General features: G+C 57.2%; 88 protein-coding genes and 3 tRNA genes. 47 read left to right on the plus strand and 44 right to left on the minus strand.

The genetic code is table 11. The features are described from left to right. A partial coding sequence (locus ACR0AJ_RS19090) for a hypothetical protein (RefSeq protein ID WP_480741634.1) occupies positions 1–188 on the plus strand: 188 nt, incomplete at its 5' end. Here the strand turns inward: ACR0AJ_RS19090 and ACR0AJ_RS19095 are convergent. The 4 genes from ACR0AJ_RS19095 to pdxR form a co-directional block, all read right to left on the minus strand. Further along, the gene (locus ACR0AJ_RS19095) at positions 185–1,186 is read right to left on the minus strand and encodes a HupE/UreJ family protein (protein ID WP_170350144.1); all 1,002 of its coding nucleotides are present in this window, start codon (positions 1,184–1,186) and stop codon (positions 185–187) included. The two genes, ACR0AJ_RS19090 and ACR0AJ_RS19095, sit on opposite strands and share 4 nt — an antisense overlap. Further along, positions 1,183–2,004: a peptidylprolyl isomerase gene (locus ACR0AJ_RS19100; protein WP_170350145.1), complete on the minus strand. Its 822-nt coding sequence runs from the start codon at positions 2,002–2,004 to the stop codon at positions 1,183–1,185. The genes ACR0AJ_RS19095 and ACR0AJ_RS19100 overlap by 4 nt, the downstream gene beginning before the upstream one ends. A gap of 126 nt (positions 2,005–2,130) precedes the next feature. After that, a complete protein-coding gene (locus ACR0AJ_RS19105) occupies positions 2,131–4,050 on the minus strand; it encodes a DUF3604 domain-containing protein (protein WP_480662989.1) in 1,920 nt (639 codons plus the stop codon). Positions 4,051–4,189: 139 nt separating this feature from the next. After that, positions 4,190–5,593: a MocR-like pyridoxine biosynthesis transcription factor PdxR gene (gene pdxR / locus ACR0AJ_RS19110; RefSeq protein ID WP_480640988.1), complete on the minus strand. Its 1,404-nt coding sequence runs from the start codon at positions 5,591–5,593 to the stop codon at positions 4,190–4,192. Positions 5,594–5,686: 93 nt separating this feature from the next. Between pdxR and ACR0AJ_RS19115 the strand changes: the two genes are divergently transcribed. The 3 genes from ACR0AJ_RS19115 (at position 5,687) to ACR0AJ_RS19125 (ending at position 10,439) form a co-directional block, all read left to right on the plus strand. After that, entirely contained in the window at positions 5,687–6,337 is a 651-nt protein-coding gene (locus ACR0AJ_RS19115; RefSeq protein WP_170350148.1) for a pyridoxamine 5'-phosphate oxidase family protein, read from the plus strand. Between the two features lie 9 nt (positions 6,338–6,346). Then, complete coding sequence (locus ACR0AJ_RS19120; protein ID WP_480741636.1) at positions 6,347–7,117, plus strand: pyridoxine 5'-phosphate synthase; 771 nt, start codon at positions 6,347–6,349, stop codon at positions 7,115–7,117. A gap of 136 nt (positions 7,118–7,253) precedes the next feature. Then, entirely contained in the window at positions 7,254–10,439 is a 3,186-nt protein-coding gene (locus ACR0AJ_RS19125) for an ATP-binding protein (protein ID WP_480741638.1), read from the plus strand. Between the two features lie 18 nt (positions 10,440–10,457). Here ACR0AJ_RS19125 and ACR0AJ_RS19130 read toward each other — a convergent pair whose 3' ends face one another. Next, entirely contained in the window at positions 10,458–12,692 is a 2,235-nt protein-coding gene (locus ACR0AJ_RS19130) for a CHASE2 domain-containing protein (protein ID WP_480741640.1), read from the minus strand. A 106-nt stretch (positions 12,693–12,798) separates the two neighbouring features. Next, entirely contained in the window at positions 12,799–13,671 is an 873-nt protein-coding gene (locus tag ACR0AJ_RS19135) for a FecR family protein (RefSeq protein ID WP_480662997.1), read from the minus strand. Positions 13,672–14,145: 474 nt separating this feature from the next. Between ACR0AJ_RS19135 and ACR0AJ_RS19140 the strand changes: the two genes are divergently transcribed. Next, positions 14,146–14,235 (plus strand) — tRNA-Ser (locus ACR0AJ_RS19140). A gap of 121 nt (positions 14,236–14,356) precedes the next feature. Here ACR0AJ_RS19140 and ACR0AJ_RS19145 read toward each other — a convergent pair. From ACR0AJ_RS19145 to ACR0AJ_RS19240, 20 genes are all read right to left on the minus strand, one after another. After that, complete coding sequence (locus tag ACR0AJ_RS19145) at positions 14,357–15,259, minus strand: FAD:protein FMN transferase (RefSeq protein ID WP_480741641.1); 903 nt, start codon at positions 15,257–15,259, stop codon at positions 14,357–14,359. Then, complete coding sequence (locus ACR0AJ_RS19150) at positions 15,256–15,771, minus strand: nitrous oxide reductase accessory protein NosL (protein ID WP_170350153.1); 516 nt, start codon at positions 15,769–15,771, stop codon at positions 15,256–15,258. The genes ACR0AJ_RS19145 and ACR0AJ_RS19150 overlap by 4 nt, the downstream gene beginning before the upstream one ends. After that, entirely contained in the window at positions 15,768–16,589 is an 822-nt protein-coding gene (locus tag ACR0AJ_RS19155; RefSeq protein WP_170350154.1) for an ABC transporter permease, read from the minus strand. The genes ACR0AJ_RS19150 and ACR0AJ_RS19155 overlap by 4 nt, the downstream gene beginning before the upstream one ends. Beyond that, the gene (locus ACR0AJ_RS19160) at positions 16,586–17,479 is read right to left on the minus strand and encodes an ABC transporter ATP-binding protein (protein WP_170411827.1); all 894 of its coding nucleotides are present in this window, start codon (positions 17,477–17,479) and stop codon (positions 16,586–16,588) included. Before ACR0AJ_RS19160 ends, ACR0AJ_RS19155 begins: the two co-directional genes overlap by 4 nt. Further along, positions 17,469–18,725: a nitrous oxide reductase family maturation protein NosD gene (locus ACR0AJ_RS19165; protein ID WP_170411825.1), complete on the minus strand. Its 1,257-nt coding sequence runs from the start codon at positions 18,723–18,725 to the stop codon at positions 17,469–17,471. Before ACR0AJ_RS19165 ends, ACR0AJ_RS19160 begins: the two co-directional genes overlap by 11 nt. 3 nt (positions 18,726–18,728) lie before the next feature. After that, entirely contained in the window at positions 18,729–20,636 is a 1,908-nt protein-coding gene (gene nosZ / locus ACR0AJ_RS19170; protein WP_170350157.1) for a TAT-dependent nitrous-oxide reductase, read from the minus strand. Between the two features lie 16 nt (positions 20,637–20,652). Continuing rightward, a complete protein-coding gene (locus ACR0AJ_RS19175; protein ID WP_174821517.1) occupies positions 20,653–22,776 on the minus strand; it encodes a NosR/NirI family protein in 2,124 nt (707 codons plus the stop codon). Positions 22,777–22,820: 44 nt separating this feature from the next. After that, positions 22,821–23,225: a hypothetical protein gene (locus ACR0AJ_RS19180; RefSeq protein WP_480741644.1), complete on the minus strand. Its 405-nt coding sequence runs from the start codon at positions 23,223–23,225 to the stop codon at positions 22,821–22,823. A 148-nt stretch (positions 23,226–23,373) separates the two neighbouring features. Beyond that, positions 23,374–23,637: a hypothetical protein gene (locus ACR0AJ_RS19185; RefSeq protein ID WP_170350160.1), complete on the minus strand. Its 264-nt coding sequence runs from the start codon at positions 23,635–23,637 to the stop codon at positions 23,374–23,376. Further along, a complete protein-coding gene (locus tag ACR0AJ_RS19190; protein ID WP_425082363.1) occupies positions 23,594–25,147 on the minus strand; it encodes a cytochrome D1 domain-containing protein in 1,554 nt (517 codons plus the stop codon). Before ACR0AJ_RS19190 ends, ACR0AJ_RS19185 begins: the two co-directional genes overlap by 44 nt. After that, on the minus strand, positions 25,122–26,336 hold the full coding sequence (gene nirJ, locus ACR0AJ_RS19195) for a heme d1 biosynthesis radical SAM protein NirJ (protein ID WP_480741646.1): 1,215 nt from the start codon (positions 26,334–26,336) through the stop codon (positions 25,122–25,124). Before nirJ ends, ACR0AJ_RS19190 begins: the two co-directional genes overlap by 26 nt. A gap of 3 nt (positions 26,337–26,339) precedes the next feature. Then, positions 26,340–26,822 carry a siroheme decarboxylase subunit beta gene (ahbB, locus tag ACR0AJ_RS19200; RefSeq protein WP_425082365.1) on the minus strand — a complete coding sequence of 161 codons (483 nt, stop codon included), beginning with the start codon at positions 26,820–26,822 and terminating at the stop codon, positions 26,340–26,342. Beyond that, the gene (locus ACR0AJ_RS19205) at positions 26,819–27,268 is read right to left on the minus strand and encodes an Lrp/AsnC family transcriptional regulator (protein ID WP_480638821.1); all 450 of its coding nucleotides are present in this window, start codon (positions 27,266–27,268) and stop codon (positions 26,819–26,821) included. Before ACR0AJ_RS19205 ends, ahbB (ACR0AJ_RS19200) begins: the two co-directional genes overlap by 4 nt. Beyond that, a complete protein-coding gene (gene ahbB, locus ACR0AJ_RS19210) occupies positions 27,265–28,254 on the minus strand; it encodes a siroheme decarboxylase subunit beta (protein WP_480741647.1) in 990 nt (329 codons plus the stop codon). The genes ACR0AJ_RS19205 and ahbB (ACR0AJ_RS19210) overlap by 4 nt, the downstream gene beginning before the upstream one ends. A gap of 4 nt (positions 28,255–28,258) precedes the next feature. After that, positions 28,259–29,404, minus strand: a complete 1,146-nt coding sequence (locus ACR0AJ_RS19215) for a cytochrome D1 domain-containing protein (RefSeq protein WP_480647830.1) — start codon at positions 29,402–29,404, stop codon at positions 28,259–28,261. Continuing rightward, the gene (locus tag ACR0AJ_RS19220) at positions 29,401–29,709 is read right to left on the minus strand and encodes a c-type cytochrome (protein WP_254428531.1); all 309 of its coding nucleotides are present in this window, start codon (positions 29,707–29,709) and stop codon (positions 29,401–29,403) included. Before ACR0AJ_RS19220 ends, ACR0AJ_RS19215 begins: the two co-directional genes overlap by 4 nt. Before the next feature lie 46 nt (positions 29,710–29,755). Further along, positions 29,756–30,517 (minus strand): uroporphyrinogen-III C-methyltransferase, encoded by a 762-nt coding sequence (gene cobA, locus ACR0AJ_RS19225; RefSeq protein ID WP_425082366.1) that lies wholly within the window; start codon positions 30,515–30,517, stop codon positions 29,756–29,758. A 188-nt stretch (positions 30,518–30,705) separates the two neighbouring features. After that, a complete protein-coding gene (locus ACR0AJ_RS19230; RefSeq protein WP_480647832.1) occupies positions 30,706–31,107 on the minus strand; it encodes a cupredoxin domain-containing protein in 402 nt (133 codons plus the stop codon). A 56-nt stretch (positions 31,108–31,163) separates the two neighbouring features. Further along, positions 31,164–32,948 (minus strand): NapC/NirT family cytochrome c, encoded by a 1,785-nt coding sequence (locus ACR0AJ_RS19235; RefSeq protein WP_480647834.1) that lies wholly within the window; start codon positions 32,946–32,948, stop codon positions 31,164–31,166. A 123-nt stretch (positions 32,949–33,071) separates the two neighbouring features. After that, positions 33,072–34,748, minus strand: a complete 1,677-nt coding sequence (locus ACR0AJ_RS19240; protein WP_170377212.1) for a cytochrome D1 domain-containing protein — start codon at positions 34,746–34,748, stop codon at positions 33,072–33,074. A gap of 237 nt (positions 34,749–34,985) precedes the next feature. Between ACR0AJ_RS19240 and ACR0AJ_RS19245 the strand changes: the two genes are divergently transcribed. The 7 genes from ACR0AJ_RS19245 (at position 34,986) to ACR0AJ_RS19275 (ending at position 41,646) form a co-directional block, all read left to right on the plus strand. Beyond that, positions 34,986–36,167: an NnrS family protein gene (locus ACR0AJ_RS19245; protein ID WP_170377215.1), complete on the plus strand. Its 1,182-nt coding sequence runs from the start codon at positions 34,986–34,988 to the stop codon at positions 36,165–36,167. 99 nt (positions 36,168–36,266) lie between these two features. After that, positions 36,267–36,716 (plus strand): c-type cytochrome, encoded by a 450-nt coding sequence (locus ACR0AJ_RS19250; protein ID WP_170350172.1) that lies wholly within the window; start codon positions 36,267–36,269, stop codon positions 36,714–36,716. 16 nt (positions 36,717–36,732) lie between these two features. Beyond that, positions 36,733–38,100, plus strand: a complete 1,368-nt coding sequence (locus ACR0AJ_RS19255; RefSeq protein WP_170350173.1) for a cbb3-type cytochrome c oxidase subunit I — start codon at positions 36,733–36,735, stop codon at positions 38,098–38,100. 5 nt (positions 38,101–38,105) lie between these two features. Beyond that, positions 38,106–38,915 (plus strand): CbbQ/NirQ/NorQ/GpvN family protein, encoded by an 810-nt coding sequence (locus ACR0AJ_RS19260; RefSeq protein WP_170350174.1) that lies wholly within the window; start codon positions 38,106–38,108, stop codon positions 38,913–38,915. 9 nt (positions 38,916–38,924) lie between these two features. Beyond that, positions 38,925–40,847 (plus strand): nitric oxide reductase activation protein NorD, encoded by a 1,923-nt coding sequence (locus ACR0AJ_RS19265; RefSeq protein ID WP_480741651.1) that lies wholly within the window; start codon positions 38,925–38,927, stop codon positions 40,845–40,847. Beyond that, on the plus strand, positions 40,844–41,392 hold the full coding sequence (locus tag ACR0AJ_RS19270) for a cytochrome c oxidase subunit 3 (RefSeq protein WP_170399987.1): 549 nt from the start codon (positions 40,844–40,846) through the stop codon (positions 41,390–41,392). Before ACR0AJ_RS19265 ends, ACR0AJ_RS19270 begins: the two co-directional genes overlap by 4 nt. Before the next feature lie 5 nt (positions 41,393–41,397). After that, positions 41,398–41,646 (plus strand): cytochrome C oxidase subunit IV family protein, encoded by a 249-nt coding sequence (locus ACR0AJ_RS19275; protein ID WP_226688857.1) that lies wholly within the window; start codon positions 41,398–41,400, stop codon positions 41,644–41,646. Positions 41,647–41,702: 56 nt separating this feature from the next. Here ACR0AJ_RS19275 and hemA read toward each other — a convergent pair whose 3' ends face one another. After that, positions 41,703–42,926, minus strand: a complete 1,224-nt coding sequence (gene hemA, locus ACR0AJ_RS19280) for a 5-aminolevulinate synthase (protein WP_480647838.1) — start codon at positions 42,924–42,926, stop codon at positions 41,703–41,705. Between the two features lie 180 nt (positions 42,927–43,106). On the opposite strand from hemA, the gene ACR0AJ_RS19285 reads away from it, so the two are divergent. Beyond that, positions 43,107–43,799: a Crp/Fnr family transcriptional regulator gene (locus ACR0AJ_RS19285; protein WP_170350179.1), complete on the plus strand. Its 693-nt coding sequence runs from the start codon at positions 43,107–43,109 to the stop codon at positions 43,797–43,799. A 271-nt stretch (positions 43,800–44,070) separates the two neighbouring features. Here the strand turns inward: ACR0AJ_RS19285 and ACR0AJ_RS19290 are convergent, their stop codons facing one another. The 4 genes from ACR0AJ_RS19290 to ACR0AJ_RS19305 all read right to left on the minus strand — a co-directional run bounded on the left by ACR0AJ_RS19290 (position 44,071) and on the right by ACR0AJ_RS19305 (position 46,984). Continuing rightward, a complete protein-coding gene (locus ACR0AJ_RS19290) occupies positions 44,071–44,568 on the minus strand; it encodes a GNAT family N-acetyltransferase (RefSeq protein ID WP_170411800.1) in 498 nt (165 codons plus the stop codon). Between the two features lie 80 nt (positions 44,569–44,648). Then, positions 44,649–45,152 carry an outer membrane protein gene (locus ACR0AJ_RS19295; protein WP_480741655.1) on the minus strand — a complete coding sequence of 168 codons (504 nt, stop codon included), beginning with the start codon at positions 45,150–45,152 and terminating at the stop codon, positions 44,649–44,651. 144 nt (positions 45,153–45,296) lie between these two features. After that, positions 45,297–45,689, minus strand: a complete 393-nt coding sequence (locus ACR0AJ_RS19300; protein WP_480741656.1) for a hypothetical protein — start codon at positions 45,687–45,689, stop codon at positions 45,297–45,299. A 101-nt stretch (positions 45,690–45,790) separates the two neighbouring features. Next, on the minus strand, positions 45,791–46,984 hold the full coding sequence (locus ACR0AJ_RS19305; protein WP_480741658.1) for an NAD(P)-dependent alcohol dehydrogenase: 1,194 nt from the start codon (positions 46,982–46,984) through the stop codon (positions 45,791–45,793). A 366-nt stretch (positions 46,985–47,350) separates the two neighbouring features. On the opposite strand from ACR0AJ_RS19305, the gene ACR0AJ_RS19310 reads away from it, so the two are divergent. The 4 genes from ACR0AJ_RS19310 to ACR0AJ_RS19325 all read left to right on the plus strand — a co-directional run bounded on the left by ACR0AJ_RS19310 (position 47,351) and on the right by ACR0AJ_RS19325 (position 51,998). Continuing rightward, on the plus strand, positions 47,351–48,112 hold the full coding sequence (locus tag ACR0AJ_RS19310) for a TetR/AcrR family transcriptional regulator (protein ID WP_170350184.1): 762 nt from the start codon (positions 47,351–47,353) through the stop codon (positions 48,110–48,112). A gap of 35 nt (positions 48,113–48,147) precedes the next feature. After that, the gene (locus ACR0AJ_RS19315; protein WP_480741660.1) at positions 48,148–48,717 is read left to right on the plus strand and encodes a chloramphenicol phosphotransferase CPT family protein; all 570 of its coding nucleotides are present in this window, start codon (positions 48,148–48,150) and stop codon (positions 48,715–48,717) included. Positions 48,718–49,658: 941 nt separating this feature from the next. Beyond that, a complete protein-coding gene (locus ACR0AJ_RS19320) occupies positions 49,659–50,054 on the plus strand; it encodes a hypothetical protein (RefSeq protein ID WP_170350186.1) in 396 nt (131 codons plus the stop codon). Positions 50,055–50,480: 426 nt separating this feature from the next. Further along, positions 50,481–51,998: an AMP-binding protein gene (locus tag ACR0AJ_RS19325; RefSeq protein WP_480741663.1), complete on the plus strand. Its 1,518-nt coding sequence runs from the start codon at positions 50,481–50,483 to the stop codon at positions 51,996–51,998. Positions 51,999–52,027: 29 nt separating this feature from the next. Here the strand turns inward: ACR0AJ_RS19325 and ACR0AJ_RS19330 are convergent, their stop codons facing one another. After that, positions 52,028–52,228 (minus strand): hypothetical protein, encoded by a 201-nt coding sequence (locus ACR0AJ_RS19330; RefSeq protein ID WP_170350188.1) that lies wholly within the window; start codon positions 52,226–52,228, stop codon positions 52,028–52,030. Positions 52,229–52,356: 128 nt separating this feature from the next. Between ACR0AJ_RS19330 and ACR0AJ_RS19335 the strand changes: the two genes are divergently transcribed. From ACR0AJ_RS19335 to ACR0AJ_RS19355, 5 genes are all read left to right on the plus strand, one after another. Continuing rightward, positions 52,357–54,087: a sensor histidine kinase gene (locus ACR0AJ_RS19335; RefSeq protein ID WP_480741665.1), complete on the plus strand. Its 1,731-nt coding sequence runs from the start codon at positions 52,357–52,359 to the stop codon at positions 54,085–54,087. Then, positions 54,084–55,424 (plus strand): sigma-54-dependent transcriptional regulator, encoded by a 1,341-nt coding sequence (locus tag ACR0AJ_RS19340; protein WP_170350190.1) that lies wholly within the window; start codon positions 54,084–54,086, stop codon positions 55,422–55,424. The genes ACR0AJ_RS19335 and ACR0AJ_RS19340 overlap by 4 nt, the downstream gene beginning before the upstream one ends. 125 nt (positions 55,425–55,549) lie before the next feature. After that, a complete protein-coding gene (gene dctP / locus ACR0AJ_RS19345; RefSeq protein WP_170350191.1) occupies positions 55,550–56,560 on the plus strand; it encodes a TRAP transporter substrate-binding protein DctP in 1,011 nt (336 codons plus the stop codon). A gap of 67 nt (positions 56,561–56,627) precedes the next feature. Then, positions 56,628–57,260, plus strand: coding sequence for a TRAP transporter small permease subunit (locus ACR0AJ_RS19350; RefSeq protein ID WP_170350192.1), 633 nt, complete (start codon positions 56,628–56,630; stop codon positions 57,258–57,260). 11 nt (positions 57,261–57,271) lie between these two features. Beyond that, the gene (locus ACR0AJ_RS19355) at positions 57,272–58,672 is read left to right on the plus strand and encodes a TRAP transporter large permease (RefSeq protein WP_170350193.1); all 1,401 of its coding nucleotides are present in this window, start codon (positions 57,272–57,274) and stop codon (positions 58,670–58,672) included. A 164-nt stretch (positions 58,673–58,836) separates the two neighbouring features. Here the strand turns inward: ACR0AJ_RS19355 and ACR0AJ_RS19360 are convergent, their stop codons facing one another. Beyond that, the gene (locus ACR0AJ_RS19360) at positions 58,837–59,799 is read right to left on the minus strand and encodes a LysR family transcriptional regulator (protein ID WP_170350194.1); all 963 of its coding nucleotides are present in this window, start codon (positions 59,797–59,799) and stop codon (positions 58,837–58,839) included. Positions 59,800–59,915: 116 nt separating this feature from the next. Between ACR0AJ_RS19360 and ACR0AJ_RS19365 the strand changes: the two genes are divergently transcribed. After that, the gene (locus tag ACR0AJ_RS19365) at positions 59,916–60,809 is read left to right on the plus strand and encodes a dimethylarginine dimethylaminohydrolase family protein (RefSeq protein WP_480647858.1); all 894 of its coding nucleotides are present in this window, start codon (positions 59,916–59,918) and stop codon (positions 60,807–60,809) included. A gap of 856 nt (positions 60,810–61,665) precedes the next feature. On the opposite strand, the gene ACR0AJ_RS19370 is transcribed toward ACR0AJ_RS19365, so the two are convergent. The 8 genes from ACR0AJ_RS19370 to ACR0AJ_RS19405 all read right to left on the minus strand — a co-directional run bounded on the left by ACR0AJ_RS19370 (position 61,666) and on the right by ACR0AJ_RS19405 (position 72,198). Next, on the minus strand, positions 61,666–63,150 hold the full coding sequence (locus tag ACR0AJ_RS19370; RefSeq protein ID WP_480647860.1) for a SpoVR family protein: 1,485 nt from the start codon (positions 63,148–63,150) through the stop codon (positions 61,666–61,668). Further along, positions 63,143–64,465 (minus strand): YeaH/YhbH family protein, encoded by a 1,323-nt coding sequence (locus tag ACR0AJ_RS19375; RefSeq protein ID WP_170350197.1) that lies wholly within the window; start codon positions 64,463–64,465, stop codon positions 63,143–63,145. The genes ACR0AJ_RS19370 and ACR0AJ_RS19375 overlap by 8 nt, the downstream gene beginning before the upstream one ends. A 15-nt stretch (positions 64,466–64,480) precedes the next feature. Further along, positions 64,481–66,415, minus strand: coding sequence for a PrkA family serine protein kinase (locus tag ACR0AJ_RS19380; RefSeq protein WP_170350198.1), 1,935 nt, complete (start codon positions 66,413–66,415; stop codon positions 64,481–64,483). Between the two features lie 890 nt (positions 66,416–67,305). Beyond that, positions 67,306–67,887 carry an N-acetyltransferase family protein gene (locus tag ACR0AJ_RS19385; protein WP_480741667.1) on the minus strand — a complete coding sequence of 194 codons (582 nt, stop codon included), beginning with the start codon at positions 67,885–67,887 and terminating at the stop codon, positions 67,306–67,308. A gap of 19 nt (positions 67,888–67,906) precedes the next feature. Beyond that, a complete protein-coding gene (locus tag ACR0AJ_RS19390; RefSeq protein WP_425082228.1) occupies positions 67,907–68,392 on the minus strand; it encodes a GNAT family N-acetyltransferase in 486 nt (161 codons plus the stop codon). 321 nt (positions 68,393–68,713) lie between these two features. After that, a complete protein-coding gene (locus tag ACR0AJ_RS19395) occupies positions 68,714–69,982 on the minus strand; it encodes an O-antigen ligase domain-containing protein (RefSeq protein WP_480741681.1) in 1,269 nt (422 codons plus the stop codon). Between the two features lie 5 nt (positions 69,983–69,987). Then, positions 69,988–71,469, minus strand: coding sequence for a GumC family protein (locus tag ACR0AJ_RS19400; RefSeq protein ID WP_480741669.1), 1,482 nt, complete (start codon positions 71,467–71,469; stop codon positions 69,988–69,990). Between the two features lie 114 nt (positions 71,470–71,583). Then, on the minus strand, positions 71,584–72,198 hold the full coding sequence (locus ACR0AJ_RS19405; protein WP_170350203.1) for a response regulator transcription factor: 615 nt from the start codon (positions 72,196–72,198) through the stop codon (positions 71,584–71,586). Positions 72,199–72,450: 252 nt separating this feature from the next. On the opposite strand from ACR0AJ_RS19405, the gene ACR0AJ_RS19410 reads away from it, so the two are divergent. The 4 genes from ACR0AJ_RS19410 (at position 72,451) to ACR0AJ_RS19425 (ending at position 77,917) form a co-directional block, all read left to right on the plus strand. Continuing rightward, positions 72,451–73,824: a WecB/TagA/CpsF family glycosyltransferase gene (locus ACR0AJ_RS19410; RefSeq protein ID WP_367647927.1), complete on the plus strand. Its 1,374-nt coding sequence runs from the start codon at positions 72,451–72,453 to the stop codon at positions 73,822–73,824. Between the two features lie 20 nt (positions 73,825–73,844). Beyond that, positions 73,845–74,726: a UTP--glucose-1-phosphate uridylyltransferase gene (locus ACR0AJ_RS19415; RefSeq protein WP_170350204.1), complete on the plus strand. Its 882-nt coding sequence runs from the start codon at positions 73,845–73,847 to the stop codon at positions 74,724–74,726. Between the two features lie 101 nt (positions 74,727–74,827). Beyond that, complete coding sequence (locus ACR0AJ_RS19420; protein ID WP_170350205.1) at positions 74,828–75,334, plus strand: putative pterin-binding protein; 507 nt, start codon at positions 74,828–74,830, stop codon at positions 75,332–75,334. A gap of 132 nt (positions 75,335–75,466) precedes the next feature. Next, positions 75,467–77,917 carry an ATP-binding protein gene (locus ACR0AJ_RS19425; protein WP_480648034.1) on the plus strand — a complete coding sequence of 817 codons (2,451 nt, stop codon included), beginning with the start codon at positions 75,467–75,469 and terminating at the stop codon, positions 77,915–77,917. A gap of 1 nt (position 77,918) precedes the next feature. Here the strand turns inward: ACR0AJ_RS19425 and ACR0AJ_RS19430 are convergent, their stop codons facing one another. Continuing rightward, positions 77,919–79,148: a polysaccharide biosynthesis/export family protein gene (locus ACR0AJ_RS19430; protein ID WP_480741672.1), complete on the minus strand. Its 1,230-nt coding sequence runs from the start codon at positions 79,146–79,148 to the stop codon at positions 77,919–77,921. Positions 79,149–79,343: 195 nt separating this feature from the next. Between ACR0AJ_RS19430 and ACR0AJ_RS19435 the strand changes: the two genes are divergently transcribed. Genes ACR0AJ_RS19435 through ACR0AJ_RS19450 form a run of 4 tightly spaced genes read left to right on the plus strand, consistent with a single transcriptional unit; the run spans position 79,344 to position 83,425 of the window. Further along, positions 79,344–80,582 (plus strand): oligosaccharide flippase family protein, encoded by a 1,239-nt coding sequence (locus ACR0AJ_RS19435; RefSeq protein WP_480741674.1) that lies wholly within the window; start codon positions 79,344–79,346, stop codon positions 80,580–80,582. Further along, the gene (locus ACR0AJ_RS19440) at positions 80,579–81,493 is read left to right on the plus strand and encodes a glycosyltransferase family 2 protein (RefSeq protein WP_480637795.1); all 915 of its coding nucleotides are present in this window, start codon (positions 80,579–80,581) and stop codon (positions 81,491–81,493) included. The genes ACR0AJ_RS19435 and ACR0AJ_RS19440 overlap by 4 nt, the downstream gene beginning before the upstream one ends. 20 nt (positions 81,494–81,513) lie before the next feature. Then, positions 81,514–82,500: a glycosyltransferase family 2 protein gene (locus ACR0AJ_RS19445; protein ID WP_170350210.1), complete on the plus strand. Its 987-nt coding sequence runs from the start codon at positions 81,514–81,516 to the stop codon at positions 82,498–82,500. A gap of 13 nt (positions 82,501–82,513) precedes the next feature. Beyond that, the gene (locus ACR0AJ_RS19450) at positions 82,514–83,425 is read left to right on the plus strand and encodes a glycosyltransferase family 4 protein (RefSeq protein ID WP_170411722.1); all 912 of its coding nucleotides are present in this window, start codon (positions 82,514–82,516) and stop codon (positions 83,423–83,425) included. A 553-nt stretch (positions 83,426–83,978) separates the two neighbouring features. On the opposite strand, the gene ACR0AJ_RS19455 is transcribed toward ACR0AJ_RS19450, so the two are convergent. Beyond that, positions 83,979–84,053 (minus strand) — tRNA-Thr (locus ACR0AJ_RS19455). An 83-nt stretch (positions 84,054–84,136) separates the two neighbouring features. Here ACR0AJ_RS19455 and ACR0AJ_RS19460 point away from each other — a divergent pair. The 9 genes from ACR0AJ_RS19460 to ACR0AJ_RS19500 all read left to right on the plus strand — a co-directional run bounded on the left by ACR0AJ_RS19460 (position 84,137) and on the right by ACR0AJ_RS19500 (position 89,933). Beyond that, the gene (locus ACR0AJ_RS19460) at positions 84,137–84,292 is read left to right on the plus strand and encodes a hypothetical protein (protein WP_170350212.1); all 156 of its coding nucleotides are present in this window, start codon (positions 84,137–84,139) and stop codon (positions 84,290–84,292) included. Positions 84,293–84,298: 6 nt separating this feature from the next. Beyond that, the gene (gene murA / locus ACR0AJ_RS19465; protein WP_170350213.1) at positions 84,299–85,567 is read left to right on the plus strand and encodes a UDP-N-acetylglucosamine 1-carboxyvinyltransferase; all 1,269 of its coding nucleotides are present in this window, start codon (positions 84,299–84,301) and stop codon (positions 85,565–85,567) included. Continuing rightward, positions 85,564–86,040: a DUF2948 family protein gene (locus ACR0AJ_RS19470; RefSeq protein ID WP_170350214.1), complete on the plus strand. Its 477-nt coding sequence runs from the start codon at positions 85,564–85,566 to the stop codon at positions 86,038–86,040. The genes murA and ACR0AJ_RS19470 overlap by 4 nt, the downstream gene beginning before the upstream one ends. Next, positions 86,041–86,559 (plus strand): GNAT family N-acetyltransferase, encoded by a 519-nt coding sequence (locus ACR0AJ_RS19475; RefSeq protein ID WP_170350215.1) that lies wholly within the window; start codon positions 86,041–86,043, stop codon positions 86,557–86,559. It begins immediately after the preceding gene. Positions 86,560–86,619: 60 nt separating this feature from the next. Next, positions 86,620–87,918 carry a histidinol dehydrogenase gene (hisD, locus tag ACR0AJ_RS19480; RefSeq protein ID WP_170350216.1) on the plus strand — a complete coding sequence of 433 codons (1,299 nt, stop codon included), beginning with the start codon at positions 86,620–86,622 and terminating at the stop codon, positions 87,916–87,918. 92 nt (positions 87,919–88,010) lie between these two features. Then, complete coding sequence (locus ACR0AJ_RS19485) at positions 88,011–88,490, plus strand: UPF0262 family protein (RefSeq protein WP_170350217.1); 480 nt, start codon at positions 88,011–88,013, stop codon at positions 88,488–88,490. Positions 88,491–88,493: 3 nt separating this feature from the next. Next, positions 88,494–88,946 (plus strand): arsenate-mycothiol transferase ArsC, encoded by a 453-nt coding sequence (locus ACR0AJ_RS19490; protein WP_170350218.1) that lies wholly within the window; start codon positions 88,494–88,496, stop codon positions 88,944–88,946. A 2-nt stretch (positions 88,947–88,948) separates the two neighbouring features. Further along, entirely contained in the window at positions 88,949–89,347 is a 399-nt protein-coding gene (locus ACR0AJ_RS19495; RefSeq protein WP_170350219.1) for a ketosteroid isomerase-related protein, read from the plus strand. Continuing rightward, entirely contained in the window at positions 89,340–89,933 is a 594-nt protein-coding gene (locus ACR0AJ_RS19500; RefSeq protein WP_480741676.1) for a GNAT family N-acetyltransferase, read from the plus strand. Before ACR0AJ_RS19495 ends, ACR0AJ_RS19500 begins: the two co-directional genes overlap by 8 nt. A 93-nt stretch (positions 89,934–90,026) precedes the next feature. On the opposite strand, the gene ACR0AJ_RS19505 is transcribed toward ACR0AJ_RS19500, so the two are convergent. Continuing rightward, positions 90,027–90,347 (minus strand): hypothetical protein, encoded by a 321-nt coding sequence (locus ACR0AJ_RS19505; protein WP_170350221.1) that lies wholly within the window; start codon positions 90,345–90,347, stop codon positions 90,027–90,029. 306 nt (positions 90,348–90,653) lie between these two features. Between ACR0AJ_RS19505 and ACR0AJ_RS19510 the strand changes: the two genes are divergently transcribed. From ACR0AJ_RS19510 to ACR0AJ_RS19540, 7 genes are all read left to right on the plus strand, one after another. After that, a complete protein-coding gene (locus tag ACR0AJ_RS19510) occupies positions 90,654–91,529 on the plus strand; it encodes a carbon-nitrogen hydrolase family protein (RefSeq protein ID WP_480741678.1) in 876 nt (291 codons plus the stop codon). A gap of 91 nt (positions 91,530–91,620) precedes the next feature. After that, positions 91,621–91,839, plus strand: coding sequence for a translation initiation factor IF-1 (gene infA, locus ACR0AJ_RS19515; RefSeq protein WP_005978431.1), 219 nt, complete (start codon positions 91,621–91,623; stop codon positions 91,837–91,839). Positions 91,840–91,850: 11 nt separating this feature from the next. After that, positions 91,851–92,429 carry a Maf family protein gene (locus tag ACR0AJ_RS19520; protein WP_480663103.1) on the plus strand — a complete coding sequence of 193 codons (579 nt, stop codon included), beginning with the start codon at positions 91,851–91,853 and terminating at the stop codon, positions 92,427–92,429. Continuing rightward, the gene (locus tag ACR0AJ_RS19525; protein WP_170350224.1) at positions 92,426–93,448 is read left to right on the plus strand and encodes a ribonuclease E/G; all 1,023 of its coding nucleotides are present in this window, start codon (positions 92,426–92,428) and stop codon (positions 93,446–93,448) included. The genes ACR0AJ_RS19520 and ACR0AJ_RS19525 overlap by 4 nt, the downstream gene beginning before the upstream one ends. Further along, positions 93,445–93,627: a DNA gyrase inhibitor YacG gene (locus tag ACR0AJ_RS19530; RefSeq protein WP_170350225.1), complete on the plus strand. Its 183-nt coding sequence runs from the start codon at positions 93,445–93,447 to the stop codon at positions 93,625–93,627. Before ACR0AJ_RS19525 ends, ACR0AJ_RS19530 begins: the two co-directional genes overlap by 4 nt. A 79-nt stretch (positions 93,628–93,706) precedes the next feature. Continuing rightward, a tRNA-Phe gene (locus ACR0AJ_RS19535) sits at positions 93,707–93,781 on the plus strand. Between the two features lie 61 nt (positions 93,782–93,842). After that, a complete protein-coding gene (locus ACR0AJ_RS19540; RefSeq protein WP_480647878.1) occupies positions 93,843–95,021 on the plus strand; it encodes a DUF6538 domain-containing protein in 1,179 nt (392 codons plus the stop codon). Positions 95,022–95,199: the final 178 nt, after the last annotated feature.

The following is a 95,199-nucleotide window of genomic DNA, read 5'->3' on the forward strand; positions in this document are numbered from 1 at the left end:
GCAACCAGCGTCAGAAAATCTCAGAACAGCCCGGTCACACTACAATTGATCCCCAAGATCAATCGCTTAACAAACTCAACCCGTCAGAACCACAAAACAATAGGGTGAGAGGCAATAACCTCATCCAAAACAAAGCTTCAATGCCGGAAAACCAAATAGACCTCAGCGATGCGAGGCCAATAAATTAAAACCCACTGACACGCTCGACCAGCCAATAGACCGACACGCTGCCGATGACATAGCCAGTGATTGGTCGGGTAACCCCGCTCAGCCGTGATGGATTAAAGCGCGCCACCTGACGCCACAGAAACATTCCTACTGACAGGCCCGCAATAAAGGTAAGTTGTCCGGCCTCGACCCCAAGGTTAAAGGCCAGAAGTGCAGCTGGGATATCCTGAGAGGGCAGGCCGATCTCGGACAGGGCACCGGCAAAACCCAGCCCGTGTAGCAGACCAAAACAAAAGCAGACAATCCATGGGTATTGCTCGGACAGTCTGATCTGCCCTTCTTTGTGTTTGAGAATTTCCAGGGCCAGGAAAACGATCGACAGGGCAATCACCGCTTCGACCGGGGCGGCAGGAACGTGCAGCACCCCCAGCGTTGCCATTGCCAGCGTGATCGAATGCGCGACTGTAAAGGCTGTCACTGCGCCGACCAGCCGCCAAGGATCACGCACCAGAATGAACAAGGCGAAGACAAACAGAAGGTGGTCCCACCCTTCTAGGATATGCTCGAAGCCAAGCCAGAAATAGCTGATGAAAACGGACCATGTGGTCGGATCTATTGGCAAAGTCAGGGCCGGCTCTTCAGGTGTGAACCGGAGGGTGGAAATCGCAGATTCCAGTGGCTGAACGCGCAGAAGGACATCGTTGTTTTGTCGTTCGAGGCCCCGGATTCTGACTGTGTGTCCTTCGATCTCAGCCCCGCACTCTGCAACCCAAGAGGAAACCCAAGCAACCGAGTCGAAGATCGGCGGTGGACCGTGCGATGGGGTGCAAGCTTCGGGCAGGATCGCGTCAATCCTCATGGGTTGGCCGTTCACATCCGGTATGCGCCACATCACTTGCCAGGTGCCTGGCGTCAATTGGTGGAGGTCCAGATATCCGGGGTCAAGCGCGTGTGCATTGCCGGACTTTGGGGTGCAGGCCAACCAGATCGCTATTATCAAGCAAAACAGGGCCCTCATTCACCGGACCCTGGTGTTTCAACCCGGTACTGCGCGGCAAGGGTTTCGTATTGCGCTTGCGCCAGTTCCTCGGCCGTGTCCCGACGCCATGCTATCAGAACCGCATCGCGAATGTCCGTAAGTGGCGGCAGATATTCGAGGCGCGTTTCGGTTACACGGACCAGATGCATCCCATATCCCGATTGAATCGGCCCAGCCCAGACGCCCGGTTCTAATGGGACCAGCGCAGCCGAAAACCCCGGGCCAAATGCGGCATCGACGGCGCCGGCGGGCGACAGCGGCATTGATCGAGGCATCAGGGATCGTACACCAAACTCTGACCATTCCCTGCCCGCTGTTAGTGCGGTAAGCGCGGTGTCCACATCCTCGGGCACCGGCTGATCGCCCAGATACACCTGATCGAATGCAATCTGCCAAGGTTTAGTAAAACGTGCCGAGTTTGCTGCGACATAAGTTTCAAGCACTGCATCTTCGGGGTCTACCGAGGCGGCGATTGCATCCGACAGGAAATCCATCTTTTGTGCCAACCGTGCCCGGATTACCTGATCCCCGCGATCCAACCCCAGGTTGCGCGCCTCGCGCACCAAGATTTCCTCGCGCACCAGGGCGTCGATCAGCACCTGCAACTCTGCGTCATTGGGCGGGCGTTTCCAGGTTGTTTCAAAGCGGGTGACCAAAAGCGTGACATCAGCGTCGTCGATAACAATTGCATCACCCCGTTCAGCGCTTTCGTCCTTTGGGCCCACAATGGCAAACCAGCCAAAGATGGCGGCTCCGATCAGAATAAAGTGGAGCAGGGGTTCTTTCAAAATATGCATGCTTAGTTCCGAAGACGCTTTCAGACCCGCCTTAATAGTAGTGGCGGGTCCTTGGATAAGTCAAACAGACTGCAGAATAATTACGCTTATATTCCAACGCAGTGGTGGTTCTTCGAAAAAGGCCATTCACCCCGGAGTGTACCAAATCGGTGAGGAATAGGCGCGTTCCTGATGTATCAGTTGTGCGTCTTCCGGCAGATCAATGCCAAACCGCAACTTGTCGTATAGCAACCAACGCGGGGTGGGGATTTCCAGAACCCTGACGTAATAAAAGGCCCGTTCATTCGGGTCGAAATCCGGGTCGGACCAAACAGTGATCAACTCGGACGCGCCGATGGTATTGCTCCAGCTCGCGGTTTCCACATCCACAGTATTACCGACCTCGGGTAGGTTGCCATCTGCATCCTGTGGCCGATCATCAGACCAGGCGACATTATAAACCTTTTCCTGCATCGACCCGTCTGCATCCAGCCATCCTTTGACGACCTGAACCCGATCCAGATTTGCACCGATCGGGTCGCGCAAGGCACCAATCAGGAAATTCGGTGCGCCATCCCCTTCGCGCGGGCGCAGGTCACCACCCATGGGTACGCCTTTCGTGTAACCGACATCCGCCAGAAAGCGCGTCTCAAGGTCGCCCTCGTCAAACGCCCAGCCTCCAAAGAAACGCAAACCGATCCGAGGACCGGTGGTCGCATAGGTTTCGCGGCGCTTGAACGCATCGAAAATGGCTGAGCGTGTGTTGTCGGTGGCCCAAACGGCAGTGTAGCCCGAAGCGACCAGCAGATCGCCCGGTATCTCGCCCAGCTCATTGGCAATAAAGGGATGTTGTATCCGGGTGGGCGACGGTTCCACACTTACAGATTTGCCAAAAAAGTTGTCTTCTTCGGCGGTTGCCAGCGAAGTATGGCTGTCAGTCGCGCCGCCCATGCCGAATTTATAGGGGTTCACGCCGAACTTTTCTTCTAGCATCAGGCCGCGCTTGAGGGCTTCGCGCGCATACTCGCCCGCCAGCATGTCCTCGGTTTTCAATTCGGTGATATCGAGGTTGCCAATATCCCAGTTCTCATAATCGGCAAAGGGATCATCCGGGCTGAGATACGGGTGGGCCTCGCCGTCTCCTTTGATTTGCGTGACCTCGTAGTGAGGCTCCCACCTTGCGCGGTTCTGGACGTATTCTTCGTCAACCTGGCCACCGTGATACGTGTCTTCGGTTGGGAACATCCAGCCGTTCGAAAGGTTGCCGTTATGGGCGAAAGCCACCGCCCGGCCGCCGGTTTTGGCTTCGTAATCCTCCAGCCAAGAGTAAAGCGCCTTGGGATCGGTGTTGCCGTAGGGTGGCTGTGTTACCGGCGGAACAACCTGCAACGCGCGGATTGGTCCGTCGCGCAACATAACATTCCGGTGCAGGTTGAAGCCCTTGGGCACCGAGGTCCATTCGAAACCGATAAACGCGGTGAATTGACCGGGATCGTTGTGCCGTTCCGCGGCCAGGACAATATGTTCCCAGGTGAACGCAAAAGCATCGGCCCCCGGGCTGTAGGACTCCAGCAAAATCTCCGGCAACGTCATCTGAGAAAAATTTGTGATGATATCGAAGGCTGCTTTACCAGCTTCTTCGCCACCGGCCTTGTATCCTTCGTACCATTCCAACCCCTTCGGGTCTGAGATCACACCGGGTTTGCCCGCCTGCAGATCGGGCGCGAAACCCATCAGGTCAGTATGATCGGTCAGAACCATCCAATCCAGTGGTCTGGCCAGTCTGACTGGTTGCCCGGTGGAGGAAATCACCTGCTCGCCTTTAGCAAATCGCCATGCGTCGTCAGGCAGCAGCGTGTTGCCGAATGCGCCCGCATCTAGTGACAGCCCCGTATGCAGATGCGTGTCGCCCCAAAGCGGGCGCTCGGGGAAAGTGCGGTTGGCGTAGGGTGAAAAGGGACGCTCGGCAAAGGTTCCCTCGGCGGCTTCCTTGGTGGGAACGGCATCGGCAAAAGCGCTTGCCGGGACAGAGACGAAAGTAAGTAAGCAGACAGACAGTCGAAGCATGTGAACCTCCCCATTCACAGAGTTCGTGGATTCAGCGTGTGAAATACCGAGAATATATATTCTAATTTGACGATATCATGTTGTGTGCTTCACGTGTGAAAAACTTTTTGACCATTACCAGTGGGCAGCGTGGCTTGCTTCAAAGTGGCAGCTGTATAAGAGAAACCAACCGATCCGCCGCGTCTGAAAGTGTATCTTCGTCAAACGCCGCGTACCCCAGCAGTAAGCCCTGCATCTTTTGCGGCAACACACATTGGTCAGACAGTGCGCTGATGCGCAGTCCGTTTTCCCCGGCACGCTGGCTGATTTCAATGTCGGACATTCTGTCTGCAAGTGCCGCTCGAAGTGCAACGCAAAGATGCATGCCCGACGAGTCCGGCTGAAGCTCCAGTAGGTCACAGGCGGGGGCGAGCGCGCTGAGCAGATGGCTCTGACGTCGCGCATAAACACGTCGCATGCGTCGTAAATGCATAGCGAATTCACCGCTGTTCATGAATGTCGCCAAGGCGGGTTGCGGGATCAGCGAGGCGCGTGGTCCCACACGATCAAGATAGGTCCGCGTGCTTTGCAGCATGTGTTTGGGCACAACTAGATACCCGATCCTCAGTGCCGGGCTGACGAGTTTTGAAAAGCTGCCAAGGTAGATCGTGTTATTGAGGCCATCCAACCCCGAAAGCGATGGCAAAGGTTGCCCCCGATAGCGGAATTCGCTGTCGTAGTCGTCCTCGATCACCACCGCACCGGTCTGTCTGGCCCAATCCAGCAAGGCGACCCTGCGGGGCAAGGGCAGGCTGACCCCTGTTGGATAATGCCGCGAAGGCGTGACGATAGTGGCATGGGCCTTGTCTGGAAGGCGTGTCACATCCAGCCCGTCCTGATCGATACGCACGGGGCAGGCTAAGTTTCCTGTATCCCTCAGAATCGTGTGAAGTTTCGGCCAGCATGGGTCTTCGATCGCAACTTGTTTGCCCGCACCAAGCAGCCCGTGGAATATAACCTCGAAGGCTTCGCGCGCGCCCGAGGTGATCACAACCTGCCCCGGATCACAGGACAAGTGTCGCCACGCGGCAACGTGGTCCGAGATGGCCGCGCGCAGCGGATACCAACCCAAAGGGTCCGCTCGCGCCAAAAGCTCGGGTGTTGGGTTGCGCCATGCGCGTTCAAGGTGGCGTGCCCATTGTTTGTGCGGCAGCAGGGATTGATCCGGCAGACCGGTTTGAAAGGGCAGCCATTTCTGGGTCTTTGGACCCGCCGGGCGGGGGATGGGCTGCGGTTGCGACAGGTGGGTGATCTCGCTGGCCACAAATGTGCCGCTGCCTTGCCGGGTGACCAGATACCCTTCGCTGATCATCTGGTCATAAACCGCCTGAACCGTTGTTCTGGATATCGACAACTCGGATGCCAGTGTGCGGCTGGCTGGCAGCCGCGTCCCGACCAGGTCAGAGGACTTAGATATGAGACCGCGCAGCGCCTCAAGCAGTTGCGCCTGAAGCGAGGTCTTCAGCGATGCATCCACCGAGATCGCAAAAAGATCTCGATTCAAATTGGCCTTAGGAAAAGTTTTAAAATTGGACATTTAAAAACATCCAATACCCGGGCACTACAGACATAGCAAGATCAAACCCGAGCTATGACCATGAATGAGACTTTGAACATCACCGACAAATCCCGCCTGCGTCGATCCCATGAGCGGGGGCATTTCGACCGTGCCACCATCAACAGTATCCTGGACGCGCAACCCATGTGCAGCGTGGGTTATGTGATTGATGGCAAGCCCTTTGTCACTCCGACGTTGCAATGGCGAGAGGGCAATCGCATCTATTGGCACGGGTCCTCGGCCAGTCGTGCGCTGCGCAATTCTCGCAATGCGCAGGTTTGTCTCTCGGTCGCAATTCTTGACGGGTTTGTCCTAGCTCGGTCCGGTATGCATCATTCCGTTAATTCGCGGTCGGTCACGTTGTTTGGCACCGCGGTCAAGGTTGAAGACCCGGCAGAAAAGCTGGACAAGCTAGGCAGGTTTGTGAACGGCCTGTTCCCGGGGCGATATGAAAGCCTGCGGCCCGATCACGCGCAGGATCTGAAGGCAACAATGGTGCTGGGCATGGATATATCGGAAGGTAGCGCCAAGGTCCGCACGGGCGGTCCAAATGACGAGGAAGAGGATTATGATCTGCCCATCTGGGCCGGGGTCATTCCCGTTCACACGTCGGTTGGTGATCCTATTCCTGATCCCCGAAACATCGATGGCGTGCCGACGCCCGAACATGTGCAATCCTTTCGGCTGTAGGGCAGGGTGATGACGGACCTTTCGGTAAATCTGAATGTTGCCGCCCTGCTGCGCAACAGGCGTGAGCACCCCTGGCCGGATTTGATAGGTCTGGCAAGGATCGCCTTGAACGCGGGCGCGGCGGGCGTGACGGTGCACCCTCGCCCGGATGAGCGTCACACCCGGCCCGATGATGTGCGCGGGCTACGCTCTATGCTTGACGCGGAATTTCCAGACCGGGAATTGAATGTCGAAGGCTATCCAGATGAACGGTTTCTGTCGCTGGTTCAGCAGGTGCGCGCGGACCAGGTGACGTTGGTTCCCGATGATCCGGGTCAGGCGACAAGTGATCATGGTTGGGATTTCCCGGCACAGGGCGCGATGCTTGCGGATGTGGTTGCCGGGTTACAGGCGAAGGGTCACCGCGTGTCGCTGTTCTGCGATCCCGAGGCAGCGCACATGCCCCATGCCGCGATGACCGGAACAGATCGGGTTGAACTTTATACCGGCCCGTTCGGCGGATCTTATGACGACCCAGTGGCCGAGACGCGGGAACTTGACCGTCTGACCGCCGCAGCGACCGCGGCTGCGGCGCAAAGGCTCAAGGTCAATGCGGGCCACGATCTGACGGTCAGTGGCACGCGCAAACTGATCGCTCGGATCCCGTCGATTGCCGAAGTGTCCATCGGGCACGCGTTGTTTTGCGATGCTCTGAACTTTGGAATGACTGAGACGGTTCGTCGGTATCTTGGGGTCTGCAGCATCCCTCAGGCAGATGATCTTTGGGCGGAAACTGTCTGAAACAGACAGGTGTCGCCGACTATGATCGCACCCGGCTTTGGGCGTGACATTTTCACTGCTAATTGAATAAGCCTTTGCGGCAATTCATCTGCAAATACTGGCGAGCCTGGATTGGCTGTAGTACACCTTTGCAGGTATGGGGAAGATTGCGGATAAACCTAAGCGAGAACAAGCGGATAGCGAGCAACGGCGTCAGGTCACGGTGCTGTTTGCCGATATGGTCGGCTATACTGCGATTGTTGCATCGCTTGGGGAAGAACAGGCGTTGGGCTTTGTTCGGCTGACCTACGATACGCTGGTCCGCGCGGTCGAGGCCCACGGTGGAACGGTGCGCGATTTTGCTGGCGACAGCATAATGGCGCTGTTCGGCATTCCCGACGCGACCGAAGATACGGCACTGCGGGCCTGCCGGGCCGCTATGGCGATCCATGCGGCATTCGAAGCGTCCGCCGCGGATATCGAAGCGCGTTTCGGCGTGCGCCCGAAGGTGCGTGTGGGGATCAGTTCCGGTACGGTTCTGATGGCGGCTGTCCAGGGCGAGAGCGGCCCGACGACTGCTGTGGGCAGCACAGTGAATCTGGCCGCGCGGCTTGAAAATCTTGCCCCGTCGGGTGGAAGCCTGATCTGCGACACCACACGGGGGCTGGTCGAATGGGTGACCGAGCTTGGCTTTTTCGGCGAACATCAGATCAAGGGTTTGTCCGCGCCGCAAAAGCTGTGGCAGTTGCAGGCCGTTCACCCCGACGCAACCCGGTTCGACGCATCAGTGGCGCAAGGGTTGAGCGGCTATGTTGGCCGAACAGATGAACTAAGCACGATCTCCACCGCGCTGGAGCGGGCGAAAGACACCCGGACCGTGATTGACCTGGTTGCCGAGCCGGGGTTGGGCAAAACGCGGCTGGTATTCGAGTTTCTTCATCGCCTACCTGCGGACGAGGTGTCGGTCCTGACGGGGAACTGCTTTGCCGATGGCCAGCAGGTTCCGTTTCTACCCTTCCTGGAAATCACGCGAAATTCATTTCTCATCACCGATGCCGACAACCCGCTGCGGGTTCGGGCCAAGCTTGAGGCCGGGTTAAAAAAATCCGGGCTGTTCACGCAACAGAACCTTGGGTTAATGATGAATTTTCTGGGTCTCACACCGCCCGAGGGGGCTCTGGACGGTCTCGACGGTGTTCTGATCGGTCTGCGTATTCGCGAGTTGCTGACCGAGCTGCTGCGCCTGAAATGCGCGCGGGGCCAGGTTGTTTTGCTGATCGAAGATGGACATTGGATCGACAGCGCGTCAAAGGATTTGCTGGCGAATATGATCGAGGCTCCGAACCTGTCGAACCTGCTGATCATCCAGACACGGCGGCCCGAATATACGCCGGATTGGCAAAACATGGCCGGGGTGACGACCGTGGCGCTACGCCCGCTGAGGGTCGAAGACCTTGCCACCCTGGCGCAAAATCGTCTTGGGGTGGACGCTCTGCCCGATGGGTTGGCCGAACAGCTGGCTGACCGTGCCGGCGGTAATCCACTGTTTGGCGAAGAAATCTTGGGCTTTCTGCTGGATCAGGGAGTTTTGCGCGTCGAAAATGGCCGCGCCCATATCGAAGCGGATATCAGCGACAGCGGATTGCCCGTCACCATGCGCAGCCTTTTGACAGCCAGAATTGAACGGCTTGATCCCGAAGATCGCGCCTTGCTGCAGGCTGCAGCCGTGATTGGTCGGCGTTTTGATCCCGGTCTGTTGTCCCAGATCACCGAGACGACCAAGTCAACCGGCGCCACCCTACAACGGCTGCAAGCGCAGGATGTGCTGTACCGCGAGCCGAACTCGTCGGATTACATCTTCAAACATGTGCTGCTGCGGGATTCGGTCTATCAAAGCCTGGTTCTGTCCCGCCGGTCCGACCTGCATCTTGCCATTGCCGAGGCGTTGGTGATGCGCAACGCCAACCGGTTGCTCGAGGCCGCCGAGGTGCTGGCCTTTCACTATGGACAGACGGATCGGGCAGATCAGGCGTTTCACTACAGTGCCATGGCTGGTGATAAATGCCTCGGCGTTTATTCACTGGACGAAGCCAACCGGTATTTTGTGGACGCTCTTGAGCTGTACCAAAACGACCCAAGTTGCGCCACAGATGCAGAATTTGCCGGATTCATGGCCAGTTTCGCGCTGTGTTCCAATATCTCACTGCGGGTCAAAAAGATTATCGAACTGGCCGGTACAGTTCGTCCGATCCTGCAAAAGGCTGGTGACAGTCAGGATCACGCGTTGTTCCTGCACCACTATGTCTCTTGTCTGGTCTGCAATGGCAAGTATCACGAGGCGCATTGGGTTCAGCAGGAGCTGACAGACATGGCCGGTCGTCTGAATGATCTGGCCTCTACGGCGTATGCCATGGTGAATGAGCTTTCGGTCTCAATCTATCACGCGCCGATCGACAATGACCGTTTCGAGGCGCGAAAACGCGAAGTCGAGGCTGTGCTGGAACAGATCGACGACGCCTATATCCACAATTTTTATCAGGCCACTGTTGGGTGGAACGAACTGACACGGGGGCGGGTGGCGCGGGCGCATGCCGCATCAGATCGGATGATCGCCTTGGGAAAAGCCAAAAACAACCCGCGCGCGCTGGGCTATGGAACCGCCATGAAAGCGTTGATCGCGATGGTTACCGATGATCACGAACTGGCGCTTGAAATGGCTGAGAAGGCGCGCAAAGCGTCAAAGGTCGAATTTGAGTTGGCCATAGCCGAAGCAGCCAGAGTAGGAGCCATGGTGCCGCTGGAAATGCCAGGGGCGACTGAGGTGGTTCAAAACCACATCAAGGCCTGCAACGAAAAGGGGTGGACGCTGTTCACCTTCGGGCCCGCGGCGATGCTGGCGGTGGCCTATGCGCTGAACGGTCGGATCACGGACGGGTTGCGCCAGATTGAATGCGCCATTCAGAAACGTACCGACGAGGGCACCCAGATATCCGCTGACTGGGCCCGTCTGTTTCTGTGCGAGATGTATCTGGCCATCCTAACAGGTGAAGGCGGCGGTTCGCTGGGGGTACTGTTTCGAAATTTCCGCTCGATCCTTTGGGTTATGCTGTTTGGAAAAAAACGTCTGATCGCGATGGTCGAGCAGGTGCGCAAGAACCCTCAGTTCGACCAAAAGGGCCACTATATCGCGCGCTGTGATATGATCATGGGGCTGCTGTACAAGGCGAAAAAAAACAAGGCGCAGGCTATCGAGCATCTAAGCCGGGCCCGCGTCATCGTCGAGTCTGCAGGGCGATCTCCGATGCTGAAACGCATTGATACGGCGCTGGCGGAAATGGCATAGCCTCTCCATTCGAACTGCTCAGGCTGATGGTTTTCGGGCGCGCCTTTGGTGGCTGAAGATCAACTGATTGGATTGGAAATCCGACCGGAAATCGGCGGCCCTGCCGGACAGCGCGTAATAGAACTTCATCAATCCGGGTTCGATATGGTGGGCTTGTTCGATGCAATCCTCGCATATACGTTCAATCCGATCCTGAGGGTGCCGGTCCCGAATAGCCGCGATCAGCCTTTGGTGGGTTGTTTCCAATTTCTGAAATTCAGGGGTTTCCAGTACGTCTTGATTGCCAACCAGCACGAAAACGGGTTCCAGGTCAGTTCGTCCCTTAAGGTCGACATACCCGGCCTCAAGCATCGCCATTTCGTGCCGCGTTTTCTCATACACAGAACTTGAGACAACGATGTCATAGTCCACATGGCGGCAGCTTTGTTCGATCCGTGCGGCGACGTTCACCACATCCCCGATGACGGTATAGTTGAACCTGCGCTTTGACCCGATATTACCGACGCAGGCCCGACCCGTGGCGCAACCGGTCGCCAGCGCAATCGGCGGCCGCCCCTGCATGACGTCCGAGGCGTTGAACTCTACCAGCGCCCGTCGCATCAACAGCGCCGCCTTTGCGGCACGGCATGGGTGATCTTCGACTGGCAGGGGAGCGTTCCAAAACGCCATTACCGCATCGCCGATGAATTTGTCTATGGTGCCCCGTTCCAGCAATATCTGGTCGCCGATCTGAGAAAAAAGTTGATTCAGCAAGGTGACAAGATCGGTGGCCGAAACAGACTCGGACAAAGGCGTAAAGCCTCGTATATCCGAGAACATGACGGTGATCTCTTGTGTTTCACCGCCCAGTTGAAGCTGATGCCCAGACACCTCAATTTCGTCCAGAATCTCGGGCGCGACATAGTGGGAAAAGATCTGTCGGATCACACGTTTTTCGCGCTCGGTCGAGATGAACAGATAGCCCGCCAGCAGGCCGAAATTAGCCATGCCCCCCATCAGCGGAAAGGTAACGTCGAACAGAACCAACTGGTGCTGGAATGCCAGCCAACTGATGCCAAGGACAACCGCCGCAGCAACGCCACCTGCAACAAATGACGCAACCGCCCCGAACCGCGCCATGACGGCCGTGACCACTACGCCAAGAATGACGAAAGACAGCAGTTCGAGCGCCGACGTCACATCCGAGCGGCTTAGCATTTCGTCGGTCAGGACCTGTTCAAGAATTTGCGCATGGATCGACACGCCCGGAACAGATTCACCCAAAGGTGTCTGGTGCATGTCAAACAATCCGGCGGCCGACGTGCCGACCAGAATGATCCGCCCTTCGATTTCGGCGCGCAGATCGGGATTGTCCTGTGGCTGCATGATATCATCAGCTGACAGATACAGGTCCGGGTTATCGCGCCTGTATCTGACCCAGACCTCGCCGTTTTCGGTGGTTGGTAGGCGGAATTGACCAATCTCGACCGCCAGCATGATACCGGCCTCATCCGGCATGCCTTCGGCAATGATGACGGGTTCGTCTATGGCAACCCTTAGCGCCTCAATCCCCAGCCCCGGCAGCGCACCATCCGGCCCGCCCCACAAGATAGGCACGCGGCGCACGATGCCCATACCGCCAAGGGGTGAGACATTGACCCCTCCGATGCCTGCTGCCGTTCGATCCAGCGGTGAGGCTGGTGGGGTCCAATAAGGAACAGTAACCAGCCCTGAGGTCGGCGATTCCCCTATTTCGATGATCCCGGTCATCGGCGTGACGTGCCTGCCGTCGCTGGATTGCCGGGCAGCTGCGCCCAATACAACCGGCCAATTGGCGATCTCCATTCCGAAAAGCACGTCATGGTCCAGCTTCTCGGCGTGGCGCTCAACTGACAGCACCCCAGAGAGCGAGGGTTCTTCCAGCAACCGCGCAGGCGAGAACCTGTCAGGTTCGACGAACAAAATGTCAAAGGCGATAGCGGCAGCCCCATATTCGCCCAGGTTCTGGACCATCTGTGCCAATAGGGTTCGGGGCCAGGGCCATTGCCCCCAGTTTGCAAGCGACTGTTCGTCGATATCCACCACGCGGACAGGCAGATCAGGGTTGTATTCGCGGGGTGAGATGCGTTGCAGAATGTCGAAATAGATCAGCCGTGTCATCCGCACCGGATACGGATCGAGAACCCGGATAAAACACCCGAAAAGGATCAGGCCCAGCCCGACCAGCTGGAAGGCCCGCCGCCGCCCTGTTCTTTCTTTGGGCTTCCCGGTCACGTTTGCCTCCGAATATCGTGGTCAGCCCGGACGGACCTGAACGGGATGTGCGCATTTTTCTGCGACAACGACGGATCTGATGTCATGCAGCGGGGCCTGTGTTTGCTCAACCGCCGCTATTGCCGCCGTTACCGCCAGTGGTGCCACTGCCGCTGCCGCCGCCAAATCCCCCTGTTCCGCCACCACCAATCGTGCCACCGCTGCCTGGCCCGCCGCTGCCGGAACCGCCGCCGATCGAGCCGCCACTGCCATCGCCACTGCCGCTACCGTTTCCGACATTGCCGCCACTGCCGTTGCTGCTGCCAGTGCTGCTGCCGACGCTGCCGCCATTGCCGATGCCGACGCCGACGCTGTTTGACGGGGACGACCCGGAGGCCCCAGCGCTTTGCACTTCACGCGGCCCCCAGTTAGGGCCGGATGCAGGGACCTCTGATCGTTGCGGCAGAGGTGGCACGGCGTCCCTGCCGCAGCCCGTCACATCTGTTTGCAATGGAATCAGCAATTGCTCTTGTGACTGAACAAAGGGGAACCCTTCTTCCACCGCTTGTTCGTAACTTTCCTGATCGACAGAGCGCCCGATACGTCCACTCTGTGTGGTGGCGAGAAGGTTGCATTTGCGCCCGGTCTCTTGGCAAATGCCGTTCTGACCACACATTTCTACCCGGCCCTGTAAAATCAGCATGGCGCTTTGCGCGCCGGGCGCGACCCATATGTCAAAAGTCGTTCCGCGTACGGCCATGGTCGCAGTGGGCGTTTGAATCGAGTAGGCGCGCTTTTTACTTTTGCCAGAGATAAAGCGAAAGCTGCCGCCAAGGGCCTGAACCGCGAAGTTCTTGGCCTTTTTGTTGCCGCGCAGCATTGTCACATCCAGTGTCATCCGAGCATTCGGGCCAATCGCGATCTTGGTTTCATCGACGAAAATCAACTGAACCAGACCGCTGCCGTCTGTGGAAATGGAGTCGCCTGACGCAACTTCCATCCCTGCGCGCAGGGGCTGCGATTTCCCCGCGCGCGTTATTTCAGCGCCTTGTTCGACGCCAATGACTTTTCCTATGTTGGCTAAGGCCTGCAACGGCAGAAGCAAAACACAACAAACAATGAGTAACGATTTCAACCAAGCCAACCTAACGTCCTTCCCCCACAGATAGGTACTGAGCGCATCGCGCCCACCGCTCGGTTTGCCCCTCAATAAATTCGTATTTTTGAATTATACGCTAATAAATCTATACAAATATGCCTTATAGCCCGTGTATTTGGCAAGTTTTCAGTTCAGAGCGCGTCATTTTGAGTAGTTTGAAGAATTCCTTCGCGCAATTACGACTGCTTATATCTGTCTTCAAGAGCGTCGAAATTTCGCTGATTGCGTGTGCGTTTGCGACGAATTTGAGAAAAGTGAGCAAGGCATAGAAAATCGCCTTGTATCCGGGTGACAGGCAAGGATATACCCGCCAGCGGAGACGTGGCCGAGTGGTCGAAGGCGCTCCCCTGCTAAGGGAGTAGGCCCGGAAGGGTCTCGAGGGTTCGAATCCCTTCGTCTCCGCCACCTACCATTTTTAGATGCGGTCGGAACAACGGCTTATGTTGTAAGCCGTTGTGGGCACTTGATGGTTTGGCTTATTGGAAAGCCAATGGCCTCGCTTACTAAGGTGACCACCGAAGTTTTTTCAGATGTACATTTCTTTGCGCGCCTCGGGGAATGACCTGATCGCGGCGTCAACGCGCGTTTCAGGCAACGCGCACAAGGCCGTGGACAGCCCGTCGGCGATGGCTGCGCTGGGGGCTGAGACCGATACTATGTGGTTCGTTGCTACCTCGTCTTGCGGGTTCAGGATGTGGCCTTGATCATCGGTCAGCATGAGGTTGCCTGCGTCCGAGGTTGCAACGGCACGATCGCTTAATTCGATGGATTTGAGAACTTCTCTGCCGGGTCCGGCCAGTCCGACTTGCCAGGCTTGCCCGTCTTGGCGATGGCCAAGGGCGGCGATTTCCCCCATATTTACCAATACATCGCGTAGACCGTACGAGGCCAGCAAAGCCGCGATGCGGTCGGTAATGGCGCCTTGTGCGATACCGTTCAGCGTCAGTGCTGAAACACCGGGTTGGGGCAGGCGGATCATGTCGGACCCGATTAAAACGCGAGACCATCCAATGGATTTTCGGGCAGAATGGACCTCTTGCGCGGTGGCCCCGTTAGCCAGCGCGGACCAGAGCGGTTGAACTGAAGGATCAAAAACTCCGTCTGTGGCCTCGTGCAAGGCCGAACACAGGCTGAGTACGTTCAGCAGTTCGGGAGCTGGGGCTGGCAGTTGCCCGTCGCGGTTCAGGCGGCTGAGTTCGGATTGCGGTCGGTACAGGCTGAAGATGTTCTCAAGCCGGTTCACTTCGGCTTCAACCGCGGTAATGATTGGCGCGGCCTGTGTGTCCGTCAGCCCCTCAAGTCGCAAGCTGGCCGAGGCCCCCAGCGCGACCCCGTGCCAGTGAGCCGTAGGGGCAGAATTGGCACCCGCGGGAAAGGCGGCACAAGCGGCGGACATGGTCAGAAACCGGCGGCGGGAGAGGGCAGTCATGAGGGGGTCTCCAGTTTCAGGTCCAGATCAACGGGGCCCAGAACCTCGGTGTCGGGGATGCCGGACAGAGGCAGCAGGTTGCCACCGTACTGGCCAATAAAGGTTTCAGCGGCAGCCGGGTCTGCAAAGGGCACCACCTCGCGCGCGCCCATGCCGCCCGCAACATTGGCTCCGACCACAAAGGTCGCACCCTCGGCGGCGATCCAGTTGGAAACACCCGGCTGTTGCCAGTTGGGCGCGGCGCCCATATCGCTGACATAGACCGCTGCAATGGGTGCATCACGCTCGGGGCTTTTTAGGTAGGCCACCATGTCGCGCACTTGGGCGAAGAACAGAGGTGTAGGGTAGCCTTCCAGATGGATCTGACCTTTCGGGCCACCATGTTCAGCGATGTTCATCTGGCAGAAAAAGCTTAGCGCATCGGGGGTCAGGTCCACTGGATCAGGGGCCTCGGCGATCTCTTCCTTGCAGGCCGCCAGCGCGACAAACGCGATCAAAGCAAGACGTTTCATGGCTCGACCCTCCGAAACGCGGCGCGGGCGAGGATAAAGCCCAATACCGGCCAGATCAGCAGGGAGGCAGGAGCGGCCCAGACGGGCAGTGCCTGCGCGGCCCCGGTCATGCCGGATGCCATCGCAACGCCTTCGGTCGCGGCGATGTTCCACAAACGGAATGCGTCGGCCGGGTTGGCTACCATCACCCACGGAAAGACGGATTGGGTGAAGGTGCCGCCCTTGTCCATGACGACGGCTCCCAACAAGCCCAGATCATAAAGGACGACAAAGACCAGCCAGAGCCCGGCCGACAAACCTGCTGCTGCCGTGGCGCCCCTAGCCAGGGCAGACAGCAGGTAACCCAGCGCCAAGAACACGGCGCCCAGCAGGATGGATGTGAGGATTAGGCGTAGCAATGCCATCAGGCTTTCTGGCCCCGCGCCGCCGAACCATGCGGCCACTGCACCAGCGGTGCCAAAGCCGACGGTCATGGCAAAGGCAAGTGCGGCCAGATGGGCGGTGAATTTGCCCAACAGGATTTCTCCACGCCCCGCCGGATAGGATAGCAGCAGCGATAAGCTGCCCCGGTCCACGTCACCTGCGATGGCATCAAAAGCGATCATCAACGCCAGTAAGGGGGCAAGATATACTGACAACGTAGTCATCGAGGCAACCGAGACGGTCAGCATATCGACGCCCAGCGTACCGGTAGGCGCGCTGCCTGCAAAGGTTAGCGCCAAGGCGAACAGCACCATGATCAGGGTGGCCACCAGCAGCCAGCGGTTGCGGCGCAGGATCAGCATCTCCGTGCGGGTAATGGCGAGGAAGCGGGTCATTGCATCTCCTCCTGAGCGTAGTGGCGATAAAGGTCTTCCAGCTTGGGTGGGGTCATTTCCACATCCGCCACGGCATCGCCCATTCCGGCGATCCGGCGCAGGGCCTCCATTTTGTCATCTGGGGAACACAGCAACTCAACGGATGCGCCATTGATCCGGTCGCCACCCAATGCCGCGGCCAGCGCTGCGGGGTTGGCGCTGGCGCGCACGCGCAGGCGGATCGGCAGACCAGCTAGGGCCGACAGGTTGGTCAATGTATCATCAGCCACCATCCGGCCTTTCCGCATGATGGCGATGCGGTCGGTGCGGGCTTCAACCTCGGTCAGGGCGTGGGATGCGATCAGGACGGCGGTACCTTTCGCTGCCAACTCGTCGATGATGGCGTAAAGGTCTTGCCGCGAAATGGGGTCTAGCCCCGAGGTGGGCTCATCCAGCAGCGCCACTTTCGGCTGACCCAACAAAACTTGAGCCAAGCCCAGACGTTGCCGCATCCCTTTGGAATACGTTCCGATCCGGCGATCCAGCGCATCGCTGAGACCGACACGGTTCAGCAGGCCGGGCACATCAGCTTTGGTTCCCGACAATTTCGCAAACAGTGTTAGCTGTTCCCGTCCGGTTAAAGCGGGATGAAACGACACCGCCTCGGGTAGATACGCGGTCTCGCGCCGCGCTTGTTCGCTGCCGGGGGTGGCGTCTCCGATCCGAATGGCTCCGCCATGGATCGGCGTCAGGCCGAGGATGGATTTGATCAGGGTCGACTTGCCCGCGCCGTTATGGCCCAGCAGCGCCACGCGCTGTCCGGGGGCAAGAGACAGGTTGATATCGTCAAGAACGCGAGTTTTTCCGCGGTCCTTGCTGACATGGTCGATAACTAGGGCCTTATCCGTCATGAGGCACCTTTTTCATAGCTGGGGGTTCAGGGGCTTGCATCAATGGGTTGCTGTCCATCACGCCGCCCGGCAACAGGGCCGGGAAGGCAGATTGCGACCAGCGCACCAGCTGCACGGCGGGGGAGCCGAGCAGCAGTTTGGCTGAGGGTTGGGTCCACAGCACATGGTCCATCGAGTCGTTGGGGCGATAGGGGGCATCGGCGATGCCGTTGCCATCCACATCATATGCGGCGAAATCGGACCAGTAGTTGCCGCGCCCGTCTTCGGACCACTCGACCCATTTGGTCGAGACATATTTCACCTGCGTCCGGTTCCCGATGAATGAATTGCCAACGATGCGGTTGCGTTCGCTGCCAGCGGTAAAGTGGATGCCGATGCCGCATCCTTGGAACCAGTTGTTGGTGAATTCGTTCTTGTTGGAGTTATAGAGGAAGGTGCATTTTTCCTTGGCACCTTTCACCACATTGCCGGTGATGGTGCTTTTATTGGCGTAGTTCAGCATCACGCCATGTTCGCGGTCACCGATGGACACGTTGTTGGCCACGGTCACGTTTGTGGTGAACATAACCGCGTAGCCGAGATCATTACCGATCGAGACATTGTCGCTGACGACCGAATTGTCCGCATACATGTAATGCACGGCGAACCGCAGGTCGCGGAACAGGTTGCCAGTGAAGGTGTTCTTTTTCGACGAGTTCACAAAGATCCCGTCGCGCCCGTACCGGATGTCGTTGTCTTCAACCCGCGCACCCGGCGCGTTCCAGACGTAGACGCCATTGCCGCGGTCATTCATCCGCCGGTCCTGCCGACCTTCGATCCGGTTGCCACGCACGATGCTGTCCTTGGCACCGTGAATGTCGACGCCATAAAGGTTGCCCAACAACACATTGTCTTCGACCACCGGCGCTTTGGCCGTTTTGGTCAGTTGGATGCCGCTGTCGATCCCGTCATGGCTTGAGCCCGAGCCGATCACCGTCAGTCCACGAACGGTCACGCTCGGTCCGGTCACGGTGATGACGCTTCCCGCGCCCTGGCCGTCAATGGTGGCTTGTCCCAGCCCATCGATGGTGACGGGCCGGTCCAGCACAAGCGTTTCGGTGTAAACACCGGGGCTCAGGCGGAGGGTGTCCCCATCCGCCGCCTGCGCCAGTATTTCATTGATGGCCCCCGCCCGATTGGGCACATCCCAGTCCGCCGCCCATAGGGGCGAGCCAAGCAGGAGCGGTATGAGCAGAGGCCAACGCATGGGTTATGCTCCCTGCGGTTCGACCAACATCCGACCGCGCATTTCCATGTGCAGTGCGTGGCAGAACCACTGGCAATAGAACCAGTGTACGCCCGGACGGTCGGCTGTGAAGGTGACCGAGGCAGTTGCCAGCGGTGCAACTTCCATTGCGATGCCGTAGTTGCCCAGGCAGAAGCCGTGGGTCACGTCGTCAACGTCATCCAGGTTGGTGATGTAGACCGTCACCTCGTCTCCCTGTTTGACGGTGAACTTCTCAAGGCTGAAGGTTGGAGCCTGCGATGTCATGTAGACCCGCACCTTGTTGCCGTCCCGGATGGGTTCTTCGGCGCCTTCTTCCAGATCAATGCCATCGGCCTCGGCCTGTTTGCGGGCGTCTTCCCATGTAACATCGGCGCGGTCCCAGACGTTTACCGGGTTGACGATGTCGCTGCGAACGATGATCGAGTCATGCGGCTCGGCAAAGGTCGGACCGTCGTGAACCACTTTCATCTCGTTGGACGAGATGTCGATCAACTGCTCGTTCTCGGGCTTCAGCGGACCCACGTTCAGGAAGCGGTCTTTCGAGAACTTGTTCATCGAAATCAGCCACTTTCCGTCGGCATCCTTGGTTTCACCCATGGAGGTCGAGTTGTGGCCCGGCTGATAGTGCACGTCGACCTTCGAGATGATCGGATCCACATCGGCACCGCCGTAAGCCTCGATTGCCTTTTCGATGTTCCACTTCACGATCTGGCTGTCCAGGAACAGCGTGGTGAACGCGTTGCCCTGGCCGTCATAGGCGGTGTGAAGCGGGCCAAGACCCAGTTGCGGCTCACCCACGATGCAGGACCGCGGGTCGGCATCACTTTCGAACAAGGCGTCCAGTTTGGTGACGTCCATGATCGACACGGTCGGCGACAGCTTACCGTTGATGCAGACGTGCTTGCCGTCGGGCGCGGTGTTGATGCCATGCGGCGAGTTCGGGATCGGAATGTAACGGGTGTACTTCTTGTTCTGACCCTTACGGCCGTCCAGAACCTTGACTCCTTTCAGCTCCTGATAGTCACCGGCTTCGATACCCGCCTCGATTTCTGCGATGTTGAAAACAACCACGTGGTCCAGCTCGTTCTCGGTCATCTCGGCCAGGTTCATACCCATTTCCGAGTTGTAGGAGGTCGAATAGGCGTATTTGCCCTGATAGTCGCAGTCGGTGTTGTCGAGGTTGCCCGACACCATCACCTGCCATGCCACTTCCATGGTGTCGCCGTCCAGCGCGGTAAAGATGTTCACGTATTGCGACGGATCGTCCAGCACGCTGCCATCATTGACCAGCGGAGTTTCATCTTCACCATTGGCAAAGACATAACCGGTGCGCGGGAATTTCTGCGGTCGCAGACCGTGGATCGCCTTGGCGTTCGGGATCTCGGTGATCTTGTCGCATTTCATGACGTCACAGCGCACACGAGCGACACGGGTGTTGGCCTTGTCGTTCATGAACAGGTAGCGGCCATCGTAGGTGCCATCGGTGAACGACATATGCGGGTGGTGCAGGTCGCCGTTGTCATAGGTTTTCATGCCACGCTTGGCGAGAAACTCTTTGGTTTCAGGCAGCAGGCCGTCGGTCATGATTTTCAACGATTCATTGGTCTGACCCCAGCCGGTGGCCGAGCAGCGGTTGAACACTGGCACGCGCATCAACTCGCGCATGGACGGGAAGCCCAGGATGCGCAGCTCGCCGGTCTGACCTGAGGACCAGAAACCGTAATATTCGTCCAACTCACCGGGCTGCAGGTTGGCGTTGGCCGCAGCGCTGGCTTGCTTCGCGGTCATCAGGGTCGAGCCCAGACCGGTCCCGGCCAGCACCGCGCCAGTTGCGGTTGCACCTAGCATCCCACGGCGTGTGATGTTCAGCTTGTTGTCATGTTCCGACATGTTCGTTCCTCCTTTTTTAGGAAACGGATTGCGGTTTGGCGTTCGGATGGTTCGCCGGTGGCTGTCCGAGGGGGGTCTTGAGGTCGACCGACCCTGTCTTGGCCCGCCGTTTCAGTTGGCGGATAACGACGGGACATTTGTCCTCGGACTGGTAGAGCACCTGACAATGCAGGCAGGTGACGCACTCGTTCGGATTGATCTCACCGGTGGGGTGGATTGCCTGAACGGGGCATTCGTTGGCGCAGGTCTGACAGGGGGTGCCGCATTCCTTGTAGCGGCGCAGCCAGTCAAACATGCGGATACGGGCGGGGATCGCCAGCGCTCCGCCCAGCGGGCAGAGGTAGCGGCAGTAGAACCGTTCGATGAACAGCCCGATCCCCAGCAGGGTCAGCGCAAAGACCACAAACGGCCAGTCGCGCATAAATTTCAGAATGATGGCAGTCTTGAAGGGCTCAATCTCGGCATATGTTTCGGCCAGCGGGATCGAGACGAAGCTGAGGCCGAAAAGACCCAGGAAGATCATGTATTTCGCGGGCCAAAGCCGTTCGTTCAGACCCCAGGGAAGGGTCCATTGCGGCACTTTCAGCGCACGAGCGATCTTGTTGGTCAACTCCTGCAGCGCGCCAAACGGGCACAGCCAGCCGCAATAGGCCCCACGCCCCCAGAACAGCAGCGCGGCGGCGACCGCGAACCATTGGATGAAGACCAGCGGATCCAGCAGGAAGGCGTCCCAGCTGAACCCGGTCCGCAGGCTGCCAGCCAGTGCCATCAGGTTCACCACACTCAGCTGCGCATTGGCGTACCAGCCGATGAAGAACAGGGTCATGGTCAGGTAGCCGATGCGGAACCAATAGAAGACCCTCGCGTTCATCGTCACGTGGAACTGGAAGAAGAACGTCGCCGTCAGGACCAGCAGCATGACGCCAAGGACGCCAATTTCGACTGTGCGGTCCTTCCAGATGCGCTTCCACAGGGCGGCTTTGGCGGCGGCCTCGCCGGTGGCGTCGTCAACAACGGTTGGGGCGGTTACGGGCAGTAGGTACTGCTCGGGTAGTTTGTAGCCCAGATCGAAAGTCAGGAAGGTTTTCTCAACTGCGCCCACGGCCCGCTGTACCAGCAGTTGCAGGCGGAACGGCTCGGCGGGATCAAACTCCGCCTCGGCTGGGATTTTAAAGATATCCAGTTCGGTGAAGCTGGGCGCATCAGCGGCCGCAACCTTGCCTAGGCGCTCTTGTTGCTTGTCAAAGAACCGGACCGAATTGTCGCCTTGGATCAGCTGAATCCGGTCGAAGATCCCACCGCGCACATAGCCTGAGCCTTTGAAGCTGTAAGCCCCGCGCCCCAGTACCAGAATGGCCTGTTCGCCGTCGTCCAGCCACTCGACCAGGTTTTGATACTCGGCTTCACCCAGCAGGGATTTCCCGATCGAGGGAACCGAGACCAACGCCATATGCATATCGATAAACGTGTCATCCGGTTCGCCCGGTTCCGGGCGTTTGATGGCGCGCTGATCTCCGGTAGCTTCAAAAGCGGCGTTGACCTGACCGACATCCAGCGTCAGCCGCCGGATCGAGCCGTCACCCGACAGGGTGGTCCAGTCATAGATGGCGTTCTTAGCCATATCGACTTCGCGTTTCGGCCCGTCGGCCTGTAATGGCGACAGCCCACCTAAACCCAGCGCGCGGGCCACTTTGATACCGCCGCGCACAAGGCTGTCGTCGATCACCATGATGGTCACGGTGGCACCCGAGATGATGTCGAGGTCATGCCCCTCACCACCCGTTGCGGCCTCGTGTTTCAGGTCCAGACCGGTGTAGCCTTCGGTCAGCTCGACCATGCGCGAATTGGGAATGCCGATCAGTACGATGGGTTCCGAGTGTTTGACCAGTTGCACACCGGTCAGCACGGCATCCGCGTTTATTGCGGCAACCACATGGATGGGTTTGCCCGAATAGCCGGTGGTGCCCACGAAATCCGAAGTCAGGAAAGCCCAGGCGACGGTTTCGCCCCCCTTCAGAACCGGGGCAACAGGCACGTCATCGCGCACCGGGCCAAAGGCATCGGCACCGGGGGCAAGGTCAGAGGGCTCAATCTCGGGCAGGAAGCTGGCAAGGCTGTCGGCATGGGCGCTGATCGCCATCAGGCAGGACAGGACAAAGGCCAGCAGGATATGGGTTGCGCGACTTACGACCACGGCGCACCTCCGGATACTTGGATTGACGCCATGGACGCGCGCGGGGCGCGTTCGGATGTTTCTTGGGGCGCGTGCGGGGGGCCTCTGGTTTCGGGCCATAACCGCCTAACTTGGTAGTAATTGACCAGGTTGCGGTCATCGCAGCGAGCGACCTGAACAATCCCGTCCGATTTCAGTTCCGGCAGGTTTGGCAGGGGTGCCGCAGCGGTGACGGCGCACAAGGCACAGTCGGCGCATTTCGGGCAGGGCGCGGTTGGGTCTTCGGTCCCTTCTTCGAGGTCCACTTGAACCCAGACCGCGCCTGCCTCCGAGCAGATCTCAACCCACATGCTTCGTCCGGGACTCGCCAGCGCCGGACTAAGCAGTTGCAACAGCAAAAGAAGGGTGCCTGCCATGGCGCACGCCGCGCGTAAAGCGCGGACAGACAGTGTGTGCAGTGGGACTGGGGCAGACATGGAGAATCCAACTCGGCGTTCTTTCCTTTGTCCTACGGGATTCTCTCAGACGGATACTTGACTTAGGTCAGGTATCCGAAATTTGTGACTAATCGTCGGCTTCATCCATCAACCCGCGCAACCAGCGCCCGGCCAGCCAGGATGCGGGCAAGCCCAGCGGGATCGACCACAGGATTGCGCTTACAGGTGCGATCACGCCAAGCCCCATGCCATTGGCAACCAGACCCGCCAGAAACAGGTTGATGGCCACGGTTAGTGCCGTGGCGGGGTAGAGCAGGATGGCCAGTTTCCAGACCGGCCATTTGCCCTCAGTGGCTGGTACCTTCCGAGAAGGTGATTTTGTTCCAGACATTATATTTCCCCGAAGGTTTGCGCATGGGCAAGCGGCGAACCTCTTCCAGAGTTTGCGCGTCATAGACGATCACGGCACCATCATCTTCCCAGATCGATACCAGTGCATGGCGCCCATCCTTGGTGAACTCGACATGGGCCACGGTTTTGCCTGGCGCTGGGCGTAAAGTCTTTACGATTTCAAGGCTTTGCTTATCGATTACGTGCATCGCATCCTTGTTGGGCCCAAAGAACACATCGGCCCAGACGTAAGGAGAATTCTCATGACTGCGCATGAAGAAACCCGGCCCTTCGGTCTTGATCCGTTTGACCGTTTCCCATGTCTGCATGTCGATCACAGACACGGTGCCGTCGGTCAGGTGCGGCGTGGCCATCACGGTTGTATCGCCGTACCGCCACGTGATGCCTGATCCCAGATGCGGCATACCTGGCAGGTCTAGATCAGCCACTTTCTGACCGATGACCAGATCAATAACCTGCCCGCCCTTGCCGTCGCGCGAGGCACCCATGACGTATTCATAGCTTTGGTCGAAAAAGAAGTCGTCCAGATAGTCAGGCGTGGTGATCTTGCGAACCGGGAAGGGATTTGGGTTCTTGAACTGCCCCTCGATACGGAAATCGTGACCCAGTCCGAACTGAGGTGGGTTGTCGCCATAGAAGACCTCCCAAATCTCGGGAACGTCTTTCAGGGCCAGCACAAAGCTTTCGCGTGGCGGGGCCTGATAAACGGCAGAAACGCGGCTGGGATTGCCCTTTTTGCTTTTGATCTCGATGACCTTGGCGACCGAAAGGTCGCTGGTCGACAGCAGGGTCAGGCTGTTGGGCAGGTAATTGGCGACGGCTACCCATTTTCCATCACCTGACATGGCGATGTTGCGGCTGTTCAGCCCCGCGCGCACGCGGCCCACCTGTTTCAGAGCCCAGATATCGTATTTCTGAACCCAACCATCGCGCGACATGATGAAAACATAGCGCCCGTCGGGGCTGAACTTCGGGCCTCCGTGGACGGCGAACGGAGTTTCGAACCGATCCAATACTTCAAACGTATCACCGTCCAACACGCTCACGTGGTGATCGCCGGTTTCGACGGCCAGCGTGATGTTCATCGGGTCGCTGTCCCAGACGGGAGCATCGACCGGGCTGTATTCTGCGTCCAGCGTACGGCTGGCCATGATCTCGGCCTCGCCCCATTCGGGGTTGGTTTCCAGCGGGGATTTCAGCCAACCCGCCAGTTCTTCGATCTGCAAGGCGTCGAGTTCATGCGAAAAGGCGGGCATCTGAGTGGCTGTACGCCCCTCGGCAATCACGGCGGCCACACGCGGGCCGCGCATGCGCTTCAGCGTCTCGGGGATCAGGGCCGGGCCAACACCGCCTAAACGGTTCTCGCCATGGCACGAGGCGCAGTGTTCGGCATAGTCCGACGGGGCGTCGGCCCATGCTGAACCAGCCAGCAGCAGCGAGCAGAGCGTGCCTATTTTCAGCGTGTCAAAAGAACTGATGTGCCGGATCATGACGTTTCCCCCGGAACGGCGTGACCTTAAGGCGTTCGCCCGCGTCATCCACGCCGATTTCTTGATTAGAAAGATAGCAGGCCGGATCTTCGGCCCAGGGATCGCCGGTCACCTGCAAAGCCCGGATACGAGTATTGCCGCCACAGAAGTCCTTTAATTGGCAGGCCCCGCAGCGCCCTTTCAGCGGACGTGGTCGGGTGCGCAGCATAGAGAGCATCTGGTCCTCGCTGGCCCACAGCTCTGAGAACGGTTTGGTCTTCACGTTGCCGACCGTGTAGTCGGACCAATACGTATCGGGATGCACGCGCCCCAGATTGTCGATATTGGCCACGCCCAACCCGCTGGAATTCCCGCCCCACGCGGCGAGATGTTCGCGCACATGAGCGGCCTTATCGGCATCGAAATGCGTGCGCACCCAGTTCAGGAAGTACCCCGCATCTGCATCATTATTGCCGGTCACAATGTCCAGCGGGCGCCCGCCGGAGGCGGCCTCCCACGCGCGCTCCAGCAGCAGGTCCAGCCCGTTACGGGTGCGCAGGTGTTCAGCATCTTCGCCCCGGTTCTTGTCGCCACGCCCAGCATAGACCAGATGCGACAGGTAGAACTTGTCGACCCCTTCGTCATCGCACAGTTGCAGCAGGTCGGGCAGGTGATGCTGAGTGCCTTCTGTCAGGCAAAATCGCAGGCCCACTTTGATCCCACGTTTCTTACACTCGCGCACACCGCGCAAAGCGTCGGCAAAGGCGCCTTCAACGCCGCGGAACCAGTCATTTGTGGCCCCGATCCCGTCTAGGGAAATGCCGACATAGTTGAATCCCACATCGGCAATCATATCAGCGGTTTCATCGTAAATCCGCGTGCCGTTGGTCGACAGCGCCAGCATCGGCACCAGATCGCGGGCGCGTTTGGCAATGTCGAAGAAATCAAACCGGTCCAGCGGTTCCCCACCCGAGAGGATCAGGGCCGGGACGCGAAATTGGCCCAGATCCTCAAGGGTTACCATGGCTTGCTCGTGGCTGAGCTCACCGGGGAACGCAACATCCGCCGAGACGGTGTAGCAATGGCGGCATTTCAGATTGCAGCGCCGCGTCAGGTTCCAGATCACCACCGGTTTCACCGGTCCGGGGCGGCGTTTGCGCACCGGGGTCGGGGTGACGAGTTGGTGCATGTATTCGGTCAGGCGGAACATGTTTCAGCCTTTCGCTTTCAGGCGCAGCCCGGTCTTTTTCAGAATGCGCGTGGAATAGAGGATGTCTTTGGCCCGACAGGCACCGCCGAGAATGGCTGTGATCTCGGCGCGCTTTTCTTCGACCTCGTCACGGTCCGCGCCGTGAACCATGGCAAACAAATTGTAAGGCCAGTCGGGCAGGGCGCGGGGGCGTTCATAGCAGTGGGTGACAAAGGGCAGCGCGCCGATCTGGGTGCCCAGTTCAGTCACACGGTCGTTTTGCACATCCCACACGGTCATGCCGTTCGAGGTCATGCCCAGTTTGTAGTGATTAGGAGCAGCGGCAATGCGACGGATAACGCCGCGCGATTTCAGTTCAGCCAGGCGGAACAGCAACGCGTCTTCGTCCATGCCAAGACGCTCGGCCACCCGCGCATAGGGCGCGGGCACTAGGGGCAGGCCGCCTTGCAGCGCCTCGATAATCTCTCTGTCTTTTGCGTCGATCATGCCGCTACCCGGAAGCCGATGAAGAATTCCTGCAATTTGGGGAAACGGAGAACCTCGATCCCCGTTTCCCGTTCGATCGCATCAGCGGTGGCCTCGATCCCCTCGGGCGTTTCGGTGGCCAGTACGAACCACATGTTCAGCCGGTGCGTACGTTCATAATTATGGGCAACCTCCGCGTGCGCATTGACTTTGGTCAGGACGGTTTCGAAATTTTCGACCGGCACCGCCATGGCGCACAGACAGAACGCACCCCCCATGGCGGCCGCGTCGAAAAACGGACCGAAGCGGGTGATGATGCGTTCCTCTTTCATGCGGCTGAGGCGGCGCAGCAATTCGCTTTCCGGAATGCCAAGTTCGGTGGCAATCGCGGCATAAGGATGAGGGATCAACGGCAGGTCGTCCTGCATTCGGTTCAGGATTGCACGGTCGGTTTCGTCCAGTCTCATGCGGCGGCCTCTTTTGGTTGGATCAATGCGCCGGTCTGTTTGAAACAGCGGGTCGAAAACAAAACTTTGTGGCGCGCACCGGCCAGTTCCGGCAGGGCAACGGCGCCGGACAGAACTTCTTGCGCCTCGCTGCGCGAGCGGGCGTGAATCATGGAATACAGGCGGTAAGGCCAGACGTCCTCGACCGGGTTACGTTCATAGCACAGGGTCACGCCAGTATGTGCGGCCAGCGCCGGGCCGGCGGTGTCGATCTGACTGGCGGGCATGTCCCAAACCACCATCGCATTGGCCGACCAACCCAGCGCCCGGTGACGTACGATGACACCGAGGCGCGAGATGATGCCGGCATCGTGCAGCGCCTTGATCCGCGCCAGAACCTCGGGCGTGGAACGGTTCATTGATCGAGCCAGCGCGGTATAGGGTTCCGCGACCAGTTCTAAGCCGGAACTGAGCGCCTGTAGCAGGGCGCGGTCGCCGTCCCGCATGGCCGAGCGATCCACCTTGCGGGGGCCGGGCACATTGCGGGAATTGCCCGACATTCGAAAACCAAGATCGACATTGAATGGGCGTACCAGCCGCAGGTCCAGTACCCGCAGCCCAGTACGTCGGGCGATCCTGGCAAGGGTATCGTTCACATGCACCCGGTCCGGCCCGGTGGTCACGAACCACAGGTTCCACGTATCCTCGCGCTGGTAATTGTGGTTCACTCCGGGTTCTGAGTCGATCAGGGCGGCGATTTCTTCCAACTGTTCCTCGGGGGCGGCAACGGCGGCCAGGGTGCTGGCCGATACTGCCCCCGGTGCAATCGTCGCACCCACCCGCGTGATCCGACCGGTTGCGCGCATCCGGGTCAGGCGATCGATGACCTCGGCCTCGTCCAGACCCAACGCTGCGCCAAGTACCTCAAACGGATGGTCGGTTATGGGAAAATCGCGCTGAAACTCGTCCAGCAAGCGACAGTCGATCGGGTCAGTGATGTGATCCATCGTCTCAAAGCCCCGTTCTGTGCGCACGTGCCGTGAAGAAGATGCCTGATGGGCTGTCCGCTTCAATCTCGCGTAGCTTTTCAAAGGTTTGCGTGTCATAGACCATGACCTTGTTGGCATCGCGCACGCTGATCCAGACCTCGTGCCCACGCGGGGTGAATTCCATATGCAGTACGGCTGGACCGGGTTTGAATTCGTGGATGATGTCCTTGGTGACGCTGTCGATCACTTGAATCGTATCGTTCAGCGGATGGGCGAAATTCACCCAGACTTGCCGCCCGTCGGGCCGGGCCATGGCAAAGACCGGCTGACCGTGGGTCTGTGTGCGTCCGGTTTCGGTCAAAGTGTCGGCATCGATCCAAAGAACCTCGTGATGGCCCACGGCGGGTAGAACGAATTCGCGGCCTGTCAGCGCCCAACCTTCCAGGTGGGGCATCTTGTAGACAGGCATTTCTTCTTGCCCGCGCCCGTAATCCGGTAGGACGCGGATCGGTTCCGGGGCCTCGGCCCAGAGATCCAGCGCGGTCAGCCCGTCCTCGCCAAAAAGGCCAGTGATATAGGTGCGGCCATTGGCAGTGATCAGCGCGTCATAGGGGTTTTTGCCCATATCGGGGATCTTGGTGATCTCGGGCGTGCCTCTCGCGAAATCGGCAATCCAGGTTTCGCCAGAGTCCCACATGGTGAAGACGAACCTGCGGCCCGGCGCGTCGACCAGACCGATTGTTTTGCTACCCGTTGGGATATCTGCGACCAACTCAAGCGTATTGGCGTCGAACACACGGACGCCGCCGGGTTCATAGTTCGACACGGCGACTAGCTGTCCGTCGTCTGAAATTGCGCCACCAATTGCGTTACCGGCCTGTACGACGCGGTTCACGATCTGTCGGGTGACGATATCGACTTTGGTCAGCCCGCCATCGCGCCCGAACACATAAGCAAAGCGTTCGTCGGGCGAATAGACCAGCGAGGCATGGGACAGATCGCCCAGCCCTTCGATCCGCGCCAGCGCGGCCCGGTCGGATTGATCTACCAACAGGACCGAACCCTTGGCGCGTTCGATCACAAGACCAAGATCACCAGTGGCGGTTGGTTCAGCATGCGCCGAGGTCATTATCAGGGTGGCGGCAAGGCCAAGAATAAGCTGTTTCATTGTGCCTCCTGTTGCAGCAGGTAACGGGCGATCCATTCGGCCTCTTCCTCGGTAATAAGGGGGCGCCAGGGGGGCATTGCCGTGTCGGGAATCCCATCGAGAATGACGCCGGTCAACACGTCCGGATCATAGTGTTGCAGCGTTTGGGACCGAAGATCGGGACCAAGGCCACCCTTCAGCGACAGCCCATGGCACGACCCGCAATCCTGATGGACAAGCCGTCTCAGGGCGTCGGGGTTCAAGGTGTCGGCGGCAAATGCCGAGGTGGCGATCACAACCGCGCCGGCCAGCAGAACCGAAGTCAACGGTTGGCTGCTCTGCCTGCCAGGCGCAACAGTCCGGTGACCTAGCCTAGCCATGCGCTTGTTCCATCAATTCGGCCACCGAACGTTCGGCATACAGCGAAACCACCTGTCCGATGATAAACAAAGTGGGTGCCTCAAGTGCAGCGCTGCGCACGTCGGTGGCCAGCCTGTCCAACCGGGACACGATTCGACGTTCGGCCCGTGTGGTGGCTTTGCTGACAGCCAGCACGGGGGTCGATCCGGGCAGGTTCTCGGTCATCAGCCCCATGGCGATTTGGCCAATGTTGGCTACGCCCATGTAGACGACCAACGTCGAGTCGGGATCGGCCAACCGCTTCCAATCCAGGTCCAGCACCTTGTCTTCCTGCCGGTGGCCAGTGACATATTGGACCGAGGTTGCCAGCCCGCGATGGGTCAGCGGTACGCCGGTCGAACAGGATGCCCCCTGCGCGGCCGTGATGCCGGGTGCGTACTCGACCGTGACGCCATGGGCCACAAGATACGCCGCTTCTTCCGAGCCACGGCCAAAGATCATCGGGTCGCCGCCTTTCAGCCGTGCAACGGTGTGACCGGCGCGGGCCTCTTCCAACAGAATCTCATTGATGCGATCTTGCGGTACGGTATGGCATTTAGGGGCCTTTCCGACCGGAATCAGCCGCGCCTTTTCGGCATGCAGGGCAAGGATGTCGTCCGAAACCAGCCGGTCATAGACGACCACGTCGGCCTCTTGCAGCATGCGCAAGGCACGCAGGGTCATGAGTTCGGGGTCGCCGGGGCCGGCGCCAATCAGAAAAACCTTACCGCTCATGTGCAAACTCGCTTGGTCTGAATGTCTTCCGAGCCCGGGTTTGCCTGCGAAAAGGGACGTTGCTGGGCGAACCGGGCGTGTCATGAGAACAGGTTGGCGGATTCTGCTCGCGGCTTCCTTGACTAAAGTTAAGGAGCGCGGGATTTGCGCCCGCGCTCCTTTGACTTGCCTGTATTTTTTACCTCGGCTCAGGGTTCTACGGTGATCATTCCGATCATGTTCTGCGTTTCCCAATGCGGCCCGCACAGGTATTCCTGCGGGCCTGGAGTAAGGAATGTCAGATCAACGGATTCCTCAGGGAACAAACGGTCGCTTTCGGGTTCGCTGCCGCCTTTCAGCAGCACACTGTGACTGGTGCGTTTGTCCACGTTCATCCAGCGCACTGTCGTTCCTGCTTTCACGGTCAACTGACCGGGGCAGAAATTGTATTTGTACATCAGCACCACTTCGGCGTCTTCGACGGCTGACGAAGGTTGCCCGAACAAGTCGACATAGCGTTGCTCAGCCTCGGCGCAAATCTCGGCGGTTTCATCCGCCAAGACGGGTGGGGCGAGAAGTAGAAGTGCAGGAAGAAGGCAGTAGGGTTTCATGATCCATCTCTCCTTTCCAAAAAAGGGCGGGGGCCGGGTTTTCCGGCCCCTATCCGTTATTGTTTGACCACGTTGATGTTGGCGCTGTCGTCGTCCAGCGCCAGGCTGGTGTTCAGCGTAACGTGGTGGAACCGCGCGGCGGCAAAGTCATCATGAATGGCAAAGCCCACCGTATAGGTCTGACCCGGTTCCAGCGGCACGTCGCCGGGCGCACCCGAGTTCAGTGGCCGCGAGAAGACGACGGTCCACACGCCACCGGACAGATTGGCCGAGGCGGCAATTTCTCCGTCATTGACCACGCGCTGTTCCAACAGATAACCGTTGGAGGCGCTGCCATCAGCATAGACACGCATCAGGTCCAGATAAGTGCCATCGTCCAAGTATTGCTGGATCTGCGCCTCGGCCTCCAACTTGTCCCAGCCACCCAATGCCTTGCCGCGGCGACCTTTGACTTCGACCTCGGTCCGGCTTTCGCTGATGTATTTGGTCACTGTGTCCTGAGTGCTCAGGCGGCCTGCGATATCCCCATTGGCGGCAATCGCGTCAGCGCCCGGATCAAATGGCATATAGCTGTTGTCTGCGTGGCACGAGGCCCAGCAGCCTACCTGATCGCCCAACTCGATCCCGGTACCGGTGATCATCATTGCGACCTTGATCTGGTTGTCGGGGTCCATCTTGCCGCCATCGACGAAGGGGGCAGGGTTATGGCCTGCATCCGGCCATTGCATGCGAATATAAAGGTTCTCGTCATCATGCGCGGCCTGCAAGGTCGCATCGATCACACCACGTTTGCCGGGGATCGGGGTTGGTTCCAGATCACCGCCCGCAACGATCTTGTTGCCGATCGTATCCAGTTCTTTGGCGTGACAGGTCGAGCATTGATCGCCGCCCTTGGTCAGGGGACGGGCCCCGCCGTGGAACTTGCCGTTCTGCACCCACTCAAAAGAGGCTTGCCCGGGGTAGAACAGTTTCAGATCGGCGCTTGCAACGGCATTCCAGTCGACGCTGCTGCCAACATCACTGCCGCCGCCTGCCGGTGCTGCGGCTTCTTCGCCGTTTGCCTTGGCGCGTTCTTCGGCGACGGCTGCGTCTACGGCGGCCGCGATCTGTGCCTGAACGGCCTCTTGCTGGGCGGTTTTGGCTGCTTTTTCAGCCTCGGCTTCGGCAGCTTCCTTGGCTTCGATCTTCGCAAGGCTGGTTAGGTATTCCTGCGGGATTTCACGAATGAAGGCCGGGTTGGGTGCCTCAAGCTTTTCCAGATAGTCCTCATCGGCCCGATCACGGGCGTCCGAGTGGGCGATCCCCTTGTGACAATCGATACAGGTCTGGCCGATCTCCATCGCATTCAGGTGCTGCTGACGTGCGCGCGGTTTCTGGAACTCGGGCATCATCGATTCAAAATCGTGGCAGTTGCGGCATTCACGTGAGTCCGTGGATTTCATCCGCTCCCATTCATTCATCGCCAGATGTACGCGCTTGGCTTCAAACTTTTCGCGGGTGTTGATGGTGCCGACCAGCTTGCCATACAGCTCTTTGGACGCCTTGATCTTGCGGATCATCTTGTGGGTCCAGTCCTTGGGAACGTGGCAGTCGGAACAGACCGCGCCCACGCCAGACCGGTTCACGTCGTGGATCGTGCCGGTGTATTCCTCATAGACGAAATCACGCATCTCGTGGCACGAGACACAGAATTCCTTTGTGTTGGTGGCTTCCATGGCGGTGTTGAACCCGCCCCAAAAGACGATGCCCGCGACAAAGGCCACGGCTATTCCGGCCACGGGCATTCCCCACAGGAAATACCGGCGCCAAATTGGTTTCTTTTTTTCCGGTTCGGAAGTCATATCCGGGCTCCGTTTGGCTTTCTTATCTGGCCTTGGGTGGCAGGCCGGTGGATTTGGCTGTTTGGTCAAACGAGGAAAGGGCGGGCGAGGGGCCCGCCCTTTCCGGTTTTGGTTGCGAACTCGTCAGGTGACGTGGTTCGAACGGTTGTAGACATTGAACTTGCCGGTCGGAGCATAAAGCCCTTCGATGCGGCCGATTTCTTCCAGCGTCTTGGCGTCGAAGATCACGATCTGACCGTTAGGTTCTTTCGAGTCCGACAGGTTCCACTTGGAAACCCAGACCTCGGTACCATCCGCGTTGAATTCGAAGTGAACAGCGGCGCTGCCTTCGTCTTCGGTGATCTGGATGGTTTTCACGATCTCGCCGGTCTCTTTCGAGATGACCTGCACCGATTGCTGAACTTCAGGTTCCGGGTGCTTGGTCTGGTCAGCCCAGATGTAGTCCGAATTCGGGTGAGTACGGACAAACAGGCCGGGGCCGTCGGTTTCCACTTCGTAGCAGATCTTCCAGGCATCATCCGGGCGGTTTTCGGGATCGTTACCCCAGACGGTTACGGTACCCACACCAAGGTGTGTCGTACCAGCAACCGGGCCGCAATTTGGGTCGACCCAGTTGGCACCCGGGCCGGGGTGCGGCAACGCGGCTGTGTCGATCATCGCTTCCAGCTTGTGGGTTTCGGTATCGACAACCACCATCTTGTTCGACGCGTTCGCGGCGATCTGGAAGTATCGGCCTGTCGGGTCAAAGAACCCGTCATGCAAGAACTTGGCGCTGTCGATCTTGTCGATCCGCAGGTTGTCCAGATCGGTATAATCGACCTGCCACAACTGCCCCAATTCCTTCACGGCAACGATCCAGGTGGGTTCGTTCGGAGTTGTGTAGATTGCGGCCACACGGGCCTCTTCCACGTAATCCCCGTCCACGTTCACACCGCGGGTTGATACGACCTTGACCGGTTCCATGGTCTGGGCGTCGACGATTGCGAAATGCGGCGGCCAATAGCCCCCACCGATGACGTATTTGCCGTCACCAGAAACGGCAACGTCGCGGGCGTCATAGGCAATCTTGACCTCGGAAACCAACATCTTGTCTGGCGTCTGCCAGAGGTCGATCTTAGTCATCTTGCCGTCACGGCCCATGGTGTACCAGAAACGCCCGGGCTGTTCTGGCTCTTCCAGTGCGTGGTGTTCAGATGCTTTCAGAACGTGAACGGCATAGCCGGTCGGGATGTGTGTCAGAACCTCTTTCGTGTCGCCGTCGATCACGGCCACCTTGCCCACATCGCGTTCGATGACAACAAAGAAGTTTTCCCAATTACGGCCATGCAGCGGCTCGGTTGGATAATCGGCTTCTTCGACATAGACCTTACGGGTCGCCATCATCTGTTCAAGTGACATTTCAGGCGGCTTTGGCGGCTCCATCATGATGTAGGTCGCCATGTCCTTTATTTCCTGCTCGGTCATGATGTCCGAGAAGTTGTTCATCCCGCCTTCGGTACCCCAGGCGATGATCTTTTCAAGCCGTTCCTGACCTAGTTTTAGGGTGCCGGATTCGGTTACGGTGCCATCGTCGTTTTTGGTTTTGACCATCGGTTCAAGACTTTTACCGGTGGCACCTTTACGTAGAACGCCGTGACAGCCTGCGCATTGCTCGAAATAAAGTTGTTTGGAGGATTCAAAGGCTTCCTCGCTAAGGGTTGGCTCTTCGGCGAAGGTTGGCGCAGCGACGCTGCCCAGCAGCATCGCCAAACCGACCCCAAAGGCGCGGCCAGTTTTGTTGTAGCTGATTCCAAGTGACATGATCACTCTCCATTTGCGTGGTGAGGCAGGTCCAAGGGTGAGACATCGCGCCCGACGGCTCCTTGACGAAAGTCAACGCCAGGGGCCCATTTCAAGGGTTCGGCAGGAAAAAATGGCGAAAAAAACCGTCATAAAATCTGTGTTTTAGAGGCATGTTTTTCGTGAGGATTGATTTTTGTTAAGTCCGTTGCGCGGGTTGGCTGCTAGGGCTGAAAAAAACGGTTGAGGAGAGCAGCCATGCCCACAATCATCGCCCGCATTCTTGGTGAAGGATTTCGTGTTTTCTTTCTGTCTGCCGGTCTCTACGGCCTGTTTGTCGGCGTGGTCTGGGGGCTGTGGCTGACAGTGCCTTACATGGCGCCGGATTACGGTATGACGCCGCCGATGTGGCACGCGCATGAGATGATTTTCGGCTATGCGACGGCCGCGCTGGGCGGGTTCTTTCTGACCGCAGTACCGAACTGGACCGGCGCCCCCGAGGCGCGGGCGCACTTTATCACTCTGGCTGCCGGGCTGTGGTTGGCCGGTCGGATGGCCATGTGGTTTTCAGGTGTATTGCCGCCAGTTCTGGTTGCGGTGGTCGACCTGGCCTTTGTGCCGGTTCTGGGGGCCAAAATAGCTACGCAGCTGATCCGCCGTCCCAAGCCGCAGAACATGATTTTCCTGCTGTTGCTGAGCTTGATCTGGGTCGCGGACATGATGACACATCTGCAATGGATTGGGGTCACTGAAGGCACTCTGCAAACTGGGCTGCGCGCGGGATTGTTGGCGTTGTGTGCGATGATCGCCATTTTGGGTGGTCGGATTACTCCGGCCTTTACCCGCAATGCCATGAAACGCGCTGGGGTCCCAGAGGCGGACTGGCCGGTTTCGGTCGCCTTGTTCGACAAGGCAGGCATGGTTCTGGCCCTGATCTTGCCGCTGGGTGTTCTGGTGCTCGGTGCAGGGCCGTTGGCCGGGGTTTTGGCGCTTGCCCTTGGGGTGGTTCAGATACTGCGCATGGCCAATTGGCGCAGCCGCTGGGCCGCCCGGCAGCCAATTCTGCTGGCGCTGCATTTGGGTCTAGGCATGTTGGCGATGGGGTTGATCTTGTGGGGGCTGGCAGTGCTGGGTCTGGGCAATGAAATCGCCGCCCTGCACGTATTGGGCATAGGGTGTGTGGGCGGTATGACCCTGGCAGTCATGAGCCGCGCCGCGCTGGGTCACAGCGGCCGTGCACTAATCGCGCCCGCCCCGATGGTCGTAGCCTATGGTCTGATGGCGGTTGCTGCCCTGTCACGCTGGATCGGGGCCGAGCTGAACGCAGGCTATATGGTGGCGATGCTGTTGTCGGACGGCCTGTGGGTCTGTGCCTTTGCGCTTTACCTGATCGCCATGTGGCCTGCGCTGACGGGTCCTCGTACGGGCCGGGAGGGATGATTTTCATTTACTTCCGCCAGCCTTGACTTTCGTTAAGGCCCTCCTACGGCCCAGCCGCCATTCTGGCTAGACAAGCTAAACTGCGCAAAGGAGAGCGCAATGCGAGAAGTCATGACCAAGAGCATGGCTCGCAACATATTCTATGGCGGGTCCCTGTTCTTTATCCTAATATTTCTGGCCCTGTCGGCCCATTCCCACTGGTACATCGTGAATTCCGAGAATTCGGCAAAACTCGATGAAAGTGTGGTTCGGGGCAAGCACGTCTGGGAAAAACACGCGTGCATCAACTGTCACACGATCTTGGGTGAAGGGGCCTATTTCGCCCCCGAAGTCGGCAACGTGATGACACGTTGGGGTGTGCTGGACGACCCGGAATCAGCCTTTGAGTCCCTCAAGGGCTGGATGGAGGCACAACCGACCGGCATTCCCGGTCGTCGGCAGATGCCCAATTTCAACCTCAGCGACGAAGAAATTCGCGACCTGACCAACTTCCTGATCTGGACGGACAATATCGACGCTCAGGACTGGCCGCCCAACGAGGCTGGCTGAGAAAGGGAACGGAGCAATGAAATACGAATCCCAAAAAATCGCCTACGCCTACTTTGCGGTGGCCATGGCCCTGTTCGTGATACAGGTTCTGGGTGGCCTTCTGGCTGGCCTGATCTATGTATCACCAAATTTCCTGAGCGAGCTTTTGCCGTTCAACATCGTGCGGATGCTGCACACCAATGCGCTGATCGTCTGGCTGATCCTGGGCTTCTTCGGCGCGGCCTACTTCCTGATCCCGGAAGAGGCTGAACGTGAAATCCATTCACCCAAGCTGGCCTATCTACAACTGATCATTCTTGTTGTGGGGACGTTGGGTGTGGTGCTGACCTATACCTTCAACCTGTTCGAAGGAAACTGGCTGCTGGGCAAAGAGGGGCGCGAGTTCCTTGAGCAACCCAAATGGGTCAAGGCCGGCATTGTCGTGGCCGCGCTGATCTTCCTTTACAACGTGTCGATGACCGTTCTGAAGGGCAAAAAGACCGCGATCACCAACATCCTCTTGTTGGGTTTGTGGGGTCTGGCGCTGTTGTTCCTGTTTGCCTTCTACAACCCCGGCAACCTGGCCTTGGACAAGCAATACTGGTGGTATGTTGTTCACTTGTGGGTCGAAGGTGTGTGGGAACTGATCATGGCCTCGATCCTGGCCTACCTGATGCTGAAGTTGACCGGTGTTGACCGCGAGGTGGTTGAGAAATGGCTGTATGTCATCGTCGCTGCAGCGCTGTTCTCGGGCATCCTTGGGACAGGTCACCACTACTACTGGATCGGTACACCAGCGTATTGGCAGTGGATCGGTTCGATCTTCTCGAGCCTTGAGGTGATCCCGTTCTTTGCGATGATGGCCTTTGCCTTCGTCATGGTCTGGAAGGGCCGCCGGGACCACCCCAACAAGGCCGCGTTGCTGTGGTCGCTGGGCTGTGCCACGCTGGCCTTCTTTGGTGCCGGTGTCTGGGGTTTCCTGCATACGCTGCACGGGGTGAACTATTACACCCACGGCACGCAGATTACCGCGGCCCACGGTCACCTGGCCTTTTACGGCGCCTATGTCTGCCTCAACCTGGCGATCTTCACCTATGCCATGCCGATCCTGAAAAACCGTGATCCGTATAATCAGGTGCTGAACATGGGTTCGTTCTGGCTGATGACCAGCGGTATGGTCTTCATGACCTTCGTGCTGACCTTCGGCGGAACCGTGCAGACGCACATGCAACGTGTGATCGGTGACTACTTCATGGACGTGCAGGATCAGATCGCGATCTTCTACTGGATGCGCTTTGGGTCTGGTGTAGTCGTGGTCCTTGGTGCGCTGCTGTTCGTCTACTCGATCTGGGTGCCCCGGAAAGAGGTCATCGAACCCGGCGCGGCCGAAACCCCTGCGGAGTAATGCAAATGGATGGCTCCATACAAATGGGAACGGGGGCGGCAAACGCCCCCTTCTACCTGCCCCAGGGCGATGAATGCGATGTGTTCACCGCCGCCTATAACAACGATCTGCCGGTTCTGCTGAAAGGGCCGACAGGTTGCGGCAAGACCCGCTTTGTGGCCCATATGGCCGCGCAGCTTGGCCGCCCGCTTTATACTGTCGCCTGCCATGATGATCTGGCCGCTGCCGACCTGATTGGCCGCTATTTGCTGAAAGGCGGGGAAACCGTCTGGGTCGATGGCCCGCTGACCCGCGCAGTGCGCGAAGGCGCAATCTGTTACCTGGATGAGGTGGTCGAGGCCCGCAAGGACGTGACCGTCGTGCTTCACCCTTTGACTGACGACCGGCGCATCCTGCCGATTGATCGCACCGGCGAAGAACTGGCAGCCGCGCCCGGCTTCATGCTGGTGGCATCCTACAATCCCGGGTACCAGAATATCCTGAAAACCCTGAAACCTTCGACCCGGCAGCGGTTCATTTCGCTGGAATTCGACTTTCCGTCGCCTGAGATGGAGGCCGAGGTTGTCGCCCAGGAAAGTGGCCTGGCGCTTGAACGCTGCAAACCGCTGATCCGGTTGGCGAACAAACTACGGGGGCTCAAGGGTCAGGATCTTGAGGAAGGCGTTTCTACCCGACTGGTTGTCTATGCTGCGACGCTGATCGCACAGGGTATGTCGACGGACCGCGCCATTCTTGCCGCAATGATCGAACCTCTGACTGATGACGAGGATATCAAACGCGGGCTCCTCGATCTTGTCACGGCTGTCTTTGGGTGAGGCCGGCCAATGGTCAAGATCGATTTTGAGCCATGGGAACCCGAAGAAACGATCGGGAAACTGTGGCACACCCTTGCCAGCCGCCTCGATGCACCTGAGGTGCATGTTGGAGCCGCGGTCGACCTTTCTGAGGTCGCGGGGCGGCTGGCAGTCCTCTTCCGAGGGCTTGGGGGTAGTCCGGGCGTTGAATTACGCCCGGTCTCACCCGAAGTTTCACGCCACCGGTTAAGCTGGCGTCGCCGCTTGGGAACTGAGGCCGAGCTGATGCCGCGTGCTTCGTTCGATGGCGAGGTATTGCGCCTGCCGGACCGTCTGGCCGTTTTCCCGGCGCGCGAAGCCAACGGCGCGCTATATGTCTGGCTGGCAGCCGTTTCGGCCCATGCCGACACCCGAATTGATGAGGATGACCCCCTGCGGGCCGACCTGCATGCGCTGATCGCTGCGCGACAGATGGTCGAGGCCACGCTGGAAAACGCGCCCGGCTTGCTCCCCCTTTATACCGAACTGTGCAAGGGTCTGCTGCACCAACGTGATATCCCTAACCTGCCGCCGGTCGAAGCCGCGCTAGAAGAACTGGTTCGCCATATGCTGGGTGATCCGGCATCGCTGTCTGCCAAGGCGGAACAGCTGCTGGAGCTGGATGACAGCCTGTCTGCTCCGCGCGGGTATCAGCGTTTTCGCCCGGTCCCCCTGTGGCCCGAACTGCGCGCCGTCGGGTTTTCGGAACATAACGAGGTGGAAAACCCCGATACAGATGGCCCGCCCGAGGAATCGGGTGAGAAAACCCACCGCGCCCGCCGCCGTAAATCTGATCAGGCCGAACGGAAAGACAGCCTGATCCTGCACAAATTCGAGGCGATCCTCAGTTGGGCCGAGTTTCTGAACCTGAACCGCCGGGTCGATGATGACGATCCCGACAATGCCAAAAAGGCGGCCGACGATCAGGAAGAGATCGGGCTGGGCCAAATCTCGAAGGCACCGCCCACCAAGCTGAAGCTGCACCTGGATCTGGCGCCCGAGGATGTGAATCGCGAGCGTCTGTCGGGCCGTATCCTTTATCCCGAATGGGACGTGCGCACCGGTCAGTACTTGCCAGACCACGTGAATGTCCTGTTGTCGGATGCCGATATCCGCGAAGACGCAGCCGAGTTTGGCAAGGACCCGGCCACTGCCCGCCGCATCCGCGCGGTGAAGCGCCAGTTCGAGGCGCTGCGCCCCGGTCGGGTTATGACACGCGGCCATCTGGACGGCGACCAGTTGGATATCGAAGCCGCCGTGCGTGCCGAGACTGAACGTCGGGCTTGTGGGGAAGCCAACGAGCGCATCTGGCAGCAATCCCGTCCCGAAGCTCGCGATCTGGCGGTCTCGATCCTGCTGGATGTCAGCCGATCCACCGAAAGCGCAGTCACAGGCCGCGCCGTGATCGATATTGAACGCGAGGCGCTGGCCGCGTTGGCGTGGGGATTGAATGCTTGTGGGGATGACTTTGCGATCCACGCCTTCAGTTCTCTGAAACGTCAGCGTGTCTATGTGCAGCGCTGCAAGCGGTTTGATGAGCCAATGGGCGGAACGGTCGAACAGCGAATCGCGTCACTGCGCCCGGGGCATTACACACGGCTTGGGGCGGCAATCCGGCATTGCTCGGCCGATTTGGCGGATCAATCGAGCAAGCGCCGGCTGCTGCTGGTGATCACCGATGGCAAGCCGAACGACCTGGATCACTATGAGGGTCGCCATGGTATCGAAGATACGTGCATGGCCGTCCGCGAAGCGCGTCGCGCCGGGCAATCGGTCTTTGGTGTCACCATCGACAAAACCGGCAAAAGTTGGTTCCCGCGTATGTTCGGGCAAGGCGGTTTTGCGGTGATCCCTGACCCGCACCGTCTGACGATGGCTTTGCCGCAAATCTATCGCCAACTGGTCGGCGCATGAGCGATGCTTCTGTGATCGACGAGCTTCCGGGCGAGTTGCTGATGTGGGTTCTGATCGTCTCGGAACTGCTAGTGTTCGGCGCTGGGATGATCGCCTTTATGGGCGTGCGTCTGACCGACCCGGCGGGTTTTGCCGAGGCGCAGTCACATCTGCATCGCACTGGAGCGGCGTTTAACACAGCGGTTCTGGTCACATCGGGGTATCTGGCCGCACAGGCGCTGCACTGGCGACAGGTCGCGCGGCGCGCGGCGGCGCGCATGGCCTTGATCGGCGCGGCCCTTCTGGGCGTTGTTTTCCTGATCATCAAAGGCACGGAATACGCGGATAAAATGGCGCAGGGGATCAATTACGAAACGCACCCCTTCTTCCTGTTCTACTACCTTCTGACTGGTTTTCACGCGGCCCATGTTCTGGCCGGGGTCGGCATTCTGTTACTGGTGTCCTGGCGGGATGACGCACGCAATATCGAGGCGGGCGCACAGTTCTGGCACATGGTCGACCTGGTCTGGATCATGCTTTTTCCGGTGATCTATCTGTTGGGATGAGGGCGATGGGGGACAACACTCTGACACGGGCCTGGCTTGCCCTTTTGGGGCTAAGTGTCGGCTCAGCGGTATTGACCTTGTTGCCGGTGCCGGCTGCGGTCATGGGGGGTGGGATTCTGTTGCTTGCGCTGATCAAGACGCGCGTAATCCTTGCGCAGTATCTGGACCTTGCTAGAAGCCCAGCCTGGTTGCGCGGATTCACCATGGTTCTAACCGGCTTTTCGGTGCTGATCTTTGCCCTCTACCTCGTTTGAAGCAGAAAAAAGCCGCCCGATCTGGGCGGCAGTTTTTCAAGCAAGGAGCGCTTTGTTTACTGGGCGGCCATCGGCATCCGCGCGATCTGGCAGCGTTGCCATAGGGCCGACAGCGCGCCGACCAGATGTTCGATATCTTCGTCCGTATGCACCGGAGAAGGGGTGATCCGCAGACGCTCGGTTCCTTTGGGGACAGTGGGGTAGTTGATCGGCTGGATGTAGATGCCGAACTCTTCAAGCAGCGTGTCCGAGATGAATTTGCATTTCACCGGATCACCCACCATCACCGGGATGATGTGGCTGGGGTTGGGCAGATGCGGAATGCCTTCGGCATCCAACCGGGCACGCACCTGCGCCACGCGGGACTTCTGCTGATCGCGTTCGGTATTCGACTGTTTCAGGTGCCGGATCGAGGCCGCAGCGCCCGCCGCAATCGACGGGGGCAAGGCGGTGGTAAAGATAAACCCGCTGGCAAAGCTGCGCACAAAATCACAAAGTGCGGCTGAGGCCGCGATATAGCCACCAACCACACCAAAGGCTTTGCCCAACGTGCCCTCGATCACGGTCAGTCGATCCATCAGACCTTCGTGTTCGGCAATGCCGCCACCGCGCGGGCCGTAAAGACCGACGGCATGAACCTCATCCAGATAGGTCATCGCGCCGTATTTGTCGGCCAGATCGCAAATCTCTTGGATCGGCGCGATATCTCCGTCCATCGAATAGACGGATTCAAAGGCGATCATCTTGGGGGCGTCAGGATCGGCAGCAGCCAGCTTCGCCTCAAGGTCTTCAAGGTCGTTGTGCTTCCAGATCACCTTTTGCGCGCGCGAATGCCGGATGCCTTCGATCATCGAGGCGTGGTTCAGCGCGTCCGAGAAAACGATAAGGCCGGGGATTTTCGCAGCAAGGGTGCCAAGGGCCGCCCAGTTCGAAACATAGCCAGAGGTGAACAGAAGCGCTGCCTCTTTGCCGTGCAGATCGGCCAGTTCGGCCTCAAGCAGGACGTGATCGTGTGTGGTGCCCGAGATGTTCCGGGTGCCGCCAGCACCAGCGCCGCACCGGTCCAGCGCGTCATGCATCGCCCCGGTCACCGCCGGATGCTGCCCCATGCCCAGATAGTCGTTTGAACACCAGATCCGCACATCGCGCTGCACTGATCCGTCGGTTTGACGTGCGTTTGGGAATGATCCGCAGCGGCGTTGCAGGTCGATAAAAACACGATAGTTTCCTTCGTCCCGCAGATCGTCCAGGCTCTGGGTGAAAAATCGCTCGTAGTCCATTATACTGGCTCCCCGGATTGCTGGCTTTGGGCCGAATTTATGCCCATGGTGACGCCTAAGACATGACAATAGTCAAGTTGAAGCAGGAAAAGGCTGGCGCGCCGGGCAGAGCTTTGGCATAGCCTTGCTAAAAAAAGGACGTACCGGTCGGACGATCGACCAGGGAAAAGGGGAAACTCCGTGGCACACGAAGCACAAAAAGCGATCGCGCGGCAATCGCTTTTGCTCAAGAGTTTGCCGGACCAGCATGTCGATACACTGCTGAGCCACGCAATTTGGCGTAGCTATGATCGGGGCGAAACGATCTTTCTACAGGAAGAAGAGGCCAAGGCCGTCCACGTGGTGCTTGCTGGGTGGGTCAAGTTGTTCCGCATGTCCCCGACCGGGGCCGAGGCAGTGGTCAGCGTCTTTACCCGCGGCGAAAGTTTTGGCGAGGCCGTCGCGCTGCGAAACGTCCCTTACCCCGTTTCTGCCGAGGCCGTGTCGGCCTGCGACGTGATGCATATCCCAAGCCCTTTGCTGTTGTCGTTGATGAAAGAAGACCCCGAGATCGGCGTTTCCATTCTGGCGTCCACGTTCACGCATCTGCATTCGCTGGTGGCACAGCTGGAGCAGCTCAAGGCGCAGACGGGTGCGCAGCGGGTGGCAGAGTTTCTTCTGAACCTGTGTGACGCCAAACCCGATGGCTGCGACGTAGAGCTACCTTATGACAAAATGCTGATCGCCGGGCGTCTAGGGATGAAGCCGGAAAGCCTTAGCCGGGCGTTTTCGCGGTTAAAAACGGTTGGTGTGCAAATCAACCGCAACCACGCCGTAATCTCTGATATCGAGCGCCTGCGGGATTATGCTGAAAGTGATCCGTCGGACAAATGATCAGCCCGACGGGCGTTTCGGGTTTTCAGCGGGGGGCTGAGGATGCTGGTCATTGTCTGACTGAGGTTTTGTACCCCCGTATTGCCGCGCATAGGTTGCGACAACCCGGCCCGTGATCCGGTATTTCCAACAGATAAAAGCAGACAGGGCTGCGTTGCGCCCCTTGATACCGGGACAATCAAAAAGCAAAGGATGTTGGGGATGACGGTCTGATCGGGCGACTGATGAAGGTGACCCTCGCTCGAATGGTCCGTGGAGTTGTTTGCGCAGCTCAATGGTACCTGTAGACGAGATCATTGGGGTCATCTCGCTCGGCATTTGAATCCAAAATTCCTCCAAGCCGCTCAGCAAGGCGGCAGGAGCGGAAGTTGTTCGGATCGATATAACTGACGAGCGACTGGGTTACGTTCCATGTACAGGCCCAATCTCGCAGCGTTCGCGCAGCTTCAAACGCATAGCCTTTTCCTTCGGCATCAGCATAGACAAACCAGCCCAATTCGGGTTCGGGGAAAAGCGGTCCGGAGTTGATGCTAACCTGCCCAAGGCACGCTCCTGAAACACGGTCTTCCATCATCAGTGCCCCGTGCCCCATGAGGGTCCACTGAGCTATGTCATGACAGAAAATCCCCCAGGTCATGCGGTCAGAGACCGGGCCTCCCATGAACTTTGAGCGCTCTGATGTCATCAGCGCAAGATAGTCGGGCCAGTCTGCCATTATTGGTGGTCGAAGTAGCAGTCGTTCAGTCTCAAGCGTTGGTATTTCAGTCACCTGGTGGCTCCCGGGAATTGAATTATGAGTGGGGGCAATTGACTGCCCCCCGCTTGTGTCAGGTTCTCAAACGCCTTCTGTCAGAACTTGTAAGACACCCGAAGCGCGACAGAGTCAGCTGTGATGTCGTCAGCTGACGTGTCATATGTGTCTCGCAGGTACTCAAGGCCGACCAGAACACTGTCCGTTGCGCGATACGTAACGCCAACGCCAGCAGAGTAGCCATCTTCACTGATGGAACCGCCATCGATGTTCGCATATCCAATGACGCCGTACAGATACGTCCGGCCAAATACGTGTCCGCCTTTGAACTTCAGGCGTATCGTATCGACCTTTTTTGTTTTGTTGTCAGACACAAGCTCAGCGCCCGCATCATAAGTCAGTTCACCGCCAACTACATAGCCGTCAAAATTATGAAGATATCCGGCGTGGAGGCCCAACGCTGCGTTTCCGTTGTCGTTTTCGTCTTGGGAAACATCAACTGTGGATAGCTGCAAACCAGCATTGAAGCCGGTCCAGTTTTCGTCTGCCAAACATATTGTGGGAGCCATAGCGGCCAATGTGATCAATGTTATAGTCTTCATTTTTAGTCCGTTTTCTTGTTTTGTGTGGACAGGGGTATCTGCCCGCTGGACCTGCACTATGGTTCAACGGGGACGGCTTGCTGTTCGTCGGGGTGTTGGATGTAACGCCGGCCTGTTGCAGGTCGGCGGTGACCCACCCTCAGATCAAAGGATGGGTTTGGGCTTGCTGGTCAGTTGCAGCAGTTTTCCCGCGTCGTCATATCGTGCAGTGACGAGAACCCGCCGCGCATGGGCCACTTCCAAAGGCCCCCCGACAACCTCCCAGAGCCCGAAGGTAAAGAGGTCCAGCGTTCCGTGGCCTGCCGCCCGAGCAAGATTTGGCTTTGTCCGGGGTTCGACGTCATAGACGGCCACCCAATCACCATTGGCTTGTTGCTGTAGCTGCTCAGGCGACCCCAACTGCCGCTCGACATCCGTCCGGGTGGCTTCCTGGCTGACGACGCTCAGATCCGGACCATCACTGCCTTTTGCGGCCATGTTGGCGGCACACCCACTCAGCGCGGCGCCCAGGGTAAGCGCGACTACCATTGACTGCATGGGCCGAACACAGCTCGCAATGCGATCGGTTGGATTGCGTCGATTGCGGTGAGGGGCAGATGAAACGGGATTGTCCGACCCCGGTGATTTCCAAAGTTTTGTCATAGTGTTACCGTGTCTTGATAGAATTTCGTTTTGTGCCGGAACAGTGATTGCTTGAGGTGCACCTCAGGTCTGGAACTGGTTTCCGGCCGGCTTGATTTTTCGTTGGTCAAAAAGTTGATGACGATCCGACCTCTTGTCCGATTGGACATCAGAGTTCTGATTGCGGCCCGGATTTGCGGCAAATCGAATGGAATCTCGGCTTCAATTGGAGAGCGTATGTTGTGCTTTGCGATGCTCAGCATCGCCGCGTAGGCGTTGTTCCGTGGCAAGGAGGCACAAAAACGATACCGAGGACCGCGGAGCCGTGTCGCGATACTGCGGCAAGTAACGTGGCTGACACCCAGAAGAAACTCGCCCCTGGATAACTTGCGTTCACCAATGTGGCGTATGGGGCCAACAATCGTGACGAACCGGCCTTTGCGTTTCAGTATTCGGTACGCTGCGGCCTCGATGTCCCGACCGCCTACCAGATCAAAAACCCTGTCGTAGGTGTTTTTGACCTGAGAGCCAAAATTGGTAGCGTTGTAGTCGATCGTGTGATCCGCTCCCAACGTGCGCACCAGATCGGCATTCGCGCCGCTGCAAACCCCGGTCACGATTGCGCCCTTTGATTTGAGGAACTGAACCATCATGGATCCGACGGCACCCGATGCCCCAACAACGAGGCAATGGTCACCTTTTTCGACGCGTGCGGTGTTGATCGCACCCCACGCAACACAACCCGATAGTGTCGCGGCTGCCGCCTCGACATGAGACAAGGCCGGGGGTTTGAGCATCAGATAGTCGTGCGAAACGCATCTGTACGTTGCCCAAGACCCGTTTTCGCCAAGCTCGTTGGGAACGACGATCACTTCGTCTCCAACATTGAACCGGGTTGCGTCCTGACCAGTTGCGACAACGACCCCTGACACCGAAGTCCCCATGACGTAGGGGGAATTTGCCGAAGCGTGTTTAGGCCCGAAGAAACGACCAAGAGCGGTGCCCTGAGCCGCATAAATTTCATCGACATGCAGTGATGAAGCGAACAGCTGAATCGCGACTTGGTGGCGCGAAGGTCTTGGCACAGGCACGTTCACCAATTGCAATGCTTCCGCGACATTCCCAGGCTCAGGCAACTCTGTCAAAGCGATTGCCGTCATGCTTTTGGCTGCGCGGTAAACCGTGGAAATCGCTCTTACATTGTCCAACATGTTTCTCTCCTGAGAGGTTTGGATCAATTGAGGGAGAACGGATTTACGAGCCAAGTCTGCGGACTTGTTTGAGACAAAGATCGCCTAGCTTCGTCCCAGTCCAGGGAAAGCCTGACCAGAAGTTCAAGCAAATCCCGGATACCAGCCAGCCGAGATGTTTGGCGTAACTCGGATATTGAAATATCCCTGCAAACAAGAGCATTCATGGCATTCGATCCTGTGTAGTAGACACAACTCAACTGGGCGCGCGAAGCGTTGTAGCTTGCGGTCTTGGGCTGCATCAGCGCATCATTTATTTCGGGGCGGCAGGTGAATTTCGTTGTCCTGCCAGATGAGTCGGGATATAAACCGACCGCAGGTCTGTAATTGCAGACCGTCGGTCGGTTTGCAAGGGGAAAATGTATGAAACCTACGAAGCGGAAGAATATGCAGCCAGAGGCGCGGCGCGCGCAGTTACTGGGGTGTGCGCAAATGTTGTTCTTTTCGAAAGGTTTCGAAGATACGACCATTCAGGATGTGCTGGATCTGGCCGGTGTTTCGAAAGGTGGCTTTTATCACCACTTCAAATCCAAGGATGAGCTTTTGTTCGGGGTATTGGATGGCATGGCAGAAGGCGTGTTCGCGCAAATGTCTGTTGTTGCTTCTGACGAGAAATCTTCGGCACTCGATCTGTTGCATAACTTCACCCATCTAAGGGCAAACTACCTGCGCGAGCATGACTACCCAGGCCAGGTCGAGATGTTCAAGATCATGAACCAGGACAAAAACCTGTTCCTGCTCGAACAATTCAAGCGCAGGGTCAGAACTGGTGCCATGCCGGTCCTGACCAAAATCATCCGGAAGGGCTGTGACGAAGGAACGTTCACTGTCGCCGATGTCGATACGACGGCAGAGCTTATACTCTTCCTTATGAACTTCTTTGATTTTGCATTGCTGCGCGCCATCGACGCCCGGGGAACTGACATAGCAGATGAAGCCGCACGCAATTTACAGGCGGCGATCGATATGCAATTTCTAACACTCGACCGAATTCTGGGTCTGCCGGATGGGACAACAGATTTTGGATGGCCGGAAGCGGTGGATGTTACGATGGAAACTGTGCCTTCACCCCCTTCCTCAGCCAAATAACGGACCTTGGCAGCGATCATTCAGTCACGAGACCAATGGCGACAGTAATTCTCCTAAACGGAGTAGGGAGTGTTGGTAAAAGTTCTATCGCAAAAGCGCTTCAGAACATTACGACACTACCGTTCCTTCACATCGAAATGGATGCCTTCCTGGCAATGTTGCCACAGCGGCTTGCTGGTGATCCAGATGGATTGAGTTTTGAAAAGCGTGTGGTGGGCGGGAAAGCAGTGACCTTCGCGCGGGTCGGGCCAACAGCCAGTCGCGCACTTTCCGGAATGCGCCGTTCAGTTGCTGCAATGGCGCGCGCCGGGAATAATTTGATTGTTGACGAGGTGTTGTTTGGAAACACGGAAGCCGGGTCTGCGAGCGCGGTAGCTGAATATCAAAGCTTACTGGAGCCGTATGATTTTTACATGGTTGGTTTGTTTGCTTCGCTGGACGTGCTGGAGGCACGGGAACGAAAGCGGGGCGACCGGACGCTCGGGCTTTCCAGATGGCAATTCGAGCGTGTTCATGATGGGATGAAATATGACTTATCGGTGAATACAGAAGATGCCTCGCCAATTGCATGCGCAGAGTTGATAAAGGCAAATTTGAACCTGTAGGTTGCGAAGATACACAATCCCATCGCTGACCACGTCAATATGACCACCAATGCGAACGATCATCCGGCCCTCCCTCAATCAATCCAACGTCTCGGCGCATGTGGTCGGACAATGGTGTTGTAGTGTTGGGATTTCCTACTGAGCCATTTCTTTTTCGAACATCTCCTGAGTGTTGCCAAATTCGACGCAACTGACGGGCGCAGAACTCCAAAATACTTCGTGGGGCACGGTGGGAATCATAGTGCATGTTTCAAGCTTTCAATTTCGGGCACAGCTAATGCGTCCACGAAATGGGTGTCGTGGAGCGACCGGCGTTTTTGTTTTAAGTACTCACGAGGCGAGAGGGCAGTCAGGCTTTAGTGGTTTTCCGAATCAATCAATACAGACCGTTGGTCTGCATATCTAGACCGGCGGTCGGTTTGTAAAGGGAATTCAGCACTCACCAAAACAATCGTCAGTCCCGGTACAAAGATTCCATCTGCACCAGCCGTGGTATAGGCTGCCGCGCTCTAGAGCTTCTCCGACAAGTATTTCATGCGTGACGGGTTGCTTCGCGCGATGCACGAGTAGGCCGCAGCAAACGCAGATAAGCTGGTCCATCCGAGGTGAAGTTGGTTTGATGTGAACTGGAAATGTCTGCTTTCCGGAAGCTGCACTGCAACACCACAGCCCTTGGCCAACGTCTCTTTTGGGTCGTGCCACGTCGCAGCCTGGGGTACTATTGCTTCGGTTGCCGTGCTGAAGTTGAATGTCCGCTACAATGCTCAAACTCTTAACGGATTCAATTAACTTCTAGCCGTTCGATGCCAATGATTTGGGGCAACGTAGTGGTCTGCGGATGCCGGTGTTTCCTTGTCTTTGACCCGTGTTGAGACACGCTTGTTGAGAACAGTGAACCTAAAATGTATTTTAGGTCGGATTGCGAACGAAGGGAAATCTTCATGATCAGGACTTCTGCGCTTGCGCTGTTTGCTTTCTTCTCGGCAACCTCGGCATTCGCAACTGTTGAGTTGTATTGCGAGGCCCCTGATGGATCAGGCGCAGTTGTTGCTGTCGGATTGGGAACTGTCCCTGGACTCGCAGTCGTGAGTGCGACCATTCACGCAGACAGCAAACACTGGAGCTTAACAGAAGTTGATGGTGCGATACCAATCATCGTGGCGCAGGGGGCCGATGTCGATATGCACACTGTCATCGACTTCGCCGATCCTGAATATAGCCGGATCGTTGCCTCGGTTCGATTGATAACAGCCGTCGAAGGTGACGATTTCGTCACCGTGGGCACACTCACGATACCAGAAGTCGGTGCCTTCCCGCTGATCTGCGAAGGGCCGTAGCCGTCCGATATTTCGCAATACTCGGAGGTCAAACCGGCGGAAGCGGTCATCTCAAATTATGCTTTACTCGAATGTCTGAAATGGGCCGTTGGCGTCGCAAACTGAAGCCGAAACTATGCAGATGCTGCGCAACCCCCGATGGTTGCTATGTAACACAAACCGAGCTTTGGTTCGGGACAAATGGACCACTCACGTTGCGCTGATGTTCGCGTAATTTCCAACGTGGAAACTCGACTTGTTTAAGTGCAGGGTAATTAAGGGCTGCACTTGGAGGAATACGTTTTGATGGAATCGAGTTCTGACACTGAGACTTCCCCAGAATACTCCAAAACGGTGGAGAAATTTGACCTGGAGCTGGCAAAGTCTTCCTTTTTCGGCAACTTCAGCCACGGGATAAATGCATGCGTAGAATGTTGTGACGCCCATTTGCAGGGCAATCCCCGTGCTTTGAACTGGGTTGCATTGGATGGGCACCATGAGACGCGCAGTTTTGCAGAGTTGCGCGAAGAAGCTGCGCGTTTCGCCAACTTGCTGGAAGAACAAGGCATCCAACCCGGTGACATCGTGGCGGGTCTGTTACCTCGCACCCCGGATCTTGTGACAGTTGTTCTCGGCACCCTCCTGGCTGGCGCGGCCTATCAGCCTTTGTTTACAGCCTTTGGGCCCAAGGCCATTCAGGACCGTTTGACCATGAGTGGCGCGAAGTTGGTTGTGACTGACGCCGCGAACCGCATCAAGCTCGACGGAGTGGAAAGTTGTCCGCCTGTCGCGACGATTGTGGAAACGAGACAAGGGGTTATTGCGGGAGACATTGATTTCCGCCAGGCGATGGCCGCGCATTCGCCTGAGTTCGTCCCTGTTTTGCGGAACGGCGATGATCTGATGTTCATGATGGCGACATCTGGAACTACAGGTCCCGCCAAAGGAGTACCCGTGCCCCTCAAGGCTCTGGCTGCCTTTCGATCTTACATGGTCGAAGGGATCGGCCTGCAGCATGAGGATGTTTTCTGGAATATAGCCGATCCAGGCTGGGCCTATGGACTCTACTATGCATTGATCGGCCCGCTACTATTGGGACATGCAACCACTCTGGTCGAAGGGCCTTTCACAGTGGACAGTACATATGACGTGATTTCGAAATTGGGCGTGACTAACTTTGCAGGCGCGCCTACTGCGTTTCGACTAATCATCGCCGCGGGAACCGAGCGCGCGTCACAGCTGCGCGATCAGATCCGTTGCATCAGCAGCGCAGGCGAGCCACTGAACCCCGAAGTCATCCGTTGGTTCGAGACCGAACTGAATGCGCCGATTAAGGATCATTATGGGCAGACGGAAACGGGTATGCTGGTGAATAATCATCACGGGCTCGAACATCCGGTACGCCCGGGATCGGCTGGCTATGTGATGCCAGGACACAGGGTTGAGGTTCTGGCTGAGGACGGCAGCATCGCCGACTTCAATGAGCCAGGTCAATTGGCCGTCAACATTGCGGATTCACCTCTCTTGTTCTTTAGCGGCTACCTAAACATGGGCACCAAATCGATCGAGAACGGATACTATCTTACTGGAGACACAGTGGAGCGGGATGAACACGGATGTATAACGTTCGTTGGTCGGATCGACGACGTTATCACCTCTTCGGGTTATCGCATCGGACCGTTTGACGTTGAAAGCGCTCTGATCGAACATCCCTCTGTAACGGAAACGGCGGTCGTAGGCGTTCCTGACAAGGAACGGACCGAAATAGTGAAAGCGGTAGTCGTACTGGCGGATGGCACAGAAGGTAATGATGCGTTGGCCGCGGAGTTGAAGGACTATGTCAAACAGCGCCTTTCTGCTCACGCCTATCCTCGGCTTATCGAATTCGTCAAAGAACTGCCGAAGACACCCAGCGGTAAAATTCAGAGATTTCTGCTTCGCCAAGCGAATGTCAGCGGTGCGTAATCAAGCTTCTCGAAGGCAAGCTCCTTCGTTCAACTGCATGCCAATTCTACCAGGCAGAGAACGACGGTTTTTCCCGCGTTGTGTAAGTTCGGTTTGAACAGGATTTTGCGTTCGCGGCGAAAGTCTGCAATGCGGGCTGCGACCGCAGCATCGAAACAAAGGGTTGGATGTCGGCTCTGGGCCGAATCTGCTTGCGGAATGCAAATAGTTGTTTCGGCATGTTCGTTCATTGCTTCGCGTTCTCTAAATACTCGGTCATTCTTGTTTGGCCTAAACATCCAAATGTTAGTTTAGTACGCTTGGGATGGACGGCTAATACCTACTGTGATCCTATGCCGTCGCAGTTCATGGGCATTCGATGCGATCAGCTTCGTATATTGTAGGTATTTTGATAGCCATTGCCGCCAGCATTGGCCTTTATTTGATTTCTTACCAGTACTTCGTTTCGGAGGAACTTTCGAAAGCTCAGGGCCGGCTCTCTCTTTACCAAAGCTCGGTAAACAGCGAACTCGAACGATTTTCCCACCTCACATATGTGCTGTCACAGGATTCTTTTGTAATTGGAACAGCTGAAGGAGACGGCACCGGAACTTTGAACCGACGCCTCGAGGATTTTGCGGAACAGGCAGGGCTGGATGCGATCTACTTGATGGACGAAGACGGGATCACGATTTCTGCATCGAACTACCGCAACACAGAGAGCTTTGTTGGCCAGAACTACGCTTTCCGCCCGTATTTCCAAAGTGCCATTTCTGGTAAGCAGGGCCGCTTCTATGCCATCGGGGCAACGACTGGTCTGCCAGGATACTTCATCGCCAACGCAGTGCTTGACGACCAGGGCGCTTCAACTGGCGTCATAGCGATTAAGATCGATTTCTCCAATCTTCAGGATAGTTGGAAAAACTCGGGCGAACAGGTTCTTTTGGCCAATGAAGACGGCGTCGTTCTGCTTTCTTCGAACTCGAACTGGCAATATCGCGCGTTGACGCCTTTGTCAGTACCACAGCAAGAACGGATTCGAGATGCCAGGCAGTTTCCGGGGCAAAACTTAGATGCGTTGGACTGGATTGAGTTGCCGGGAGATCAGGCCAGAATTGCTGGGACGAAGCGTCTGCATCTTGCAGCTACAGATTTACCCCACGGCTGGTCGCTTCACTATTTTGCAAGTGACGATCAGGCCGTAGCGCGCAGTTGGCTTGTAACTGCAGTTTTTGTCCTTTTGGCGGGGCTTACATTTATCTTTTTCCAGATACAACGCGCGAGGCGCGTAAGCGCGGCCTTGGAGCGGTCCGAAGAAGAAGAAGGAAAGCTGCGGGAGGCAAATGAAAGGCTCGCTATCGAAATCGACGACCGCAAGACAGCCGAGCGGAGTCTCAAGCGCACCCAAAGCGAGTTGGAGCGCGCAAGCCGATTGGCGGCTCTGGGGCAATTATCCGCGTCGGTCACGCATGAACTGGGCCAGCCCATCGCTGCGATGCGCAATCACCTGGTGGCAGAAGAGATCTCATCTTCCGGTGAGTCCAAGCTACCCCAAAAAATTGGAAGTTTGGTCGACAGGATGGAAGGGATCACGCGCCAATTGCGGTTCTTCGCGCGCTCAGAGAGCGAGGCGTTCGACGACGTAGACTTATGCACTTCGGTCAATGCTGCGTTGGCTCTGGTTGCGCCAAACATCGAGCAGGGCAAGGTGAAAATCTCAGTTGATGCGCCGACCGGTCCGGTTTTTATCCGGGGCAGTGCACTGCGGATCGAACAGGTCATCACTAATCTTTTGCGCAATGCGATTGACGCGATGGACGAAGCGGATGCACCTGAAATCCATATCGCTGTCATAGCTACTTATGATGAAGCGGTGTTGGAAATTCAGGACAACGGTCACGGGTTGGGTGAGGCAACGCTGGCTGAGTTGCAAGAGCCATTTGTAACCACAAGAGAGAGCGGGAGAGGCATGGGCTTGGGACTGGCCATTTCCACCAGCATTGTCAAAGATCACGATGGCAAGATGACGGCCCGAAATCGTGATGGCGGCGGAACAGTTTTTCGTGTCACCTTCCCGATGGCCTCAATTACTAACGAAACGAACGAATGACCCAGCGGCAACCCTTTAAAGTTCTGGTCGTCGATGATGACAAATCAATGAGACAGTCTCTTCTCGAGTTGCTCGAAGCCGCCGGCTGGACTGTTAGCGCCCTGTCGCGCGCGACCCACGTGATGGAGTATCTGGCCAGCGCGTCGCCCGATGTCATTCTGTCCGATGTGCGTATGCCGGGTATGTCGGGGCTTGATTTGCTGGCCAGTCTGGACAGACAAGTGGCGCCTCCGGTGGTATTGATTTCGGCACATGGTGACATCCCGATGGCGGTTCAGGCCATACAGGACGGGGCGTACGGGTTCATCGAAAAGCCATATGAACCACGGCGATTGCTTACGGTCCTGAGGCACGCAGCTGAACAAAACAGAATGCGGAGAAGCAATGCCCGCCTCAAAGACCGGCTGTTCAAACTGTCAGGCCTTGACCGCATCCTGCTGGGCCAAACAGACGCCATTACAGACTTGCGACAAGAAGTACTTGATCTTGCTGATACATCGGTTGCGGTTTTGTTGCAGGGAGATACGGGCACCGGGAAAGAGCTGGTTGCTCACGCTTTACATGATTTGGGCCGCTCGCCGGAGGCACCGTTTCTGGCACTGAATTGCGCTGCATTGTCGGCCGATACGTTTGAAGCGGAAATGTTCGGCATCGCGGGTGAATCCGACGGAAGGCTTGCGGCGGCGTCGGGAGGGACCTTGTTTCTGGACGAAATCTGCTCGTGCCCACCAGCGGCGCAGGCCAAGCTACTAAGGGTCATCGAAGATCAGCAGGTGCTGCCGGTGGGGGCTGTGTCACCGGTGCCGGTAAGCTTCAGAGTCGTGTCAGCAACCAACGAAGACGTTGTACTGGCAGCAGACGAAGGCCGCTTGCGTCAGGACCTTTTGTTTCGATTGAATACTGTCGTCCTGTCTCTACCTCCGCTACGTCAAAGACGGGATGATCTGGTTCTTTTGGCAACGCATTTCTTGAACGAATACGCAAAGGTTTATGAGATAGACGCGCCAGAACTCGATCAGGACGATTTGGCCGCTCTGCTTTCACATAGCTGGCCCGGCAATGTGCGTGAATTGCGCCATGTCTGCGAACGGCGCATTTTGGCGGCCCGACGCGGAGGAGGGTCGGTGGCGCAGGCCATCCAAAGCGATCAGCACTTCGACGAAGTGCCGGATACCCTACGCGAAGCGGTTGCTGCTTTTGAACGCGAGCTCATCGGCAAAGCCATCAAGGCGCATAAAGGCCGCATGGATGCCGCCGCCGAAGCGCTTGGAATCGGCCGACGGACGCTCAACGAAAAGATCGTCAAACTCGGTCTCGATAAAGAGGCGCTGTTGTAAGCGAAACCACTCTGCGGATATCCGCAGGGAAACAGAAATTCCTCGCGCATTTTCCTTCATAGGCAGGCTGCTGCACATCCTGAATACTCTGCCCAAACACATTGCGTGATCTGGGAGGAGCCACTATGCGCAAACATCTTAACCGGGCGGCCATTGCAGCTTTGTCGCTGACCGTTGCATCCGAAGCACTGGCTGTCGAATGGAACGTTTCCCTGTGGGGCAAGCGTCGCGCCTTTACCGAACACGTCGAGAAACTTGCGGAGTTGGTGAACGAAAAGACGGGCGGTGAGTTCACGCTCAACATCAGCTATGGTGGCCTGTCGAAGAACAAAGAAAACCTCGATGGGATTTCGATTGGTGCGTTTGAAATGGCGCAGTTCTGCGCTGGCTATCACCGCGATAAGAACCCTTCGATCACTGTCTTGGAACTGCCGTTTTTGGGCGTGACATCCCTTGAACAGGAAGTCGACCTGTCGATGGCCGTTTATCAACATCCGGCCGTTGTCGAAGATCTGGCCCGCTGGGACGCGACTCTGCTGATGCCGTCTCCGCTGCCGCAGTACAACCTTGTTGGTGTCGGTGAAGCACCCAAATCCCTAACCGATTTTGAAGGTCTGAGCGTTCGGGCGACAGGTGGCATCGGCAAGGCGATGGAGACGGTTGGAGCAGTTCCGACCTCGATGTCTGCATCCGAAGTGCGTCAGGCAATGGACAGCGGCATCGTCAAAGCGGTCAGCTTTGCGCCTCACGCGCATATGTCCTTCGGCACCATTGAGAATGGCACGTGGTGGACGACGAACCTCAATCCCGGCACCGTCAACTGCCCTGTCGTGGTGAACACGCTGGCACTGGAAGATCTGTCTGACGAACACCGCGAAGTTCTGCTGGGGTCGGTGGATGAGGCACTGGATCACTACGTGAGCCACTACCAGACCAAAACGATGGAAGCGTGGGGCCCTGAACTGGATCAACGCGGCATCGAACGGGTCACTTTCAGCGATGAAGAAATCGCAGCGTTCAAAGAAGCCGCTGCCGCCCCCGCGGCCGAGGCCTGGATTGCAGAAAACACCGAGCGTGGCCTGCCAGCACAAGAGCTTTATGACCTTGTGACTGGGAAGATCGCAAACGGCAGCTAATCCACTCACTGCCCGGCGTCGCCTACCTGGCGTCGGGTGCCTTTCCCCCTGACAGCGGAGCAAAACGATGGCCGGGTCATCCCTGGTGCTGTCTGACGACAGCCGTCTCAGCATTCTCGATCAACACCTCTACAAACTGGAAAGCTTTCTGGCCCTGATCAGCGGTCTTGCGGTTTTCTCGCTGATGGTCATGGCCGTAGTCTCCGTTGGTGGTCGGAATTTCGCCAATGCGCCACTTCCCGGCTACGTGGATTGGATCGAGCAGGCCATGCCGTTAATCGCCTTCATGGGGATTTCCTATGCGCAGCGTGATGGCGGTCATATCCGAATGGACATGGTTGTTGGAGCGCTTAGAGGCCGGACGCTCTATATCGTTGAGTTCATTACAACCGCTGTCATTCTGGCGCTGATCGTCTTGCTGATCTGGGGGAGCTGGGCGCATTTCGCACGCAGCTTTGACTTTGGTGCTCCACTCTGGAGCCGCGACAGCTCCATCGACATAGGTATCCCGCTGTGGCCCGCAAAGCTGTTGGCCCCCGTTGCCTTTAGCGTGCTTTGCCTAAGGCTTTCTTTGCAGCTCTGGGCCTACGGGCGCGCGATCCGGCACCCCGATCAAGCACCTATTGCCGTCCCGCTGATAGCTGACGCAGCCACTCAAGCTGCAATGGAAGCCGAGCACGTCTCGGGCCACGATAACTGAGGTTAAATCTGATGGAACCCATTGATATTGGTCTGATCGTCTCGGGCGGTATGCTTGTTCTTGTGGTGCTGGGGATGCGCGTGGCCTTCGCCGCCGCGACAGCTGGCATGGTTGGTCTAATCTGGATCTTCTGGGCCAAGTTTGGTTATGACCCGGCGCGGTTCGGCAAGGCTGTGACTGTGGCCGTCAAAACAGCGGGGCAGGTGCCGCACTCCAAGATTTCAAGCCAAGCGTTGAGCCTTATCCCGACTTTCATCCTAATTGGCTACCTCGCCTATTACGCGGGCCTGACCAAAGCACTGTTCGAAGCCGCAAAGCGTTGGCTGGCTTGGGTCCCCGGTGGGCTGGCGGTTTCGACCGTTTTCGCAACCGCTGGGTTTGCTGCGGTATCCGGAGCCTCGGTCGCGACTTCCGCTGTGTTCGCCCGTATCGCCATCCCCGAGATGCTGAAGATCGGATACGACAAGCGTTTTGCTGCAGGTGTCGTCGCTGCAGGCGGTACACTCGCTTCGCTCATCCCGCCTTCGGCCATTCTGGTCATCTACGCGATTATTGTCGAGCAGGACGTGGGTAAACTGCTGTTGGCCGGGTTCATCCCGGGCATGTTCTCGGCGGTAATTTATGGCTTGCTGATCATTGGCATGGCCGTCGTTATCAAAGGATTTGGTCCCGCAGTCACCGGATTTACATGGAAAGAACGTTTCCTCTCGTTGCCGCCCGCATTGCCCATCGTGATTGTCGTCGTCACCATCATCTTCTTTGTCTACAACCCGTTCGGCGGCGATGCTTGGGGTACGCCAACCGAAGGCGGCGCAATTGGAGCATTTGTGGTGTTCCTGATGGCGCTGTATCAAGGCATGCGCTGGTCCGAGCTCAAAGACGCGCTTTTGGAAACTGCCAAGCTGAGCGTCATGATTTTCACGATCATCTGGGGCGTTTTGGTCTACGTTCGTTTTCTTGGGTTCGCCGAACTGCCAAGTGCGTTCTCCGACTGGATTACCTCGCTTGAGATGTCTCCGATGCTGATCCTGATCTGTATTCTTCTGGCTTACGCTGTACTGGGTATGTTCATGGACGCGATAGGTATGCTGCTGCTGACGTTGCCGGTAGTTTACCCCGCCGTCATGGCGTTGAACGGTGGCGAAACCGTAAGCGCAGTCGAAAGTACCTTCGGTATGTCTGGGCCTATGTGCGCCATCTGGTTTGGCATTCTGGTTGTCAAAATGGCTGAGTTTTGCCTGATCACCCCACCTATTGGGCTGAATTGCTTTGTCGTGGCCGGCGTTCGTGATGACCTAAGCGTTCAGGATGTTTTTAAAGGTGTAACGCCTTTCTTTCTGGCGGATGCTGCAACCATCGCGATGCTCGTTGCCTTCCCTGCTATCGTCCTATGGCTTCCTGGTCAGGTTTGAATGACATGGAATGATTTTGGAGTGCGGTATGCCGGTGCAGCTAAGGTCTGCATCGATCAGCTGCACTGCAGAATACATGAGACTTGTTCAATGGCCGGTTCGGGCCGTTCGGTACACGTGAGAGTTCGGGCGGAAAGCGGTCATTCGCTGCGAGCGCAAGACAATCAGCCATTAGGGAGAGTAGCAGACCTTGCCCACAGAGAGGAATCTGAAGACAGATCAGATTTACATGCGCGTACAAGTAGCTCTGTGAAGGTCTTAACCACCAGATTTGGTTCGTCACCACGTTTGCGGACGAGCGTGATATGCGACTTCTGATCGAACCGACCATTTCCGACTGAGCGCATTCGTCCCTGACGTACCCAGATATCAGCCAAGCCTTCGGGAAGATAGCCGATGAAACGACCAGTCAGCACCAACATGGCAACGCCTTCGATCTGATGCGCTTTGGCTGTAGAGCGTAAGCCGCGTGAAACCGGCGCAACTTTTTGTTCGTTCAAATAGGCACGATTGCAAAAGTTTGCCTGAGAAAGAAATTCATCAACGGCGGCCTTCGTTTCTGCTTTGAACAAAGGATGGGTTTGTCCACAATACAGGCCAATTCGTTCCGTTTTCAGCGGCTCATATATCAACCCCGGTTTTTTATTGTGGAACACTCCGATGCCTAAAGCGATATGTCCGTCCTGAACCCCTATCTCGATATCGCCAGGCGCAACTGAATGCAATTCGATGGCCACATCTGGCGCAATACGAGCAAACTCTGACAAAGCTGGTACGATAGGCGCGTTGTCATTGAAAACCCAATTGTCGATTGCTCCGATAGTCAACCGACCGACCAGTTTCCCGCGCGTCCCGTCTACGGTTTCATTAAACAAATCCAATGCTGCAAAAAGCTTGCGAGAGGCTGCATAGACGATTTCTCCTTTGTCGGTTAGGCGGAACCCCTTGCGTCCTCGCTGGCACAGTCTCAGACCCAAACGCGTTTCGAGATCGGATATCTGGCGCGAAATCGTCGAAGCGGACACGTTCAAAACAACTTGTGCTGCCGAGAAACCGCGTGCTTCAACGACGACAGAAAACACGTGCAGCAGATGAATGTCGGCTTTCGATAAGGAAGGAGGCAGCATACATGACCTTTACTTGTATGTTTATGCAAATAGTATCACTTATTTTGTAATTTTATAATTGTAATTGCCGTGCCAAGCTTTGCAATACAAGGAATGAGACCAGAGGAAATGGCACCATGGCGTTGAACGCGGAAAATGCGCCCAATTGGGGAATCAACAACGATTACGCAAAACTCACGGATGTTCTGCTTGGTCGTCCTGAATACTTCAAATGGGTTGAAGCAGGCCCATTGATCGGTCGGACGTTGGCCAATGCGCACAAAACCGGCGCGATCTTTGATCTACAACAGGCGATGTCACAACATGCTGAAATGGTGTCGATTTACGAAGAAAACGGCGTGAACTGTCACTATCTGGACAGTGATCCGGTCCTTCACCGCAATTTCTTCGCCCGTGACAGCTCGGCGATGACCCCCTGGGGCGCTTTGATTTGCCATATGCAGTTGAAGTGTCGGCGTGCGGATTATGCCACCGCGGTAAAATTTTATCAGGACAACAATATCCCGATTTGGAAATTTGCGACCGCAGGACACTTTGAAGGCGGTGATTTCAACATCATCGAACCTGGCCGTGTTCTAATTGGCTATTGTGGTGAGCGGTCTGAGCAAGAGGGATCGGAACAAGTAGCCGAATTTGTACGCGCCGAGGGTTGGGAGGCAGTCGTTGCCCCGATCAGTCGCGAGTTTGTCCACATGGACGGGTTAATCGTTCCGTTGGCCGAGAAACTTGCCGTGGCCTGCATTGACGCGATGGAGCCTTGGTTGGTGGATGTTATCAAAGGATGGGGCATTGAAATAGTTGATGTCGAGTTCCGCGAAGCCAAAAACCTCGGGGTTAATCTGGTGGCGCTAGGGGATAGCAAGGTACTGTCTATGGCTGGTGCTACCGACCTAAACGCAAAAATGCGGGCCCTTGGGTTCCAGGTCTATGATCCTGATATGTCGATGTTCACCTTGGGCGGCGGTGGCGTTCACTGCCTGTGTCAGGCCCTGCATCGCGAGGCCGCATGACCAATATCTGGGCATAAAAAATGATCGTCCGCGGCAATGTCCGATGGGCATGACATAAATCGGGGCACAGCCTGTTGGAGATTGCATACGTGTGGCCCAAACCGACGAAAACCGACTGGCGCGCAAGACATTCCGTCATATGTGATGAGGGTGGGTGCAATGTCAGTATGACCGGTCGGCCAATGTACTTGCCCGCGGGCTAGGCCTAAATCTAGATCTGTCGCCCATTGCCCTTGGCGGGCATCTAGACACGCAACAGCATGGAGGCATTCTAATGAGCAACTATGGTGTTTTTACAGGCTTAGAGATTGTGCACTTATTTAAGATCACCATACCTAAACGGACGCTCTGATAGATGTTGCCAACTGGGGTAAGGAAGATGGATCACTGTTTGCGCCTGTCATGCTGAGTTCAGACGTTTGCGCAGCGAGCTTTGATCTGGAATTGGCGCTAAGCCGTTCGGAAGTGGATGGGCTTCGGGTTGCTAAAGAACTGGCCCCGTTCAGTTATTAGGTTGAAGTGACCTGTGGATCGCCCCAGATCGGTGGGTTTCTTGATGCGGTTTTGTTGCATTAACCTTCGGTACAACAGAAGCATCGCTGTCCCAAACGTGAAGATAACAATAACTCGGCGCAATCTTTCCATAGGGCGTCGATATCCGCGCGACATTATCTTGATCAAAATGCTCTGGTACTGTCGCTGTCCGCTGTCGTCCTAAGATTGCCGTGGGGCTTTGGGAAACAGGACTGCAGACGCACCATCTGCGCATGGCTCAGCCAGAGAAGATCAGATATGTCACCGCTCATTCTTCGAACGATGAATCACGCCGCAAAGCGGATATCAATGGGTCCCGAACCTAGTTTTCAAACGCCACATCAAAACCCCAGATTCGCTGCAGATAGCCTAAAGTCGCTTCGGACGCCTTTTTGTTCAACGGCACACCATTGCGCATGGAGTGATTTAACCTGAGGTGACGATCGCCCATCAAGTCTACGTCAACGATCTGAATATCGGGATCGTGTTCCGAAACGTCGAAACCGTGCGCCAAGGTGTCGCGCACTTGGTGATAACCGCGCTCGTCATGAATTGCGTCGACTGTGTAGAAAGGTTTCCCTTCGTCATCGGTCAGTGAAAACATGCGGAATCGGCGCATGACATTGGGGCTGAGGAACTGTTGCACGAAGCTCTCGTCCCGATAGTTGGCCCAGGCATCCTTTAATATATCGCGCCACGCGCCGCTTCCCGCTATGTCCGGAAACCATTCCCGATCCTCCTCGGTCGGGTCGGTGCAGATGCGCTGGATATCCTGCATCATCGCGAAACCCAGCGCATAAGGGTTGATCCCCATCGCGTTCGGAGCGTCAAAGCCGGGCTGCGTCAGCACATTGGTATGACTGTGCAATATTTCCAGCATGGCGCCATCCGTCAGCAGACCGGCGCGGTGCAGCTCGTTGGTGATGTAATAGTGAACGAAGCAGGCGCACCCTTCATTCATCACTTTGGTTTGGCGCTGCGGATAGAAATACTGTGCTATGTTGCGAACGATACGCAAAACTTCACGTTGCCAAGACTCCAGAATTGGGCTGTGGCGTTCAACGAAATAAAGCAGATTTTCTTCTGGCAACCCCATTTCACGCTTGCGTTTCCGCGCCTCTTCATCGGTTTTCGATGACTGTGTGGGATGATCGAAGGCGTCCCACAAATAGTGTACCGCACGTTCCTCCTCGATACGCCGCTCACGCTGTCTGGTTCTCTCATCCGCGAGCGATGAGTGGGGCGGGCGCCTATGCCGGAAAACGCTGGACGGCATGAGCGCGTGGGCGGCGTCCAGCAATTGCTCAACCTCGCGTTCCCCGTGCTGTTCTTCGCATTGGGCAATAAAGCCGCGCGCGTAGTCGAGGTAGTCGAGAATACCCTGTGCATCACTCCACTGACGAAACAGGTGATTGTTCTTGAAGAAATGATTGTGTCCAAAGGCCGCGTGGGCAATCACAAGGACCTGAAGCGCCATAGTGTTGTCTTCGAGGCAGTACGAAATACAGGGATCGGAATTTATGACGATCTCATAGGCAAGACCGTTTGCGCCCTTGCTGTAGGCTTTTTCTTCGTGAACGAAACGCTTCCCGAAGGACCAGTGCCGATACATGAGCGGCATCCCGGTCGACGAGTAGGCGTCCAGCATTTGCTGATACGAGATGATTTCTATCTGGTTGGGATAGACGTCAAGTTCGAGATCATCAATCGCCACAGATTCGATCGCGTCAAAGCTGCGCTGGATGGTCTCGAAATCCCATTCCGCTCCGTCAAACAGCGGCGCCTTAGCTTCGGCAGGATCAGCCATTGGAAACTCCGTTCGTCTTGCGTGCAAACAGCTCGTGCAGAACCGGGTAGATGTCACTGGCGCGCGCGATCCGTTTCATGGCGAAATTTGGCCAAGCCTCTGCGACCTGTCGGTACGAGCGCCACAGCTCCATACCATTGTCTTCGCTGTTCATCAGATTGGCTTCGGTCTCGTCGACGATCTCCGTATAGGCGAAATATTGGCACCACTTCATCAGTTCACTGTTCAGCAGGTCGGCGCACAGTTGCGAATCTCCGCTGAAATTTTCACCATCCGATGCCTGCGCGGCATAGATATTCCACAGTGCGGACGGATAGCGGGCTTCGATAATCTTTTTCATCTCGTTAAGCGCGCTGCTCACGACCGTCCCACCGGTTTGGCGGGAGTGAAAGAAGGTATCTTCATCGACTTCCGCGGCAATCTGCGTGTGGCGGATAAATACTAATTCGATCTTGTCGTAGCGTTGCTTGAGAAAAAGATGCAGGAGGACGAAGAACTGCTTAGCAAGGCTCTTCTCCCGCTCTCCCATCGAGGCCGAAACGTCCATCAGGCAGAACATCACCGCATTAGCTGCCGGTTCGGGGCGCATCTCGAAATACTTGTAACGTACGTCCAGCGGATCAATGTAGGGAATGATCTTGCGTCGCCGTAGCATCTTGTCGAGCTGCTCGCGCAACAACTGCCTTTCCGCCTTTCGTGCCGCATCTGGTTTTTCCAACGCCTCCAGTTCTTCAACCTGTTGCGTAAGAGCCTGTATCTCGGTGTTTGTCGGGCGCCGCATTGCGAGACGTCGCCCGAACGCATTGCGCATTGTTCGCGAAACACTGAGGTTGGCGGGCGTCCCAGCGGCAGTATATCCCATGCGGTGCGGTTTGGAGACGGCAACCTCTTTCAGACTGCGTTTTACCATGTCGGGCAGTTCGAGATCCTCAAAGAACATGGAAAGAAACTCGTCCCGCGACAGGACGAACATGAACTCGTCTTCGCCCTCTCCATCGGGTGCCCCCTCACGTCCACCTTGCCCATCCTGACCCGACGGGGGTTTCTTAAGCCGGTCACCTGCTTTGAACGTCTTGTTTCCGGTTAGAACCCGGTGTCTGGAACCACCTTTGCTGTCATGTTGAAAATGCGGCTCCCCGATCCCTTCTGACGATACCGAGATATTTTCCTGCTGGTCGACATCAGCGATTTTCCGACGCCGGACACTTTCGTCAACCGCCTCTTTGACGGCAGATCGAACCCGACGCAGAAACCGCCTGCGGTTCCCAAGGTTCTTATCCTTGGGGTTTAGCCTTCGATCGATGAAATGGGCCATTTGAGCATAGACTCCTCATCCTGCCTTGTTGACCCGCATGTACCATTCAACCAAGCGCCTGACCTGTCGGCGCGTGTACCCGCGACCGATCATGCGATCGATGAACTCGTTATGCTTGGCTTCAGTTTCCTTATCCCTCTTGGCCCCAAAACTGATAACCGGCAGCAGATCCTGAATCTGACCGAACATGCGCTTTTCGATAACGCGTCTCAGCTTCTCATATTTGCGCCAGTCGGGGTTACGACCGCGATTGTTGGCCCGCGCGCGCAGCACGAATTTGACCACTTCGTTCCGGAAGTCCTTGGGGTTGGAAATTCCGGCCGGTTTTTCGATCTTTTCAAGCTCCTGTTCCAGAACGCCGCGATTGAGAATCTGGCCGGTATCCGGATCCTTGAAGTCCTGATCTTCGATCCATGCATCTGCAAAAGAGATGTATCTGTCAAAGAGGTTCTGACCAAAGTCAGAATAGGATTCCAGATAGGCTTTTTGGATCTCGTTGCCGATAAATTCCGCGTATCGGGGCGACAGATCGTCTTTCATGAAAGATAGATACCGGCTTTCAATCTCGTCGGGGAATTGCTCGCGTTTTACCGCCTGTTCAAGAACATAAAGCAGATGAACCGGGTCGGCGCCCACTTCCTCGGTGTCGTGGTTGAAGGTCTCGGACAGCACTTTGAAGGCAAAGCGGGTCGATGTGCCCGTCATCCCCTCGTCCACCCCGGCCGCATCCCGATATTCCTGCACTGACCGCGCTTTGGGATCGGTATCCTTAAGTGTTTCACCATCATAGACGCGGAGCTTAGAAAATGTTGGCGAATTTTCATGCTCTTTTAGCCGAGTCAAAACACTGAACTGGCTCAGGATAGACAGCGTCTCGGGTGCGCAGGGAGATTCACCTAGGCTGCTTTCCTCAAGCAACTTCTCGTAAATCTGGGATTCATCCGAGGCACGTAGGCAATAGGGAACCTTGACCAGACTGATCCTATCCAGAAAGGCCTCGTTGTTCTTGTTGTTTTTGAACTGCTGCCATTCCGCTTCATTCGAATGCGCAACTATCACACCCTGGAAAGGGAAAGCACCGATATTCTCCGTACCAGCATAAGACCCCTCTTGCGTGGCGGTCAGCAACGGATGCAAGACCTTGATCGGCGCCTTGAACATCTCAACGAATTCCATCAACCCCTGCGTGGTGCGGTTCAGAGCACCAGAATAGGAATAGGCGTCCGGGTCGTTCTGGCTGAATTCCTCCAGCTTGCGAATATCGAGTTTCCCGACAAGCGAAGAGATGTCCTGGTTGTTTTCATCGCCCGGTTCAGTCTTCGCAACGCAAATCTGGCGCAGTTTCGACGGGTGGAGTTTGACAACCGAAAATCTGGAAATATCGCCGTCATATTCCTGCAGGCGTTTGACAGCCCAGGGCGAAATCAATCCGTTCAACAACCGTTTGGGGATATTGTATTTGTTCTCTAGCATATCCCCCATCCGCGCACGGTCGAAAAGGCCAAGCGGCGACTCAAAGATTGGGCTGATCTGGTCATCCGCCTTCAGTACATAAATCGGCTGCCGCTCCATCAGGTTCTTAAGAATCTCAGCAAGCGTTGACTTGCCCCCACCGACTGGGCCCAACAGATAGAGGATTTGCTTGCGTTCCTCGAGACCCTGGCTGGCATGGCGAAAAAAGCCAACGATGCGCTCGATGGTTTCTTCGACGCCATATATGTCCTGGAAGGGCTTGTATCGCTTGATTGTTCGATTAAGAAATATGCGACTGAGCCGAGCATCCTGACTGGTATCAATAAGCTCGGGCTCGCCTATTGCGGCGATCATCCGCTCGGCTGCGGTAGCCCGCATAGTTGGGTCTTCACGACATTCCAGCAAATAGTCCTGCAATGTCATTTCGATGAGCTTTGTCCGCCCATACTCTTCTGCAAACTGCTCGAAAATCTCCATTTTAAAAGTTCCTCTAGGTTTCGTACTCCTTCGTCCCAGCGCGCTAAGTTCATCCTAGTCTACCACAAAACTGGTCCGTAATTATCTAATTTCTAATCACAATTTGTTTCCCGTTCGTTGCTCCGTTGAAATTAGTATTGTTTGACGCCTGCAATATCTGCCACTACGCGACCCTTTTTGCCGGCTTGGTCGCGCCGACGTTAGTGCGAGTAGAAACCTCTCGTGATCGGGCTGCGGAACATTTGCGGCTTAGTTTCGAGCGAACTCAAGTTCGACCTCTCGCGGGACGTCCCTAACGGCGGTGCGCGCGAGGCGGCGTCCCATCTTCACCATCCGATTTCTCAGGTTATTCGATCCGACACTAGGTTCTGGTTTTTGACGTGCCTCTGTGCATCGGCCTCCAGCCCCATGCATCCGGTATACGGCCCACCCAGGGCGACGACATCGTTGACAGCGCTTGCCACTACGTTTGCTGGTGGCAGTGCATTGTAGGTGGGGATACTTCGAAGGGGAAAACCTAAACACGGTCAATTCGCGATCCAACGTGTTGTCTGCGCAAGAACACTACCATATCGCTGGGTGACCAATAAGTATGGTGTCAATAGAACTGACGCCGGTTGGAAAGTGAACAAGTTTAATGCGGATTACTCACCGACCGAGGTAATTCGAGTGCCGATTGCGTTGGACAATCAATGGCAGCTTTGTTCGCAAAGTAGACATTCAAGCAAGTTGCAGCAAACGACCGCTATGCGGACAATCCCGACCTACGTAGCTCTCAGACCAACGACGGCTCTCGGGCGGTACAGCAAAAAATGAGTGTGGCGCCCTTGCGCAACGTTAGCCCAAAAGCGAGAGTAGCCTACACAAGGAAAGACCGATTTCGCGCGGCGTCACGACAGCGACTTGATGAGGAGAACCCAGTTTTCGGTCTCAGTCTCCCACCCATCTTTGGCGCATGGGGCTTTATCCAGCTCAGAGTATCCCTTTCGCTCGTATAGACGTCTCGCTCCCACGTTTTCATCGGCGACAATAACGCTCATTTTGTTGTATCCCGCGTCTCGGGCTATCTCGTCGGCGACATCGAGTAGTCTTGAACCAAGTCCTTGCCCCCGGTTCTCTGGGTAACAAGCCAGAACATTCACATACCAGCTGTCTAACGCTTTGTTTTCCAGCTCCTGCAAGGGGCGGAACAACGCTGGGAAGTCATCTCCTATTTCTTCTGGTTCTGATCCGATCCCATAGCCCGTGAGCCCAGCAACTGCCCCGTTTCCATAGTCAATTACAACTACTTGCCTCTCTCGTGCCATTTCGGCCTGTCGCGCGCGACCGACGGCCCAAGGATCCTCGCCATCTTGTGCCAGCCCGGTCCAGATATGGAGCGGCAGGCCTTCACCTGCAAAATTCACTAAGTCCGCAAGTGCATGGGCATCAGTTTCAACGGCCAATCTCAAAGGCTTTTCAAGTGGTATCACGTCTCGTACTCCAAAGAATTCAAAGCATCATAGACATCTCATGCCAAGTCATTCCTCCATGGTCGGAAGTCGATGGCTGCAAATAGCTGTATCCAAATCGCTCATACAGTGGGACGTGATGCTCTTTGCACATAAGGAAGATCGCCGATTTACCCACTTTTCTCATGCGGTCGACGAATTCAGTCATCAATGCCCGCGATAGGCCCCTTCCCTGATGGGCTGGATCAACGACGACAGACATAATGACGGCATTCGGAGCGTCGGGATCATGCCCCACAAGCTCCTTAAATTCCTCATCAGACATTTCGACGTCATGGGCACATCCGCAATTGATAAAGCCAACGATCTCGCCTTGTTCTTCAAGAATGAGGAAACCATCGGGATATTCCTCGATCCTCTTGGATATCTTTTTGAGGGTTGCTGCGTCGTCGCCTTCATAGGCAGCAGTTTCGATCTCAAAGCATCGAGTTGCGTCGGAAGGTTTGGCGTTTCTGAACGTGCTCATGCACGTGACACTAGGCGTGTTGGGGCAAGTTGCATAGCCGCCATCGGTTGGGCCCGCAGCATTCGGTACTTTGGGCTCGAAGCGGACCTTCGCTGCAACTTAAATGGGTGTCTGCTTTGCGGACAAACCTGCCTTCCAGTGTATTAGTCGAACGTCCGCTTTCCGCGCTTTGCGGCAGCCGTTAAAAAACCAACAGGGCGGATACCCGATTTGAAAGTACTCACTTTACATGGTCAATATGTCCCTAGAAGCAGTGAAGGACCCGACCCAAAAGAGTGACCGCTGACACTACGCTGGCGTCGCAACAATCCTAGCGGCACATCAGCTTCCCAGACGCACTGATTTGACCTCTCGCAAATGCAATCCGAGCATCAGTAGAGTCGGCCAGAGGAGATAGGTTTGGATTTCAACGTTCTCTCCAAAGGTCAGCAGGAGAACTGTGAGCAACAGTCCGAGCGGCAGCCTCCCGCGTTCCGACTTTATGGCGTCCAGGGTGACGATTGCTAAATGAACGAGGAAAGGAACGAGAAACGCTGTAAATCCGGTCAGCCCTTTCACGAATAGCAACCCGTACCAGGTGTGATGGCTGCCTATCGGCATGTACTCAACAAGATGCGCTCCGGGTCTGACTGTGCCGTGCCCGAAAACCACCGCATCCGATTGCCAGCGCTCATACGCAATACGCTGCAGAGTTTCGCGTACGCGGGTACTGTCGGCGCGCGCGGATTTGAAGCTGTAAAGGGCTCGGTTGCCGAACTCAACAAAGACTGCGCCCCAAACGGCTACGGCGGTGGTGACTGCAGACAAAAGAATCCACCCCGAGCTGCGGGCGACAAGTGGCAAGAGGCTGGGTGACAGCGAGCAGATCACCAATCCAACCATGCCCATTCGGGACTTGGACATAAGGATCATCAGAACTCCGGCAGCCAAGCCGATGACCTTCCAGCTGCGGTGCTTTTCTTCCAGGGCAAATAGGACCATGCAGACGCCCAACAAGGCCGCGAATGGCGACCAGGGCGCAAAGAACTGCCACCGCGGCGTGCCGCTGGCGGGGTCGATTGTATACAGGTAGACCGAGAAATATTCAGGTCCCGGGCCGCCCACTGCTTTAAGGGGAGATGTAAACAGCAGATGCGGCAGACCGGCATAGGGGGCGGCAATGAGCAACGGCAGAAGGCACAAGGTCCAAAGGCCCACCACGCATTGCCCTCTGACCAAAACCTCGCGCCGTATTGGCAAAACCGCCCCTGCTAGGATAAACAACGGGATCAGCGCCCAACCCTTTGCCCATCCGATACTCGATTTGATCGTATTGGTGGTGCCGAGGTTCCAATCCGCGTGGCCTGCCCATAGTGAGACCAGCATCACCAGCATGCCAACGCTCCAGATCCAGACCAGAGCAGGTACAGGGCCCGTTGCACGCAGATCCAAGCGGATCGCCGGGCCGAGATAAAGTGACACCCCGGCTATCGCAGCCAACATCCAACCTAGCACCGGACCGACAACATACAGCGCGCCAAGCCCGTAGAACGGCCATGTCCAGATCAGCGTACACCAGACGATCTTTTCGGCTGGCGTTTGAGGGGCCACACGCGTCAAACTGCGGCCTCTTTCTGGTCTTTCAGCAGCTTTGAGATCAGCGGGTTTCGGATCCATGCCAGAACCAAACCCATCAGCAGCATAAGGCTTGCAACGATCCCGGCGGCAATCGAGATCTTCTTGTTCGGCGAAGACGGGCGAGTCGGCAGAGACGGGTTCTCCAGCACTTGGATCAAGGGATAGGAGGCATAGACATCGGTCTTTTTCGACTCGGACCGAGCGATGGCAGAGGCGAACACGGCTTCTGCCACGGCGAAATCTCTCTGCCGGTCCTCCAATTCAGCGGCGATGGGGGCGAGGTTTGACAGACGCAGGGTTTCCAGACGAACTTGCGCGCGCTGTGTCGCGACATGCTCTTCCAATCCGGCGCGCAAGGCATCTTCGCGCACCAACTCGCTGAGCAACTGCGCCCGTTGCCCTTCCGGCGCGCGATCCAGTCCACCGAGCTGCTCGACCTCAAGACCAGTCACCTGCGCCGCGCGTCTTAAAGCAACCGAACGCGCCCCTTCATAGTCGTTCTGGGCATTCACATAGATTGGGTGGCGCGATCCGTAGGTCGCGTCGGCTTGCGCCAGCTTTGCAGCCCCCACCGACACATCCTCAAGCAACGATAGGTACTGCGCATCAGCATAGAGTTTCAGCGTTGCCGCCGCTGCGTCAGAGGGCAGATTCAACGCGACTTGAAGCGCGGCGACGCGTTCCGATTGGCGTGCCAGCTCGCTCTCCTGCTTTCGCAGTTCCTGCTTTGCACGGTCATTAGCGGCGACCTGCTCTTGGTATTGCACGACCGATATCAGACCGCTTCGCGACTGCAGCTGTTTGATCTCGGCCCGCGTGGCCTGAATTGCGCGCGTGTAGTCCTCGATCGCGCCGGTATTGCTGGCCTCGCGAGTGGTAATTTCATCGGCGCGCAGGGCGTCAATCTCAGCGAAAAAGGCGGCCACCAAGGCGTCACCATATTGCTGAGCGTCTGCCGGAGTGGCCGCCTGAAGCTCGATATGGATCAGGCTGGTTTGATCGACCAGTTGCACCCGCGGCTTTCCAAACGCGTCCCGGTCAGCCTCTACCGCCTTGGCTGCCGCGTCGAGGATACGGTCGGCCGACAACAAACGTTTATACGTCTCGGTCGGGCTGATTGACCCGTTGGCAAAGGCGGAATTCGCGTATGAGGATGCCTGACCGATATTGGCCAGATTGACCGATGCCGAAGCGCCAGATCCTGGCAGGATCAATGATGCGTGAGAGGTGTATTTGACAGGCGCGGTCGCCAAATAACCGCTGATCGGGGCCCAGATGCAACTCGCCCCAAGAAGGTATAATGCCACGTAACGGGGCAGGCGGCCTACATCGCTAAGGCGCCCGCCCTTTACGAAGCGACGCCACCCGAGCGTTCTGAAATTGGATCGGGAAATGCGCACCCAATGCAGAAATTGCATGTCGCGCGTGGACTCAGAGGAGTTCGAAATCTGTTGCGGCATGGAAAAACCCTTTCTTACAAGGGTGATACACCGCATCTGATTGCTGATCATTCGCTCAGCAGGCTAGGGGCCGAGGGGATTGGGAGCGTCCCCTATCCCTTCGGATAGAGAAGCCTAGAACAACCCAGCCTCGCGCGCAGCCAGGGCGGCCTGCGTTCGATTGCTGACACCAACTTTACGGTACAAAGTCTTCATATGCAGTTTGATCGTCGGCTCTGACAGATCCAGATCACGAGCGATTTCCTTGTTGGATTTGCCCTCAGTCAGCCCTTTCAGAACTTGCCGCTCACGCTCTGTCAGTTTTTGAGCCATGGGGTGGGAGTCTTCCGGCTGCTCTGCGTTCATGAAACCCGCAGGAAGGTATTGTTCCCCCATCGCCATAAAGCGGATCGCGTTGACCAGTGATTTAGCCGGTAAAGTTTTTGGGACGAAACCGGCTGCACCAAGCTCTAGCGCGCGTTGCGCCAGATCACGCGAGGTGTCGCCGGTAAACAGGGCCACATGCTGGGCACCGTCCAAAGCGATGCAGGTTTCAAGTCCGGCCAACCCGTTCATGCCGGGCATGTTCAGGTCCAGAAGAACCAGATCAAAGGCTCCGTCGTTCTCAATCAAAGTTTTCGCGGCTGGGAAATCCGGCGCGGTCTCCACCTCGATCCCGCCTGCTGCATCTATGAAGGCAACGAGCGTGTCCAAAATAAGCTCGTGGTCGTCAGCAATAAGAACTTTCATTTCAAACCTCCGTCTGCCCCCAACCACACCCAAATGCGTTAATAAGTCATTGAACCCATGGCATGAAGCCTTCCTGACGGACAGATGAATATCCAATCGGATAGGTCAGCGGGCCGTTTTCACCACGCTATGTGCTGCGGGGTCGTTTGAATAGACCTATTCTCCGATCCCTCTCCGGATGCTCGCCTATCGGTTGCAGGGTCTCATTGGCAGTCTAAAGCCACAGATTGTCATTGTTGATCGGAGAGTTCTATGCAGTTCCTGTCAGTCCAAGATATGTATAAAGGCGCGCAGCCGACACCCATACCAACTCTGGAAAAGACTGAGATAATGGGTCTGCCAGTTGTGAACGCTCGATCCGGACAGGTGATCTCCAAACTGCTGGATGGGACACGCCGGACTGTGTTTTTCCTGAATGCACATTGCGCAAACATACGGGCCCGCAACCATACCTATCGAGCAGCATTGGCCCGGGCAGATATGATCCTACCTGATGGAATTGGTGTAGACGTCGCGGCAAAGTTGCAAGGCGTCCAGTTGACCGAGAACCTAAACGGCACGGATTTTGTGCCCAAACTGCTGAAACGCGCTGCGCGTTTTGGGCAGTCGGTCTACCTTTTGGGGGGAAGTCCCGGAACAGCTCAGGCGGCGGCGGCGCGGTTGCAGCACATGATCCCCGATTTGGCCGTGGCTGGTACGCGTGATGGCTACGCGGGGGCCGCGCGGGTTGATGAGGCGATTGACGATATCAACCAGTCTGGCGCAGACATCCTGTTGGTCGCGATGGGCGTCCCGCTGCAGGAGCTGTGGATTATGCAGAACCGCCACCGGCTTGCCCCTTGCGTCGCGCTGGGCGTGGGTGCTTTGTTTGATTTCCTGGCTGGCAACGTGCGCCGGGCGCCGCGCCTTGTTCGGCGCGTCCGGATGGAGTGGGCATGGCGGTTGGCGATGGAGCCCCGCCGTATGGCCCGCAGATATCTATTGGGCAATTTCGAATTCCTCGGGCGTGCCGCGCACAATTCTGTTCCCAAGGTCTCAGCATGTCGCCTGCTGGACCTCACTTTGGCGGTGGTCGCGCTGTCTCTTCTGGCCCTGCCCATGGCCGCAATCGCCGCATTAGTGCGATTGGACAGTCGCGGCTCCGCCTTTTTTCGGCAGACACGTATCGGTCGAAACGGGGTGCCATTCAAGATGTACAAGTTTCGCTCAATGACCCAGGACGCCGAAGCACGACGTGCGGATTTGCTCACCCATTCGGATCGTGAGGGCGTGTGCTTCAAAGCCAAAAATGACCCACGCATCACTCGCGTTGGGAAGGTTCTGCGCCGGTTCTCGCTGGATGAATTGCCGCAAATCTTCAATGTGCTGAAAGGGGATATGTCGCTGGTTGGTCCGCGCCCGGCTTTGCCCGAAGAGGTTGCCGCCTATCCCGAACAAGCGCTGGAGCGCCTGCAGGTGCGTCCCGGCATCACCGGCCTCTGGCAGGTTTCGGGCCGCGCCGGCATCGGCTTTGACCACATGATCGAGCTGGATACAGCCTATGTCCGCTCCCGTTCGCCCCTTCTAAACCTCATCCTCATCGCAATGACCGCACGTGCCGTCGTGTCAGGTCGCGGCGCTTACTGATCAAACCTAGGAGCATTGAAATGACACGTATTCGCAAAGCTGTTTTTCCGGTCGCGGGTCTCGGCACAAGGTTTTTGCCCGCTACCAAATCGGTGACTAAGGAGATGTTGCCGCTGATTGACCGCCCCTTGATTCAATATGCGGTGGACGAGGCCCGCGCGGCCGGGATTGATGAGTTCATCTTCATCACCTCAACCGGCCAATCCGCGCTGGAGGCGTATTTTGGTCGCAACTCGGGACTGGAGCGTAAACTGAAGGATGGCGGTAAAACCAGCCTGCTGAACCGTTTGCGCTGCACGAACCTTGAGGATGAGACATATAGCTTTATCCAACAAGACAGCCCGCGCGGTCTGGGCCATGCAATCTCTCTGGCACGTGACATTGTCGGTGATGAACCCTTTGCCGTGATCCTGCCTGATGATGTGATCTACGCGCAGCGCCCGGTTCTGGCGCAAATGGTCCAGAACTTTGAAGGCAGCCATATGATCGCAACCGAAGCCGTCCCATCCGACCGGATCAGCGCCTATGGCGTGGTCGATATCGAGCATAGGACAGGGCAGGTGCAACATCTGAAAGGGTTGGTCGAAAAGCCCTCTGCCGATCAAGCTCCGTCAGAATTTGGCATTGTCGGGCGTTATCTGATGCACCCTTCGATTTTCGATCAGTTGGACGGATTGGCGCCCGGTGCGGGCAATGAAATCCAACTGACCGATGCGATCGCGGCCGATATCGAAGCGACCGGATGCCGCGGTTTCGCTTTTCAAGGAGAGCGCTTCGATTGTGGGTCGGTCGCCGGGTTTCTTGAGGCAACCACCGTCTTTGCATTGGAACGTGCCGAGCTGCGTGACGGGTTCAAAACCATGTTGCGACAGCGCATGAATCTGCTGTCTACCGCCGCATGAGACCGAGGCACCTATCCGTTCGGATAGGTGCATATCCTCATGTCCATCTGTCGCTACGGACCTCTTTCTGGTTTCTTAAGGTCACAAAAATGGAGACCGAGATGCGCCTGTTTTATGCGATTCTCACAGCGGCGTTCACCATTTGCCTGACGCCTGCGCAAGCCGAAGACTTGGGAACTCCGAAAGGAGAAGTCGTCCTGACCGTTTCGGGCAACATCGCACAGACCGGCCCCGACGGGACGGCGCAGTTCGATATGGAAATGTTGCAGGCGCTACCGCAGCGCAGCTTTGAAACCTCGACGATCTGGACTGAAGGCGAGACCAGCTTTGTCGGCGTTCCCCTCTCTGTGTTGCTGGAACAGATCGGAGCAGAGGGTGCTACGATCCGGGCAACGGCGATCAACGACTACGCGGTTGAGATACCTGTGGGCTCAATATCGGCGCAGGACCCGATTGTCGCCTATGAGATGGATGGCGCGGCGATGTCCCGGCGGCAGAAAGGTCCGCTATGGATCGTATATCCCTATGACAGTGATACCAAGTACCAGACCGAGGTGATTTACTCTCGCAGCATTTGGCAACTCGACAGGTTGGAAATCGTTAAATAGCGTGGGGTTACAACACAGTATGAAGTGGGTGATACGGGCTAGACTTTGACAAGAAATTTCCAATACCACTCGCGGCGCCGGTGGGCTTTCGGGCTCCTCGGTATCGCCGTTTTGGGTGCCCTTGCTTTGGTCGTGTTGCTTTCCGTCAAGGTGATATCCGACCTGCGCGACCGGCAGTCAGCCCGAACAGATAACGTGCAATGGACGCTGACGCAGGTCGAGGTCGAGTTCCTGTTCTACCTCAACGCGCTTGAGGCGGGTGTATCGGACGCAGAGCCAAGCACAGAAAACCTGGACCTTGTCCGGCGCCGTTTCGATCTTTTTTACAGCCGAATCGATATTCTAGACACCTCGCGTCTGTTTGAAACGCTGCGAAGCGACCCGAAATTCGCTGAACCTCTGAACGACGTCTCCGCATATCTGGAGGTCTCGGTGCCTACAATCGATGCTGAGGATCCTGGGTTGAAGGCGGAGCTGCCGGTTCTCTATGACGGCGCGCAGGGGATCGCTCAAAAAGTGCGAGAGCTTTCGGTCTCGGCGATCTCGTACTTTGCAAGCCAGTCGGATCAGCGCCGTGAAGAAACCGCGCTCAGCCTGTTTCAACTGGCCGTTTTGTCCGGGGGATTGTTTCTGACGCTGACCGCGGTCAGCGCCTATCTCCTGGTGGTCAATCGCAAGGCAGATCGACGCGGTGGGGCAATCCAGCAGGCCAACCAGCGCATGAATACGATCCTTTCTACCTCATTGGATGCCGTGATCGTGGTGAACGCCGCCGGTGAAGTGCTGGAGTTCAACCCAGCTGCACAGGCGATTTTCGGGTATTCCGAAGATGAGGCCAAAGGGCATTCGATCGGCGACTTGATTGTGCCTGCGCATCTACGCGCGGCGCATGATGAAGGGATGGAGCGGATGCAGAGCGGGGGCGACCGCCACGTGGTTGGCAAGGGTCGCGTTCAGCTTGAGGCGTTGCGCAGGAATGGCGATGTTTTTCCCGTCGAACTCGCATTGCAATCCGCTCAGGCCGGGGACGAGGAAATTGTTATCGGTTTCGTCCGCGATATCTCACAAAGCGTTGCGGATCAGAAAGAGCTTGTCTCGGCCCGCGACCGTGCCCTTGCCGGGGAAAAGGCCAAGTCGGATTTTCTGACTGTTATGAGTCATGAGATCAGAACCCCGTTGAACGGGTTGCTGGGCAACCTCACCCTTCTCAAGAATACACGCACGACCAAACAGCAGTCTCAGTTTGTCCGCAACATGGAGATCTCGGGCCAGGTTCTGCAAAATCATGTGGATGCGGTGCTGGATATTGCTCGGTTCGAGGCCGGCAAGCTGTCTGTCGCGCACGAGCCAACCGACCTGAACGCGATGCTGCAGGACCTTGTGGATGGTCAAAGCGGCAATGCGGCCTCGCGCGGCAATTCAATCTCGTGGCAATGGGTGGGCGGAGCCTATCCGCATGTCGCGACTGACGCGCAAAGGTTGCGGCAAATTCTGCTGAACCTTGTGGGTAATGCGATCAAGTTTACCGAAAATGGCCGTGTGTCGATCGAGGTCGAAAGATGTGAACCTTCCGGTCAGGGTAAGGCACATGTCTACGAAGTGCGTGTGATCGACAGCGGGGCCGGCATCGCCGAGGATGAGATCGACGCCATTTTTGATGACTTCTACACCAGCGATCCCTCTATCGGTCGCACGGTCGGAGGGACCGGGCTTGGCCTGGGAATTGCCCGCAGGTTCGCGCAGGCCATGGGTGGTGAGGTGGGGGCGGAAAGCACATTGGGCGAAGGAAGCGTTTTTTGGCTGCGGATACCGTTACAGCCGTCAGCGCGCGACCAACTGCTAGAAGCTGCTCAGATCAATACCGAGACCGCTCTCCCGCTGAACTTGTTGGTGGTCGAAGACAACGAGATCAACCTCGAGGTCATCTGCAACATGCTGGCGCTGGACGGTCACCGTGTAACTACGGCGGAGAATGGGCAGGTTGGCGTCGACAAGGCCAGCAGTCAGAGGTTCGACGCGATCCTGATGGATATCAGCATGCCAGTGATGGATGGGCCAACCGCTGCGCGCCATATTCGTGGCGGTCGGGGGCAGTCGACCGATGTGCCGATTATCGCTGTGTCGGCCAATGTCCTGCCAGATGCGGTTGAGACCTTTCGCGCGGCCGGTATGACGGCTTTCATTGGCAAACCGATCTCGCTGAATGCACTGCGCAGGGCGCTTTCGGTGGTCATGCGCACCGACGGGCAGATTTCGGAACATGCGCAGCCAGATCCGTTAGCGGAGTTGAAAGGCAGCCTCGGCCCTGAAGTCTTTGACCGCCTGCATGCCAAGTTCATTGCCGAAGGGGATGAATTGGTTGAACAGCTAGAAACCGGGGCATTTGACCAGACAGATTTAAATCAAATCGCTCAGGCCTGTCACAAACTGGCTGGGAGTGCAGCAACCTTCGGCGTGGAAGAGTTTCGAGAGGCGTTAGTTGCGGTAGAGACTGCAGCCAAAGAACACAAAGACATCACTAACAAACTCGCTGCAGTCTCCACTGCTTGGGAGCGGGCGAAATCATCGCCCGCTAGGGATTGACTTAGGGCGCCAGCAGCGCTGCTGCGCCGACGATGCCAACCGCGCGGGCGACTTCGGTCAGGCCGGTCACCTTACTGTCGTAGCATGCAATCGCATCTCCTGGCAGAACATAGGGGTCATAGTCATCGCGATCCCCACGTCGCAGCAGCTTTTCGATATTGCGTTCAATGACGATCGAGTTCCCCGTCATCGGGTTGCGGGTGAACAGGACCGCGCTGCGATTGGCATTGGTGGTTTTGGCCCCACCGACGCAATTGGTATCGACTACGGCCTGCAGGTAGCGCGTCCCATAGGGTACCTCACGCACGTCTCGTCCAATGGCCGACTCTGCGTTGCCGGTGGCAGGTTGCGTGAGGTTGGACATATAAAGCGTTACGCCGGGCGGGCTGATCGGGCTGGGACGCATCAAATCATCCTGGAAACACCCTCGGCTGTTGACCACGATCTGATCCCCGGTCAGCAGCATGATGTCGGTCGGATCCGAGCCTTCGAACACCCCGCGCAGGTCCATCCGGTAGATCGTGCCCTGCCGGTGCAGCTCAACCGCTGACAGATCGGCATCCGGGCGCACACCTCCGGAAGCGCGAATGGCGGCCGAGAGGTTGCGCGCCTCGGTCGAGGCACCCAGTACGCCCTGACGCCCTCGATCCAGCGCGTCGCCGGGGATGCCTCCGATCTCGACCGAATGGGGTTCAAACACCGCGCCTTTCACGCCGACAGTGACCGAGGCGAAATCGCTGATGCGCGCCGTGACGCGCGGGGTACTGTCGTAGAACTGTGCGGCTACCAGAACCCGGGCCACGTCTCGCTCGACCTGCTCGGTCGTTCTGCCCTGCGCGCGCACCGGCGGCAGGTACGGCAGCTTCAGGTCGCCATCGCGGGACACAACATAGGTGTCGCTGAGAAGCTCATCCCCGTCGATGGTGATCTGCACCATATCATTGCGCGAAAGTTTCTCGCCCAGCAGAGGGCTAAGCGCGGGTTTAGACCATTTGGCAAAGGCGTTTGTGCCCTGATCCCCGGTCGGAGGCATACAGGCGCGCCCGTTCAAATGTTCCGCTTGCAGCAAGGGCGCATTTGCCCGGCGCCGTGATGGGGCACGGTACTGCGCCTGATAGCTTTCGCCTTTTGCAACGGGTTCGATGTTGCGCGGGGTCTTCATGCTGCTGCAACCCGACAGAGCGATCGCGCTGACGGCCCCTAAAACCAAAACTTTGAAATGTCGTTTCATTTTGAATTCTCCTGAACTGCATTCACAGCTACAGCAGTGTCTTGATGTGCGTCAGACCGGCATCGGGATTGCCGTTTATCCCAATCGGATAGGTCGCTCGCCCGATGGTTCGTCTGTCTGTCCGCCCGCGTCTGGGACAGGGATGTCGCTGCCAATTAGAACTGATCCCAATACTGTTTTTGGACACTTGGCGACATGACTCAGCGATTGGCACATTCCAGTTTCCTGCGGCACCTGCTAGCCTATGCGGCGTCCGAAGTGGCGGCAAAAGCCTCACGTCTTGCGGTGGTCGTTGTTGTGGGCCGCACCCTCAGCCCCGAGGCAATAGGGTTGGCTGCCGCTGCCCTCGCGGCAGGGGATATCCTAAAGGCGCTAACCGAGAACGGCGTGGGGCAGAGGATCATCCAAGCCCCGCAGTCCGAGCTGGAACAGCGCTGCAACACCGCGCATCGTATCTTCTGGGTCTGGTGCGGGGCGCTGTTTTTGCTGCAGGTGACCATCGCCATTGCCCTCTATGCGATAGGGCACCAGACCCTGGCGCTGCTGCTCGCTATTCTGGCCGGAGAGTACCTGTTCATGCCCGCCGGCCTGGTGCAGGCCGCGCTTGCGATGCGTGAGGGCAAGCTACAAAAGACAGCCGCTGTTGCCGGAGGGCAGGTGGTTGGCGCAAATGTTATGGCCGCGCTACTGGCGCTGCTCTGGGCCTCGCCGCTGGCTTTGGTTCTGCCCCGATTGCTGGCCGCCCCGATTTGGCTGGTCCTGATGCGCCGTCTACGTCCCTGGGCATCAAACGCAGAGCGCGGGTTTGCCGCCCTTCGCCCGTTTGTTGGCTTCGGCTGGGCCGTTCTGGGGGTTGAGGTTGTCAAAGTTCTGCGTTTGCAGGCCGACAAGCTTGTCGTCGGCGCGATGCTGGGGGCCGAGAGCCTTGGCATCTACTTCATGGCTTTCAACGCTGGGCTCGGCTTGGCGACATCGTTCACGCAGGCCTTTTCAGTCGTTCTTTTCCCGCATCTTTGCGTAGCCCCGGACAAGACCAAGGCGTTGCGTCATGGGCTCGGTACGTCCCTCCTGGTACTGTCCCCGCTGGTTTTGCTGCAAGCCGCCCTTGCGCCGGTCTACGTGCCGCTGCTGCTGGGTGCTGAGTGGCAGCAGATTTCACCGGTGGTCTCGGTCTTGTGCCTTGCCGCATTGCCCAGCGTCATCTGGTCCGCCGTGGCCGGCTGGCTGCGGTCCGAGAACCGCGCGATCACCGAGCTACGAGTCAGCACGGCCCTTGCATTCGCATTGATCCTCAACACCGCGATCATGGCCCCGTTCGGGCTGATGCCAGTGGCGATGGGATACCTGATGACCAGTGCTGCCCTCATGTTGATCGCCTCTTGGGTGCTGCTGCCTCGGGATCAAAAGACAACAGAGAGGTTCGGCTTCCAATGACCCGCTTTACCATCATCGTGCCGTTTCACACCGATGCGGACACAATTGCTGATACGCTGACCAGCATTCGCGCGCAAAGCTTCACGGAATGGGAGGCGATCTGCGTCGGCGACCGTCCCTCGAAGGCGTGCCTGTCTATCGTGTTGGATCACATTGCCCAAGACCCCCGTATCCGGGTCGCAAGCAGCCCCTTCGATGGCCCAAGTGCCGCCCGCAACTATGGGGCCGAACTGGCCAAGGGAGACATGCTGGCGTTCTGTGATGCAGACGATCTGTGGCACAAGGACAAGCTGGCGCAGCTTAACGAAGCCTTTCAATCCTCTTCGACGGATGCTGTTTTTGGGCAGATCGGGTTCTTCGCCGATCAGCTCGGAGATTCTCAGACATGCTCGACCGTTCCTAGCGCACCACTGAACATTCAGGACCTGTTGGCTGAGAATCCCGTCTGCACCATGTCGAATCTTTCGATCCGTCGCGAGGTCTTCAACGCCATTGGCGGGTTGGACACGAGAACGGTGCATAACGAAGATTTGGAGCTGTTAATCCGCCTCGTAGGCAAGGGGTTTACCGTCAAAGGGGTCAATCAGTTCCAGGTCTGGTATCGCACCAGAGCCGGGGGCTTGTCCTCGGACCTGAACGCAATGCGCGCTGGGCGGGCCTATGCGGTGAAAACGGCTGCGTCTTTTGGCGTGTTCCCGTTGCGGTCGTCCGAGGCCGTCTATTTGCGCTATCTTGCCCGCCGGGCGCTGCGGTTGGGGCATCAGGGTCAGGCCCTGTCTTACACACGCAAAGGCTTGAGCCTGCATGCGCGCAGTTTCCTGCTGCCCCTGCGCCGAGGACTGCCTACCGCCGCAGGGGCCGCGCTGGCCCCGATCCTCCCGCAAGCGATCAAACGCGCGTTGTTTTCTTAAGAATTCTGAAGGAGATCACCATGCCCACAGCATCCATCGTCGTACCCGCCTACAATGCCGAAGCAACCTTGGTCGAAACGCTCGCCTCACTGCAGGCGCAAACCTATGACGATTTCGAAATCATCATCGTCGACGATGGATCGCAGGACGCGACCTCTGAGATTGCCCGCGCGCACCAAGGCGACCCGCGCGTACGACTTGTCGGGCAGGCCAATCGTGGGCTGGCGGGAGCCAGAAATACTGGCATCGCTGCCGCGCGGGGTACGTTCATCGGCTTTTGCGACGCCGACGATCTGTGGATGCCCGAGAAGCTGGCGGCTCATATTCACCATCTCAAGGCCGAACCGGATGTGGGAGTTAGTTTCTCCGGCAGTGCCTTGATCGACGAGGCGGGGTTCATGATGGGGATCAAACAAGCACCCCGCCTGAAGGATGTGACCTCAGCCCATGTTCTGAACCGCAATCCAATCGGCAATGGATCGGCGGCCGTTGTTCGAAAGTCGGTACTGGAGGCTCTGGCCTACCGCCCGAGTTTTGAGATCGAGCGGGATTGGGTCTTCGATGAGACGTTCAGGCAGTCCGAAGATATAGAATGCTGGATGCGGCTGATGTTGACGACCGATTGGCAGATCGAAGGCGTTCCGGGGCTATTAACCTATTACCGGATCAATGCAGGCGGGCTGTCAGCGGCTTTGGACCGGCAGTTGGAGGCGTGGGAGCGGTTGGTCGCGAAGTTGCGCCCGATTAACCCTGAGTTCTTTGCCCAGCACGAACACTCAGCGCGGGCCTATCAGCTACGCTATCTGGCACGGCGGGCCATCACCAACCTCGACCGGGACACAGCTTGGGAGTTGTTTGCGCGAAGCGTCCAGGAAAGCCTCCGCCCGGTGCTTGAGGAACCTGTGAAGTCGTTCAGCACCTTCGCCGCGGCACTTGTGTTGAAAACGTTTGGACCCGGCCCGATCACCCGGCTGAGGCAAATGAAATCCAAACTGCAATCGATTTGAGAGAGGCATCATCATGGAACAGAAAAAGGTCCTCCACCTGGTAGACGACACGACAGCGGGCGGCGTGATGCGAATGCTCGACCATCTTTTGGCGCAGTCAGATCTTTCCGGCGCGATCGAGCAAAAGGTGTTGAAGGTCAAAAGGACCGCGTTTTCTTGGGGCAAACTGGATGCGGATGTCATCGTGTCCCACGTCGCACCCAGTTGGAGAAGCCTGCCCGCGTTCTCGGCCCTTCGCGCAATGCATGTTAATACTCGACTTGTCCATGTCGAACACAGTTACACCCGGGCATTCACCACCCTGAATGTCCCTCACAAACGTCGGTTTTTTGCGATGCTTCGGGTGATCTATTCCTTCTTCGATCAGTTGGTGGCGGTCAGCCATGCGCAGGCGGACTGGATGCAAGAACGACGCCTAGCGGTTTCAGAAAAACTGGCCGTCATTCCTCCGACCGTTGATCTTGAGCAGTTGTCACGAAAGACGATGCCTCCCAAGTCAAAGACCACAATTGGCGCCATCGGGCGGCTCGAGCAGCAGAAAGGCTTCGACATCCTGATCCAAGGCTTTCGGTCAACCCGAACGCCGGGCGCGCGCTTGTTGATCTTTGGCGAAGGCAGTCAACGGTCATACCTTGAGGCGTTGGCAGAGGGTGACCCGCGCATCGAATTTCGGGGTCACGCCAAAGATCCGGCAGAAGCTTATCAAGCCGTCGATATCATTGCGATTCCCTCGCGTTGGGAGGCTTATGGACTTGTGCTGGACGAAGCGCTTGCCGCGAAGCGCAATGTGATCGCCAGTAAAGTTGATGGGTTACGTGACCGTGAAGGAGATACAAGAGTTTCATTCTGCAACCTTGACCCTTATGATTGGCGACTTGCGATCAATAATTTTCTGCTTTCCGACACAATTGAGAAAAGCAGCTGAATCAAAATCTGACACTAGAACTTTTGCCTTTTTGCCGAGTCATTCGCAGCAAAATCAATTGTGATTTCAAAGATATTGCCTAAGGTCAGCTTTGCGTTTTGTACGCGCGTACTTAGCGCAATACATCTTGGTGTCCGCTATGGACTAAGAGCGGTCATTGCCTTGTGCTAAGTGGATGGCGGCTCTGTCCGCACCTCGGACGTAGCTCCGTCTTGTGTGAACGTCCCCTGTCGGGCTGAAGCGGGCATTCGTCCCGAGCCCCCAATTCGACAGCCTTCAAAGAACACCTAGAGCTTTACTTAAGAGAGGATGGTCCTTTGAAAATCATGCCCGCAAAGTCGGCGAGCCTCAATGGTACACGCAGGGCTGACTGAGGGGGTAGGCCGGGGGGCGGGTTCGTCAGTTGGGTGCAGCCTATCATCGAATGCTCAAGCCAATCGGCGCAACGTAGCCATCGGATGAGGAATCCTGTGCGATGGCCCCCATGTGGTCGCCATGTGGTCGCCTGTCCCCTATGGGGGCACGCCGACAATTCTATAAGTCTTTGATTTTATGGTGCTGCTGGAGAGAATTGAACTCTCGACCTCTCCCTTACCAAGGGAGTGCTCTACCTCTGAGCTACAGCAGCGCTGTGGGCGGGTGATTAGACGCAAACGAAACAGGGCGCAAGGGTCTCTGGACGGTTTTTTTCACCTCCTGTAGAGAAAGATTATGGCAGATAGAAATACACCCAAAAAACATGGCAAATCCGCGGACGCTCGGGAAGAGCGGCTGAAGGCGGCGCTGAAGGCGAATATGGCGCGGCGCAAGGCGCAGGCCAAGGCGCGCGCAAGCTCGGATAACGATGCCGAAAAGGACGAGGGATAAGAGCAGATGGATTCGATTCTGGTGACGGGCAATGGGCCGCTGAACGGTCAGATACCGATTGCGGGGGCCAAGAATGCGTGTTTGACGCTGATGCCCGCAACCTTGCTGAGCGAAGAACCGCTGACGCTGACCAATGCGCCGCGGCTGAGCGACATCAAGACCATGACACAATTGCTGCAGTCTTTGGGGGCTGAGGTGTCGTCGCTGCAGGACGGGCAGGTGATCGCGATGTCGAGTCATGATCTGACCAGCCACACTGCGGATTATGAAATCGTGCGCAAGATGCGTGCGTCCAATTTGGTGTTGGGTCCGATGCTGGCGCGGTTGGGGCAGGCGGTGGTTTCGCTGCCTGGCGGTTGTGCGATTGGCGCGCGACCCATGGACCTGCACGTTGAGGGGCTTGAGGCGCTGGGCGCTGAGATCGAGCTGAAGGACGGCTATCTGCACGCCAAGGCATCCGGCGGGTTGAAAGGCGCAGTCCACGAGATGCGTTTTGCATCGGTGGGTGCGACCGAAAACATCGTCATGGCGGCCACATTGGCCAAAGGCACCACGGTTCTGAAGAACGCCGCGCGCGAGCCTGAGATCGTCGATCTAGTCGAGTGCCTGCGCAAGATGGGCGCACAAATCTCGGGCGAGGGGACCTCGACCATCGAGATTCAGGGCGTTGATCGCTTGCACGGTGCAACCCACCAGGTTGTGACCGATCGGATTGAGCTGGGCACCTATATGCTGGCCCCGGCCATTTGCGGTGGTGAGGTAGAGTTGCTGGGCGGTCGCATGTCGCTGGTTAACTCCTTTGCTGCCAAGCTCGACGCGGCGGGTGTCAGCGTCACGCAAACCGAAAAGGGTCTGAAAGTGGCGCGCAAGAACGGGCGCGTGACCTCGGTGGATGTGGTGACCGAGCCTTTTCCGGGGTTTCCGACCGACCTGCAGGCGCAGATGATGGCGTTGATGTGTACGGCCGAAGGCACCGCGGTATTGGAAGAACGCATCTTCGAGAATCGCTTTATGCACGCCCCTGAACTGGTGCGCATGGGCGCGAATATCGAAGTGCATGGCGGCACGGCCACTGTTACAGGTGTGGATCAGCTGAAAGGTGCGCCGGTGATGGCAACGGATCTGCGGGCCTCAGTCTCGTTGATTCTGGCGGGTCTGGCAGCTGAGGGCGAAACCACGGTCAGCCGGGTCTATCATCTGGACCGCGGATATGAGCATGTGGTGCGCAAGCTGGAAGGCGTGGGTGCAAAAATAGAACGGATCAAGGGCCAATGACAGACGCAAGTTTCCACGACGGGCGCGAGGCCCCTCTGAATCTGGGTGCCGAGGATGCAGAGGATCTGCAGGTGATCTCGACCCTGGCGCAGGATGCGGTATTTCCTGTAACCGAGATAACATGGCAGCCCTCGCAGCGCCGGTTCGGCCTGCTGCTGAACCGTTTTCGGTGGGAAGATAAGGATGCCGCGACACGCCGTGATCGTCCGTTTGAGCGGGTTCAGGCGGTTCTGGTGTTCGATTCGGTGCTGTCGGTGGCCAGTCAGGGCATCGACCGCAGGGATAAGGAGATGGTGATGTCCCTGCTGTCGATTGATTTTGAGGCAGGCGAGGACGGAGCGGGTCAGGTTTTGCTGACGCTGGCAGGGGATGGTGCCATCCGACTGAAGGTCGAAGCACTGGACGCCACGCTCAAGGATGTGACGCGGCCGTACAAGGCCCCTTCGGGTCAGGCGCCGCATCACCCCGAATAGATGCAGAACAAGCGCGGCATTTCACAGGCATTCTCGCAATTTCCGGCTGGAGTATCCCTGCGCCGCGCAACCGTTTTTGATGTGTTCGATCTGAGTCGGGTGTTGATCCGATCGATCACCCAGCTTTGTGTCGCGGATCATCGGGGCGACCCACAGGCCATCGCGCATTGGACCGCAAACAAGGACCCTGCATCCATCCGGGGTTGGATCGTGGCGGGTGCGCACATATGGCTGGCCGAACATGCAGGGCAGGTTGCCGCCGTGGGCGGTTTGCGCGACGACGAAATCACGCTGCTGTACATTGACCCGGATCACACTGGTCATGGCATCGGGACCGTCCTGCTGCACCGGCTTGAGAAAGACCTGATTGCCTCAGGTCAATTCGATGCCAGACTAGAGGCGACAAAAACCGCGCAGGACTTTTACCGGCGGCACGGCTGGCAGGCCACCGGGCAATGTGGCGCGCGTGGCGACGTGTCCTGTTTCGCGATGCGCAAATCGCTGCACTCAAAGGACTAAGGGTTGAGGCCAACTCATCCCGGCGATATGTCCCCATCAAACGCCCCGGAGTGCCTGATCATGCCCGTTTTCCTTGATACCACGTCGTCCGAGTTCGAATCCGCCTTTCAAGCGCTGTTGTCGGCCAAGCGCGAGGACAGCCCGGACGTAGACGCCACCGTAGCGCAAATCATCGATGATGTGCGCAGCCGGGGCGACGCGGCTGTGATAGAGTTGACCGCCAAGTTCGATCGGCTTGACCTGACGCCCGTTACTTTGACCTTTTCCGCAGAAGAAATCGACACTGCGGTTGCGCAGGTTTCGGATACGGACCGCGCTGCGCTGGAACTGGCCGCCGAGCGCATCCGCGCCTATCACGAAAAACAGATGCCTGAGGATCATCAATGGACCGACGAAGCCGGGGCGACACTGGGTTGGCGCTGGTCGGCGGTGTCGGCAGCCGGGCTTTATGTGCCGGGCGGGTTGGCCTCGTACCCCTCGTCAGTTCTGATGAATGCAATTCCGGCCAAGGTGGCGGGGGTTCAGCGGTTGGCTATTACGGTGCCAACGCCAGACGGGCAGGTGAATCCACTGGTCCTGTTGGCCGCGCGGCTTTCCGGAGTCGACGAAATCTATCGCATCGGTGGCGCGCAGGCGATTGCAGCGCTGGCCTATGGCACCGCATCCATCGCGCCAGTGGACAAGATCACTGGCCCGGGCAATGCCTTTGTCGCGGCGGCCAAGCGCCGAGTGTTCGGCAAGGTCGGGATCGACATGATTGCCGGTCCATCTGAAATCCTCGTGATCGCGGACAAGGATAATGACCCCGATTGGATCGCGTTGGATCTGCTTAGCCAGGCCGAACATGACGAAAGCGCCCAGTCGATCCTGATCACCGATGATGCCGACTTTGGGCAGGCAGTGGCGCAAGCGGTTGAGAAGCGACTTGAAACCTTGCAACGCCGCGCCATCGCAGGGGCCAGCTGGCGCGACTTTGGGGCAATAATCACCGTGCGCGATTTGGATGAGGCCGCCGCCCTGTCCAATCGCATTGCGCCCGAGCATCTGGAGCTGTGCGTCGCCGATCCGGTCGGGCTGAGTGAAAAAACCATCCATGCGGGTGCGATTTTCCTGGGCCAGTACACGCCCGAGGCCATCGGTGATTATGTTGGTGGCCCAAATCACGTGCTGCCCACCGCGCGCTCGGCCAGGTTCTCATCCGGTCTCAGCGTGATGGATTTTCTAAAACGTACCACGCTCAGCCAGATGACGCCCGACGCGCTGCGCGCTATTGGCCCTGCGGCGGAACAACTGGCGCAATCCGAAAGCCTTGAGGCGCACGGTCTGTCGGTGACGGCCCGCCTCAACGGGCTGAATTGATGCAAAGACCTATGGCACGTGGCGTTTCTGTGCGTTGCTCAATGAAAACCAATGCTATAGGTCTGTGCTGAACTGAACGGACCACACGCGACATGACCCGCATTTCACATATCGAACTGGATGATCGAAACCTGCCGCCGCCGACCCCCGAGATCGAGCAAGAGCGCAAGGTCGCCATCTATGATCTGCTGGAAGACAACAGTTTTACCCTTCCTCAACGGGATGGGCGCACGGCGCCGGACGGGCCGTATCACGTGCAACTGTCGATCCGTGAAAAACGTCTGGTCTTTGACATCGCCACCGAGGCCGAGGAAAAAGCCGCCGAGTTCCACCTTTCGCTTGGCCCGTTCAAGCAGGTGGTCAAAGACTATTTTCAGATCTGCGAAAGCTATTTCAATGCGGTCAAGAACCTGCCACCCAGCCAGATCGAAACCATCGATATGGCCCGGCGCGGAATTCACAACGAAGGCAGCCGCGTGTTGCAGGAGCGGCTGGAAGGAAAGGCGGATATTGACACAGACACCGCCCGCCGTCTGTTCACGCTGATTTGCGTGTTGCATTTTGGGGGCTGACGCGTGAAGCCTTTGCCGCAGTCGGTCCTATTTTGTTGCGACCACAACTCGGTCCGGTCTCCGATGGCCGAAGGTATCATGAAGAAATTCTATGGTACCGGCACCTATGTACAGTCTGCTGGCGTCCATAACGACCTTGAGATTGACGGGTTTTGCATTTCCGTTTGTCACGAGATCGGCGTCGAGCTGTCCCGGCATCGCTCGCGGTCCTTTGATGAGATGCAGGAATGGGGCGACGATCTTAGTTCCTTCGACCTGGTCGTGGCTCTGTCGCCCGCCAGTCAGCGTCAGGCGCTGGAATTGACACGGGTTTTTCATCTGGATGTCGATTATTGGCCAATAATGGACCCTACTGGACTGGGCGAGAATCGCGAACAAAAGCTACATCACTACCGACAGACCCGCGATCAGATCATCAAGCATCTGAAAGATCGCTGGGGCGAACCTACGGAGTGACCATGAACCAGACCGTCCAAACCTATTTCGATGCCTTCAACGCCGGCGATGTAGAGGGCATGTTGGCCTGCCTGTCCGAGGATGTGGCCCATCACGTGAACGAAGGTCAAATTCGTGTCGGGAAAGAGAAATTCACGGCCTTTTGCGATCATATGAACCGCTGCTATCGCGAGAACCTGACTGATATCGTGGTTTTCGAGGCCAAGGGCGGCACACGTGCAGCGGCCGAATTCATCGTGAACGGCACCTATCTGGAAACTGACGAGGGCCTGCCCGAGGCCCACGGTCAGACCTACCGCCTGCCAGCGGGGTCGTTCTTTGACCTTAAGGATGGCAAGATCACCCGCGTCACCACCTTCTACAATCTTGCAGACTGGACCAAGCAGGTGTCCGGTGGCTGAGGTCACCGCCGTCCGCCCCCTGACCGGTGCGGCGCTAGAGGCCGCTCTGGACGATGTGGCGCGCTTGCGGATCGAAGTGTTTCGGGCGTGGCCCTACCTTTATGATGGTGATCTGGCATATGAGCGGAAATATCTGCAATCCTATCGTGACAGCGACAAAGCAATTGTCGTCGGCGCCTTTGACAGCGATCGCCTGATTGGCGCGTCAACCGGGGCACCGCTGACTGACCACGCCGACGATTTCGCGGCGGCGTTTGAGGGCACCGGGCTGGATCTGTCGCAGATCTTCTACTGCGCGGAATCCGTTTTGCTGTCCGATTATCGAGGTCAGGGCGTTGGCCATAAGTTTTTCGATCTGCGTGAGGAGCATGCCCGCGCACTGGGTTTCAGCAAATGCGCCTTTTGCGGCGTACAGCGCCCGGCGGATCACCCGATGCGGCCCGAAAACTACCGGCCGCTGGACGCCTTCTGGCGGGCGCGGGGATATGAGCCGCTGTCAGGCGCCGTCGCCCAGTTCTCGTGGAAGGATATCGGGGAAAAAGGCGAGACGCTGAAGCCGCTGCAGTTCTGGATACGGGATATCTAACAGACGGTGCTGACCCGTTAGCATGTAGCAATCCCGCAAATTGGCCGGCCTTTCCGATCTTCAGGGGAAACTGATGGTCGCCAGAACGAAGTGCTATGCCTTCTTTTCCCACCCTCGCTTTACGCCAGCCAAAATTGCTGGTCCTGCTTCTGCAGTTGGCACAATTTCCATGATGTCATTGTGAAAAAGCGGCCAGAATTGCGCACAGATCCCAATTACTTCGGCTTTGGAGTCCGCCTCAAGGAGAACATAGCCCTCAGTATTGCTTATCCAACCTGTGAATTTGACTGGGCCTTCCCCTTCCACAAGTTCGCTGGCGTCGCCGACCATATCGGTCCACGCAGCGATCTCCCCCTCGCGGTCTTTTGGCCATGCCGCCGCCGAGCAAGTGAAGTGATTAATGTAATGAGGCATGTCAATTTCTCCCGTTATGAAAAACCCTAAGCATCGGTTGAGTGTTACACAGTCTAACACCGCCAGATTACGCTCCGGTAAGGTGCTTTACAATTTTGCCGACAGCGTCCGATTTGACAGCTTGGTAACGTTGCCGAAATTTGTTAATGCAAATCTGGACAGTAATGCAGGTTTATTGGGTAGTCCAAACCAACTCTGTACTGGGTAATTTGCGGGCTGGCGCGCTTACTTTTGGTTCAATTGAGCTGTACAGGCTATCCATTTGCAATCTACTGTCGCGTGACCAAAAGAACTGGGTTTCAAAAAATGAAAGTCGCAACCGCTGCCTATAACCTCGATTGGCTCGACAGTTGGGCGCAGTATGAGGACAAGCTAGGCCGCTGGGTCTCAGACGCCGCCGGACAGGGGGCTGAGTTGCTGGTCTTTCCTGAATACGGTGCGATGGAGTTGTCGACATTGGATGGGGTCGACGTCGCGGGCGATCTTGAGCGTTCGATCCGGGCAGTGTCTGATCGGATGGAAGCGGCGCAGGTCCTGCATCAGCTTCTTGCGCAGGAATACAAGATCTACATTCTGGGCGCGTCGGCCCCGATTGTGGATGGGCCGGGCCGACCGGTAAACCGTGCAGCACTGTATGCGCCCGATGGTGGGCAGGATCATCAAGACAAACAGATCATGACCCGCTTTGAGCGCGAAGACTGGGATATCGCGCCGGGCGGACCGCTGAAACTATTCGATACCGCGTTGGGCAAGATCGGCGTGTTGATCTGCTATGACAGCGAATTTCCCCTGTTGGGCCGTGCGCTGAGCGAGGCCGATCTGATCCTAGTCCCCTCATGTACCGAGGCTTTGGCAGGCTATTGGCGGGTTCGGATCGGCGCGATGTCACGGGCGCTGGAAAATCAATGCGTTACGGTGATGGCGTCTCTGGTCGGGGACAATGACTGGTCCGAGGCGGTGGACAAGAATACCGGCACCGGCGGCATTTTCGGCCCACCCGACAAGGGGTTTCCTGCGACTGGTGTGTTGGCCGAAGGCGCTTTGAGCCAGCCGGGATGGACCTATGCGGATATCGACCTTTCAGCAATTGCCGAAGTTCGCACCGACGGGCATGTTTTGAACCGCACTCATTGGGAGGAGCAGTCGCCGCGAGTCGATTCCGTCACATTATCGCGCCTTTAGGTGATTCTGGCCTTGAAATAAGCCCAAAATGGGCTCATTTAAGCGCACATCCCCGTAGATTCTGCGGGTGCAACGTAATGATGGAGACAACATGGCCAAGGAAGATACGCTCGAATTTCCCGGTGTCGTGAAGGAACTCCTGCCTAATGCGACGTTTCGGGTCGAGCTGGAAAACGGCCATGAGATCATCGCACATACGGCAGGCAAGATGCGCAAGAACCGCATCCGTGTTCTGGCCGGCGACAAGGTTCAGGTCGAGATGACCCCCTATGATCTGACCAAGGGTCGGATCAACTACCGCTTCAAGTAACGCCTGCCGCAATGGCGTTTATCTTAGGATCGGGCAGCCCACGGCGGCTGGACCTGCTGGCCCAGCTTGGCGTGCAGCCCGATGCAATTCGCGCCCCCGACATTGACGAAGCGCCTTTGAAAGGCGAATTGCCAGTGCCTTACTGTAATCGTATTACACGGGCAAAAGTGCAGGCTATTCAGGCGGATAGCGATGATGTCACCCTGTGTGCGGATACGACCGTCGCGCTTGGCCGTCGCATTCTGGGCAAGCCCGAAGATGCGGGGCAGGCGGCCGAATTCCTACATGCGCTGTCCGGTCGGCGGCATCGCGTGATCACTTCGGTCGCTGTGCGGCGTGGGGATCGGGTGTTGCAACGTGATGTGGTCTCGCAGGTCAAGGTCAAGCGCCTGTCGGACGTTGAGATTAATGCCTATCTGGCAACCGGAGATTGGCAGGGCAAAGCAGGTGCTTATGCCATTCAAGGTCCGGCCGGGGCGTTCATTCCCTGGATTTCAGGTTCGTTCACCGGCATCGTAGGGTTACCCCTGTCTGAAACTGCCGCCCTTTTGCAGGGTATCGGCTATCCCTTGTATCGTGAGGTGTCATGAAGGGCCGCACCATCGTTCTGGATCATATCGACAACCGCGAAGCTGCCGCCTTAATGGTGGATGGCAAGCTGGATGATTTCCTGATCGCAGGGGGTGCCCCCGCACCGGGCACGATCTACCGCGCCCGTGCCGACCGCCCCGTCAAAGGGCAGGGCGGCATGTTCCTGACAACTCCCGACGGTCCGGCCTTCTTGCGGCAGGTGAAGGGATTGGCCCCGAGCACCCTGATGCTGGTGCAGATCACTGGCTATGCAGAGCCGGGCAAGGCGCTGCCGGTCACAGATCGCATCCTGTTCAAAAGCCGCTATGCGATTGTCACACCCGAAGCGCCGGGCCTGAATATTTCACGCTCAATCCGTGACGAGGACGAGCGCGACCGTCTGCTTGAGATTGCGCATGACTGCATGGACGGCAGCACTTATGGCCTGATTCTGCGCTCTTGTTGTCTGGGTGAAGATGCGGGCGAGATCGCCGAGGACATCAACGCCATGCTGGCCCATGCCGATCAGGTTTTGAATGATCCGGGAACCGAACCCGAACTGTTGTTGGAGGGCGATGGCCCTCACGTTCTGGCCTGGCGCGACTGGACCGACCCGGCCGAAGTGGTGACGCAGGACGGAAGCTTTGAAACACAGGGCGTGTTAGATGCGTTGGACGAGGTGCGCGGTATTTCCGAGCCGCTTCCGGGCGGCGGGCACTTGTATATTCAGCCCACACGCGCCCTGGTCGCTGTGGATGTAAACACCGGATCCGACACCTCAATGGCCGCCGGAACCAAGGCGAACTTCGCCTGCGCCAAGGTGTTGGCACGTGCGTTGCGCGTGCGGGGTCTGGGCGGGCAAATCACCTTGGACCTTGCCCCAATGCCCAAGAAAGATCGGCGCGGTTTTGAATCAGCCCTGCGCGCCGCATTCAAGGCAGATGGAATTGAAACCACCCTGGCGGGTTGGACACCATTGGGCCATTACGAACTGCAACGCAAACGCGGCCGTATTCCACTGACGGAGGTGTTGAAATGAGTTGCCCGATCTGTGGTGAAGACACGGTAACCAAGTTCCGCCCCTTTTGTTCAAAACGCTGTGCTGACCTCGATCTGGCCAAGTGGTTGAACGGCTCATATGCGGTTCCGTCGCAGCGGGAAGAGGACTTGGACACGGATGGATCCGAAGGTCAAACCGAGCAATCGCGTCCACACTGAAAAAATCTGAAAAAGCCTCTGGACACTGCCTGTGGCAAGTCATAGAAGGCCTCCACCCAACGATGAACATCGTTCCCGTGCCCGGGTAGCTCAGGGGTAGAGCAGTGGATTGAAAATCCTCGTGTCGGTGGTTCGATTCCGCCCCCGGGCACCACTTTCTCAGGTAAACCCTTGGTTTCACTCCAGCTTTTAACAGCGGGTTGGAGCCGTAGACCATGTCAGAGACCATTTCACCCAAGTACACCTTCGTGAAGGAGGGTGTTTTTTACTTCAGTCGCCGCATCCCCAAGGAGCTTTGCCGCTACTACTCGTCTTCTCGGATCGCATTTTCTTTGCGTACTCACTCGGCAAACGTAGCGGCGGCGAGAGCAAGAAGAGCGGCTGATCAACTGGATGAGTATTGGTTTCATCTGAGGTCGCAGGATACAGAACTGCCTGGAAAGCACATGTTGCGTCTTGGCGCAGACAACTCCGCCGTAACACCAGTTGTTCTGAACGAAACTTCTGCTGCCTCTGTACTGTTGTCTGAGGCAGTCGAGATTTATCGTACACAGAAGGGCCAAGGACGCCCCTTGACGTTTCACCGGGGCGCTCAGAGAGCGTGTGGCTACGTGATTGATGCCTGTGGCGACAAACACCTCGAAGTTTATTCCAAGGCGGACGCGAACAAGTTCCGCGACGCACTCATCGCGCGTGGTCTCGCCGGTAGCAGCCTCACAAGGATTTTCGGTACAGTCAGAGCCGTTACCAACTTCGCAGCGAGTGAGCAGGGGCTTTCGCTGCACAACCCTTTCTCTGGAGTTTACTACGACCGCTCCGCTGGGGTCTCTGGCCGCAACCCATTGCCTAGAGAAGCGATAGTGACCGTTCAGGCGAAATGCAGGGAACTTGATGATGACTTGCGTTGGTTGGTGGCCTTGGTTTCAGACACAGGCATGCGGCTTGCTGAGGCTGCTGGGCTGGTGAAAGAGGACTTCATGTGTGCGGACGATGGTTCTCTCTCAGTCCGCGTTCGCTATCATCCTTGGCGTCGTTTGAAGACGCAGGACAGTGAGCGTGATGTACCACTTGAAGGACACGCTAGATGGGCAGCGCAGCGCATACTCAAAGAAGCTGGCTCGTCTCAGTTCGCATTCCCAAGATACAACAGGTCCGATACTACAAATGCCAATGCGGCTAGTGCCGCCTTGAACAAGTGGATGAGGGAACTTGTCCCAGCGGGATACACCATGCACGGTTTCAGGCACTCAATGCGGGATCGTCTAAGAGCCGTAGAGTGTCCGGCAGACGTGGTCGATCAGATCGGAGGCTGGCGCACAGATGGTGTAGGCCATTCCTACGGGACAGGTTACCCGCTTGAGGTTCTCAGAAAGTGGATGAAACAGGTAACCTGAGCCGACATGGTCTACGGCTCCAACCTGCTGTTAAAAGCTGGAGTGAAACCAAGGGTTTACCTGAGAAAGTGGTGCCCGGGGGCGGAAGTTCTGCTCCCGTTACAGGCACTTCTTCAGCCGGTCTCTCCAGCAAAACAAGGGGTATGCGACGGGCTGTGTCGCTGTCAACAGGCACCAT

This window comes from Ruegeria sp. CJ9, from assembly GCF_056536625.1.

Excerpts from the sequence above, each read along its gene's own strand:
- ACR0AJ_RS19135 (WP_480662997.1), bottom strand. The coding sequence starts at position 13,671 with ATGGAAGTTGCGTCAGGCGACTCCATTTCCACAGACGGCAGCGGTCTG.
- murA (WP_170350213.1), top strand. The coding sequence starts at position 84,299 with ATGGATTCGATTCTGGTGACGGGCAATGGGCCGCTGAACGGTCAGATA.
- ACR0AJ_RS19410 (WP_367647927.1), top strand. The coding sequence starts at position 72,451 with ATGCAGTTCCTGTCAGTCCAAGATATGTATAAAGGCGCGCAGCCGACA.
- ACR0AJ_RS19335 (WP_480741665.1), top strand. The coding sequence starts at position 52,357 with ATGCGATCAGCTTCGTATATTGTAGGTATTTTGATAGCCATTGCCGCC.
- ACR0AJ_RS19260 (WP_170350174.1), top strand. The coding sequence starts at position 38,106 with ATGGATGGCTCCATACAAATGGGAACGGGGGCGGCAAACGCCCCCTTC.
- ACR0AJ_RS19150 (WP_170350153.1), bottom strand. The coding sequence starts at position 15,771 with ATGAAACGTCTTGCTTTGATCGCGTTTGTCGCGCTGGCGGCCTGCAAG.
- ACR0AJ_RS19115 (WP_170350148.1), top strand. The coding sequence starts at position 5,687 with ATGAATGAGACTTTGAACATCACCGACAAATCCCGCCTGCGTCGATCC.
- ACR0AJ_RS19100 (WP_170350145.1), bottom strand. The coding sequence starts at position 2,004 with ATGCATATTTTGAAAGAACCCCTGCTCCACTTTATTCTGATCGGAGCC.
- ACR0AJ_RS19405 (WP_170350203.1), bottom strand. The coding sequence starts at position 72,198 with ATGAAAGTTCTTATTGCTGACGACCACGAGCTTATTTTGGACACGCTC.
- ACR0AJ_RS19445 (WP_170350210.1), top strand. The coding sequence starts at position 81,514 with ATGCCCACAGCATCCATCGTCGTACCCGCCTACAATGCCGAAGCAACC.
- ACR0AJ_RS19370 (WP_480647860.1), bottom strand. The coding sequence starts at position 63,150 with ATGGCTGATCCTGCCGAAGCTAAGGCGCCGCTGTTTGACGGAGCGGAA.
- ACR0AJ_RS19355 (WP_170350193.1), top strand. The coding sequence starts at position 57,272 with ATGGAACCCATTGATATTGGTCTGATCGTCTCGGGCGGTATGCTTGTT.
- ACR0AJ_RS19155 (WP_170350154.1), bottom strand. The coding sequence starts at position 16,589 with ATGACCCGCTTCCTCGCCATTACCCGCACGGAGATGCTGATCCTGCGC.
- ACR0AJ_RS19505 (WP_170350221.1), bottom strand. The coding sequence starts at position 90,347 with ATGCCTCATTACATTAATCACTTCACTTGCTCGGCGGCGGCATGGCCA.
- ACR0AJ_RS19160 (WP_170411827.1), bottom strand. The coding sequence starts at position 17,479 with ATGACGGATAAGGCCCTAGTTATCGACCATGTCAGCAAGGACCGCGGA.
- ACR0AJ_RS19300 (WP_480741656.1), bottom strand. The coding sequence starts at position 45,689 with ATGCAGTCAATGGTAGTCGCGCTTACCCTGGGCGCCGCGCTGAGTGGG.
- ahbB (WP_480741647.1), bottom strand. The coding sequence starts at position 28,254 with ATGGATCACATCACTGACCCGATCGACTGTCGCTTGCTGGACGAGTTT.
- nosZ (WP_170350157.1), bottom strand. The coding sequence starts at position 20,636 with ATGTCGGAACATGACAACAAGCTGAACATCACACGCCGTGGGATGCTA.
- ACR0AJ_RS19520 (WP_480663103.1), top strand. The coding sequence starts at position 91,851 with ATGGCGTTTATCTTAGGATCGGGCAGCCCACGGCGGCTGGACCTGCTG.
- ACR0AJ_RS19190 (WP_425082363.1), bottom strand. The coding sequence starts at position 25,147 with ATGATCCGGCACATCAGTTCTTTTGACACGCTGAAAATAGGCACGCTC.
- ACR0AJ_RS19275 (WP_226688857.1), top strand. The coding sequence starts at position 41,398 with ATGGGGGACAACACTCTGACACGGGCCTGGCTTGCCCTTTTGGGGCTA.
- ACR0AJ_RS19375 (WP_170350197.1), bottom strand. The coding sequence starts at position 64,465 with ATGGCCCATTTCATCGATCGAAGGCTAAACCCCAAGGATAAGAACCTT.
- ACR0AJ_RS19510 (WP_480741678.1), top strand. The coding sequence starts at position 90,654 with ATGAAAGTCGCAACCGCTGCCTATAACCTCGATTGGCTCGACAGTTGG.
- ACR0AJ_RS19240 (WP_170377212.1), bottom strand. The coding sequence starts at position 34,748 with ATGTCACTTGGAATCAGCTACAACAAAACTGGCCGCGCCTTTGGGGTC.
- ACR0AJ_RS19095 (WP_170350144.1), bottom strand. The coding sequence starts at position 1,186 with ATGAGGGCCCTGTTTTGCTTGATAATAGCGATCTGGTTGGCCTGCACC.
- hisD (WP_170350216.1), top strand. The coding sequence starts at position 86,620 with ATGCCCGTTTTCCTTGATACCACGTCGTCCGAGTTCGAATCCGCCTTT.
- ACR0AJ_RS19265 (WP_480741651.1), top strand. The coding sequence starts at position 38,925 with ATGGTCAAGATCGATTTTGAGCCATGGGAACCCGAAGAAACGATCGGG.
- ACR0AJ_RS19530 (WP_170350225.1), top strand. The coding sequence starts at position 93,445 with ATGAGTTGCCCGATCTGTGGTGAAGACACGGTAACCAAGTTCCGCCCC.
- ACR0AJ_RS19400 (WP_480741669.1), bottom strand. The coding sequence starts at position 71,469 with ATGCCGCAACAGATTTCGAACTCCTCTGAGTCCACGCGCGACATGCAA.
- ACR0AJ_RS19450 (WP_170411722.1), top strand. The coding sequence starts at position 82,514 with ATGGAACAGAAAAAGGTCCTCCACCTGGTAGACGACACGACAGCGGGC.
- ACR0AJ_RS19145 (WP_480741641.1), bottom strand. The coding sequence starts at position 15,259 with ATGACTGCCCTCTCCCGCCGCCGGTTTCTGACCATGTCCGCCGCTTGT.
- ACR0AJ_RS19185 (WP_170350160.1), bottom strand. The coding sequence starts at position 23,637 with ATGTCTGGAACAAAATCACCTTCTCGGAAGGTACCAGCCACTGAGGGC.
- ACR0AJ_RS19330 (WP_170350188.1), bottom strand. The coding sequence starts at position 52,228 with ATGAACGAACATGCCGAAACAACTATTTGCATTCCGCAAGCAGATTCG.
- ACR0AJ_RS19435 (WP_480741674.1), top strand. The coding sequence starts at position 79,344 with ATGACTCAGCGATTGGCACATTCCAGTTTCCTGCGGCACCTGCTAGCC.
- ACR0AJ_RS19255 (WP_170350173.1), top strand. The coding sequence starts at position 36,733 with ATGAAATACGAATCCCAAAAAATCGCCTACGCCTACTTTGCGGTGGCC.
- ACR0AJ_RS19120 (WP_480741636.1), top strand. The coding sequence starts at position 6,347 with ATGACGGACCTTTCGGTAAATCTGAATGTTGCCGCCCTGCTGCGCAAC.
- ACR0AJ_RS19475 (WP_170350215.1), top strand. The coding sequence starts at position 86,041 with ATGCAGAACAAGCGCGGCATTTCACAGGCATTCTCGCAATTTCCGGCT.
- ACR0AJ_RS19235 (WP_480647834.1), bottom strand. The coding sequence starts at position 32,948 with ATGACTTCCGAACCGGAAAAAAAGAAACCAATTTGGCGCCGGTATTTC.
- ACR0AJ_RS19315 (WP_480741660.1), top strand. The coding sequence starts at position 48,148 with ATGGCGACAGTAATTCTCCTAAACGGAGTAGGGAGTGTTGGTAAAAGT.
- ACR0AJ_RS19430 (WP_480741672.1), bottom strand. The coding sequence starts at position 79,148 with ATGAAACGACATTTCAAAGTTTTGGTTTTAGGGGCCGTCAGCGCGATC.
- ACR0AJ_RS19365 (WP_480647858.1), top strand. The coding sequence starts at position 59,916 with ATGGCGTTGAACGCGGAAAATGCGCCCAATTGGGGAATCAACAACGAT.
- ACR0AJ_RS19340 (WP_170350190.1), top strand. The coding sequence starts at position 54,084 with ATGACCCAGCGGCAACCCTTTAAAGTTCTGGTCGTCGATGATGACAAA.
- ACR0AJ_RS19105 (WP_480662989.1), bottom strand. The coding sequence starts at position 4,050 with ATGCTTCGACTGTCTGTCTGCTTACTTACTTTCGTCTCTGTCCCGGCA.
- ACR0AJ_RS19420 (WP_170350205.1), top strand. The coding sequence starts at position 74,828 with ATGCGCCTGTTTTATGCGATTCTCACAGCGGCGTTCACCATTTGCCTG.
- ACR0AJ_RS19175 (WP_174821517.1), bottom strand. The coding sequence starts at position 22,776 with ATGGCGATCAGCGCCCATGCCGACAGCCTTGCCAGCTTCCTGCCCGAG.
- ACR0AJ_RS19245 (WP_170377215.1), top strand. The coding sequence starts at position 34,986 with ATGCCCACAATCATCGCCCGCATTCTTGGTGAAGGATTTCGTGTTTTC.
- ACR0AJ_RS19350 (WP_170350192.1), top strand. The coding sequence starts at position 56,628 with ATGGCCGGGTCATCCCTGGTGCTGTCTGACGACAGCCGTCTCAGCATT.
- ACR0AJ_RS19205 (WP_480638821.1), bottom strand. The coding sequence starts at position 27,268 with ATGAGACTGGACGAAACCGACCGTGCAATCCTGAACCGAATGCAGGAC.
- ACR0AJ_RS19390 (WP_425082228.1), bottom strand. The coding sequence starts at position 68,392 with ATGAGCACGTTCAGAAACGCCAAACCTTCCGACGCAACTCGATGCTTT.
- ACR0AJ_RS19165 (WP_170411825.1), bottom strand. The coding sequence starts at position 18,725 with ATGCGTTGGCCTCTGCTCATACCGCTCCTGCTTGGCTCGCCCCTATGG.
- ACR0AJ_RS19125 (WP_480741638.1), top strand. The coding sequence starts at position 7,254 with ATGGGGAAGATTGCGGATAAACCTAAGCGAGAACAAGCGGATAGCGAG.
- ACR0AJ_RS19295 (WP_480741655.1), bottom strand. The coding sequence starts at position 45,152 with ATGAAGACTATAACATTGATCACATTGGCCGCTATGGCTCCCACAATA.
- ACR0AJ_RS19305 (WP_480741658.1), bottom strand. The coding sequence starts at position 46,984 with ATGTTGGACAATGTAAGAGCGATTTCCACGGTTTACCGCGCAGCCAAA.
- ACR0AJ_RS19525 (WP_170350224.1), top strand. The coding sequence starts at position 92,426 with ATGAAGGGCCGCACCATCGTTCTGGATCATATCGACAACCGCGAAGCT.
- ahbB (WP_425082365.1), bottom strand. The coding sequence starts at position 26,822 with ATGATCGACGCAAAAGACAGAGAGATTATCGAGGCGCTGCAAGGCGGC.
- hemA (WP_480647838.1), bottom strand. The coding sequence starts at position 42,926 with ATGGACTACGAGCGATTTTTCACCCAGAGCCTGGACGATCTGCGGGAC.
- ACR0AJ_RS19250 (WP_170350172.1), top strand. The coding sequence starts at position 36,267 with ATGCGAGAAGTCATGACCAAGAGCATGGCTCGCAACATATTCTATGGC.
- ACR0AJ_RS19415 (WP_170350204.1), top strand. The coding sequence starts at position 73,845 with ATGACACGTATTCGCAAAGCTGTTTTTCCGGTCGCGGGTCTCGGCACA.
- cobA (WP_425082366.1), bottom strand. The coding sequence starts at position 30,517 with ATGAGCGGTAAGGTTTTTCTGATTGGCGCCGGCCCCGGCGACCCCGAA.
- ACR0AJ_RS19360 (WP_170350194.1), bottom strand. The coding sequence starts at position 59,799 with ATGCTGCCTCCTTCCTTATCGAAAGCCGACATTCATCTGCTGCACGTG.
- infA (WP_005978431.1), top strand. The coding sequence starts at position 91,621 with ATGGCCAAGGAAGATACGCTCGAATTTCCCGGTGTCGTGAAGGAACTC.
- ACR0AJ_RS19380 (WP_170350198.1), bottom strand. The coding sequence starts at position 66,415 with ATGGAGATTTTCGAGCAGTTTGCAGAAGAGTATGGGCGGACAAAGCTC.
- ACR0AJ_RS19320 (WP_170350186.1), top strand. The coding sequence starts at position 49,659 with ATGATCAGGACTTCTGCGCTTGCGCTGTTTGCTTTCTTCTCGGCAACC.
- ACR0AJ_RS19270 (WP_170399987.1), top strand. The coding sequence starts at position 40,844 with ATGAGCGATGCTTCTGTGATCGACGAGCTTCCGGGCGAGTTGCTGATG.
- ACR0AJ_RS19215 (WP_480647830.1), bottom strand. The coding sequence starts at position 29,404 with ATGAAACAGCTTATTCTTGGCCTTGCCGCCACCCTGATAATGACCTCG.
- dctP (WP_170350191.1), top strand. The coding sequence starts at position 55,550 with ATGCGCAAACATCTTAACCGGGCGGCCATTGCAGCTTTGTCGCTGACC.
- ACR0AJ_RS19470 (WP_170350214.1), top strand. The coding sequence starts at position 85,564 with ATGACAGACGCAAGTTTCCACGACGGGCGCGAGGCCCCTCTGAATCTG.
- nirJ (WP_480741646.1), bottom strand. The coding sequence starts at position 26,336 with ATGTTCCGCCTGACCGAATACATGCACCAACTCGTCACCCCGACCCCG.
- ACR0AJ_RS19540 (WP_480647878.1), top strand. The coding sequence starts at position 93,843 with ATGTCAGAGACCATTTCACCCAAGTACACCTTCGTGAAGGAGGGTGTT.
- ACR0AJ_RS19440 (WP_480637795.1), top strand. The coding sequence starts at position 80,579 with ATGACCCGCTTTACCATCATCGTGCCGTTTCACACCGATGCGGACACA.
- ACR0AJ_RS19495 (WP_170350219.1), top strand. The coding sequence starts at position 88,949 with ATGAACCAGACCGTCCAAACCTATTTCGATGCCTTCAACGCCGGCGAT.
- ACR0AJ_RS19230 (WP_480647832.1), bottom strand. The coding sequence starts at position 31,107 with ATGAAACCCTACTGCCTTCTTCCTGCACTTCTACTTCTCGCCCCACCC.
- ACR0AJ_RS19485 (WP_170350217.1), top strand. The coding sequence starts at position 88,011 with ATGACCCGCATTTCACATATCGAACTGGATGATCGAAACCTGCCGCCG.
- ACR0AJ_RS19460 (WP_170350212.1), top strand. The coding sequence starts at position 84,137 with ATGGCAGATAGAAATACACCCAAAAAACATGGCAAATCCGCGGACGCT.
- ACR0AJ_RS19180 (WP_480741644.1), bottom strand. The coding sequence starts at position 23,225 with ATGGCAGGCACCCTTCTTTTGCTGTTGCAACTGCTTAGTCCGGCGCTG.